General features: G+C 72.0%; 64 protein-coding genes and 3 pseudogenes. 35 read left to right on the top strand and 32 right to left on the bottom strand.

Translation table 11 applies throughout. From position 1 onward, the window contains the following. From ABIC30_RS31870 to ABIC30_RS27365, 5 genes and pseudogenes are all read left to right on the top strand, one after another. Positions 1 to 2,460 (top strand): annotated as a pseudogene (locus ABIC30_RS31870) (condensation domain-containing protein); the annotation flags it as partial. A gap of 39 nt (positions 2,461 to 2,499) precedes the next feature. Then, a pseudogene (locus ABIC30_RS31865) lies at positions 2,500 to 3,726 on the top strand (amino acid adenylation domain-containing protein); the annotation flags it as partial. Beyond that, complete coding sequence (locus tag ABIC30_RS31860; protein WP_502915869.1) at positions 3,703 to 4,314, top strand: AMP-binding enzyme; 612 nt, start codon at positions 3,703 to 3,705, stop codon at positions 4,312 to 4,314. The pseudogene ABIC30_RS31865 and the gene ABIC30_RS31860, both read left to right, overlap by 24 nt. Next, positions 4,311 to 12,542: a non-ribosomal peptide synthetase gene (locus tag ABIC30_RS27370; RefSeq protein ID WP_354456391.1), complete on the top strand. Its 8,232-nt coding sequence runs from the start codon at positions 4,311 to 4,313 to the stop codon at positions 12,540 to 12,542. Before ABIC30_RS31860 ends, ABIC30_RS27370 begins: the two co-directional genes overlap by 4 nt. After that, the gene (locus ABIC30_RS27365; protein WP_020094336.1) at positions 12,539 to 16,657 is read left to right on the top strand and encodes a non-ribosomal peptide synthetase; all 4,119 of its coding nucleotides are present in this window, start codon (positions 12,539 to 12,541) and stop codon (positions 16,655 to 16,657) included. The genes ABIC30_RS27370 and ABIC30_RS27365 overlap by 4 nt, the downstream gene beginning before the upstream one ends. Positions 16,658 to 16,950: 293 nt before the next feature. Here the strand turns inward: ABIC30_RS27365 and ABIC30_RS27360 are convergent, their stop codons facing one another. The 5 genes from ABIC30_RS27360 to ABIC30_RS27340 all read right to left on the bottom strand — a co-directional run bounded on the left by ABIC30_RS27360 (position 16,951) and on the right by ABIC30_RS27340 (position 23,000). Then, positions 16,951 to 18,987: a TonB-dependent siderophore receptor gene (locus ABIC30_RS27360; RefSeq protein ID WP_020094335.1), complete on the bottom strand. Its 2,037-nt coding sequence runs from the start codon at positions 18,985 to 18,987 to the stop codon at positions 16,951 to 16,953. 574 nt (positions 18,988 to 19,561) lie between these two features. Beyond that, on the bottom strand, positions 19,562 to 19,849 hold the full coding sequence (locus ABIC30_RS27355) for a DUF8829 domain-containing protein (RefSeq protein WP_020094334.1): 288 nt from the start codon (positions 19,847 to 19,849) through the stop codon (positions 19,562 to 19,564). A 98-nt stretch (positions 19,850 to 19,947) separates the two neighbouring features. Then, positions 19,948 to 20,292, bottom strand: a complete 345-nt coding sequence (locus ABIC30_RS27350) for an AtuA-related protein (RefSeq protein ID WP_020094333.1) — start codon at positions 20,290 to 20,292, stop codon at positions 19,948 to 19,950. An 18-nt stretch (positions 20,293 to 20,310) separates the two neighbouring features. Continuing rightward, positions 20,311 to 21,648 (bottom strand): acyclic terpene utilization AtuA family protein, encoded by a 1,338-nt coding sequence (locus ABIC30_RS27345; protein WP_234081393.1) that lies wholly within the window; start codon positions 21,646 to 21,648, stop codon positions 20,311 to 20,313. 26 nt (positions 21,649 to 21,674) lie between these two features. Further along, positions 21,675 to 23,000, bottom strand: coding sequence for a CitMHS family transporter (locus tag ABIC30_RS27340; RefSeq protein ID WP_103985625.1), 1,326 nt, complete (start codon positions 22,998 to 23,000; stop codon positions 21,675 to 21,677). A gap of 116 nt (positions 23,001 to 23,116) precedes the next feature. Here ABIC30_RS27340 and ABIC30_RS27335 point away from each other — a divergent pair, with 116 nt between their 5' ends. After that, positions 23,117 to 24,043, top strand: a complete 927-nt coding sequence (locus ABIC30_RS27335) for a LysR family transcriptional regulator (protein WP_020094330.1) — start codon at positions 23,117 to 23,119, stop codon at positions 24,041 to 24,043. A 16-nt stretch (positions 24,044 to 24,059) separates the two neighbouring features. Here the strand turns inward: ABIC30_RS27335 and ABIC30_RS27330 are convergent, their stop codons facing one another. Further along, positions 24,060 to 25,880: an amidohydrolase gene (locus ABIC30_RS27330; RefSeq protein WP_020094329.1), complete on the bottom strand. Its 1,821-nt coding sequence runs from the start codon at positions 25,878 to 25,880 to the stop codon at positions 24,060 to 24,062. A 319-nt stretch (positions 25,881 to 26,199) separates the two neighbouring features. Here ABIC30_RS27330 and ABIC30_RS27325 point away from each other — a divergent pair, with 319 nt between their 5' ends. Then, complete coding sequence (locus ABIC30_RS27325; protein ID WP_020094328.1) at positions 26,200 to 26,472, top strand: hypothetical protein; 273 nt, start codon at positions 26,200 to 26,202, stop codon at positions 26,470 to 26,472. Between the two features lie 221 nt (positions 26,473 to 26,693). On the opposite strand, the gene ABIC30_RS27320 is transcribed toward ABIC30_RS27325, so the two are convergent. Both ABIC30_RS27320 and ABIC30_RS27315 read right to left on the bottom strand, forming a co-directional pair. Further along, the gene (locus ABIC30_RS27320; protein WP_103985626.1) at positions 26,694 to 28,385 is read right to left on the bottom strand and encodes a methyl-accepting chemotaxis protein; all 1,692 of its coding nucleotides are present in this window, start codon (positions 28,383 to 28,385) and stop codon (positions 26,694 to 26,696) included. 284 nt (positions 28,386 to 28,669) lie between these two features. After that, complete coding sequence (locus ABIC30_RS27315) at positions 28,670 to 29,641, bottom strand: bifunctional helix-turn-helix transcriptional regulator/GNAT family N-acetyltransferase (protein ID WP_091927673.1); 972 nt, start codon at positions 29,639 to 29,641, stop codon at positions 28,670 to 28,672. A 226-nt stretch (positions 29,642 to 29,867) separates the two neighbouring features. On the opposite strand from ABIC30_RS27315, the gene ABIC30_RS27310 reads away from it, so the two are divergent. After that, on the top strand, positions 29,868 to 30,803 hold the full coding sequence (locus tag ABIC30_RS27310) for a helix-turn-helix domain-containing protein (RefSeq protein ID WP_056533482.1): 936 nt from the start codon (positions 29,868 to 29,870) through the stop codon (positions 30,801 to 30,803). An 87-nt stretch (positions 30,804 to 30,890) separates the two neighbouring features. Here the strand turns inward: ABIC30_RS27310 and ABIC30_RS27305 are convergent, their stop codons facing one another. From ABIC30_RS27305 to ABIC30_RS27290, 4 genes are all read right to left on the bottom strand, one after another. Then, positions 30,891 to 33,029, bottom strand: a complete 2,139-nt coding sequence (locus ABIC30_RS27305) for a TonB-dependent receptor (protein ID WP_181049185.1) — start codon at positions 33,027 to 33,029, stop codon at positions 30,891 to 30,893. 225 nt (positions 33,030 to 33,254) lie between these two features. Next, complete coding sequence (gene nikR, locus ABIC30_RS27300; protein WP_103985627.1) at positions 33,255 to 33,701, bottom strand: nickel-responsive transcriptional regulator NikR; 447 nt, start codon at positions 33,699 to 33,701, stop codon at positions 33,255 to 33,257. 350 nt (positions 33,702 to 34,051) lie between these two features. Continuing rightward, positions 34,052 to 35,671: a PepSY-associated TM helix domain-containing protein gene (locus tag ABIC30_RS27295; RefSeq protein WP_103985628.1), complete on the bottom strand. Its 1,620-nt coding sequence runs from the start codon at positions 35,669 to 35,671 to the stop codon at positions 34,052 to 34,054. Positions 35,672 to 35,681: 10 nt separating this feature from the next. Next, entirely contained in the window at positions 35,682 to 38,024 is a 2,343-nt protein-coding gene (locus ABIC30_RS27290; RefSeq protein WP_042670930.1) for a TonB-dependent siderophore receptor, read from the bottom strand. Positions 38,025 to 38,348: 324 nt separating this feature from the next. Here ABIC30_RS27290 and ABIC30_RS27285 point away from each other — a divergent pair, with 324 nt between their 5' ends. Next, positions 38,349 to 39,173, top strand: coding sequence for a 2-keto-4-pentenoate hydratase (locus tag ABIC30_RS27285; protein ID WP_020094320.1), 825 nt, complete (start codon positions 38,349 to 38,351; stop codon positions 39,171 to 39,173). Between the two features lie 101 nt (positions 39,174 to 39,274). Then, positions 39,275 to 39,511 carry a hypothetical protein gene (locus ABIC30_RS27280; protein WP_020094319.1) on the top strand — a complete coding sequence of 79 codons (237 nt, stop codon included), beginning with the start codon at positions 39,275 to 39,277 and terminating at the stop codon, positions 39,509 to 39,511. A gap of 24 nt (positions 39,512 to 39,535) precedes the next feature. On the opposite strand, the gene ABIC30_RS27275 is transcribed toward ABIC30_RS27280, so the two are convergent. Then, a complete protein-coding gene (locus ABIC30_RS27275; RefSeq protein WP_020094318.1) occupies positions 39,536 to 40,243 on the bottom strand; it encodes a response regulator in 708 nt (235 codons plus the stop codon). Beyond that, positions 40,240 to 40,767 carry a MarR family winged helix-turn-helix transcriptional regulator gene (locus tag ABIC30_RS27270; RefSeq protein WP_020094317.1) on the bottom strand — a complete coding sequence of 176 codons (528 nt, stop codon included), beginning with the start codon at positions 40,765 to 40,767 and terminating at the stop codon, positions 40,240 to 40,242. The genes ABIC30_RS27275 and ABIC30_RS27270 overlap by 4 nt, the downstream gene beginning before the upstream one ends. 215 nt (positions 40,768 to 40,982) lie before the next feature. Here ABIC30_RS27270 and ABIC30_RS27265 point away from each other — a divergent pair. Continuing rightward, positions 40,983 to 42,350: pseudogene (locus ABIC30_RS27265) on the top strand (8-oxoguanine deaminase). A gap of 154 nt (positions 42,351 to 42,504) precedes the next feature. On the opposite strand, the gene ABIC30_RS27260 reads toward ABIC30_RS27265, so the two are convergent. The 4 genes from ABIC30_RS27260 to ABIC30_RS27245 all read right to left on the bottom strand — a co-directional run bounded on the left by ABIC30_RS27260 (position 42,505) and on the right by ABIC30_RS27245 (position 49,443). Further along, the gene (locus tag ABIC30_RS27260; RefSeq protein ID WP_103985633.1) at positions 42,505 to 44,178 is read right to left on the bottom strand and encodes a formate--tetrahydrofolate ligase; all 1,674 of its coding nucleotides are present in this window, start codon (positions 44,176 to 44,178) and stop codon (positions 42,505 to 42,507) included. A gap of 260 nt (positions 44,179 to 44,438) precedes the next feature. Further along, positions 44,439 to 45,398, bottom strand: a complete 960-nt coding sequence (locus ABIC30_RS27255) for an OmpA family protein (protein WP_103985634.1) — start codon at positions 45,396 to 45,398, stop codon at positions 44,439 to 44,441. A 223-nt stretch (positions 45,399 to 45,621) separates the two neighbouring features. Next, complete coding sequence (locus ABIC30_RS27250) at positions 45,622 to 47,490, bottom strand: tetratricopeptide repeat protein (protein ID WP_020094312.1); 1,869 nt, start codon at positions 47,488 to 47,490, stop codon at positions 45,622 to 45,624. Between the two features lie 279 nt (positions 47,491 to 47,769). Then, on the bottom strand, positions 47,770 to 49,443 hold the full coding sequence (locus ABIC30_RS27245) for an electron transfer flavoprotein-ubiquinone oxidoreductase (protein WP_103985635.1): 1,674 nt from the start codon (positions 49,441 to 49,443) through the stop codon (positions 47,770 to 47,772). A 237-nt stretch (positions 49,444 to 49,680) separates the two neighbouring features. Between ABIC30_RS27245 and ABIC30_RS27240 the strand changes: the two genes are divergently transcribed. Together ABIC30_RS27240 and ypfJ are read left to right on the top strand one after the other, a co-directional pair. Next, positions 49,681 to 50,586: a uracil-DNA glycosylase gene (locus tag ABIC30_RS27240; protein ID WP_020094310.1), complete on the top strand. Its 906-nt coding sequence runs from the start codon at positions 49,681 to 49,683 to the stop codon at positions 50,584 to 50,586. 155 nt (positions 50,587 to 50,741) lie between these two features. Next, positions 50,742 to 51,653 (top strand): KPN_02809 family neutral zinc metallopeptidase, encoded by a 912-nt coding sequence (gene ypfJ, locus ABIC30_RS27235; protein ID WP_020094309.1) that lies wholly within the window; start codon positions 50,742 to 50,744, stop codon positions 51,651 to 51,653. A 147-nt stretch (positions 51,654 to 51,800) separates the two neighbouring features. On the opposite strand, the gene ABIC30_RS27230 is transcribed toward ypfJ, so the two are convergent. Further along, a complete protein-coding gene (locus ABIC30_RS27230) occupies positions 51,801 to 52,061 on the bottom strand; it encodes a hypothetical protein (RefSeq protein ID WP_020094308.1) in 261 nt (86 codons plus the stop codon). 195 nt (positions 52,062 to 52,256) lie between these two features. On the opposite strand from ABIC30_RS27230, the gene ABIC30_RS27225 reads away from it, so the two are divergent. Together ABIC30_RS27225 and ABIC30_RS27220 are read left to right on the top strand one after the other, a co-directional pair. Next, the gene (locus tag ABIC30_RS27225; RefSeq protein WP_234081395.1) at positions 52,257 to 53,879 is read left to right on the top strand and encodes an ABC-F family ATP-binding cassette domain-containing protein; all 1,623 of its coding nucleotides are present in this window, start codon (positions 52,257 to 52,259) and stop codon (positions 53,877 to 53,879) included. Between the two features lie 197 nt (positions 53,880 to 54,076). Next, positions 54,077 to 54,556, top strand: a complete 480-nt coding sequence (locus ABIC30_RS27220; RefSeq protein WP_026605110.1) for a hypothetical protein — start codon at positions 54,077 to 54,079, stop codon at positions 54,554 to 54,556. A 50-nt stretch (positions 54,557 to 54,606) separates the two neighbouring features. Here the strand turns inward: ABIC30_RS27220 and mnmE are convergent, their stop codons facing one another. Further along, positions 54,607 to 55,932: a tRNA uridine-5-carboxymethylaminomethyl(34) synthesis GTPase MnmE gene (gene mnmE / locus ABIC30_RS27215; protein WP_020094305.1), complete on the bottom strand. Its 1,326-nt coding sequence runs from the start codon at positions 55,930 to 55,932 to the stop codon at positions 54,607 to 54,609. Positions 55,933 to 56,054: 122 nt separating this feature from the next. Here mnmE and bla point away from each other — a divergent pair, with 122 nt between their 5' ends. The 5 genes from bla to ABIC30_RS27190 all read left to right on the top strand — a co-directional run bounded on the left by bla (position 56,055) and on the right by ABIC30_RS27190 (position 60,265). Next, entirely contained in the window at positions 56,055 to 56,957 is a 903-nt protein-coding gene (bla, locus tag ABIC30_RS27210) for a class A beta-lactamase (RefSeq protein ID WP_020094304.1), read from the top strand. An 11-nt stretch (positions 56,958 to 56,968) separates the two neighbouring features. Beyond that, positions 56,969 to 57,478, top strand: coding sequence for an aminoacyl-tRNA deacylase (locus ABIC30_RS27205; protein WP_020094303.1), 510 nt, complete (start codon positions 56,969 to 56,971; stop codon positions 57,476 to 57,478). 78 nt (positions 57,479 to 57,556) lie between these two features. Further along, the gene (locus ABIC30_RS27200; RefSeq protein WP_020094302.1) at positions 57,557 to 57,913 is read left to right on the top strand and encodes a hypothetical protein; all 357 of its coding nucleotides are present in this window, start codon (positions 57,557 to 57,559) and stop codon (positions 57,911 to 57,913) included. 96 nt (positions 57,914 to 58,009) lie between these two features. Continuing rightward, on the top strand, positions 58,010 to 58,858 hold the full coding sequence (gene panC / locus ABIC30_RS27195; RefSeq protein WP_020094301.1) for a pantoate--beta-alanine ligase: 849 nt from the start codon (positions 58,010 to 58,012) through the stop codon (positions 58,856 to 58,858). Positions 58,859 to 58,975: 117 nt separating this feature from the next. Then, positions 58,976 to 60,265: an OprO/OprP family phosphate-selective porin gene (locus ABIC30_RS27190; protein WP_020094300.1), complete on the top strand. Its 1,290-nt coding sequence runs from the start codon at positions 58,976 to 58,978 to the stop codon at positions 60,263 to 60,265. Positions 60,266 to 60,317: 52 nt separating this feature from the next. Here ABIC30_RS27190 and ABIC30_RS27185 read toward each other — a convergent pair whose 3' ends face one another. Continuing rightward, a complete protein-coding gene (locus ABIC30_RS27185) occupies positions 60,318 to 61,853 on the bottom strand; it encodes an EAL domain-containing protein (protein ID WP_020094299.1) in 1,536 nt (511 codons plus the stop codon). A 240-nt stretch (positions 61,854 to 62,093) separates the two neighbouring features. On the opposite strand from ABIC30_RS27185, the gene ABIC30_RS27180 reads away from it, so the two are divergent. Together ABIC30_RS27180 and ABIC30_RS27175 are read left to right on the top strand one after the other, a co-directional pair. After that, the gene (locus ABIC30_RS27180; protein WP_020094298.1) at positions 62,094 to 62,966 is read left to right on the top strand and encodes a MipA/OmpV family protein; all 873 of its coding nucleotides are present in this window, start codon (positions 62,094 to 62,096) and stop codon (positions 62,964 to 62,966) included. 68 nt (positions 62,967 to 63,034) lie between these two features. Continuing rightward, positions 63,035 to 63,256, top strand: a complete 222-nt coding sequence (locus ABIC30_RS27175; RefSeq protein ID WP_026605107.1) for a heavy-metal-associated domain-containing protein — start codon at positions 63,035 to 63,037, stop codon at positions 63,254 to 63,256. Between the two features lie 133 nt (positions 63,257 to 63,389). On the opposite strand, the gene ABIC30_RS27170 is transcribed toward ABIC30_RS27175, so the two are convergent. Continuing rightward, a complete protein-coding gene (locus tag ABIC30_RS27170; protein WP_020094296.1) occupies positions 63,390 to 63,539 on the bottom strand; it encodes a hypothetical protein in 150 nt (49 codons plus the stop codon). 406 nt (positions 63,540 to 63,945) lie between these two features. On the opposite strand from ABIC30_RS27170, the gene mnmG reads away from it, so the two are divergent. The 4 genes from mnmG to ABIC30_RS27150 all read left to right on the top strand — a co-directional run bounded on the left by mnmG (position 63,946) and on the right by ABIC30_RS27150 (position 68,288). Continuing rightward, a complete protein-coding gene (mnmG, locus tag ABIC30_RS27165) occupies positions 63,946 to 65,847 on the top strand; it encodes a tRNA uridine-5-carboxymethylaminomethyl(34) synthesis enzyme MnmG (protein ID WP_020094295.1) in 1,902 nt (633 codons plus the stop codon). Beyond that, positions 65,844 to 66,479: a 16S rRNA (guanine(527)-N(7))-methyltransferase RsmG gene (rsmG, locus tag ABIC30_RS27160; protein ID WP_354456390.1), complete on the top strand. Its 636-nt coding sequence runs from the start codon at positions 65,844 to 65,846 to the stop codon at positions 66,477 to 66,479. Before mnmG ends, rsmG begins: the two co-directional genes overlap by 4 nt. Then, positions 66,476 to 67,333, top strand: a complete 858-nt coding sequence (locus ABIC30_RS27155; RefSeq protein WP_020094293.1) for a ParA family protein — start codon at positions 66,476 to 66,478, stop codon at positions 67,331 to 67,333. Before rsmG ends, ABIC30_RS27155 begins: the two co-directional genes overlap by 4 nt. Positions 67,334 to 67,394: 61 nt before the next feature. Next, positions 67,395 to 68,288: a ParB/RepB/Spo0J family partition protein gene (locus tag ABIC30_RS27150; protein ID WP_354456393.1), complete on the top strand. Its 894-nt coding sequence runs from the start codon at positions 67,395 to 67,397 to the stop codon at positions 68,286 to 68,288. Between the two features lie 555 nt (positions 68,289 to 68,843). Here ABIC30_RS27150 and holA read toward each other — a convergent pair. The 3 genes from holA to ABIC30_RS27135 form a co-directional block, all read right to left on the bottom strand. Then, positions 68,844 to 69,881, bottom strand: a complete 1,038-nt coding sequence (holA, locus tag ABIC30_RS27145) for a DNA polymerase III subunit delta (protein ID WP_234081398.1) — start codon at positions 69,879 to 69,881, stop codon at positions 68,844 to 68,846. Between the two features lie 6 nt (positions 69,882 to 69,887). Beyond that, positions 69,888 to 70,433, bottom strand: coding sequence for an LPS assembly lipoprotein LptE (locus ABIC30_RS27140; RefSeq protein WP_056533523.1), 546 nt, complete (start codon positions 70,431 to 70,433; stop codon positions 69,888 to 69,890). 168 nt (positions 70,434 to 70,601) lie between these two features. Then, positions 70,602 to 71,561 (bottom strand): AEC family transporter, encoded by a 960-nt coding sequence (locus ABIC30_RS27135; RefSeq protein WP_056533525.1) that lies wholly within the window; start codon positions 71,559 to 71,561, stop codon positions 70,602 to 70,604. A gap of 543 nt (positions 71,562 to 72,104) precedes the next feature. On the opposite strand from ABIC30_RS27135, the gene ABIC30_RS27130 reads away from it, so the two are divergent. From ABIC30_RS27130 to ABIC30_RS27120, 3 genes are all read left to right on the top strand, one after another. Beyond that, complete coding sequence (locus ABIC30_RS27130; protein WP_354456389.1) at positions 72,105 to 73,016, top strand: phosphotransferase; 912 nt, start codon at positions 72,105 to 72,107, stop codon at positions 73,014 to 73,016. 209 nt (positions 73,017 to 73,225) lie between these two features. Further along, entirely contained in the window at positions 73,226 to 73,774 is a 549-nt protein-coding gene (locus ABIC30_RS27125) for a GNAT family N-acetyltransferase (protein WP_354456388.1), read from the top strand. Positions 73,775 to 73,961: 187 nt separating this feature from the next. After that, the gene (locus ABIC30_RS27120) at positions 73,962 to 74,498 is read left to right on the top strand and encodes a GNAT family N-acetyltransferase (RefSeq protein WP_354456387.1); all 537 of its coding nucleotides are present in this window, start codon (positions 73,962 to 73,964) and stop codon (positions 74,496 to 74,498) included. A 402-nt stretch (positions 74,499 to 74,900) separates the two neighbouring features. On the opposite strand, the gene ABIC30_RS27115 is transcribed toward ABIC30_RS27120, so the two are convergent. From ABIC30_RS27115 to ABIC30_RS27100, 4 genes are all read right to left on the bottom strand, one after another. Beyond that, positions 74,901 to 75,125, bottom strand: coding sequence for a GNAT family N-acetyltransferase (locus ABIC30_RS27115; RefSeq protein ID WP_354456386.1), 225 nt, complete (start codon positions 75,123 to 75,125; stop codon positions 74,901 to 74,903). An 18-nt stretch (positions 75,126 to 75,143) separates the two neighbouring features. Beyond that, on the bottom strand, positions 75,144 to 75,380 hold the full coding sequence (locus tag ABIC30_RS27110; RefSeq protein WP_354456385.1) for a hypothetical protein: 237 nt from the start codon (positions 75,378 to 75,380) through the stop codon (positions 75,144 to 75,146). Between the two features lie 321 nt (positions 75,381 to 75,701). After that, positions 75,702 to 77,303, bottom strand: a complete 1,602-nt coding sequence (locus ABIC30_RS27105; RefSeq protein WP_354456384.1) for an ABC transporter substrate-binding protein — start codon at positions 77,301 to 77,303, stop codon at positions 75,702 to 75,704. Positions 77,304 to 78,510: 1,207 nt separating this feature from the next. Then, positions 78,511 to 78,777 (bottom strand): hypothetical protein, encoded by a 267-nt coding sequence (locus ABIC30_RS27100; protein WP_354456383.1) that lies wholly within the window; start codon positions 78,775 to 78,777, stop codon positions 78,511 to 78,513. Positions 78,778 to 79,139: 362 nt separating this feature from the next. Between ABIC30_RS27100 and ABIC30_RS27095 the strand changes: the two genes are divergently transcribed. Together ABIC30_RS27095 and ABIC30_RS27090 are read left to right on the top strand one after the other, a co-directional pair. Beyond that, complete coding sequence (locus tag ABIC30_RS27095) at positions 79,140 to 79,445, top strand: hypothetical protein (RefSeq protein WP_012329792.1); 306 nt, start codon at positions 79,140 to 79,142, stop codon at positions 79,443 to 79,445. 244 nt (positions 79,446 to 79,689) lie between these two features. Next, positions 79,690 to 80,106 (top strand): hypothetical protein, encoded by a 417-nt coding sequence (locus tag ABIC30_RS27090; protein ID WP_043759045.1) that lies wholly within the window; start codon positions 79,690 to 79,692, stop codon positions 80,104 to 80,106. Positions 80,107 to 80,135: 29 nt separating this feature from the next. On the opposite strand, the gene ABIC30_RS27085 is transcribed toward ABIC30_RS27090, so the two are convergent. Both ABIC30_RS27085 and ABIC30_RS27080 read right to left on the bottom strand, forming a co-directional pair. Next, positions 80,136 to 80,654: a hypothetical protein gene (locus tag ABIC30_RS27085; RefSeq protein ID WP_354456382.1), complete on the bottom strand. Its 519-nt coding sequence runs from the start codon at positions 80,652 to 80,654 to the stop codon at positions 80,136 to 80,138. Between the two features lie 19 nt (positions 80,655 to 80,673). Further along, positions 80,674 to 81,252 carry a hypothetical protein gene (locus ABIC30_RS27080; RefSeq protein ID WP_354456381.1) on the bottom strand — a complete coding sequence of 193 codons (579 nt, stop codon included), beginning with the start codon at positions 81,250 to 81,252 and terminating at the stop codon, positions 80,674 to 80,676. Here ABIC30_RS27080 and ABIC30_RS27075 point away from each other — a divergent pair. The 4 genes from ABIC30_RS27075 to ABIC30_RS27060 all read left to right on the top strand — a co-directional run bounded on the left by ABIC30_RS27075 (position 81,251) and on the right by ABIC30_RS27060 (position 83,780). Then, positions 81,251 to 81,751: a hypothetical protein gene (locus ABIC30_RS27075; RefSeq protein ID WP_043759044.1), complete on the top strand. Its 501-nt coding sequence runs from the start codon at positions 81,251 to 81,253 to the stop codon at positions 81,749 to 81,751. The genes ABIC30_RS27080 and ABIC30_RS27075 overlap by 2 nt on opposite strands. Next, positions 81,748 to 82,386 (top strand): hypothetical protein, encoded by a 639-nt coding sequence (locus ABIC30_RS27070; protein WP_354456380.1) that lies wholly within the window; start codon positions 81,748 to 81,750, stop codon positions 82,384 to 82,386. The genes ABIC30_RS27075 and ABIC30_RS27070 overlap by 4 nt, the downstream gene beginning before the upstream one ends. A 130-nt stretch (positions 82,387 to 82,516) precedes the next feature. After that, entirely contained in the window at positions 82,517 to 82,810 is a 294-nt protein-coding gene (locus tag ABIC30_RS27065; protein WP_354456379.1) for a hypothetical protein, read from the top strand. Positions 82,811 to 83,306: 496 nt separating this feature from the next. After that, complete coding sequence (locus ABIC30_RS27060) at positions 83,307 to 83,780, top strand: GNAT family N-acetyltransferase (protein WP_354456378.1); 474 nt, start codon at positions 83,307 to 83,309, stop codon at positions 83,778 to 83,780. Between the two features lie 832 nt (positions 83,781 to 84,612). On the opposite strand, the gene ABIC30_RS27055 is transcribed toward ABIC30_RS27060, so the two are convergent. Then, positions 84,613 to 84,873 carry a hypothetical protein gene (locus tag ABIC30_RS27055; protein WP_354456377.1) on the bottom strand — a complete coding sequence of 87 codons (261 nt, stop codon included), beginning with the start codon at positions 84,871 to 84,873 and terminating at the stop codon, positions 84,613 to 84,615. Positions 84,874 to 85,041 lie beyond the last annotated feature (168 nt).

The following is an 85,041-nucleotide window of genomic DNA, read 5'->3' as shown; positions in this document are numbered from 1 at the left end:
GCCCTCGACGACACCGCCAGCCTCACCCGACTGGTCGCCAGCGGCGAGGCCCTGCCGCCCGACCTCGCCCGCGCCGTCGCCGCCCGCACCGGCGCGCGGGTGCACAACCTCTACGGACCCGCCGAGGCCGCCATCGACGTCACCGCCTGCGACGTCGCAACCTGGGACAGCGCCTGCGATGGCGCCTGCGACGGCGCAAGCGACAGCGCCTGCGCAGATGGGCTCGTCCCCGGGCCGCGCGTGCCCATCGGCGCGCCCATCGCCAACCTGCGCCTGCACGTCCTCGACGACGCCCTCCACCCGGTGCCGGTCGGCGTGGTCGGCGAGCTCTACATCGGCGGCCGCGGCCTCGCCCGGGGCTACCGCGGCCAGCCCGGCCTGACCGCCGCGCGGTTCGTGCCCGACCCGGAGGCCGGGCGCGGCGCGCCGGCCGGGGCGCGGCTGTACCGCACCGGCGACCGGGCGGCGTGGCGGGCGGACGGGCAGCTCGACTACCGCGGGCGGGCGGACGATCAGGTCAAGATCCGCGGCCAGCGCGTGGAGCCGGGCGAGGCGGCCGCCGCGCTGCGGTCGCTGCCGGGCGTGGCCGAGGCGGCGGTGGTCGCCCGTCCCGGTCCGGACGGGGGGCTGCGGCTGGTGGGCTACGCGGTGCCGGCGGCCGGCGGCGCGCTCGACGAGCCCGCGCTGCAGCGGGCCCTGGCCGACACGCTGCCCGACGCGCTGCGCCCCGCCCGCATCCTCGCCCTGCCCGCCCTGCCGGTCTCCGCCAACGGGAAGCTCGACCCAGGACGCCTCCCCGAACCCGACTGGGCGGGCACGGGTCGGCGCGGGCCGCGCACCGCGCGCGAGGCGGCCGTGGCGCAGGCCTTCGCGCAGGTGCTCGGCCTCGACGGGGTCGGGATCGACGACGGCTTCTTCGACCTCGGCGGCCACTCGCTGCTCGCCACGCGCCTCGTCAGCCGGCTGCGCGCGGCGCTCGGCGTCGAGCTGCCGCTGCGCGCCGTGTTCGAGGCCCCGACGGTCGCGGCGCTGAGCGGGTGGATCGCCGCGGTCGGCGGCGACGCGGCAGGACGCGCCGGCCCCGCGCGCCTACCCCTCGGCGCGCGCCCGCGGCCGGATGTCGTCCCGCTCTCCGCGGCCCAGACCCGGATGTGGCTGCTGTCGCGGATCGACGGCGCGCATCCCTACACCATCCCGATCGCGCTCCGCCTCACGGGCCCGCTCGACGCCGACGCGCTACGCGCGGCCCTCGCCGACGTGGTCGCGCGCCACGAGAGCCTGCGGACCCGCATCGTCGCGATCGACGGGGCGCCGGCGCAGCAGGTCCTGCCGCCCGACGCGGCGCGGCCCGGCCTCGATCTGTGCGCGGCGGACCCGGAATCGTGGCCGGACGCGCTGTCCGCGGCGGCGCGCGCGCCCTTCGACCTGGCCGTTGACCTGCCGATCCGCGCGCGGCTGTACCGGTTCGGCCCGGACGCGCACGGGCTCCTCCTCCTGATCCACCACGTCGCCGCCGACGGCTGGTCGCTGACTCCGCTGATGCGCGATCTCGCGGCGGCCTACGCGGCGCGGTGCCGCGGCGCGGCGCCGGAGCGCCCGGCCCTACCGGTGCAGTACGCGGACTACGCGCTCTGGCAGCGCGACCGTCTCGGCGACGAGGCCGACCCGGACAGCCTGATCGCCCGCGAGATCGGCTACTGGCGCGCGCAGCTCGCGGGGCTGCCCGAAGGCCTCGCGCTGCCCACCGACCGGCCGCGCCCGGCGACGGCGAGCCACCGCGGGCGGCGCGTGCCCCTCGCCCTCGGGCCGGATCTCCACCGCGCGCTGGCGGATCTCGCGCGGCGCGAGCGGGCGAGCCTCTTCATGGTGCTCCAGGCCGGCCTGTCGGCGCTCCTGACCCGCCTGGGCGCGGGCGAGGACATCCCGCTCGGGAGCCCGATCGCGGGCCGCACGGACGAGGCCCTCGACGGCCTCGTCGGCTGCTTCGTCAACACGCTCGTGCTGCGGACCGACACGTCCGGCGACCCGAGCGGGCGCGACCTCGTGGGGCGGGCCCGCGCCGTCGCGCTCGAGGCCTACGCGCACCAGGACGTGCCCTTCGAGCGCCTCGTGGAAGTGCTGAACCCGCCGCGCTCGCTCGCGCGCCATCCCCTGTTCCAGGTCATGCTGGCGCTTCAGGACGGCGTGCCGGATTCGTTCGATCTGGCCGGCCTGCGCGCCGTCCCGGATCCGGTCGGCGCCGGGGCCGCGCGGTTCGACCTCGCCTTCGACCTCGTCGAGCGGCGCGGGGCCGACGGGACGGAGGCGGGCGTCGTCGGCCACCTCGAATACGCCACGGACCTCTTCGAAGAAGCCGGCGCGATCCGCCTCGCGGACCGGTTCGCGCGGCTGCTCGCGGCCCTGGCGGCCGAGCCGGACCGGGCAATCGGGGATCTCGACCTGTTCGAGGCCGGCGAGCGGCGGCAGATCCTGACGGACTGGAACGCGACGGCGCGGGCGGTGCCGCGCGAGACCCTGCCGGCGCTCGTCGCCGCGCAGGCGGCCCGCGCGCCGGAAGCCGTCGCCCTCGTGGCCGGATCGGAGGTGCTGCGCTACGCGGAGCTCGAGGCCCGCGCCAACCGGATCGCCCACGCGCTCATCGCCCGCGGGATCGGACCGGAGGACATCGTGGCGGTGGCGCTGCCGCGCGGGCCGGACCTCGTCGCGGCGCTGCTGGGTGTGCTCAAGGCCGGGGCGGCCTACCTGCCGCTCGACCCGGGCTACCCCGCGGAGCGGCTCGCCCTCATGCTGGCCGATGCCCGGCCCGCCGGCCTCGTGACCGTCGACGCGTGGCCGCGGCCGGACGGCCTGCCCGCCCTGGTGCTCGACGCCCCGGACGGGCGCGCGGCGCTCGCGGCCGCGCCGGCCCGCGCGCCGACCGACCGGGATCGGGCGCGCCCGCTCGTGCCGGCCCATCCCGCCTACGTGATCTACACGTCCGGCTCCACGGGCCGGCCCAAGGGGGTCGTGGTCCCGCATGCCGGCCTGACCAACCTGCTGCACGACCTCGTCGATCGCCTCGGCGTGACGCCGGCGGACCGGCTGCTCGCCGTCACCACGGTCGGCTTCGACATCGCGGGCCTCGAACTGTTCGGGCCGCTCCTCCGCGGCGCGCGCGTGGTGCTGGCCGGGCGGGACGACCTGCTCGATCCCGGGCGTCTGGCGCGGCTCGTCCGCGAGGCGGGCATCACGCTGATGCAGGCCACGCCGACCCTGTGGCGCGGCCTCGCGGAGACGGACGCCCTGCGCGGCGTGCGGGTGCTGGTGGGCGGCGAGGCGCTGCCGCCCGACCTCGCGGGCGCCCTGAGCGCGCGGGCGGCGCGGGTCACCAACCTCTACGGCCCGACCGAGACCACGATCTGGTCCACGGCGGCCCAGATCGTGCCCGGCGCGGAGGCCGTCACCGTCGGCGCGCCCCTGTGGAACACGCAGGCCTACATCCTCGACGGCGGCCTGCGGCCGGTCCCGCCAGGCACGGTCGGCGAACTCTACCTCGCGGGCGCCGGGCTCGCCCGCGGGTATCTCGGGCGGCCGGGGCTCACGGCCGAGCGCTTCGTCCCCTGCCCCTTCGGGCCGCCCGGCGCGCGCATGTACCGGACCGGCGACCGCGCGCGCTGGCGCGCGGACGGGGCCCTCGACTACCGCGGCCGCGTCGACCACCAAGTGAAGATCCGCGGCGTGCGCATCGAGCCCGGCGAGGTCGAGGCGGCGCTGATCGCGCAACCCGGCGTCGCGCAGGCCGTCGTGACCGCGCGGCAGGACCGGCCCGGCGACGCGCGGCTGGTGGCCCACGTCGTCCCCGGCCCCGGGGCGGCGCTCGACCCCGCGGAGCTGCGCCGGGCGCTCGCCGCGACGCTGCCGGACGCGATGGTGCCCGCGGCCGTCGTGACGCTCGATGCCCTGCCGCTGACCCCCAACGGCAAGGTCGACCGCGCCGCCCTGCCGGCGCCGGAGCCGGTCGCCGACCCGGCCGCCGACCCGCCGCGGACCGGGACGGAGCGCCGCCTCGCCGCTGTCTGGGCCGAGGTGCTGAACCTCCCCTCGGTCGGGCGCGGCGACAACTTCTTCGCCCTGGGCGGGCACTCGCTCCTCGTCGCCCGGGTCGTCGCGCGCCTGAGCGAGGCGCACGGCATCGTCCTGCCCCTGCGCGCCGTCTTCGAGGCGCGCACCCTGGCGGATCTCGCGGTCGCGATCGACGGCCGGGACGCGGGTGGCGCGGACGCCGACATCGACGCGATGAGCGACCTCCTCGACGCGCTGGAACACGCCGAATGACCGACACCGGCCCCTCGCGGGACGACCAGCTGCGCGCCCTGGCGGCGCGCTTCTCCGCGCTGCCCGACGGCAAGCGCCGCCGGTTCGTGCAGGACCTCGCCGCGCGCGGCCTCGAGGCGGACCGCCTGCCGATCCTGCCCGCGGAGGGCGGCGACGCGGGACCGCTCTCCGACGCGCAGCGCCGGTTCTGGCTCCTCTGGCAGCTCGACCCGGAGAGCCCGGCCTATCACATCGTCGGCGCGCTGCGCCTGACCGGTCCGCTCGACCCCGAGGCGCTGGACCGGGCGTTCGCCGGCGCCGTCGCCCGTCACGCGGGCCTGCGCGCGCGCTTCCCCCTGCGCGACGGGGAGCCGGTGCAGCAGGTCGACCCGGCGGGCACCTTCGCGATGGTCCGCCACGACCTGACCGGCTGCGACGCGGCCGAGGCGCGGGCGCGTCGCGCCGCGATCGAGGCGGCCGTCGAGCGGGCGCCCTTCGACCTCGCGCGCGGGCCCCTGCTGCGCGCCGCCCTGGTGCGCGAGGCGCCGGATCGGCACGTCGTCTTCCTGACCCTGCACCACATCGTCGGCGACGCCGTGTCGATGGACCTGCTGATCGACGCGGTCGCCACCGGCTACGGATCCGACGCGCCGGAGAGCGCGGCCCCCGCCATCACCTACGCGGATTACGCCGCCTGGCAGGCGCGGATGCTGGACGCGGGCGCCCAGGCCGCGAGCCTCGGGTTCTGGACGGACCTCCTCGGCACGGAGCACCCCGTCCTCGCCCTGCCCGCCGACCGGCCGCGCCCCGACGTGCCCAGCTTCACCGGGGAGACGCTGACCTTCCCGCTGCCGCCCGCGACCGCGGCGGGCATCCGCGCCCTGGCCCGCCGCGGCGGCGCGACCGCGTTCCACGTCCTCGCCGCCGGCTTCGCGATCCTGCTCCAGCGCCTCGGCGGCGAGCGCGCTCTCCGCCTGGGCGTGCCGGTGGCGAACCGCACCCGGCCCGAGACCGCGGGCGTGATCGGCAGCTTCGCCAACACCCTGGTGCTGCCCTTCGCGTTCGACCCGCTGGACAGCTTCGCCGCGTGCGTGGAGGCGACGCGGGCGCTCCTCGTGGAAGCCCAGGCCCATCAATCCGTGCCGTTCGAGCGGCTCGTGAGCGCCCTGAGCCCCGACCGGCATCCGGGCCGCAATCCCCTGTTCCAGGCGATCGTCCAGCACCTGCAGGAGCGCCCGCTCGCCACGATCCGCCTCGGCGACCTGTCGGTCGAGCGCGTCCCCCGCGCCACCGGCAGCGCCCACGTGGATCTCGGCCTGACCACGCTGGAGGACGCGCAGGGCGGCTTCACCGCGCACCTCACCTACGCCCGCGACCTGTTCGACGCGGCCACCGTCGCGCGCTGGCGCGACCATTTCCTGACCCTGCTGGGCAGCCTCGTCGCGGCGCCGGACGCGCCGATCCACGGGGCGCCCTTGCTCACACCGGGCGAGATCGCGCGGCTGAACCCGCCCTCCGCGCCGTCCGAGGTCGACGGGCAGCCCGTTCACGTGACCATCGCGGGGTTCGCGCGCACGGACCCCGAACGGACCGCGGTGATCTTCGCCGATCGCGCCACGAGCCGCGGCGCGCTGGACGCCGAGGCGAACCGCCTCGCGCACCGTCTCGCCGAGGCCAGCATCGGCCCGGACACGGTCGTCGCCGTGATGCTGCCCCGCTCGCCCGGCCTGCTCGCCGCCTATCTCGGCGTGCTCAAGGCGGGCGGCGCCTACCTGCCGCTCGGGCTCGACCTGCCGGACGCGCGGATCGCCGCGATGGTCGCCGACAGCGGCGCGCGCGTCCTCGTCACGGATCGCGCCCATGCCGGCCGCGGGCCGGCCGCGGTCCCGCGGATCCTGATCGACGCGGACGCGCCGGACGCGGGCGCGGGGCCTCCACCCCCGGTGGCGCTCCACCCGGAGAACCTCGCCTACCTGATCTACACCTCCGGCTCGACGGGGAAGCCGAAGGCGGTGGCGGTCGCGCACGGCCCGCTCGCGATGCACGTCCGCGCGACCGCGCCGCACTACGAGATGGACGCGGACTCCCGCGAGTTCCACTTCATCACCTTCAACTTCGACGGCGGGCACGAGCGCTGGCTGACGGCGCTCGCCTGCGGCGCCAGCCTCGTGCTCCGCGACGACGCGCTCTGGTCGCCGGCGGAGGTGTTCGCGGCGTTCCGCCGGCACGGCGTGACGAATGCCGGCTTCCCGCCGAGCTACGTCCGGGAACTGACGCGCTGGGCCGAGCAGGAGGGCGGCGCGCCGACCCTCGACCTGCTCTCCTTCGGCGGCGAGGCGATGCCGCGCGACGAGCTCGCGCGCGTCAACCGCGCCCTCGGGCCGCGCCGCCTCATCAACGGCTACGGGCCGACCGAGACCGTGGTGACGCCGCTCGTCTGGAAGGTCCCCGCCGGCACGACCTGCGACACGCCCTACGCGCCGATCGGCAGCCCGGTGGGCGACCGGACCGCCTGGATCCTCGACGACGCGCTGCACCCGGTGCCGGTGGGGGTGGTGGGCGAGCTCTACATCGGCGGCACCGGCCTCGCCCGCGGCTATCTCGGACGCCCCGGCCTGACCGCCGAGCGCTTCGTGCCCGACCCGTTCGGAAGGCCCGGCGCGCGCCTCTACCGCACCGGAGACCGCGCCGCACGCCGCCCCGACGGCGCCCTCGACTACCGCGGACGCGCCGACGAGCAGGTCAAGATCCGCGGACAGCGCGTCGAGCCCGGCGAGGTCGCCGCCGCCCTGCGCGCGCAACCCGGCATCGCCCAGGCCGCCGTCCTCGCCCGCCGCAAACCCGACGGCCCCGCGCGGCTCGTGGCCTACGCGGTGCCCGCGCCGGGCGCGCACCCCGACCCGCAGGAGCTGCGCCGCGCCCTGGCCCGCGACCTGCCCGAGGCCCTGGTGCCGGCCGCGATCGTCCTGCTCGACGCCCTGCCGCTCTCGACGAGCGGCAAGCTCGACGCCCGCGCCCTGCCCGAGCCCGACGCGGACGCGCCCGCCCCGGACGCCGACCCGCCGCGCACGGCGACCGAGCGGCGCCTCGCCGATCTCTGGGCCGCGGTGCTCGGCCTGCCCGGCCCCGACGCCGTCGCCCGCTCCGACACCTTCTTCGAGCGCGGCGGCGATTCCATCCTCGCCCTCCAGCTCGTCACGCGCGCCCGTCAGGCCGGCCTGACGCTCACCCCCCGCGACGTGTTCACCCATCAGAGCCTCGCCGCCCTCGCCGCGCACGCCGAGCGCCAGGGCGCACGCCCGGCGCTCCCCGCGCGCGACGCGGCGACCGATCCGGGCCTCGAGGCCGGCCCGGTGCCGCTGACCCCGATCCAGAGCTGGTTCCTGGCCGCGCCGATGCCGCGGCGCGCGCACTGGAACATGGCCGTGCTGCTCGTCCCGCGGGCGCGCCTCGCGGCGGACCGCGTCGCGGAGGCGCTCGCCGCGCTGTCCACCGCCCATCCGGCCCTGCGGCTGCGCTTCGCGCAGGCGGCCGACGGCGGCTGGCGGCAGACCTGCACCGCCGCCGACGCCGTCGCGGCCGCCGAGTCGCTGTGGCGCCGCGAGGCCCGGGACGCGGCCGCCCTGGCGGCGCTGGCCGAGGCCGCGCAGACGAGCCTCGACCTCGCCCGCGGACCGGTGCTGCGCGCCGTCCTGGTCGATCCGGCCCCGGACGGCGGGCAGCGCCTCCTCCTCGTGGCCCACCACCTCGTGGTCGACGCCGTCTCTTGGCGCATCCTGGTGGCGGATCTCGCCCTGGTCCTCGCGGGGCGGACCCTGCCGGCGCCCGCGACCTCCTTCCCCGCCTGGGCCCGGCACCTCGACACCCTGGCCCGGGATCCGGCCGAGGCCGACCGCCGCCGCGCCTGGGCCGAGGCCTGGGCGGCGCAGCTCGCGCCGCCCGCATGGGGCCTCGAACCTGCGCGGCCCGACGCCCCCAACGTCGAATCCGCCCAGACCGAGATCGCCGACAGCCTCGACGCCGACACCACCGACGCCTTCCTGCGCCGGGCCGGCCGGCCCTACCGCACGCGCCCCGACGAACTCCTGCTCGCGGCGCTCGCGGTGGCGGTGTCGCGCCGCTGCGGCGGGCGAGCCGTGCGCGTCGTGCTCGAGGGCCACGGTCGCGATGCCGACGCCCTGGCGGACAGCTTGGCGGACAGCTTGGCGGACGCGGCCGGCGAGGCGGCGCGCCACGACCTGAGCCGGACGGTGGGCTGGTTCACCACGCTGGTGCCGCTGCGGCTCGACCCCCTCGGCGGCGAGCCGGACCTGCCGCCGGACCTGCCGCCGGACGACGCCGCCCGCGGCCTCGCCCTCGGTCCACTCCTCGGCCGCGCTCTCTGCCGGGTCAAGGAAGCCCGCCGCGCCCTGCCCCAGCCCGATCTCAGCCACGACCTCCTGCGCCACGGCCCCGTCGCGGACCTGCGCCACCGCATCGCCGCGGCACCCGAGCCCGGCATCCTCCTCAACTACCTCGGCCAGATCGACGCCGACCGCGCCGACCCCGACGCGCCCTTCGCCCTCGCCCCCGAGAGCGCGGGGCCCATGCGCGCCCCCCACAGCCCCGCCGGCGCCGAGCTCACCCTCACCGCCCTCGTGCGCGACGGCCGCCTCCACCTCGCCTGGCGCTTCAGCCCCGACCGCCACGACGCCGCCGCCATCGCCGCCATCGCCCGCGACACCCGGCACACCCTCCAGGCCCTCGTCGACCACTGCGCCGACCCGGGCACCCCGCGCCGGCCCACCCCCGCCGACCTGCCCCTCGCCCGCCTCGACCAACCCGGCCTCGACGCTCTCCTGGCCGACGCCCGCGCGGCCGGTACCCTCGACCCCGACAGCCTCGCCGACCTCTACCCGCTCACCCCCCTGCAGGAGGGCCTGCTCTTCCACGCCCGCCTCGCCCCCGGGGACGCGGCCTACCGCAACCAGGTCCGCCTCGACCTCGAACCCCTCGATCCCGACCGCTTCGCCCGCGCCGTCCGCGCCACCCTCGAGCGCCACGACGTCCTGCGCACCGCCATCCTCGACCCCGCCGACGGCCCGCCCCTCCAGGCCGTCCTCGACCCCGTGCCCCTACCCCTCGCACGCCTCGACTGGACAGGGGAGCCGTCGAGCCAGGATGCGCCGCACGAGGACGCCCCGGACGAGGATGCCCGCGCCGACCGCCTCACCGACCGCCTCGCCGCCCTGGCCGCCGAGGAGCGCGCCCGGCCCTTCGACCTCGCCCGGGCCCCGCTCCTGCGCCTCGTCCTGGTCCGCACCGGACCGGACCGCCACCACCTCGTACTCACCGTCCACCACCTGATCCTCGACGGATGGAGCACCGCACGCCTCGTCGCCGAGGTGCTCGCCCGCTACCGCGGAGAGGAGCCCGAGACCGTCACAGGACGCTTCGCCGACTATCTCGCCTGGCTCGCCCGCCAGCCGCGGGCCGCCGCCGAGCGCTTCTGGCAGCACGCCCTCGCCGGCCTCGACGCCCCCACCCGCCTCGCCGACACCTTCGACCCGCCCGGCACGCCCGGCGCCCGCGACGGACAGCGCCCGCCCGGCCACGGCGAGGTCCGGCACCGGGTGCCGCCGGCCGCAGCCGGGCGGCTGCTCGCCCGCGCCCGGGCCGCGCACCTCACCCTCAACACCTGCGTCCAGGCCGCCTGGGCCCGGCTCGTGGCCGCCCGCACCGGGCAGACGCGCGTCGCCTTCGGCACGACCGTGGCCGGGCGCCCGGCCGACCTGCCCGGGGCCGAGACCGTGCTCGGGCTGTTCATCAACACCCTGCCGGTGGTCATCGACCTCGACCCGGCCCGGCCCCTCGGCGCTTGGCTGGCGGGCGTGCAGGAGGCCGGTCTCGGCCTGCGCGAGCACGGCCACCTGCCCCTGGCCGCCATCCAGCGCCTCGCCGGCCCCGCGGGCACGGGCACGGCCACAGGGACGGGCGGCCTGTTCGACAGCCTCGTGGTGTTCGAGAACTACCCCGTCGACGCCGCCCTCGCCGCCGCGCGCCACGGCCGGGACGGCGACGGAAACGGGGACGGGAACGGCGACGCTGCCGACCCGCACGCCTTGCGCCTCGGCCCGGCCATCGTCGCCGAGACCACGCACTACCCCGTCACCCTGGTGGTCCACCCGGAGACCGGCCCCGACGGGACGCGGCTGGCCCTGCGCCTGAGCTACGCCGCCGACCGCCTCGCGCCCGCGGATGCCGAGGCGCTGCTCGCCGCCTTCGTGGCCCAGCTCGCCGCCCTGGCCGAGGCCGACCCGGCAACCCCGCTCGGGGCGCTGCCGCCGCCGCTGCCCGACAGCGACCGGGCGATGATCGGGTCGGCGAACGCGACCGCGCGGGCCTACCCGGACGGCGCCGGCGACGTCCTCGCCGCCTTCGCAGACCACCGCGCGCACGACCCGGACGCGATCGCGGTGACCGACGGGCAGGGCGCGCTCACCCGCCGCGCCCTCGACAGCGCGGCCTCCGCGCTGGCCCGTCGCCTCGCCCGCGCCGGGGCCGGTCCCGACACTCTGGTCGGCGTCGGGCTGGAGCGGTCCTGCGCGCTGCTCGTCGCCTGGCTCGCCGTTCTCAAGACGGGGGCCGCGATCCTGCCCCTCAACCCCGAGCTGCCGCGCCCGCGCCTCGTCGCGACCGCCCGAGAGGCGGCCCTGCGCCTCCTCGTCACCGAGTCCGGCCCGGCCGCGCGGATGCCCGGGCCGGCGGAGCTTCCGGACCTGCAGATCCTCACCCCGGATCTGGCAGAGGCGGCGGACGATCCCGCCCTGCCGGCCGCGGCGCCGCACCCGGACGCCCTGGCCTACCTCATCTACACGTCCGGCTCGACCGGCACGCCCAAGGGCTGCGCCAACACCCGCGCCGCCATCGCCAACCGCCTCGCCTGGATGCGGGCCCATTTCGCGGTCGGCCCCGCCGACGTGATCCTGCACAAGACCCCGGTCTCCTTCGACGTCGCCGTCTGGGAGATCCTCCTGCCCCTCGTCAGCGGCGCACGCCTCGTCATGGCGCCGCCGCAGGCCCACCGCGATCCGGACGCGCTGGCCGCCCTGATCCGGCGGGACGCGGTGACGATCGTGCACTTCGTGCCCGCCCTGCTGGAGGCGTTCCTGGCGTCCGGCCGGCTCGCCGCCTGCTCGAGCCTGTCCCGCATCGTGTGCAGCGGCGAGGCGCTCGCCCCCGACCTCGCGGCCGCCGTCCGCGCCCAGAGCCGGGCCGACCTGGCCAATCTCTACGGGCCGACGGAGGCGGCCATCGACGTCAGCGCCTGGACCTGCGGGCCCGAGCGGGACGCCCCGCGGGTGCCGATCGGGCACCCGATCGCCAACACGCAGCTCCACGTCCTCGACGACGCGCTGCACCCAGTGCCGGTGGGGGTGGTGGGCGAGCTCTACATCGGCGGCACCGGCCTCGCCCGCGGCTATCTCGGACGCCCCGGCCTGACCGCCGAGCGCTTCGTGCCCGACCCGTTCGGAAGGCCCGGCGCGCGCCTCTACCGCACCGGAGACCGCGCCGCCCGCCGCCCCGACGGCGCCCTCGACTACCGCGGACGCGCCGACGAGCAGGTCAAGATCCGCGGCCAGCGCGTCGAGCCCGGCGAGGTCGCCGCCGCCCTGCGCGCGCAGCCCGGCATCGCCCAGGCCGCCGTCGTCGCCCGCCGCAAACCCGACGGCCCCGCGCGGCTCGTGGCCTACGCGGTGCCCGCGCCGGGCGCGCACCCCGACCCGCAGGAGCTGCGCCGCGCCCTGGCCCGCGACCTGCCCGAGGCCCTGGTGCCGGCCGCGATCGTCCTGCTCGGCGCCCTGCCGCTCTCGACGAGCGGCAAGCTCGACGCCCGCGCCCTGCCCGAGCCCGACGCGGACGTGCCCGCCCGGGACGCCGACCCGCCGCGCACGGCGACCGAGCGGCGCCTCGCCGATCTCTGGGCCGCGGTGCTCGGCCTGCCCGGCCCCGACGCCGTCGCCCGCTCCGACACCTTCTTCGAGCGCGGCGGCGATTCCATCCTCGTGATGAAGCTCGTCGCCGCCGTCCAGGAGAGCCTGGGACCGCGCCTGCCGCTGCGCGCGGTCTTCGATCACCCGACTCTGGCGGATCTGGCCGCCCGGATCGACGCGGACGGCAGCACCGGCGGGGCCGGGGCGGCCGACCTCACCGACATGGAGAGCTGGCTCGACGCGATCGAGACGGCGGCAGGAGCGACGCGGACATGACCCTTCAGGCCACGCAGATCGCGCGACGCTTCGCCCGGCTCGCGCCGGAGCAGCGCCGGGCCTTCCTCGCCAAGCTCGCCGAGAACGGGATCGACTTCGCCACCCTGCCGATCGTCCCGGCGGACGGAGACAGGACGGCGCTGCCGCTCTCGGCGGCGCAGCGCGGCCTGTGGCTGACCTGGCAACGCGAGCCACTGAGCCCGGCCTACAACCTGACCGGCATCGTCGAGATCGCCGGGACCCTCGATCCGGCGCGGCTCCAGGCCGCCGTCGACGACCTCGTGCGGCGCCACGAGCCGCTGCGCACCACCTTCGGGCTGGATCCGCAGGGCGAGCCGTGCCAGCGCGTCCACCCGGCCGCCCCGGTCCCGATCCGGGTCCGCGAGGGGCTCGACGCCGCCGGCAGCGACGCCCTCGCGGAGACCCTGGCCCGCACGCCGTTCGATCTGGAGGCCGGCCCCCTGCTCCGCGTCGAGCTGCACCGCCTCGGGGACGGCACCGACCGGATCCTGCTCGGCCTGCACCACATCGCCGCCGACGGGCAGTCGATCCCCCTGCTGCTGCGCGACCTCGACGCCCTGTACGCGGCCCGGTCGCGGGAGGCGGGGGCCGACGGCCTGCCGCCGCTGCCCGTACAGTACGCGGATTACGCCCTCTGGCAGCACGGCCGGCTCGAGGCCGGGGAGGCCGAGCGCCAAGCCGCGTACTGGCGCTCGGAACTGGGCGCGTCCCCGGCCGAGACGCCGCTGCCCCTCGACCGGCCCCGCCGCGCGGAGCGCGCCGCTTCGGGCGGGATCCACGCGTTCCGGATCCCGCCCGAAGTGAGCGAGGCCCTGCGGAGCCTCGCCCGCCGCGAGGGCGCGACGCCGTTCATGGCTGCCCTCGCGGGGTTCGCCCTGACGCTGGCCCGCTACGGCGACGGCGCGGACGTGCGCGTCGGCCTGCCGCTCGCCGACCGCGCGCGGCCCGAGACGCGCGGCATGGTCGGCCACCTGACGGGCATCGGGGTCCTGCGGGCGCGGGTCGACCCGCGCGACGGGTTCCGCGTCCATCTCCGACAGGTCCGCGATCGGCTGCTGGCCGCCCAGGCGCACGCCGACCTGCCGTTCGACCGGATCGTCGCGGCGTCGGCGACGGAGCGCCGGCCCGGGCTCCACCCGCTGTTCCAGGTCAAGGTCACCGAGCAGGCCGCGCCCCCGCCCGACGCCCGGTTCGCCGGCCGGCCGATGCGGCTGCGCGGGCTCGACGGGGGCGACGTCCACTTCGACCTCAGCCTCGATCTCGTCGATTCCGCCGAGGGCCTGTGCGGCCGCTTGGCCTTCGCCCGCGACCTGTTCGACCCCGAGACCGTCGCGGGCCTGGCCGAGGCCTTCGCGACGCTGCTCGCCGCGGCCGTCGCCGAACCCGACCGCCCGCTCTACGCGCTGGCGAGCCCCGCCCCGGCCGCGGCGACGGACCCGGCCGCGCTCGACGGGGTCGCGCCCGACGTGGTCGCGGCCTGGCGCGCCCGTGCGGCCGAGGCACCGGAGGCGCCCGCCCTGCGGCAGGGCCGGCGCTCCCACAGCCGGGCCGAGCTGGATGCCGCCTCGGACCGCCTCGCCGCGCGGCTGGCCGCGGACGGGGCGGGGCCGGAGACGCGGGTCGCCCTCCATCTCGGCCGCGGCCCCGAATGGGTGCTCGGCCTCCTGGCGATCCTCAAGACCGGCGCCGCCTACGTGCCGATCGATCCCGGTCTCCCGGCCGCCCGCCGGGCCGACCTCGTGGCCGAGTGCGGGGCCTGCCTCGTCCTGGGCGAGCCGGTTCCGGGCGACCGGCCCGACCGGCCGGTGATCGCGGCGCGCTTCGACCCGGCCGCGGACGCGGCGGCCCCGCCCTTCGCGGCCGCGCCGCCGCATCCCGACGCGGCGGCCTACATCCTCTACACCTCGGGTTCCACGGGCCGGCCCAAGGGGGTCGTCGTGACCCGCGGCGGCCTCGCGCAGTACGTGGCCGGAATGCTCGCGCGCGTCGGCCTGCCCGCCGGCGGCCGCGTCGCGATGGCCTCGACCGTGGCGGCCGACCTGGGCAACACCGTGCTGTTCGGCGCGCTGGCCGGCGGCTCGGAACTCGACCTCCTCGACCACGAGACCGCCCTCGACCCCGACCGCTTCGCCGCGGCGGTCGGTGGGGACGCGGCCGGGGACCGGAGGATCGACGCCCTGAAGATCGCGCCGAGCCACCTCGGCGCGCTGCTCCAGGCGGCCGACCCCGCCGCCGCGCTGCCAGAACGGCTCCTCATCCTCGGCGGCGAGGCGCTGCGCTGGCCCCTCGTCGACCGGATCGCCGCGCTGAAGCCCGGCTGCCGGGTGGTCAACCATTACGGGCCGACCGAGGCGACGGTCGGCGCGCTGTGCCAGGAGGTCCGCGCGGGGGCGGAACACCGGGGCGGTGCGCTCGGCCCGGAGGACGGGGCCGGACGCTGGGCCGGCGGCGCGCCCATCGGGACGCCGCTCCCGGGCGTCCGCGCGCGCGTGCTCGACGGATTCCTCGCACCGGTGCCGCCGGGCGCGACGGGGGAGCTCTACCTCGGCGGGCCGCAGGTCGCGCGGGGCTATCTCGACCGGCCGGGCCTCACCGCCGAGCGGTTCGTTCCGGACCCGCATGCCGGCCCCGGGGCGCGCCTCTATCGGACCGGCGACCGCGTCCGGCTTCTCCGCGACGGCAGCCTCGCCTTCGTGGGCCGGGCCGACGACCAGGTGAAGATCCGTGGCCACCGGGTCGAGCCTAGCGAGGCGGCCGCGGCCCTGCGCGACCTTCCGGGAATCCGCGACGCCGCCGTCATCGCGCTCGCCGAACCGGAGGCCGACGGGGCGGAGGGGCCGCGCCTCGCCGGCTACGTCGTGGCCGACCCGGACCTCGACCTCGCCGCGGTCGGCGCCCGGCTCGCCGAGCGCCTGCCGCCGGCCCTCGTGCCGACGAGCCTGACCCGGCTCGACGCGCTGCCGCTGACCCCCAACGGCAAGCTCGACCGGCGCGCCCTGGCGTCGCTGGAGGCGGCGCGCGGGACGGACGGGAAGGATCCGCCCCGGGACGGGACGGAGCGGGCGCTCGCCGCCCTCTGGGCCGACCTCCTCGGCCTGGATCCGTCCGCGATCGGCCGCCACGACGCCTTCGCCGACCTCGGCGGTGACTCGATCCTGAGCCTGAAGATGCTCGCGCGCATCCGCCGGCAGGGCGTCGCGGGGGGCAAGACCCTCACCCTCGCCCAGATCCTCGGCGCGAAGAGCCTCGCCGACCTCGCCGAACGCGTCGCGCCGGCGGCTCCGCGCGGGCCGGAGATCGTCCATCTCCGCCGCGAGGGCGGACGGATTCCGCTTTTCTGCGTCCCCGGCCTGATCGCCAACGCGACCGAGTTCGCCGCGCTGGCCGCGCGGCTCGGCCCGGAGCGGCCGGTCCACGGCTTCGTCAGCCACGTCTACACGGAGGCGCGCTGGCAGGGGTACGACGTGCCCGCGCTGAGCGGCGCCTACGCGGACTGCATCGCCGCGCACGCGCCGGGCGGCCGGTGCGCGCTGGTCGGCTGGTCGTCCGGCGGCGACCTCGCCTACGAGACCGCGCGCCGTCTCGACGGGCGCGTGCGCGTCGACTTCCTGGGCCTCGTGGACGTGTTCGAGTCGGTGCCCTTCGCGGCGCCGCGGGCTCTGGTCGCGGACGCGCGGGCGCTGGCCGCGCGGCGGCGCGCGGACTGGCTGGACGGCTCGCGGATGGCCGAGCAGTGGCGCGGGCTGATCGCCCGCATGGACGCGGACGAGCGGGAGGCGCTCGACGCCTACCTCATCGACAACCCGGAGCTGCCCGCGGACGGGCCCGACCTGACGGCGCGCGAGTTCGAGTTGTGGGCCCTCCTGGACAAGCGCGTGCGGGCCAAGCGCCACGCCTTCGCGCCGCTGGCGCGGCCCGTGCACGTCTTCCAGGCCGCGGATTCGCTGACGCGACCGGAGCGCCTGCGCGACTGGAGCGCGCTGGCGCCGGTCGCGGACCTGAGGATCATTCCCGGCGCGCGGCACCTGGACATCCTCCGGAGCACCGCGTTCCAGGACGCGTTCGCCGAGGCCCTCGACGCGGCCGAAGCCTGATCCGGGCGCGGGCCCTTCCGCGAGGGCCCGCGTCGATCCCGACAGGACGGCCCCTCGTCCTGTTCCCGCGCGCGGGAACAGGACGAGGGGCCGCGGCGGCGGCGGGGACCCGGAGCGCGCGGTGCGTCCGGTCCGCGGCGGGCGCAGGGATGCGTCGGATCAGGGACCGCGCGCCGATCCGGCCGGGGCCGACGCTGGCGGGGTCACGGCGGCCGTCCGACGCGGATGCCCGGGCGCGGTCCCGCCGCGTCCGGACCCGCCGCCCCGCGTGGGGGCGACCGCCGGCGAGAGGCTCACCACCGGTATGTGAGGGTCCCGAACACGTTGCGCGGCTCGCTGTACCGGCAGCCATTCACCGTGACGCAGGTGACGTAGGAATGGTCGAGGACGTTGCGGGCGTTGATCTGGGCGCGCCATCCCTTGAGGCTCGGGTCGGCGACGCCGAAATCGTAGAGCGCCACGAGGTCGAACAGGGTCGCCGCGCGCGAGTCGAAGGTCGCGCCCGAGATGTTCGAGCTGCCGACGTAGCGCACGCCGCCGCCGAGCCGCAGGCCCGGGATCCCGAATAGGCCCATGTCGTAGGTGCCGAACAGGCCAGCCTGGTTGTAGGGCACGAGGTCGAGGCGCTGGTTGAAGTTCGCCGCGACCGTGGTCCGCGTCTGCCGGGCATCGGTGTACGAGTAGGAGGCGACCGCCTCCAGCGGGCCGAAATTCGTCCGCGCCTCGGCCTCGAAGCCCTGCGAGCGGACCTGCCCGGCCTGCGTGCTGAAGACCGGGTTGACCGGGTCCGCCACCAGCGCGTTCGTCTGGTTGATCCGGTAGAACGCGGCGCTGAGCAGGGTGTCGGCGCCCGGGACCTCCCAGCGCAGGCCGCCCTCGTACTGCTCGCCGAGCGACGGCTGGAAGGGATTTCCGTTCCGGTCGGTGACCGCGAAGGTCTGGAAGGACTGGCTGTAGGAGACGTAGGGCGCCAGCCCGTAATCGCCGAGATAGAGCAGGCCGAGCCGCCCGCTGAAGGCGCTGTCGTTCTGATCGAGCTGCGCGCCGGTGCGGTAGGTGAGGACCTGCGTGCGCGCGAAGTCCTGGCGGCCGCCGGCCAGGAAGACGAAGCGGTCGAACCTGACCTGATCCTGGACGTAGATACCGACTTGGTCGAGCAGGCTCTTCGAGCCGGTGTTGATCGCGTAATTGATCCGCGGGTAGGTCAGGCCGTAGACCGGGGCGTAGACGTTCAGATTGCCGACGGTGCCGTTGGTGTAGCGCTCCGAGTTCAGGAAGCTGCGGTAGTAGTCGATGCCAGTCAGCAGCGTGTGCGCGGTCGGGCCGATGACGAACTTCGTCTCGAGCGAGGTGTCCGACGCCACGCCCGTCGCGTTCTCATTGCGCATGCTGACGCCGCGCGTCGCGACCTGCCGGTTCGCCAGTAGGGATGTCGGGGTCAGGTAGTCCCAGTCGACCCCCGACTGGTAGTAGCGCAGGGCGTGGCGCAGCCGGACCGAGTCCGAGAAGGCGTGATCGATCTGGTAGCCGATCGCGCCCGACCGGGAATCGTACCGGTCGAAGGCGGGCTCGCCGTAGAACCGGTCGATGGCGAAGCGGGGGAACCGGCCGTTGGGCAGCAGCGTGCCGACCGCCGAGAGCGGCGGCTGGAAGCGCGTGTGGATCTCCTGATAGTAGCCGAGCAGCGTGACGGAGGTCGCCGTCGACGGCCGCCACGTGATCGCGGGCGCGATGTAGCGCTTGTCGTCGGGCGTGTACGCGAGATAGCTGTCGCTGTTCCGGATCAGCCCGGTCAGCCGGTACGACCACGCGCCGTCGTCGGTGAGCGGTCCGGTGAAATCGCCCGACACTTCCTTGCGATTGTACTGGCCGAAGCTGACATTCATCTCGTTGAACGGCGTCTGGAGCGGATGCTTGCTGACGGCGTTGACGATGCCGCCGGGCGAGAGCTGGCCGTACAGGATCGACGCCGCGCCCTTGAGGACCTCCAGGCGCTCCAGCCCGTACGGCTCCTGCGTCCCGTCATAGACGCCCGATTGCAGCTTCAGACCGTCGCGCAGCAGCCCCGAATTGCCCGCCTCGACGGTGAAGCCGCGGATCGTGAAGCCGTCGGAGACCTTGGCGAAGCCGCCCACGGCTTGGCTGCTCAGGCCGGGCGTGTAGGCCAGGGCCTCGGCCAGCGTCGAGGCCCCCTCGTCGCGAATCTGACGGGCGCCCACGACGTTGATCGTCTGCGGCGTCTCGATGATCGGCGTGTCCGTCTTCGTGCCGGACGCGCTCGCCTTGGCGACGTAACCGTTGACCGGCCCGGTCGCCGTGTTGGGCGACAATCCTCCCTGTCCGACAACCTGGATCTCGTCGAGGGTGACAGCAGTCTGTCCGCCGCTCACCGGCTGCGCGGCCAATTCGTCGGCGGGCAACGAGATACCGACGGCCGCCGACAGCAGGAGCGGCCCCCAATACGGGAGGCGCTTCTGTGGTCGATCGGACGGAGCGGGAGCGAAATCGACGCACATGCAGGCAACTCTTGGGCGCTGCAGCCGCCGCGGTCGGATTCGGCTGCGAGACCTCCATCTGTGCGGTCGCCGCACAGGAACGCAATAGGTCAAGCCCGCCTGTGAGCCTATAACGGCAGTTCAGTTGCAGATCAGAGACAAAATCAACATGTAATAATTCTAATTTGCGAGATTTACCCGGACCGCCCCGTCGGGACGAGGCGCGTGAGATCGGAAGAAAAGAGTTGCGCGCAACCTCTCTACTGCGATGTGCTAGTCCTCGCAGGACAACCCGGCAGGGATGGCGGGATCGACGTGATCCGTGACGCGGGCGCGGGGGCCCGCCGAACGACGCCCGGCTCGGGGCCCGGCTCGAGGCCCGGATCGAGGCCCGGCTGGGCGCCCGCTCTCAGACGGCCCAGTCTGCCGCCAGCGCGGCGGCCGCGTACCGGGCGCGCGCCGCGGCGTCGCGCGGGAGCCCGGCGCGCTCGCACCACGCCGCGAAGATCTCCGGCTCGACCGGCACGCGCACGACCTCGACGCCGCTGCGCTGCACCTCCCGTTCCATCTGCTCCGTGGCGACGCGCCAGGTCTCGTAGTCGGGGGGCAGCTTGGCGCCGTCCGCGAGGCTGGTGCGCAGGGCTGGGTACTGCTCCGGGGTGTACCAGGGCAGTCCGACGCGGCGGGGGCGGTCCATCTGGGCTCTTCGAACGGTCACGCTGAACGACCGTCAACGGTCATGGGCGGCCTCTGGTTCGAACCCGCATCGCGATCAGGCCGCGGCCGCCTCGACCCTCACGGTCTCGGGCTTCCGCGTGCGGCTCGGCCGGCGCCGAGGTCCGGGATATCCAGATCGAGGAGCGCGGCGCCGAGGCCCTTGCCGTGCGCGTCGAGGGCGAGCGAGCGGGTGACGCCGCCGCCGAGCGCCCCCGTGAGCACGAAGTTCAGCGCCCCGAGCTTCGGCAGCGCGTAGCGGGTCACGTCGCCGGTCACGATCCCGCGGAAATGCGCCCACACCCGCTCGGCCGTGACGTGCGCCGCGAGGTGCTCGTAATCCGCCGCGTCGTAGGCGATCAGCGCGATGTTCGACGTGTTGCCCTTGTCGCCCGTGCGGGCATGGGCGAGCGCGCGCAGCTTCATCCTCGGGTCTCCCGGCTCTCAGGCTTCAACGACGTGCACGCGCGGCCGGGCGAGGGCGGCCGGGACGAGGACCGACTGCACCGCCACCACCTCGCGGGCCGATTTCCAGGCGCCGCCGCCGCCGGCCGGGCCGTTGGTGTAGAGCGTCTCGACCTCGTTGCCGATCCGCACGGCCTCGGCGTGGGTATCGGTCCGCCCGGCGACCCGCAGGCGGACCTCGTAGGGCTCCCGCCCGCCCGACAGCGCCGCGCCGTGGAGCGCGTCGACGCCGATCAGGTCGCAGCGCAGCTCGGTCGTCGCCACGCCGGTGAGGGCGAGGCGCTCGCGCACCACCGACAGGGCGAGCCGGCCGCGGGCCAGGGCGCCGGGCCCGGCGTAGGAGATCTGCCCCTCGCCGATATAGGAATCCACGTACCCGACCGAGACCTTCAGGAGGCCCGTCGCCGGCGCGCCCGTCGCGCCGCGCACCCGGACGCGGTCGGGGCCGACCTGCTCCATCTCGATCTCGGAGAAGTCGCCGACCACATCCGGCTGGATGTAGCGCGCCGGGTCGTGCACCTCGTAGAGCAGCTGCTCCTTGCAGGTGGCGAGGCTGATCCGGCCGCCCGAGCCCGCGACCTTCGTGATCTCGACCGTGCCGTCCTCGGCCACGATCCCGATGGGGAAGCCGAGGCGCGCGAGGTCCGGTACGTCCTTGCAGCCCGGATCGGCGAAGTAGCCGCCGGTGATCTGGCCGGCGCATTCGAGGAGGTGGCCCGCGAGGGTGCCGCGGCCCAGGCGCTCCCAGTCGTTCATCGCCCAGCCGAAGGCGTGCACCAGGGGGGCCAGGAACAGGGCCGGGTCGCCGACGCGGCCGGTGATGACCACGTCGGCGCCGTCCGCGAGGGCGGCCACGATCGGCGCCGCGCCGAGATAGGCGTTCGCCGAGACGACGCGGTTGCCGAGGCCGGCGACCGGCTCGCCGCTCTCCTCCAGGACGAAGTCGCCCGCCCGCACCGCGTCGAGCAGGTCGTCGCCGGTCACCGCGGCGATCCGCAGGCCGGCGAGGCCCATCTCCCGCGCGAGCGCCCCGGCCTTCCGGGCGGCGGCGACCGGGTTGGCGGCGCCCATGTTGGTGACGATGCGGATGCCGCGGGCCCGGCACGGCCCGAGCACGGCCCGCAGGCGCGCCTCCAGCAGCGGATCGTAGCCGCCCTCGGGGTCGCGCAGCTTCGCCTGCTGCGCCAGCGCGATGGTGCGCTCGGCGAGGCACTCGAACACGAGGTAGTCGAGGTCGCCGCGCTCGGCGAGTTCGACGGCGGGCTCGATGCGGTCTCCGGCATAGCCGGCGCCGGCGCCGAGGCGGACGGTTCTCATGGCGCGCTCTCCGCTGTCAGAGGGGTTCAGATGGGGAAGACGCCGAAGACGACGCAGGCGAGGGTCATCACCACCGAGGCCGCCAGCAGGAACGGGAAGGTGAATCTCTGGTGGTCGGCGAGGTCGATCCCGGTCAGGCCGCAGACCAGGAAGGTCGCGGGCGTCAGCGGGCTGACGGGGAAGCCCGTCGTCATCTGGCCGAGCAGCGCCCCCTGGGCGACCTGGACCGGCGGGACGCCGAGCTGGTGGGCCACCTCCGCCACCACCGGCAGGACGCCGAAGTAGAACGAGTCCGGGTCGAACAGCATCGACAGGGGCATCGACACGAGGCCGAGCCCGAACGGGATGTGGCGCCCCATCTCGGGAGGCACGAAGGTGACGGCCGTCTGGGCCATGGCCCTGAGCATGCCGGTGCCCTGCATGATCCCGGTGAACACGCCGGCGGCGAGGAGGATCGAGGCCATCAGGATCGCGGCCCTGGCGTGCGCGTCGACGCGCTGCCGCTGGGCGTCGACCTGCGGGTAGTTGATGACCAGCGCGAGCGCCGTGCCGAGCATGAACATCAGCGCCGGCGGCACCTTCTCGGCCAGGAACACCATCGTCCCGAGGACCGCGGCCGTGAGGACGATGTTGATCCAGAAGCGGTCGGGCCGGCGCAGGGCCCGCTCCGCGTCGCTGAGGGTCCGGGCGGTCGTGGCCGGGCCGGGCGCGGCCCCCGCGGACCCCGTCGCCCCGGGGACGAGGGCCAGACGGCGCTCCTCCCGCAGGCCGAGCCAGTACGAGGCGGCGAAGATGAAGACGAGCCCGACCGCCTGTACCGGCACGAGGGGCGAGAAGATCTCGGGGATCGGCAGCTTGAGGGCCGCGGAGGCGCGGATCATCGGCCCGGTCCAGGGCAGGAAATTCACCCCCGCCGCCATCGAGGCGGCGCAGGCCAGGACGCGCCGGTCGATGCCGACGCGGTCGTAGAGCGGCAGCATCGCCGGGATGGTGATCAGGAACGTCACCGCGCCCGACCCGTCGAGGTGGATCAGCAGCGCCAGCAGGGTGGTGCCGGGCACGATCCGGGTGGGGCGGGTGCCGACCCGGGCGAGGATCCGGTCGATGATCGGGTCGAGCATCCCGGCATCGCTGACGATGCCGAAGAACAGGATCGCGAACACGAACATGCCGACGACGCCCGCGAGGCTCTGCAGGCCGGCGAGGACGAACTTGCCGGTGTCGAATCCGAACCCGCCGATCAGGGCGGCCGCGACCGGGATGACGATCAGCGCCACGAGGGGCGACATCCGCTTGGTCAGGATGGCGGCGAGCAGCAGCGCGATCGTGCACAGGCCGAGCAGGGCCAGCATCCGTTCCTCCCGTTGGCGCCGGCGTGGTTCGGATCCGCGCCTGTATCGGGTCAGGAAACGGCGGACGGCTTCATGATACAATTGAAAAGATCGGATCGCAGCGATAGCCTGAGATTATGGATCTCAGCCTGCGGCAAGTCCGGGCCTTCGTGTCCGTCGTCCAGGTCGGCAGCTTCACCCGCGCGGCCGCCCTGCTGAACCTGTCGCAGCCCGCCCTGACGGTTCAGGTCCAGCGCCTGGAGGAGATGCTCGACGGGCGGCTCCTCGACCGGACCAGCCGCACCGTCGCGCCGACGCGGCTCGGCCGCGAGCTGCTGCCCGTGTTCGAGCGGGTGCTGCGCGACCTCGACGCCGTGGTGGTCGACACCCGCGACCTCGCGGCACGGCGCCACGGGGTCGTGCGCGTCGCGACGCTGCCGTCCTTCGCGGCGAGCGTGCTGTCCGACGCGATCGTCCGCTTCCGCGCCGAGCACCCCGCCGTGACGTTTCGGATCAAGGACGTCATCGCGCAGCGGGTGCTCGACCTCGTGCGCGACGAGGAGGCGGATCTCGGCATCGTCGGCGGCGACGTCCGCGATCCGGAGATCGGCGTCCTGCACCGGACGCGCGACGCCCTGCACGTGATCTATCCCGCCGATCACCCGATCGGCGCGCTGCCCCGGGTCACGATCGCGGCGCTCGCCGAGCACCCCCTGATCCTGATGGACCCGGCCACGAGCGTGCGGGCGGTGGTCGACCGCGCCTTCGTCGGCTCGGGCCGCCTGCCCCGCGTGGCCTGCGAGGCCACCTACATGATGACCGCTGTCAGCATGGTCCGGGCCGGCCTCGGCCTGACGATCCTCCCGGGCGCGGCGCGGGAGATCCGGGCCGAGCCCCTGCTCCGTTCGCGGCCGATCGACGACCCGCTGTTCGAGCGTCCGGTCTGCCTGATCAAGAAGGCCGGGCGGACGATGCCGCCTGCGGCCGAGGCGTTCTGCCGGTTGGTGGCGGACCGGCTCGCGGATCCGGGCGGGACGGCCGCCGGCGCCGCGCCGGGCCCCTGACCGGTCGGCCAGCTCCTCAGGCCCGGTGCCGCACGACGCCGTCCATCATGGTCAGGGCGACCTTGGTCCGGTGGATCTCGTGCGGATCGATCGTCAGGATGTTGCGGTCGAGGACGATCAGGTCGGCGCGCTTGCCCACCTCCACCGACCCGATCCTGTCGTCCATGCGGAGCTGGTAGGCGGCGCCCATCGTGTTGGCGTGGATCGCCTCCGCGACCGTCAGGCGCTCGTCGGCGGGGCTCAGCACGGGCGCGTCCGGCCGGCCGACCAGCTGCCGCGTCACGCCGACCTGGATCGACGTGAGGGGCTCGTAGGTCGAGACGTAGCCGGCCGCCGGCCAGTCCGTGCCGAAGGAGACCCGCCCGCCCTGCTTCAGGATCGTCCTGGTCCGGTACATCCGGCTGGCGCGACGCGCGCCGTAGCGCGCCATCATGTTCTGCAGCGTGTCGGGATCGGCCGAAGACCAGTTGGCCGAGAACTGCGCGGTCACGCCGAGCCGGGCGAAGCGGGGCGCGTCGCTGTCCTCGACATAGACCAAGTGGGCGATGGCGTGCCGCCGGTCGCGGGCCGGGTTGTTCGCCACGGCCTTCTCGATGGCGTCGAGGGCGACGCGGGCGGTCCGCTCGCCGCAGGCGTGGACGTGGACGTCGAAGCCCGCCGCGTCGACCGCGCCGACGAGGTCGTGCCACTGCGCCTCGGTGAAGGGCGACCCTCCGGTCGAGTCGGGCATGTCGGCGTAGGGCTCGATCAGCCACGCCGTGTAGCCGCCCTGCGAGCCGTCGCCGACGATCTTCACGATGTCGACGTGCACGAGCTCGCCGGAGACCTGCCGACGCACGGCGTTGAACTGCTCGACCGTGTCGTCGATCGGCAGCGACTTCACCGAGTAGGAGGCGGAGACGCGGAACGGCAGCGTGCCGCGCTTCTCGGCCTCCACGTAGAGCGCGATGATGGCGGCCTGATCGCTGCCGACGGGCGGGACGCCCGCGTCGAAGACCGTGGTGATGCCGGCGGCCGCGGCCTTGGGCAGCCAGCCCTCCAGCAGGCTGCCCATGGCGGCGACGCTGATGGGTTCCACGGCGTTGACCAGCCCGAGGACCGCGTTGACCTCGAGCACGTAGCCGGTGGGGTCGCCCTTCTGGTCGCGCGCGTAGTAGCTGAAGCGCGGGATCGGGTCGGGCGTGTCCCGGTCGACGCCGGCCATCGCCAGCGCCTTGGAATTGGCCCACAGGCTGTGCCCGTCGATGGCGAAGAAGAAGGCCGGCCGGTCCGGCAGGATGGCGTCGAGTTCGGCCCGGTTGGGGCCCTCCGGGGGAAACATGTCGACGCGCCACCCGAAGCCGCGGATCGGCCCGGTCGGATGCGCCTTCGCGTAGGACTCGATGGCCGCGAGGACCTGGGCGAGGTTCTCGCGCTGCAGGTCGACCCCGGACGTCAGGAACGCGCCGAGGAAGGGGTGGGTGTGGCCCTCGACGAAGCCGGGCATCAGCAGCCGGCCCTGGAGATCCACCACCTGCGTGGCCGGGCCGGCCAGCGCCAGCGCGCCGGCCGCGTCACCGACATGGACGATGGTGTTGCCGCGCACCGCGACCGCCTCGGCCCAGGGGGCCGGCCCCGCCACCGTGTAGACGGGGCCGTTGTGGAACACGACGTCGGCGGGCCCCGCGGCGGCCGCGCGGCCGCTCCCCGGTTCGGCGCGGGCGCCCGTCGGGACGAGGTCCAGCGCGAGCGCCGTCGCGGTGATGGCCGCGCCCGACCGCAGCACCGCGCGCCGATTGACGGCGCGCCCGCCCCCGAAGGCCTGGAAATGGGGCGCCCAGTCACACGCGACGCACATGCGAGGCTCCCTGTTCCCGGATCCGCTCCCGACGGGACCCGATCCCGCTCTTGTAAATACTTAGCTAATATTTATTAGCGATCGACTAAGATCTGACCGGATAGATTTCGCCCGATGATCGCGCGATCGGATCGGACTGACCGGGCCGGCAGCCGAACCGGTCCGCCAAGCGATCGCTCCGAGCGCAGTCGGGACTCTATCGGCCAGTCGGATTACGGTGGATAGTGGAGCCATCCGGCTCACGACTGGACGAAGGCGGTTTCGGGAGGCGACGGATACTGCCAAGCTGTTTCACGCGCGCTCGACGACGGGAGGTACGATGACCCGAACCCTCTTCCGCTCCGCGGGCCTGGCCCTGCTGAGCCTGGCCGTCCCGGCCACCCTCGCGGCCCAGGGCCTGGCGCCCGACCAGACCGGGACGGGCGGCGGCCCGGCCACGACGATCACGGCGCCGAACACCAACAGCCTCGGCGTGACCAAACCCCCCGGCACGTCCCTCGGCCCGGGCGAGGTGCCGCCGCGCGCCGTGCAGGAGCACGAGCGCGCCCGGCTCAACAAGATCGAGCGCAGCATCTGCGACGGCTGCAACTGAGCGCGGGCGTGGCGGCCCGATCCCCGGGCCGACCGGCGCGCCGAGGCCCCACGCGGGCGGCGGTCCCGGTCGTTGTGCACCGTTCCGGATTATAGATCCGGGAGACAGACGCTCCGGCGGGGCAGCCTCGCCATGCCCCCTCTGCCGTGCGGGAGAGCGGCCCGCACCGCGGACGGCACGGGCTCGGCGATCGCCCCGTCGCGCCTCGATCGGGCGCAGCTCTAGGCGGCCCGGACCTCGTCCAGGAAGCTGCGGACGGCCCGGCTGAGCCCGTCGGACCGGACCGCGAGGGTGCGCGCGGCGTCAAGAACCTGCGTCGCGGCCGATCCGGTCTCGCCGGCCCCCTCGCGCACCGATCCGATATGGCCCGTGACCTGCCGGGTCCCGTGCGCGGCCGCCTGGACGTTCCGCGCGATCTCGCGCGTGGCCGCGCCCTGCTCCTCGATCGCCGAGGCGATGTGGGTGGCGATGCCCGACATGTCGTCGATCGTGCGGCTCACGCCGTGGACCGCCTCCACCGCGCCCCGCGTGGCGGACTGGATCGCGCCGATCCGGGCGGAGATCTCCTGGGTCGCCCGGGCCGTCTGCTCGGCCAGCGTCTTGACCTCGGCGGCCACCACCGCGAAGCCGCGGCCGGCCTCGCCGGCGCGCGCCGCCTCGATGGTGGCGTTGAGGGCGAGGAGGTTGGTCTGGCTCGCCACGCCCGAGATCAGGCCGGCGGCCGCGCCGATCCGGTTGGCGCTGTCGGACAGCTCCCGGATGATGGTGCCGGTCTCCTGCGCGCGGGCGATGGCCGAGGCGGCGATCTCCACCGAATGGGTCACCTGCCCGCTGATCTCCTGCACGGAGGCCGCCATCTCCTCGGTCGCGCTCGCGACCTGCTGGACGTTACCGGAGGTCTGCTCGGCGGCGACCGAGACGCTCGCCGCGAGGGTGTTGGTCTGCGCGGCGATCTCGGTCATCGAGGCGGCGGTCGCCTCCATCTCGGTGGCGGCGGCGGTCAGCTCGTCCGTGAGCGCCCCGGCCTCCCGCTCGAAACCGCGGGTGATGCGGTCGAGCAGCTCGGCGCGGCGCATCTTGGCGGCGTCGGCCTCGGCCTGAAGGGCGGCCAGCCGCCGCGCCTCGATCCCCGAATCCTTGAAGACCTGCACGGCGTCGGCGATCTGGCCGATCTCGTTCCGCTCCCCCTGGTGCGGGATCGCGACCGCGAGGTCCCCGGCCGCCAGCCGCCGCATCGGTTCCAGCACGGCGCGGACACTGGCGGCGATGCTCCGCACGATCAGCGCGCCGAGCGCGGTCGCGAGCACGAGGGCGATGGCGCCGATCGCCAGCATGAGCCGCTTCGCGCCGGAGGCGGCGGCCGCTCCCTGGGCGATCGCCGTCTCGCCGCTGGCGTTGTTGAGCGCCACGATCTCCTCGAGCGCCTGGGAGGCCGCCTTGATGTGGGGGCGGACGCCGACCAAGCTCTCGCGCAGCGCCAGATCCTTGCGGCCCGTCCGCGAGTATTCCAGCACGGCCGGGATCGCCGCTAGGTAGCTCTTCCATTCCCGGTCGAACACGTCGAAGAGCGCGCGCTCCTTCGGACCGTCGATCAGCGGCGCGTAGTTGCGCATCGCGGCGGCCACCGCCTCCGTCTTCTTCGCCAGGGCCGCCTCCTCGGCCCGCATGTGGGCGGCCTCGGGATAGAGGATGTGGTTCACGACGCTGACGCGCACGTCGATCACGTTGCCGCGCAGCTCGCCGGCGTAGCGCACGCTGGGCAGGGTGCCGTTGCCGAGGCGGATCTGGTCCTCGGCGAGATCGCCGACGGCGTGCAGGCCCACGCCGCCGACGAGGAGCAGACAGACGATGAGCAGCCCGAGTGCTCCGACCAGCCGGTGCTGGATCGAGAGTTTCGCGAACCAAGCTTTCATTGTCCGAGCGCAGCTCCAGAGCGAGACCGCCAAGATGGAAGCGTGACGATAAGATTCCGTTACGGGATCTGTTGCTGATGCTCTCACAAACAGATCGCCCAAATCAATTTTCAGTTGAAATCTTCGCGCCCATCATTTTGTCTGTCCGCGCATCGTCACTGCTGAACGAGATCTGACGCAGAGTGCGCGGCTGTCCTCCGCGGATGGGAGCGGCTCGCTGCGGCGCCGCGCGGGCCCGCGCACGGCCGGGAACGGGTCGCCCTCGGCGCGTCGGGCGCGCGGCGTCACAGGGGATAGCGCATGGCCACGTTGCAGCGGGCATAGCGCCGGCCGAACCGGTCCATGATCTCCGGGTCGTGCCGGAACCCGACCTTCTCGTACAGGTGCACGGCGGCCGCGCACTTGGTGTTGGTCAGCAGGTAGAGCGTCTCGATCTCCATGGCCGCGGCGCGGGCCAGCACCGCCCGCAGCAGGTGCTCGCCGGCCTTGCGGCCCCGGGCCCGCGCGGACACGGCCATCTTGGTCAGCTCGTAGCAGCCCGCCTCCGTCCGCATCAGCGCGCAGGTGCCGACGATCCCGAGATCCGCCGACTCAACGAACAGGATGAGCCCGCCGCGGTCCAGGATCTCGCCGCGGGGATCGGACAGGATCCGGCGGTCGTTCTCCTCCAGCGCGAACATCGCCTCGATCCACTCGGCGTTGATGTCGCGGAAGCGGTCCGCCAGCGCGTCCGTGTAGTCCCGGATCGTCAGGCCCGTCGCGGCATCGCCGGCCGCGCCGTCCTGGCGGATGCGGGCCGCGAACGGGACGGCGTCGAGCCTGCGCTCCAGGGCGGCGACCTGGTCCAGTAGGGGGCCCGACAGGCCGGCACACAGGCTCGCGACGGCCCTGTCGACGCGCGGCCAGAGCGCGTCCTTGGCGCGCGCCATCAGGGCCTTGCCCGCACCGCTGAGCGACAGCGCCTTCTGGCGAAGGTCCGCGTCCGACCGCGCCTCTTCGAGCAAGCCGAGCGCGACGAGGCTCGCCGCCGTGCGCGTGGCCGCCGGCTGGCTGACGCCGAGGGCGGCGGCGGCGTCGCCGATGGTCAGCGGTCCGTAGCGGTCGATGGCGGCGAGGAGCGGGAACTGGGCCGGCTGGATGCCGAGCCCCTCGTCCCGCAGGATCCGGGCGGCGTCGGCCTGGAAGCGGTCGGCGAGGCGCTTGAGGCGGCTGCCCAGGAACAGCGGCCCGAGTTCGTCGAGGATGTCTGCCGGCATGTCGGTTCTCCCGACATCAATTATATAACGCGTTATGTTTCTCGCAAGCCCTGGTGGCCCGAAGGTCGTCCCACCGCGGCACTGCCGCGATGGGACGATGGCCCCGGGGTACAGACTGTCACCCCGCGGGAGCGGGTCGCGTCAGATCGTAGATTGTGTCCCGTGCGCACTGGTCGATCGCGCAACGTAAGGTAAAATCACTCAACCCTCGCTCATCGGTCCCGCCGTGAACGTCGTACCCCGTTCCCTCTTCACGACGGATGCCCTGCCGGAGCGCGACCGCTTCGCCGCGTGGCGCGCGCTGTTCGCAGCCCACGACCTCGATGCCGATCCGCACGGCTTCTCGGGCCGGATCGAGACGACGCTGATCGGCCCGATGGCCCTGCGCGTCATGAGCGCCGCACCGCAGGGGCCGGCCCGATCCCGCTCCCGGATCCGGCGCGACGGTCAGGACGGGTTCGTCCTGCACCTCAGCCGGCACGCCTACAGCGTCGAGACCGAACGGGGCGTGGCGGAGGTTCCGGCGGGCGCGGTCAGCCTCAACGACCTGTCGCAGCCGTACCGCCGCAGCCGGGTGCCGGAGACGGACTCGCTGATCCTGGCCGTCCCGCGCGCCTCCATCGCCACCGTGCTGCCGGACGAGGACGCGATGCACGGACTGATCCTGACCGGCGGCGCGGGCCGCCTGCTCGCCGACCATATCCGGAGCCTGGCCGCGCATAGCGGCGCGATCACCGCGACCGACGCCGCCCCGATCGCGCAGGCCACGCTCCACATGGTCGCGGCCTGCGCGCGCCCGAGCCTGGAGGGAGCGGCCCGCGCGGCCGCGCCGCTCGAGGCCGCCCGGCTCAGGGCCGCGAAGCGGTTCATCCGCGGCCAGCTCGACACGCCGCCCCGGATCGACGCGATCGCGCGGGCGCTCGGCATATCGCGCTCCCAGCTCTACCGCCTGTTCGAGCCGGAAGGTGGGGTGGCGCGTTACCGCGCGCGGCAGCGCCTCGCGGCCGTGCGGGCCGCCCTCGACAATCCGCTGGAGCCGCGGTCGATCGGCGCGATCGGGGAGGCCTACGGCTTCGGGAGCGGCGCCCAGCTCAGTCGCGCGTTCCGGGAGACCTACGGCCTGACCCCGCGCGACTACCGGGTCTCGCGCAGCGGCGGCTGACGCGACCGGGACGCCGGGACGAAGTCCGTCGCGGCGTGGGTCTGCCGCGAGGGAGTCGGGACCCGCGTGTCGTCGTGGCGCTGGCGGTCAGAACCGCCCGGCGATCGTCAGGCGCACGGCCGTGGGCTCCACCGGGTGGAAGACGCGGTCGATCAGCCCCTCGGCGGGCTCGCCCGGAAGGCGCGAGACGTAGGCGTAGGTGATCTGGTCGGCCTTGCTGTTCGTCAGATTGAGCACGTCCAGCGAGACGCTCACCCCGGTGTCGAACAGGTAGCCGATGCGGCCGTTGAGCAGGGCGGTCGCCCGGGAGCGGATCGCGTTGTCCTCGATGAGCGGGCGCGGCCCGAAATAGCGGACCCGCAGGCTCCCGAACCAGCCGAGGGGCTCGCCGAAGGTCACGCCCGCCGACGCGATGGTCGTGGGGGCCTCCGGCACCCGGTTGCCCGCCGGGTCGTAGCTGGAGAACCGGGCTTTGGTGATCGTCAGATCCCCGTCCAGGGACAGCCACGGCGTCACCGCGTAGCGGTTCGTCCACTCGACGCCGAACCGGCGGGTCGGGCGGCTCGGCTCCGTGGTGCCGGTGTCGCCCTGGAAGATGTTCTCCGAGGCGAAGTCGAGCCGGAACAGCGCGAGGCTCGTCTCCAGCCCGGCGATCGACCGGTTGCGCAGGCCGAGCTCGTAGCCCGTGGAGGGCACCAGGAAGGGCGACCGGGTGATGTTGAACAGGGGGCTCGCGGGATCGACCGTGGCGGTGACGCCGCGCGCGTCGTTCGAGTGGAAGCCGCCGCCGTAATTCACGTAGATCTCGGTGTCGGACCACGGTCCGAGCACGAGGCCGAGCTTCGGGTTGACGATGCCGTCGGTGGCCCGTCCCGAGTTCGCCGGCGTGTCCGAGCGGACGTCGGCGTAGTAGCCGTCCGCCCGCACGCCGACGCTCGTGCGCAGCCACTCGGTCCAGCGCACCCGCGTGTCGAGGTAGAGGGCGCCGCTCGATTCCAGCACGCGGTCGTCGAGCACGGTCGAGCGGTACTGGCGGAAGGCGGTGTTGAACAGGCCGACGCGGATCGAGTCCGTCCGCGTCTGGGCGCCGACCTCGACCTCCAGCGGCCGGCCGAACAGGTCGCCCTGGAAGTTGTGCAGCACCTCGCCGCCGCCGAGGACGCGCTGGTCGAGCTGGTGGAACTGGTCGCCGCCGACGGGATCGTTGAGGAAGTAGGTGAAGTCGTTGAACAGGTTCATCTGGTAGCGGATCACGTAGGCCGAGGCCCGGGTGATGCCGGTGTCGTCCGTCGCGCTGAACCGCCCCGACAGGGAGAAGCGGGCGGTGTCGCCGCCATCCGTGGGGTTGAGGGTGCCGTAGCGGCCGATCAGGCCCGCGCCGACGGCCCGCTCCGGGATCTGGTTGGTGGCCGTCCAGCGGGACGCGTAGGCCATGCCGGTGACCGCGAACCCGTCCAGCGCCGTGCCCTGGCTGTAGCGGGCGACGCCGTTGAGCTTGCGCAGCGCGTCCGGGACGGTCCACGGCCCGTCGTAGACCTGCGCCTCGCCGGCCACCAGCAGGGTGCCCTCGCCCAGCGGGGCCGAGGCGATCGACAGGGCCCGCTTGTAGCCGAAGCTGCCGATCGAGGTCAGCGCGAGATTCTCCCGCACGGTGTCGAGATAGTCGATGCGCACCGAGCCCGCGGAGGCGAAGTCGCCGTCGCGCACGAAGTACGGCCCCTTGTGGTACTCCACCGCGCCGACGAGTTCGGGGATGAGGAAGTTGAGGTCGGCGTAGCCCTGGCCGTGGGCGTGGGTGCGCATGTTGACCGGCATGCCGTCGACGCTGATGGCGATGTCGGTCCCGTGGTCGAGGTTGAAGCCGCGCAGGAAGTACTGGTTGGCCTTCCCCTCCCCGCTGTGCTGGGTGACGATCAGGCCCGGCACTGCCTCCAGCACCTCGCCGGGCCGCGTGACCGGGCGGGCGTTGAGGACCGCCCCGCCGATGAGGCCGGCGCTGGCCGCGTCGACGCTCAGCAGGGCGCCGCCGATCCCGGTGACGCCGCCGACATAGCCCGCGCTGGCGCCGGGCCCGTCCGTCGCGGGGATGACTGGAGGCGCCGCGGGGACCACCGAGATCTCGGACAGGGTGACGGCCGACGGTGTCGGGGCGCCCTCACCCGGCGCCGCCCAGCCGCGCCCGGCGGTCGCGACGACGAGGCCGCCCGCGGCGAGCAGCCGGGTCACGGCGCGGAAGCCGGGGGCGGCAGGCCGGTGGCAGCAGACAGGACGGGAAGTCGAGCGGGAAGTCGGGCGGGACACCGGCAGACCGGGCGAGGCGTGGCGATCCCCGGACTCTCGCACGCCGCCCGTATGATAAACATACGAAAAAATCATACGGGCGGATTAGGCCGGCCGTGTTGCGCGTGGGGCGCAGTCGATGGGGCGCCGGATCGCGGGCGGGGGGCGCCCTCACCCCGGGCCGTCGTCGCCGTGGCCCGGATGGGTGCGGGCGTCGTCACCCTCCGGGATGAGGTGCAGGTGACCGTAGCGGACGCCGCGCTGCGTGACGACGGCGTCGGCGTAGCTCTGCATCCGGGCCACCGGCCCGCGCAGGACCGCCACCTCGAGGCACGCGTCGTGGGTCAGGTGCACGTGCAGGCTGGCGATCGAGACGCCGTGCTCATGCCCCTCGCCGGTCAGCCGACGGGCCAGGTCGCGGGTGCCGTGGCTGTAGACGTAGCTCAGGGCCCCGTAGCAGGCCGCCGATCCGCCGGTCTCCGCGGCGCGGGCCGGCGCCAGGGCGTCGCGGACGATGTCGCGCACCGCCTCCGAGCGGCTGCCGTAGCCGCGCCGCGCGCAGAGGTCGTCGACCGCCGTCAGCAGGGCGTCGTCGATGGTGATGGTGATGCGCTGCATGCCCGTCCTGCCGCTCCCGTGGCCTTCTGGTACGGGGACGCGGGGCCCGTGAACAGCCGCCGGGCCCGCATCGCCCGGCGCGGCAGAAAAAGAGCCCCGAGGGCCGCGCCTCGAGGCTCAAGTTCTGGGTCTCGGGGACATGTCCAGCGTGCGCTTGGGATGGACCGCGCTGGAACGCCTGGGCCGAAGGATCAAGGGCGTGAAAATCGACGACACAGGCGCGACCGGCTGGCATGCCGGCCGAACCATTCTGCACAGATACAGTCGACGCGCATCCGATATATGTCAGACTTCGGGAGTTATTTTGAATTAATTCGCCGCACTGGGTTCAATATACCAGTTCAATTTTATCATATCGGCTCCCGATCTCCCGGTACCGGCATGCCGGGCCGGGCCTGCTCCCGCCGCGCGTGCCCCGCGATCGAGAGCCCCGCGGCCTTCGCGGGGCCGCGGGACGCTCCGCCGCGCCGCGCGATCGTGCGGACCGCGAGCAGGATGAGGGCGGCTAGGGCCAGCATCGCGCCGTCGAAGGCGAGGAAGACCGGCTCGACCGGCGCGGCGCCACCGAACCGGAGCGCGACGAGGCGCCCGACATCCGCGGCCGCGACGGCGCCGTACAACGCGGCCGCCGCCGTCAGCGTCTCCGGCCAGACCCGCCCGGCCGGGCGTAGGAGCGCCGCCACGGCGACGAGCAGCCAGACGGCGAAGAAGGCCCCGACCTCCCACTCCGCCCGCGCGGGCAGCGCGGCGGGGAGTAGCCGGTTGGCCAGGAAATAGGCGGCGACGGCCGCGGGCAGGCCGGCGATCGTCGCGACGTTCAGGCCCTGGACGAGGCGCAGGCCGAAGCCCCGGGGCGCGTCCCCCTTGGGCAGGCGCGCCACCGCCCAGAGCAGCAGCCCGGTCGCCACCATGGCGCTGCCGGCGAGGCCGCACAGGAAGAACAGCACCCGCAGGGCCGGGCCGGCGAAGTGCGCCTCGTGCAGGCCGACCATCGCGGTGAACGTCTTGGTCGCCGGCCGCAGGCCGCCCGCGCGCACCTCCAGGACCGCGCCCGTCACGCCGTCGAAGGCGATCTGCGGGTGCTCGTGGGAGAGGCCGTGCGGCTCCTCGAACACCGCCACCACGGTGGCGCGCGCGTCCGCCGGGTTGACCACCGTGATCCGCTCCAGGGGTTCCGGCCGCATCGCCAGGGCGCGGAGCACCAGCGGCCCGACCGGCACGAGCGTGCCGGGCTGGCCGGCGGGCGAGCGCGGCGCGGTGATCTGGCCGGACTCGGCGAAGTAGCGCTGGCTGTCGCCGCGATAGGCCGTGTTCAGGCCCCAGGGCACGTACATCACCATGAGGGTGGCGAGCCCGGTATAGGTGATCATCAGGTGGAACGGCAGGGCGAGCACGCCCGTGACGTTGTGCGCGTCGAGCCAGCCCCGCTGGGCGGACTTGTCCCGCCGGAAGGTGAAGAAGTCGGCGAAGATGCGCCGGTGGGTGACGATCCCCGAGATCAGCGCCACCAGCATGATCATCGCGCAGGCGCCGACGATCCAGCGGCCCCAGAGCGGCGGCAGGTTCAGCTCGAAGTGGAAGCGGTAGAGGAAGTCGCCGCCGCGCGTCGCCCGCACCGCCGCCGGCGCGCCGCTGTCGGGATCCAGGAGGACGTGGCCGGGCGGCCGGCCCGGGCCGGTCCGCCAGAACAGCTCCAGCACCGGCCGGTCCGGCCGCGGCAGCGCGAGGAACCACGTCCGCGCGCCGCCCGCATTAGCCTGCAGGTGGGCGACGCCGCGCTCGGCCGCCGCCGCGAGCTCCGCCGGCCCGAAGGTCCGGTCGGTGCGGAGCTCGGGCCGCATCCACTGCGAGATCTCGGGCCGGTAGTAGCTCGCCGTGCCCGTCACGAAGACGGCGAACAGCACCCAGCCGACGACGAGGCCCGACCAGGCGTGGAGCCACGCCATCGACTGCCGGAAGGTCTTGCCCACGGCGGCCGCCTCACCAGCGGTAGCGCAGGGTCGCGTAGACCGTGCGCGGCAGGCCGTAATAGCAGCCCGAGTAGGTGAAGCAGCCGGTCACGTAGCGCTCGTCGAGCAGGTTCTGCACGTTGATCTGCGCGCTGAGGCCGGCGAGCCGCGGGTCGAGGTGCTTCATGTCGTAGGAGGCGACGGCGTCGACCAGCACGCTCTCGGGCACCTGGAACGTGTTGGCGGGATCGCCCCAGGACGGGCCGAGGTAGCGCACGCCGCCGCCGAGGCCGAGGCCGATGAGCGGGCCGTCGGTGAAGCGGTAGTCGACGAACAGCGAGGCCGTCGTGTCCGGCACCTGCACCGGCCGCAGCCCCTGGAGCGGCACCTGCCGGCGGGTCAGGTCGTTCGTGGTGAAGCCGGTGTCGCGGACGTTGCGGATGTCGAGGAGCGAGAAGCCGCCGATCAGGCTGAGGCCCTCGGCGAGGGTGGCCCGCGCCTCGAACTCGACACCCTGCACGCCGACCTCGCCGGTCTGCACGACGAAGCCGGGATTGACCGGGTCGGTGGTGGTGGCGTTCGAGCGGCGGATGTCGAAGAACGCGGTGGTCAGCAGGATGTCGGTGCCGGGCGGCTGGTACTTGATGCCGGCCTCGTACTGGTTGCTGGCGATCGGGACGGGGATGCGCCCGGCCGAGCCGAAGGCCGCGTCGAAGATCCGCCCGTTGACGATCGGCTCGAACGCCTCGCTGTAGGAGACGTACGGGGCGACGCCGCTGTCGAACAGGTAGAGCAGGCTGGCGCGGCCGGTGAAGGCCTCGGCCGGGACGTCCTGGATGGTCAGCCCGTTCGGCGCGAAGGTGCGGGTCGGGCCGGTCTGCCGGGCGGTGTCGTAGCGGCCGCCGAGCGTCAGGATGAAGCGGTCGAACTTCGCCTGATCCTGGAAGTACACGCCGGTCTGCTGCGCGTCGATCCGCGAGGTCGACGTGAAGGCGGGGAACCGGATCGGCAGGTCGTGGTCGGGGGCGAGGGCGTTCAGGCTCGTCGTCGCCGGGAACGGGCCGGTGACGGACCGCGTGCTGAAGGTCCGGTGGTCGACGCCGAGCAGCGCCGTGTGGGCGATCGGGCCGGTGTCGAAATCGGCGATGAAGTTGTTGTCCATCGTGTAGGCTTCGATGTCGACCTGGGTGCCGCCGACCGAGCGACCGATGGTCGGCCCGCTCGTGTACGGGCCGTTGACGTCGCCGAAGGTCGTGAACACGCTGCGGTAGTCGCCGTTCGAGCGCAGGTAGCGGCCGGCCGAGTGGAAGCGCAGGTTCTCGGTGATCCGGTGGTCGAACAGGTACTCGACGGAGGCCTGGGTGCGGTCGGAGCGCTCGATGGTGCGGTCGCCGTCGTAGAAGTTCACCGGCAGCCGGCCGAAGACGCCGCTGCCGAAATTGCGCGGGAACACCGTGCCGACGGCCGGGAAGCCGCCGTAGAAGCCCGAGAACGGGTCGCGCTGGTAGTTGGCGATGATCGTGAGCGAGGTGTCGGCGGAGGGCCGCCACGTGAGGCTCGGGTTGATGAAGGCGCGCTCGACCTTGGTGGTCACGGCCGGGCCGTCGCCGTTCCAGCCGAGGCCGATGACCCGGTAGGCGAACTGGTCGGCGAGACCCGGGATGTCGGACGCGATCGGGCCGCCGACGTCGAAGCCGCCGCGGACCTCGCTGAAGCCGCCGCCCTGGACGAAGATCTCGCCGTGGCGGACGAATTGCGGGACCTTCGAGACGAGGTTGACGAGGCCGCCCGGACCGGACTGCCCGTAGAGGACCGAGGCCGGCCCCTTGATGATGTCGACCCGCTCCAGGCGGTAGGGATCGACGCTGGGGAAGGCGTCGCGGTTACCGGGCAGCGCCATGTTGTCGAGGAAGATCGGCGCGGTGAAGCCGCGGATGTAGAACTGCTCCAGGCGCGTCGAGCCGGCGCCGCCCCGCTGCTCGGTGGTGACGCTCGGCGTGAAGCGCAGCGCCTGGTTGATGGTCAGGGCGTTCTGATCCTCGATCTGCTGGCGCCCGATGACCGACACCGACTGCGCGGTCTCCAGGATCGGCGTGTCGGTCTTCGTGCCGACCGTACTGCGGCTGGCAACGTAGCCGGGCACCGGCCCGGTGGCCCCGCCGCGCCCGTACAGGTCGCTGTTCAGGCTGCGCCCGCGCGCCTCGCCCGTCACGCTGAGTTCGGACAGCTCGATGTCCGTGGCGGGCGCGGGCTGGGCGAGCGCGGCCGCCCCGAGCGTGAGTATAGATGTCGACGATACAAACCCGATTCGGAGCAGCCTCTCCGCACGATCGAACGCGCGCGACCCGGCCCGGTCACTGACATATCTCGACATTGTACCGACTCTAAACAAGAATTACTGGGCGAAGATACGCGCCGATGCCCAGCTATCACGGATCCGTGAGCAGTATGTGCCTCCGATGACACATCTTTAAGAAACGTATTTTGGTATTCCTCTAATGAAAATATGCTGCGGGCGGCGGGGCCGGGAGCGAACGCCCCGGGAGCGCGCTCCGCGCGGGGGACGGGCCGGCGAGCGTCGGCGGCGCAGCGACAGAGCGCGCGTTCCCGGCGACGGTCACCTCGGGTAAGATCGGCCGGCCGCGCTGGAGGCGGCCCGGCGCGGGTGCCGCCCCGTCGGCCCTCACGCCGTGCGCCGATGACCGAGCCGATCTCCGCCGCGGCCCATGCCCGCACGATCCTCTCCGCGCACGAGCATCGCCGCCCGATCGCGCCGCTGACCGACTGGGATCCGGCCCTCGACCTGCCGGCGGCCTACCGGGTGGCCGAGGCGGTCCGGGTCCTGCGCGGGGAGCGCGGCGAGCGGCCGGTCGGCTACAAGATCGGCTTCACCAACACGACCCTGTGGGAGCGCTACGGCGTCCGCGCGCCGATCTGGGGGCACGTCTACGACACGACCCTGCGCGACCGGGCCGCCCTGTCGGGGCCGGTGCCGCTCGCCGCCTTCGTCGAGCCGCGGATCGAGCCGGAGATCGTGTTCGGGCTGGCGCGCGCGCCCGAGCCCGGCATGGATGCCGCGGCGCTGATCGCCTGCCTCGACTGGGCGGCGAGCGGCTTCGAGATCGTGCAGTCGCTCTATCCGGGCTGGCGCTTCGCGGCGCCCGACACCGTCGCGGCCTTCGGGCTGCACGGGCTGCTGGTGGTGGGCGAGCGGGTGCGGATCACCGCGGACGCGCGATCGGCCTGGCTCGGCGAACTCGCCGGCTTCACCGTCGAGCTACTGCGGGACGGGGCCGTCGCGGACCGGGGCGGTGGCGGCTGCGTGCTCGGGACGGGGCCGCTCGCGGCCCTGGCCCACCTCGTCGATGCGCTGGCTAACGATCCGGTGGCCCCACCGCTCGACGCCGGGACTGTCGTCACGACGGGCACGCTGACGGACGCGCTGCCCGTCGCCTCCGGGCAGCGCTGGCGCACGCGCCTCGACGGGCTGCGGCTTCCCGGCATCGACCTTGCCCTGATCTGAGAGACCCGGCACGGGTTATCGTGCCGGGTGCGTGCGGTTTCCCGGCCGGCTCCGGGTCTCAGGCATTGGTGATGGTTAGCCGACATGCCAAATGCTGGACCATGCCTGGACGCCTGCGGCGACGCCACACGACCTTCCTCGTCTCCGTGACCGCGGAGGGCGCCGGCGCGGCGCCCGGCGCCACGGTCTACGCAGTGATGAAGCCCAGCGCCGAGGAGGCGGTGGAGGCCGTCCGCGCCCTCGCCGGCCCGTCGGCCAGCCTCGCGATCGTGGGGAGCCTGTCCACCCGGATCGCCAAGGCCCTCAAGCTGAAACCCGACACGCCGCGGGTGGTCTGAGCCGCCCGGCGGCCCGCAGGCGGCTCAATCCACCGCGAGCCGGTAGCCGACGCCCCGCACAGTCTGCAGGAAGACCGGGTTGGCGGGATCGACCTCAGTCTTGCGACGCAGGCGGTTGATCTGCACGTCGACGGTGCGCTCCGCCGCCGCGCCGCCCGGACCGGCGAGCTGCTCGCGCTCGACATTGGCGCCGCCCGCCGTCGCCAGGATCGTCAGGATCTCGCGCTCGCGCTCGGTGATGCGGATCAGCTCGTCGTCCCGGCGCAGCTCGCCCCGGTCGATCCGGAACGCGAAGGGCCCGAAGGTCACGGCCTCGGCGGAGGCCGCGCGGGGCCGCACGCTGCGCTTGATGATGTTGTTGAGCCGCAGCGTCAGCTCCCGCGGCTCGAACGGCTTCGGCAGGTAATCGTCCGCGCCGATCTCCAGCCCCATCACCCGGTCGTTCGGGTTGGAGCGGGCCGTGAGCATCAGGATCGGCACGCGCGAGGTCTCGCGGACGCTGCGCGCGTAGTCGAAGCCGTTCTCGCCGGGCATCATCACGTCGAGCACCATGGCGTCGAACACGACGCTCTGGGCCCGGGCGCGCGCCTCCGCGGCGCTCGCCGCCGCGGTGACCCGGAAGCCCTGGTCGGTGAGGTAGCGGGCGAGCAATTCGCGCAGGCGGCGGTCGTCGTCGACCACGAGGACGTGGGGCGCCTCGTCGGGCAGGTCGGACCGGGCGGCGTGGCTCACGCGGGCTCCTCCGCGTCGACCTGCCCCTCGGCCCCGCCCCCGCGCCGCGCCATCAGGCGCTGGACCGCCGGCCGGTCCTCCGGCTCGATCATCGCCATCAGGAAGTCCTCCGGGGAGCCCCGGGCATCCGGCGCCGCGAGTGCCCGGGCGAGGCGGCGGGCCTGGACCCGCGTCAGGTCGGCCGCGAGCCCGGCGCCGGCCTCGGTGCAGTACAGGAGGCGCTGGCGCCGGTCGCTGGAACCGGGCTTCTGCGCGACGTAGCCCTGCCCGATCAGGTCCTTGAGCACCCGGTTCAGGCTCTGCTTGGTGATGCGCAGGATGTCGAGGAGCTCGGCGATCGTCAGGCCCGGGTACCGGTCGACGAAGTGCAGCACCCGGTGGTGGGCGCGGCCGAACCCGTAATCGGCCAGGATCCTGTCCGGATCGCCGACGAAATCCCGGTAGGCGAAGAACAGGAGCTCGATCAGGTCGTCGCTGCCGAGGGCGGCCGGCGCGGCGCCCGGGACGGGTTTCGGCGCGAACATCTCCTCGCGCGGGGCTGTCCGTGTCACGGCGCGGCCGCTCCCAACGGGTGATAGGTCAGTCCCCATGACGTTTCTCAAGGCGGCCGAGGCCCGTCAACCCTGGCCGGGGCGGCCGGGGCGCCGACCGCCCCGGATCCTCAAGCGTGTACCCGCGGGATTGCCCCCGGTCCGACGCCTCCGCTAGGCAGGCTCTCGGGCGACGGGAGCGGACGCGCATGGCCGAGGCAGGGGAACCGGGATCGGGACGCCTCTGGATCCGCGACCCGCGCGCCGTCCTGGCCGAGGCCGCCGGCGGCGGGATCGTGGTGGCGGGCACCCGGATCGTCGAGTGCGTGGCGGCGGGCGCGCGCCCCGCCGCGCCCGTGGACGCGACCTTCGACGCGTCGCGCCACGTGGTCATCCCGGGGCTGATCAACACGCACCACCACGCCTTCCAGACGCTGACCCGCGCCCATCCGCTGGCGCTCAACAAGCCGCTCTTCCCCTGGCTGGAGGCGCTCTACACGGTCTGAGGGCGGATCACCCCGGAGGCGTTCCGGCTCGCCACGCGGGTCGCCTTCACCGAACTGCTGCTCTCGGGCTGCACCACGGCGGGCGACCACCACTACCTGTTCCCGAAAGGCCTCGAGGCGTCGATGGACATCCAGGTCGCGGAGGCCCGCGACCTCGGGATCCGGGCCGCGCTCACCCGCGGCTCCCTGAGCTTGTCCGACCGGGCGGGCGGCCTGTCGCCCGCGGCCCTGACCCAGGACGACGACGCGATCCTCTCGGACTGCGAGCGGGTGCTGAACCTGTTCCACGATCCCGCCCCCGGGGCGATGGTGCAGATCGCCCTCGCCCCCTGCTCGCCCTTCTCGGTGACCGAGCGCCTGATGCGCGCGAGCGCGGAGCTCGCCGCCCGCAGCGGGTGCCGGCTGCACACCCATCTCGGCGAGACGCGCGACGAGGAGGCCTATTGCCAGCAGATGTTCGGCTGCCGCCCGGTGGAGTACCTCGAAGAGGTCGGCTGGCTGAGCGACCGGGTCTGGCTCGCGCACGGCATCCACTTCACCGATGCCGAGGTCGCGCGGCTCGGCGCGGCCGGCGTCGGTGTCTGCCACTGCCCGACCTCGAACATGACCCTGGCCTCGGGCCGCTGCCGCACCTGCGAGCTGGAGGCGGCGGGCTCGCCCGTGGGCCTCGGCGTCGACGGCTCGGCCTCGAACGACAGCTCGAACCTGATGGAGGGGGTGCGCCACGCCCTCATGATCAACCGGCTCACCTACGGGGCGGAGGCCGTGACGCATCTCGACGCCCTGCGCTGGGCGACCGAGGGCTCGGCCGCCTGCCTCGGCCGCTCCGATATCGGCCGGATCGCGCCGGGCCGCGAGGCGGATCTCGCCCTGTTCACCCTGGACGAGCTGCGCTTCTCCGGAGCCCACGACCCGCTGGCGGCGCTCGTCCTGTGCGGCGCCACCCGGGCCGACCGGGTGATGGTCGCGGGGCGCTGGCGGGTGATCGACGGGCAGCCGCTCGGGGTCGATACCGGGATGCTGCGCGAGGCGCATTCCCGGCTGGCGGTGGACTTGTTCGGGGACGCGTAGGGGCGGCCCCTGATCCGACCCGCTCCGTCATCGCGAGCGCAGCGACCCAGGGCAGCGCGCGATCTCCGGATGCGGTGTGTCCCTGGATTGCTTCGCTCCGCTCGCAACGACGAACGGCGGGGCCCGCCCGTGGGCGAGCCCCGCGCGACGTTTCTCAGAACAGCCCGTCGATCTGCCCGTTGGCGTCGAGCCGGATCGTGTCGGCGGCCGGCACCCGGGGCAGGCCCGGCATGGTCATGATCTCCCCGCAGATCGCCACCACGAAGCCCGCGCCGGCCGAGAGCCGGACGTCGCGCACGCCGACGATGTGGCCCTCGGGGGCGCCCATCAGGGTCGGGTCGGTGGAGAAGGAGTACTGGGTCTTGGCCATGCAGATCGGCAGGTGGCCGTAGCCGTCCTTCTCGAAGGTGGCGAGCTTGCCGGCGGCCTTGGTCTCGATCTGGATGTCGGCGGCGCCGTAGAGCTTGGTGGCGATCGCCCGGATCTTGTCGGTGAGGCGGCTCTCGGTCTCGTAGGCGTGGCGGATCGGCGCCGGCTCGGCCTGGCTGAGCCTCACCACCGCGCGGGCCAGCTCCTCGGCACCGGCGCCGCCCTCGGCCCAGTGGCGGCAGGTGATCGCCTCGACGTCGAGCCGCTCGCGGCACAGGTCCTTGAGCTTGGCGTGCTCGGCGTCGGTGTCGGCGTGGAAGTGGTTGACGCCGACCACGACCGGCAGGCCGAAGCCGCGCAGGTTGGTGACGTGACGGGCGAGGTTGGCAAACCCCTTCTCCAGGGCGTCGATGTTCTCGCCCCCGAGGTTCTTCTTGTCGACGCCGCCATGCATCTTGAGGGCGCGGATCGTCGCCACCACCACCACCGCCGAGGGGGTCAGGCCCGCCTGCCGGCACTTGATGTCCAGGAACTTCTCGGCGCCGAGATCGGCGCCGAAGCCGGCCTCCGTCACCGTGTAGTCGGCGAGCCGCAGGCCGGCCCGCGTGGCGATCACCGAGTTGCAGCCGTGGGCGATGTTGGCGAAGGGGCCGCCGTGGATCAGCGCCGGGTTGCCCTCGAGGGTCTGCACGAGGTTCGGCTGCAGGGCGTCCTTGAGCAGCACCGTCATGGCGCCGGTGGCCTTCACGTCCTTGAGGGTGACGAGCTTGCGGTCGCGGGTCTCGGCGATGACGATCCGGCCGAGGCGCTCCTCCAGGTCGGCGAGGTCACGCGCGAGGCAGAACACCGCCATCACCTCGGAGGCCACCGTGATGTCGAACCCGTCCTCGCGGGGGAAGCCGTTGGCGACGCCGCCGAGCGACTGGTTGATCGCGCGCAGGGCCCGGTCGTTCATGTCGACGACCCGGCGCCAGTGGATGCGGCGGACGTCGATGTTGAGCTCGTTCGCCCAGTAGACGTGGTTGTCGATCAGCGCGGCCGCGAGGCTGTGGGCCGACGTGATGGCGTGGAAGTCGCCGGTGAAGTGCAGGTTGATCTGCTCCATCGGCACGACCTGCGCCTTGCCGCCGCCGGCCGCGCCGCCCTTCATGCCGAAGCACGGCCCGAGCGAGGGCTCGCGCAGGCAGATCATGGTCTTCTCACCGATGCGGTTCAGGGCGTCGCCCAGGCCCACCGTGGTGGTGGTCTTGCCCTCGCCCGCGGGCGTCGGGGAGATCGCGGTGACCAGCACGAGCTTGCCGGGCTTCCGGCTCTCCAGCCCGGCGATGTAGCCGTGGTCGATCTTGGCAATGTGCTTGCCGTAATTGTGGAGCGCGTCATCCGGGATGCCGAGCTTCTCGGCGACCTGCGCGATCGGCTTCAGGGTCGCGGCGCGGGCGATCTCGATGTCTGACGGCATGGGCCTTCCTCCCTGGGTCGCGGGCACGTGCCCGCCCGCCGGCTCTTGCCGTGCGAATCTCCTGCCGGGCGGGACGCGGCGTGGCCGCCCGCGAACGGCCACGCACTGTGCGTCAAAGCTCGCGAAAATGCGCGTCGATTTTTATGAGCTGGCGGACAAAATACTCTTGTCGATCGCGCTGTCCCCCGCTCCGACGCCGGCGCGCTCCCGGATGGTCCGTCCGAGCCCGGCCGCCGGGGGTCTTCGCGTGCCCGCGCCGCTCAGAACTTGACCAGCTCGACGCGCCGGTTCTGCGCCCGCCCCGCCTCGCTGTCATCGGCGGCGACCGGGCTGGCAGAACCGAAGCCCTTGGCCCTCAACCGGTCCTTCGCGATGCCGGCGCCGACGAGCCTCGCCATGACCGCTCTGGCACGGCCGTCGGACAGGGCCTGGTTGTGCGAAGCGGCCCCGGTCCCGTCCGTGTAGCCGTTGATCGCGAGCCGCAGGCCGGGATCCGTCCGCAGCAGGGCCGCCACCGCGTCGATCTGCGGGGCGGAGGCCGGCAGGATCTCGGTCCTGTCGGTGGCGAAGTTGACCTGGATCACCGCCTTCCCGGTCTTGTCGAGATCCTGCTTCAGCCGCTCGGCGGGCAGGAGGGCGGCGGTCTGCACGAACGGCTTCGTCTCGAGGATCGTCCAGGCCGCGGTGAAGCTGTCGGGCACGAAATGCACCCAGATCTGCCGGTCCGGCCGGCGGATCACCCAGGTCTGGGCGGGCGCGTTGTAGACGTCGCCCAGGCCCTCATACATCCCGATCCGGATCTCCTCCGGCAGCGTCTCCGTCACGGAGTTGGGGATCCGGCCGTCGGCGATCTTCCGGCCGCCGGCCTGCGTCAGCACGGCCTCGATGTTCTTCTTCAGCTCGTAGGCGGAGTAGGTCTTGCCGTCCTTGGGACCGATCAGGGACTGGAAGACCTTGCCTTCGACCTCGTGAAGCGCTGCGCCGGTCCAGAACAGGAAATGCCCGAATTCCCGCGTCTCGGGCGGGTTCACCGGCTGGTAGCCGTCGGGCAGCGCGAAGTAGGGAAAGCGGCCGAGCGGCGCGTCCGAGACGGGAACGGAATCGAGCGCGAAGGCCTTCGGCGCCGCCGCCGCGTCCTGCGCCCGCGCGGGATCGGCCCCGATCCCGGACGCCGCGCAGGCGAGGACCAGCAGGACACAGACAGGCTTCAGCGCTCTCACGTCGCACTCCGGAACGTTGCGGAGGCGCGACGATAGCGGGCGCGGATCGGTGGGCAATTAGGTCGCTCGACCTACGGCCTCCGAGCCGCAGCGCGGGCGCCCGAAGCCGCGACAGGGCGGCGGGCGCGGGCCGGATCTCGCGGCCTCGCGTCCCGAAATGGCCCGCGCATCGTCGGGACGGCGCGGCAGCCGCACCGCCCCGAGGCGGGACTTGGCGGGAGGCCTAGCCCCCCGACTTCTTGGCCTTGTCGGCGGAGCCCGGCGCCTCGTGCGGCTGGGGAGCGCCCTTCGGGAGTTCCGGGTTGTCGGGATTGTGCGGGGCGGCGACCGGGGCCGGCACCGTCTCGGCGGTGGCGGTGGGCTTCTCGATGTCGGGCAGCCCGTCCTTCAACTTCGCGTTGATCTGGGTGAGGTCGTCCGGCTCGGGGTTCAGGTCCTTGGCGTGCTGCCACTGGAACTTGCCCTCGAGGCGCCGGCCCGAGCGCCAGTAGGCGTCGCCGAGGTGGTCGTTAATGGTCGGATCGCCGGGCTTCAGCTCGACCGCCTTCTCCAGCTCGCGCACCGCGTCGTCCCAGCGGCCGAGGCGGTAATAGGCCCAGCCGAGGCTGTCGACGATCATGCCGTCCCGCGGGCTCGCGTCGGCGGCCTGCTGCAGCAGCTTGAACGCCTCGTCGATGTTGATGTTCTGGTCGACCCAGGAATAGCCGAGGTAGTTCATCACCTGGGCCTTGGCGGCCGGCTGGTTGGCCGGCACCAGGGACAGGGCCTTCTTCAGGTCGGCCTCGGCCTTCGGCCACTGCTTGGCGCGCTCGTAGGCGGTGCCGCGGAAATAGTAGGTCGTCCAGTAGTTGGATTGCGGCCGGTTCCCGATCAGGTCGATGGCGCGGGTGTAGGTGGCCGCCGCCTCCTCGTACTTCTTGCGGGCGCGCTGCACGTTGCCCAGCGCGGTGATGACGTCGATGTCGTCCGGGTGGGCCTTCATCGCCGCGTCGAGATGGGCCAGCGCCTCGTCGCCCTTGCCCATCTGCTCCAGGTTCAGGCCGATCTGGATGTCGGCGTTGAGCTTGAGCGGGGAATTGGCCGGGATCTGCGCGTAGGCCTCGTTGGCGCGCTCGGGCTGCTTCATCCGGTCGAGCGTGTCGGCGAGCGTCAGCCGGGCCAGCGCGTGGTCGGGGGCGAGGTAGAGGGCGAGCCGCAGGTAGATCACCGCGGGCAGCTCGTCGCCCTGGGTCGAGCCGGCGGAGCCCAGCCCGTACAGCACCTCGGCGGCGCCCTCCTGGGCGGTGCCGATCAGCCGCGTGAGCGGCTTGCCGTCCTTCAGCTTCTCGAGGGCGTCGCGCACCAGCGGGTGGCGCGGCGAGAGCTGGTCGAAGTCGGAATAGGCCTGGATCGCCAGGTCGGTGCGGCCGAGGCTGGCCTCCATGCGGGCGTAGGCGTCGACGATGCGCAGGGTGTTGTGGTCGGCGTCGTAGGCGGCCTTGAGGCGGCGCTCGGCCTCGGCGTTGTCGCCGGTCACCGAGGCGATCAGGCCGGCATGGTAGTCCCGGAAGGTGTTGTAGTAGCGCTCGCCCCGGAGCTTGTTGACCGTCTCCAGCGCCTTCTTGCTGTCGCCGGCGCCCGCGTAGGACCAGGCGGTGAGCAGCGTCGCGGTCAGGTCCGTGGCGGCGCCCCGGCCGCTCCGGGAAAAGTTCTGGCGGGCGGCGGCCCACTGGCCGGCCTTGATCTGGCGCACCCCGAGGGAGAGGTTGGCGAGGCCGTTGGTCGGATCGCGGGCGATCAGCTTCTCGGCGGTGCGGAACGCGTCCGGCAGGGCGCCGTCGGCCAGCAGCGAGATGAAGGCGCGCTCGACGAGTTCCGCGTTGCGCGGGTCGGCCTTCACCGCCTCGCGGTAGAAGGTCGCCGCCGCCGCCGTGTCCCGCGACGCGCCCGCGATGTAGGCGGAGAGGAAGTTGCCCTCGAGCGAGTCCGCGGGCTCGTAGTCGAGCACCGGGGTCGATTCCTTCGGCTGCGCGGCGAGCACGGTCTGCGGGAGCCCGGCGGCGAGCAGCAGGGCGAGCGCCGAAACGCTCCGGCGGGCGCGTGTCATCATCATGAACCGATCGCGGCTCCTGGGCGCCGGCCCGTCGGGGGCCGGGCGCGAGAATGGCGGGGCATCCCCGAAAAAACGTTGGGGACACTGAACCCATCCCGCCAGCCCCGCAAGGCGAAAGGATGGCGCGGGGGTTGTGGCCGGGTTGGTCGGCCGTCCCGTCATCGCGAGCGCAGCGAAGCGACCCAGGGCGGCGGGACGTCTGCCCACGGAGCGGTTCACTGGATTGCTTCGCTGCGCTCGCAAAGACGTGAGCCTCGGCCCCTCGGCCGAGGGCTGACCTCACATGTTCGGGTAGTTCGGCCCGCCCGGACCCTCCGGCGTCACCCAGTCGATGTTCTGGTTCGGATCCTTGATGTCGCAGGTCTTGCAGTGGACGCAGTTCTGCGCGTTGATCTGGTAGCGCACGCCGTCGCTGGCTGAAGAATCCTCCACCCACTCGTAGACGCCGGCCGGGCAGTAGCGGCCGGACGGGCCGCCGTAGACGTCGTGCTCGGAGCGCTTCTGCAGCTCCAGGTCGCGGACCTTGAGGTGCGGCGGCTGGTCCTCCTCGTGGTTGGTGTTCGAGAGGTAGACCGAGGACAGCCGGTCGAAGGTCAGCTTGCCGTCCGGCTTCGGATAGACGATCGGCGTCACCTCCGAGAGCGGCTTGAGGCAGGCGTGATCCGGCTTGCCGTGGGACAGCGTGCCGAACGGCGAGGCGCCGAGGATGCTGGTCGCCCACATGTCGATCCCGCCGAGCCCGACGCCGACCAGCGTGCCGTACTTGGACCAGAGCGGCTTGACGTTGCGCACCGCCTTCAGGTCCTGCCCGATCGGGCTGTTGCGCCATCCGGCCTCGTAGGCGGTGAGCTCGTCGCCGGCGCGGCCCGCCTTCAGGGCGTCCGCGATGGCGTCGGCCGCCTGCATGCCGGACAGCACCGCGTTGTGCGAGCCCTTGATCCGCGGCACGTTCACGAAGCCGGCCGAGCATCCGACGAGGCACCCACCGGGGAAGACCAGCTTGGGCACCGACTGCCAGCCGCCCTCCATGATGGCGCGCGCGCCGTAGCCGATGCGCTTGGCGCCCTCGAAGGTCTCGGCGATCATCGGGTGGGTCTTGAAGCGCTGGAACTCCTCGAACGGCGACAGGGTCGGGTTCTCGTAGTTCAGGTGCGTGACGAAGCCGACCGAGAGCAGGTGGTCATCGAAGTGGTAGAGCCAGGAGCCGCCGCCGGCCTTGTTGGGCAGCGGCCAGCCCATCGTGTGCTGCACCAACCCGGGCTCGAACTTGCCGGGCGCGAGCTGCCAGAGCTCCTTCACGCCGAGCCCGTACTTGAAGTGGTCGCTGTGCCGGTTGAGTTCGAACCGCTGGATCAGACCCTTGGTCAGGTTGCCGCGGGCGCCCTCGCCGAACACCGTGTACTTGGCGCGCAGCTCCATGCCGCGGGTGTAGTCCTCGCGCGGCTCGCCGGACCGGCCGATGCCGAGATCGCCCGTGGCTACGCCCGCCACGGCGCCGTTGCCGTCGAACAGCACCTCGGAGGCCGGGAAACCCGGGTAGATCTCGACGCCGAGCGCCTCGGCCTGGGCGCCGAGGTACTTGCAGACGTTCGAGAGCGAGCCGACGAAGTTGCCGTGGTTCGACATGAGCTTGGGGAAGAACACGTTCGGCAGGGTGATGCCGCTGTTCTTGGTGAGCATCATGAACTCGTCGCGCTGCACCTCCGTCTTGAGCGGCCGCTCCGGGTCCTGGCGCCACTCCGGCAGGAGCCGGTCGAGGCCGATCGGGTCGATCACCGCCCCCGACAGGATGTGGGCGCCGACCTCCGAGCCCTTCTCGACGACGACGACCGAGATCTCCTCGCCGATCTCGGCGGCGCGCTGCTTCAGGCGGATCGCGGTGGCGAGGCCGGCCGGGCCGGCGCCCACCACGACCACGTCGAAATCCATGCTCTCGCGTTCGGGCAGCGCCATCCTCGGGTTCCTTTTCTTGTTCCGGCGCCCGGTTCGTCGCCGGGCCGGCCTTCCTGATGCCGTCTCAAGCGATTCCAAGCTAGAAAGGCAAGTTGCCGACGCTCAAGCTCAAGGCAAAGTTCCCTTTGCCGCAGGGGACGGCGTCACAGCGCTGCGCCGCGCCGCGCTGTTCGGTCACGCAAGTCCTTGCCACCCGGACCGATTCGGCGAGTTGTCCACAGGCCCCGGCGATCCCACATGCTGAGTCCCATGCCGAGCCCCACCGACGCGCAAGCCGACCTGATCGCCTATCTCGACTTCCACGTGGAGGCCGGGGCCGACGCGGCGCTCGACGAGCAGCCGCACGACCGCTTCAACGAGGCCGACACGCCCGCGCCTACCCTGCGCACGCCGCGCCGGGCGCCCCCCCGGGCCGCCGAGCAGCCGGTCAGCCCGGTCGCCAACACGCTCGTGCCGCCCCCCGGATCGGCGCCCCCGGGCACGGCCGCGCCCATCGCGGCGCCGCGCACCTTCGGCCGCGCCGCCAGCGCCCAGCCCGACGAGGCCGCGAGCGACGCCCGCGCTAGGGCGCGGCAGGCCAAGTCCCTCGACGAGCTCGAACGGATTCTCGCGGATTTCGACGCCTGCCCGCTGCGCTTCACGGCGAAGAACCTCGTCTTCGCCGACGGCAATCCCGAGGCGCGGGTGATGTTTCTCGGCGAGGCGCCCGGCGCCGACGAGGACCGGATCGGCAAGCCGTTCATGGGCCGCTCAGGCCAGCTCCTCGACAAGATGATGAAGGCGGTCGGGCTCGACCGGACGAGCGCCTATATCGGCAACATCGTGCCCTGGCGGCCGCCGGGCAACCGCAACCCGACCCCCCAGGAGGTGGCCGTGTGCCGGCCCTTCGTGGAGCGCCAGATCGAACTCGTCGACCCGGACATCATCGTCTGCCTCGGCGCGCCCGCGACCCAGACGCTGACCGGCACCAAGGACGGCATCCTGCGGACCCGAGGCCGCCTCTTCCCGTACAAGTTGCCGAGCCGCGAGGTGAAGCTGCTCGCCACGCTCCACCCAGCCTTCCTGCTGCGCCAGCCGGTCCAGAAGCGCCTCGCGTGGCGGGACTTCCGGTCCCTGCGCGCCCTCCTCGACGGGAAAGCGTGACCGCGAGCTTGACCGGAGTGACGGAACCGGCTCTCCCCTCCCGCCATTAGAGCTTCGTTCCCGCTGCTGGCGCGCCATCGGCCGGACACGACGACGCACAGCCAATCCCGGCCCGCCCGAGGCGGCCGGCGCAGCACTGATGGCGGGACCCAACCATGCGCTGGGAAGATCTACGCAGCTCCGACAACGTCGAGGATCGCCGGGGCGAGGGCGGCGGCGGTGGCGGCATGGGCTTTCCCGGCGGCGGCGCCGGCGGGCTCGGCATCGGCACCATCGTGGTGCTGCTGATCATCAGCTACTTCACGGGCATCAACCCGGCGATCCTGATCGGCGGGGCTCAGCAGATCGGCGGCGGCGGCCGCAGCCAGCAGGAGCAGGTCGACCCGCAGACCCAGGCCAAGCGGCGCCAGGCCCCGACCGACGAGAGCGGCCGGTTCGCCTCCAAGATCCTCGGCAACACCGAGGACGTGTGGAGTCAGATCCTGCCGCAGCAGACCGGCAAGCAGTACACTCCGACGACGCTGGTGCTCTACACCGGCGGCACGCGCTCCGGCTGCGGCTCGGCCCAGGCCGCGATGGGCCCGTTCTACTGCCCGCTCGACAAGAAGGTCTATCTCGACACCGGCTTCTTCAAGGAGATGGCCTCGAAGTTCGGCGTGAAGGGCGACTTCGCCTACGCGTACGTGATCGCCCACGAGGTCGGCCACCACGTCCAGGACGTGCTCGGCATCCTCGGCAAGGTCCAGCAGCGCCAGCAGCAGGCCTCCAGCAAGACCGAGGCGAATGCCCTCTCGGTGCGGATCGAGCTGATGGCCGACTGCCTCGCCGGCGTCTGGGCCAAGAACTCCAACGACAAGTACGCCGAGCTCGAGCAGGGCGACATCGACGAAGCGCTGAACGCCGCCGCGCAGATCGGCGACGACGCGCTCCAGCAGCGCTCGCGGGGCTACGTGGTGCCGGATTCCTTCACCCACGGCTCCTCGGCCCAGCGCCAGCGCTGGTTCATGGCCGGCTACAAGAGCGGCCAGACCAAGTCCTGCGACACGTTCCGGACGGCCAATAACTGAAGGCGGATCGCGGCTTCACGAGCCGCCCCCGTCATCGCGAGCGCAGCGAAGCGACCCAGGGTAACGTGACGTCGCCGGATGTGGCGCCGCTGGATTGCTTCGCTGCGCCCGCGATGACGGCGCGCCGAGACCCGGCGGGCACGGGCCTCACCCCCGGCTCAGCCGCCGCGCGTTCGCCTGGACCTTCCGCCGGTAGCTGCGGATCACCTTGCCGTTCGAGGCGCCTGCGGCGAGCATGAGGGCCGCCTCGCCGGCGGCCAGCATCTTCTCCGTCACCATGAGCTGCGCCTCGGCCTGGGCCGCGGGGCCGCCGAGGGCGAACATCGCCATGCGCTGGGCGATGACGCCCTGCGCCTCCAGCCCCAGCATGGCCATGTCCATGCCCGTCATCCACCAACCGAACAGCATCGCGATCCTCATGTTGCCCAGGGCAACGGCCGAGCCTCATCCTGGGTCCCGGGATGCGCCCAGGCCTGCGCCGGACGCAAGCGTTATCCCGCACTGCGGCACCCTGCCTTTGCGCCGCGTCGGCCGATGCCGTAAGCGGCCGGGATACTCCCGGACACCTTCCGGACAGCGACCTCCCGGACAGCGCCCGCCGCCATGATACGCCTGGACAAGATCACCAAGCAGAACGGGCGGCAGCTCGTCTTCATCGAGGCCTCGGCCGCCCTCCAGCGGGGCGAGAAGGTCGGCCTGGTCGGCCCGAACGGGGCCGGCAAGACCACCCTGTTCCGGATGATCATCGGCCAGGAGCAGCCCGACGAGGGCCAGGTCGCGGCCGACCGGGGCATCACCATCGGCTATTTCAGCCAGGACGTCGGCGAGATGTCCGGCCGCAGCGTCGTCACCGAGGTGATGGACGGCGCCGGCCCGGTGAGCGCGGTCGCGGCCGAGCTCGCCGAGCTCGGCGCGGCGCTCGCCGACCCGGACCGCGCCGACGAGATGGACGCCCTGGTCGAGCGCTACGGCGAGGTCCAGGCCCGGTTCGAGGAGCTCGACGGCTACGCCCTGGAGGGCCGGGCCCGCGAGGTGCTCGACGGGCTGAGCTTCAGCCAGGAGATGATGGACGGCGACGTCGGCGCCCTCTCGGGCGGCTGGAAGATGCGCGTCGCGCTCGCCCGCATCCTGCTGATGCGCCCGGACGTGATGCTCCTCGACGAGCCGTCCAACCACCTCGACATCGAGAGCCTGATCTGGCTCGAATCGTTCCTGAAGGGCTACGACGGCGCCCTGCTGATGACCTCGCACGACCGCGAGTTCATGAACCGCATCGTCACCAAGATCATCGAGATCGACGCCGGCGCGCTCACTACCTACTCGGGCGACTACGCCTTCTACGAGGGCCAGCGGAAGCTCAACGAGGCGCAGGCCCAGGCGCAGTACGAGCGCCAGCAGGCGATGCTGGCGAAGGAGATCGCCTTCATCGAGCGGTTCAAGGCGCGGGCCTCCCACGCCGCCCAGGTGCAGAGCCGGGTGAAGAAGCTCGACAAGATCGAGCGCGTCGAGCCGCCCCGGCGGCGGCAATCGGTGGCCTTCGAGTTCCAGCCGGCACCGCGCTCGGGCGACGACGTCGTGATGCTCAAGGGCGTGAACAAGCGCTACGGCAGCCGCACGATCTACGAGGGACTCGACTTCTCGGTGCGGCGCAAGGAGCGCTGGTGCGTGATGGGCATCAACGGCGCCGGCAAGTCGACGCTGCTCAAGCTCGTCACCGGCACCACCGCGCCCGACGACGGCTCGGTCACGGTCGGCGGCAGCGTCAAGCTCGGCTACTTCGCCCAGCACGCCATGGACCTGCTCGACGGCGACCGCACGGTGTTCCAGACCCTGGAGGGTTCCTTCCCGCAGGCCGGCCAGGGGTCGCTGCGGGCGCTGGCCGGCTGCTTCGGCTTCTCGGGCGACGACGTCGAGAAGCGCTGCCGGGTGCTCTCGGGCGGCGAGAAGGCCCGGCTGGTCATGGCGCTGATGCTCTACGACCCGCCGAATTTCCTGGTGCTCGACGAGCCGACCAACCACCTCGACATGGGCACCAAGGAGATGCTGATCGAGGCGCTGGCCAATTACGAGGGGACGATGCTGTTCGTGTCCCACGACCGGCACTTCCTGGCCGCCCTCTCGAACCGGGTGCTCGAGGTCACGCCGGAGGGCATCCACCAGTACGGCGGCGGCTACACCGAGTACGTGGCCCGCACCGGCCAGGAGGCGCCGGGCCTCCGGAGCTGACGGTCCGCTCCGTCCTCGCGGGCGCAGCGAAGCGACCGAGGACAGCGCGTCCCGGCGAGGCCCGGCGCTGCTGGATCGCTTCGCCGCGCTCCCGAGGACGGCGGAGGGTTCCGGCCGGAAGCCCTGCGACCGGCGCGCCGCTATCGCCCCCCGGCGCCCCGCGCTAGGCTGCGCCGAAACGGCCCGGGTGAGACGCCGTGCGACGCCTGCTGAAGTTCCTCCACACGATGGGGTCCGCGGGGCTGCTAGGGGCCATGGCGTCCCTGGTCGTCATGCTGAGCCTGTCGCCCGCGCCGTCCGCCCTAGCGGGCTACGCGGCGACGCGGGGCGCGATGGGCGCGGTCGCCACCTGGATCTTCCTGCCCGCCCTGGCGGTGACGCTGATGTCGGGCCTGCTGGCGATGGCGCTGAACCGCGCCTTCCTCAACGCCGGCTGGGCGTGGGTGAAGCTCGCCACCGGCGTCCTGATGTTCGAGGGCGGGCTGGTCTACGTCCAGGGCCCGATGAAGCAGGAGGCGGAGCAGAGCGCCCGCGCGCTGGCGGGCCTCGTCGATCCCGCGGTGCTGGCCGTCTCGCTGACCGGCGAGCGCGGCACCCTCTGGGTCCTGCTGGCGGTCGCGACCGCGAACGTGGCGCTCGGGATCTGGCGGCCGCGGATCCTGCGGATCCCCCAGTAGCGAAGCCGCGTCGGGCCCGATCCCAGCCCGATTGATTGCCGGCTTTAAATCTATTTCCCGATACAGAACCCGCTGAACAGCCGGTCGAGGACGTCCTCGACGCCGACATGGCCCGCGACCGCGCCGAGCGCCCGCACCGCGAGCCGCAGATCCTCCGCAGCCAGCTCCGGGAGACCGCCGGCACTCCCTGAGACGCGATCGAGATGGCCGATGCAGGCCTCCAGCGCGGCCCTGTGCCGGGCGCGGGTGATCAGCGCGTCGCCGGTGCCGAGACCGTCTTCGGCCGCGGCCTGGATCGCATCGAGTAGGGCGTCCATGCCGGCGCCGGTATGGGCCGAGACCGTCACGTCCGCCGGATCACCCCCCTGTTCTGAGCCGGCAAAAAGATCGGCTTTGGTACGCACGGTCAGGACCGGGCCCCGCGCCGGCCCGAGATCCGGGACCGCGCCGCCGGGGGGCTTGAGGGCGACCACGAGATCGGCCGTGTCGATCCGCGCCCGCGTCCGCACGATCCCCGCCGCCTCGATCGGCTCCGCGGTCTCGCGGAGCCCGGCTGTGTCGACCAGCAGGACCGGGAGGCCGCCGAGGTCGAGCCGCACCTCGATGGCGTCGCGGGTCGTCCCCGGGCTGTCCGACACGATGGCTACGTCCCGTCGGCTCAGCGCGTTCAGCAGGGTCGATTTCCCGCTGTTGGGAGACCCCGCCAGCACCACCGTGAACCCGTCACGCAGGCGCTCGCCGCGCTGGCCGTCGCGCAGCGCCGCGGCGATCGCGTCGCGCAGGCGGGCGGCGCGGTCGAGCAGCGCCGCGTCGAGCCCGGCATCGTCCACGTCCCCCTCGTCGGCGAAGTCCAGCGCGGCCTCCGCGGCGGCGAGGCAGTCGATCGCCTCCGCGCGCCACGCGGCCACCTGCCGGCTGAGCGCGCCGTCGAGCTGGCGCAGGGCCTGCCGGCGCTGGCCCTCGGTCTCCGCGTCGATCAGGTCGGCGACGGCCTCCGCCTCGGCGAGATCCATCCGCCCGTTGAGGACGGCCCGCCGGGTGAAAGCCCCGGGCTCGGCGGCCCGGCAGCCCGGGAGGCGGGCGAGGGTGGCGAGGACGCGCATCCGCACGGCCGCGCCACCGTGCAGGTGCAGCTCGCCCATATCCTCGCCGCTGTAGGTGTTCGGCCCGGGAAACCACGCCACCAGCGCCCGGTCGAGCTCGGTGCCGTCGTGGGGATCCCGGAGGCTCCGCAGCGACAGCCGGCGGGGCGGCGGCAGGCGTCCGCCCAGGGCGACGAGCGCGTCGCGCGCGGCCGGGCCGCTGATGCGGATCACCGCGACGGCGGCCCGGCCGAAGCCGCTGGCCGGCGCGAAGAGGGTGTCGGTATCGATCATGTTCCCACAGGGCCGCGCGAGGGGCGGAGTTTCACGTGAAACAATCGCGGCCGCCCTATACCATCCCGGCGCCGACGCGCCGCGCCCGCTTGCGCCGTCGCGATCTCGAACGGGGATCCGCCATGATCGTCTGGACCCGCCGCGCCGTCGGCCTCGGCCTGCTCGCCGCGCCCCTCGCCGCCGCCCTCCCCGCGTCCCCGGTCCTGTCCGCGCGCGCCGCGGAGGCCGAGCCGGACTGGGCCGCCATCGAGCGCCGGCTCGGCGGCCGCCTCGGGATCGCGGCCGCCTCGGCGGACCGCGTCCTCGCCGCCTACCGCGCCGACGCGCGCTTCCCGATGTGCAGCACCTTCAAGGCGCTGGCGGTGGCGGCGGTCCTGGCGCGGGTCGATGCCGGCCGCGAGACCCTCGACCGGGTCGTCAGCTACGGGGCCGGGGACCTCCTGAGCTACGCGCCCGTGACCCGGAAGGCGCTGGAGGCCTGCGCCGGGACCGGGCGGATGAGCGTCGCGGACCTGTGCGCGGCCACGCTGATCTGGAGCGACAACACGGCCGCCAACCTGCTCCTAGCGGATCTCGGCGGGCCCGAGGCGCTGACCGCGTGGCTGCGGACCACCGGCGATCCCGTCACCCGCCTCGACCGGACCGAGCCGACCCTTAACACCGCGTTGCCCGGCGACCCGCGCGACACGACCACGCCGGACGCCATGCGGGCGACCCTAGGCCGTGTCCTCCTCGGAACCGTCCTGTCGCCGGCCTCGCGCGCCCGGCTGGAGGCCTGGATGGTCGCCTGCGAGACCGGCCGGAAGCGCCTGCGGGCCGGCCTCCCGCCCGGCTGGATCGCGGGCGACAAGACCGGGAGCGGCGACAACGGCACCGTCAACGACGTGGCGATCCTCCGGCCGCCGGGGCGCGCGCCGATCCTCGCGGCGGTCTACGTCACGGAATCGACCGCCTCCCCCGACACCTGCGCGGCGGCCTACGCGGAGATCGGCCGCCTCATCGCCGCGCGCGCCCATTCGACCTGACCGGACGAACCATGAAGACAGCCGCCAAGACGCCCAACAAGACACTTTCCAAGACGACCCGCGCGACGCTCGCCCTCGACAAGGCCGGCATCCGGTACAGCCTCCACGTCTACGCGTACGATCCGGACGCGCCGCGCATCGGCCTGCAGGCCGCGGAGGCGCTCGGGGTGGACCCGGGACGCGTGCTGAAGACCCTGATGGCGTCGGTCGACGGACGGACGGTCTGCCTGCTCGTGACCTCCGACAGGGAGGTGTCGATGAAGCGGGTCGCCGCCGCCTTCTCGGGCAAGGCCGCGTCCATGCTCAAGCCGGCCGACGCCGAGCGGCTGACCGGCTACCATGTCGGCGGGATCAGCCCGCTCGGACAGAAGCGGTCCTTCCCGACCGCGATCGACGCCGGATCCTTGACCGAGCCGGCGGCCGAGATCCACGTCAACGGCGGCGGCCGCGGCTTGCAGATCCGGCTGACCGAGGGCGATCTGGCCGCCGTCCTGGACGCCCTCGTCGTGCCGCTGACGTGATCCCGCGGTAATCACTCGTTTACCCTGCCGTCGCACGGTGTCGCCTTCCGACAGAGACGAAGGCGGCGCAGGGGCGGCATGCGGGAGACGGCACGCAGGGCGGTGACGGCGCTCGGACTCGTCCTGCTGCTCGCGGTACCGGGCCGGGCGGCCGATCTCGACGTCCGCTACGGCGCCGAGGCGGGCGTGGGCGGCAGCCCCCGCTTCTTCCCGCGCAACGACGGCCTCGACCGTCGGCCGGTCTACGCGGTCCGGTCCCGTCGCGTGCCGGTGGGCTGCACGCCCCGGCGGGTGCCCGTGCCGACCAACGCCCCGGACGATCCGAGCTACGTCGGCTCCGAGTACGGCCTGGGGCATCCGAGCTATTACGGCTTCACGCCGCCGCTGGGCGTGGACGACCCCTTCGGGCGCTCCCTCCTGCCCTACTGCCCCTGACGCCGACCGCGACGACGGGATCCGGCGTCGACTGCTGGATTCCACCGCTCCCCATCATGCTCTAGACCGGCCCTGCCCTCCCCCGGAGCCCGTGCCGTGTCCGAGTCGACCTTCCAGTCCTTCCGCGACCTCGCAGCCCTGCGCGGATGCGTGGCCGCGTGGCGCGCGGCGGGCGAGCGCGTCGTCCTGATCCCGACCATGGGCGCCCTGCACGACGGGCACCTCGCCCTCGTTGCCGAGGCGCGGCGGATCGGCCGCCGGACCGTCGCCAGCATCTTCGTCAATCCCACTCAGTTCGGCCCGAACGAGGATTTCGCCCGCTACCCCCGCGACCTCGACGCGGATCTGGCCCTGCTGGCGGGGGCCGGCGCGGACGCCGCCTGGACGCCCGGCGTCGAGACCATGTACCCGCCGGGCTTCGCCACCCGGATCGAGGTCGCGGGCCTGACCGAGGGGCTGTGCGGGCCGTTCCGGCCCGGCCATTTCGCCGGCGTCGCCACGGTGGTGACCAAGCTCCTCAACCAGGTCCGGCCGGACGTCGCCCTGTTCGGCGAGAAGGACTTCCAGCAGCTCCGCGTGCTCCAGCAGGTAGCGGCGGATCTCGACCTCGCGGTGGAGATCCGCGGCGTGCCGACCGTGCGCGAGCCCGACGGCCTCGCGCTGTCGTCGCGCAACCGCTACCTCTCGGCCGAGGAGCGCGCCGTCGCCCCGAAGCTCCAGGCCGTCCTGGCCGAGATCGCCTCCGCCTCCCGCAACGGCACCCCAGTGGCCGGCCGGATCGCCGCCGGGCGGGCGGCGCTGGAGGCGGCGGGGTTCCGCGTCCAGTACCTCGCGGTCTGCGACGCCCGGACCCTGGTGCCGGTGGAGCGGGTCGACGGCCCGGCCCGCGTCATCGCCGCGGCCTTCCTGGGCCGGACCCGGCTGATCGACAATCGCGCCGTCTAGGCCGGCGCCGGTCCGACCGCCGACGGTCGTGGCCGCCGGGCCACGACGCGCGGATTTCCGGGTTTCACTGCGCCAGGTGATTGGCGCCGCCCTGCCGACCTGCTCTCTGCTGGTCGCGTGATCGGAACGCGCACCGCACCGGCCATCCTGGCCGTGTCCCTCGCCCTGGCGGGCCCCGCCGGCGCCTACGGCGAGGACGCGTTCGAGGGGATGGCCGGCCCCTACGGCGAGCGCCTGCGCTACGACGCGAAGGGGTTGACGCTCACCTTCCCCGAGCCCGACGTGAAGCTCCGGATCGGCGGGCGGCTGCACATCGACGGTGGCGCGGCGGGTTTCAGCCGGCCGGACCTGCCCGAGGCCTTCCCCGACAACGTCGCCGTGCGCCGGGCCTGGATCGAGCCGACGCTCACGATCGGCCGCGACTGGGTGATCGCCTTCCAGTACGATTTCGCCGACCCGATGCTGCCGATCAACGACGCGCTGGTCGCCTGGAAGGGGCTGCCGGACACGATCCTGACGCTCGGCAACATGAAGGAGCCCTTCAGCCTGGAATGGCTGCAGAGCAACAACGACACGCTGTTCGCCGAGCGCTCGGTGGCCAACGCCCTCGTGCCGGAGCGCCGGTTCGGCTTCGCCGCCGGGCACCACAGGGCGGCCTGGACCGCGGTGGCCGGCGTCTTCGGCAACGCCGCCAGCAGCGGCATCGACGGGGACGGTGTCGCGGTGGCGGCCCGCGCCACCGTCGCGCCGATCATGGAAGGGGACGAGACCCTGCATCTCGGTCTCGCCGGGGTCTTCCGCAGCCGGTCCCGGTCGGACGGGGCCTTCAGCTTCTCCAGCCCCGCCGGCGCCTTCCTGTTCGAGCGCCCCCTGGTGGATACGGGCGACCTCCCCGACGCCGCCAGCGTGTCGCGCCTCGGCGCCGAGCTGGCCTATCGCCGCGGCCCGTTCCTGCTGCAGGCCGAGTACATCCGGGCCGCGTTGCAGCCGTTCCGCGGTCCCGGCCAGCCCGGCACCGCGCTCGATTTCCAGGGCGGCTACGTCGAGGCGGCCCTGGTGCTCAACGGCGAGGGCCGCGCCTACGCGCTGACGCCGCAGAGCGGCACCACCTACGCGACCTTCCGGGGCGTGACGGTTCCGGAGGCGCAGCGACTCTCCCGGGGCGGGATCGGGGTGTTCGAGCTTGCGGTGCGCTACAGCGCCGTCGACCTGGACGCCCGGGGCTTCCGCGGGGGCATGGAGCAGGACGTGACCCTCGGTCTGAGCTGGTATCCCGAGCCTAACCTCCGGTTGATCGGGAACGTCGTGCACGGGCGCGTGCAGCCGGGGGTGGCCCAGGCCGAGACGCTGGGCACCCGCCCGTTCACGGTCGACACGGTGATCGCGCGCCTGCAGATCTACTGGTGACGGGGACCACCGGGCCGGCAGCGTGCCCGGGCACGGCCCCTCACACGGGCTCTCACACGGCCCTGCGCAGGACCGACCGGAACGGGCGCCGCTCCGGCTCCGGCGGGGGCGTCGGCTCCTCGGCGGGCGGGGTCGCCAGGACCTCCGCGCGCACCGGGCGCGGGGCCGCGAAGGCCGTCCCCTGCGCGAACGGCACGTCGAGGTCGATCAGGTCCGGGACGTCGGCCTCGTCGGCGACGCCCGTGGCGACGACGCGGATCCCGGCCCGGGCCAGGGCCGGCGCGGTGTCCTCCAGGGCGATGTCCGACAGGCTGTTGCGGCCCGCGCCGGGCCGGAGCAGCATCTCCGCCGGCACCTTGACCTGCCCGATGCCGAGCGCCGCGAGTTCGGCCGCGTCGAAGCGGAGGTCGTCCGGGCGGTCGAGGCTGAACCCGATCCGGCCCTGCAGGGGCGCGAGCAGGCCCCGCTGGCCGGCATCGAGACGGCGCCAGCTCTCCTGCGGCAGCGCGATGGTCAGGCCGGCCAGGGCCGGGTCGTCGGCGGCCGTGCGGGCCAGCTCGCGCAGGAGGCCGGGCTCGAACAGCGACAGCGGCGACAGCCCGTAGGTCAGCAGGGTCTCGCTGCCGCGCCGGGCGAGGTGGCGCGCCACGATGGTGGCCCGCTGCAGCATGCGGCGGTCGAGTTCGGTGGTGCGCCCGTAGCGCTCCAGCACCGGCAGGAAGATCTCGGGCTCGGCCGGCGGCGCGCCGGGGCCGCCGATCCGCAGCCGGGCCAGCGCCTCGTAAGCCACCACCTTGCGCTGCGGCAGGGTGACCACCGGCTGCAGGTGGATCTCCAGACCGTCCCCCTCGAAGGCCGCGACGATCGCCCCCTCGTCCGCGGGGGGGATTGCGGGCCAGGGCGGGATCGGCCGCGGCGGAATCGGCCGCGCCGGGACGGACGGGGCCGAGGCCGGGGCGAGCTGAGACCGGGGCGGGACTTGCTCGAGCGGGGCGGCCTGAACCTGCGGAGGCGGTACCGGCACGGGCTGCGGCGACGGGGCCGCTGCGGCATCCGGAAGGGCTGCGCCGGGCACCGCGGGCAGGGGCCGGGGCGCCTCGGCGGGTGCGATCGCGGGCCTGATCTCGGGCGCGATCTCCGGCCTCGCCTTGAGGCCCGCGATCTCGGCATCCTGGGCGCTCACGACCGTGGTGAGGTCGCGGACGATCCCGCTGAGGAGCCCGAACTCGACGGTCAGTTCCTCGATCTGGGCGCGCAGGGCGGCCTCGGCGGTCTCGGGCCGCGGCTGGGCCGCCGCGGTCGCGGCCGCCGTCTCGACCTTGAGCAGGCGCCGGGACAGCAGACCGACCTCGCCGGACAGCTTCTCGCAGCGCGCTTTGAGGGTGGCGATACGGGTCAGGGCGAGACCACCCGCCAGGGCGGCCGCGGCGCCGAGCGTCAGGGCACTCCAGAGCGGCAGGAACACCGCGAGCGGCCCGAGAACGACGAGCCCGAGAAGGCCGACCGTCAGCAGCCCCGCGTACCGGCCGAGGACCGGGACCATCGTCTGAACACCTGCCAGGAACGCGCGCCGGTCGCCGGGGGACATCCCGAGCGATCCCCACCGGGCGCGAACCGAATCGCAGGATCATTGGCCGCCCGCACCCCGCCCGGCAAGGCTCAGGGACCGCGATGGCGCGTCGCCACCTGTTAATTCCGGGCGGTGTGACGCCCGCGCCCGCTGGAACGTTGCGGATTCATCACGGCGGACCCGATTGCGGGGCGATCCGGGGAGGGTTGCGCGGCTTGCGAATGCGGACGGGATGAAAAAGGATCATAAAGCGTGGCCATGACGCCCGCCCCCCCGCGTACTCCCCGATTTCGCGCCGTTCTCGGCGCCGGCGCGCTCCTCGCGACCCTCGGCACGACGGCGCCGCGGGCCGCGGATCTCGGCGCGGATCTTCCGCGCACCACGCCGACCTTCGCGATGGTCGATCCCAACACTTGGATCGTCACGCTGAGCGGCTCGATCCAGGCCGTCCCGCGCTATCCGGGCGCGAGCGACTACACGGCCGTCGGTTACCCGTCGATCGACATCCGCCGGGTCGGCGAGCCGCGCCGCTTCTCGACGCCGGATGACGGGTTCAGCTTCTCGCTCTTCGACACCGAGTCGTTCCGCGTTGGCCCGACCGCGCGCTTCGTGCCGGGGCGCTACTACGGCGACGACCGGCGCCACCTGTACGGTTTCCGCGACGCCCGCTTCGCCGTGGAGCCCGGCGTGTTCGCGGAGTTCTACCCGGTCTCGTTCATCCGGACCCGCGTCGAGCTGCGCCAGGGCGTCTACGGGCACCACGGAACGGTCGGCTCGGTGGCGGCCGACTACCTGATCCCGGCGGAGAAGTTCCTGTTCTCCATCGGGCCGCGCCTCAATGTCGGCGATGCCAGCTACGCCCGGAAGTACTTCGGTGTCTCGCCGATCGAGGCGGCGCTGAACGGGCGCGTCACCCCCTACGATCCGCGCAGCTTCTACTCGGCCGGCGTGCTCGGCGGCATGACCTACACGCAGAGCGAGACCTGGGCCTACACGGCCTATGCCGGCTACACCCGGATCCTGGGCGCCTCCGGCGACAGCCCGCTGGTGCGGCGCCCGTTCGGCAACCCCAACCAGTATCAGTTCGGCCTGCGCATCGATTACGCCTTCCGCATGCCGGCGCTGTTCTGAGCCGACACCCGGCTTGCGCCGGCCCCGCCGGGCCCCGACATCCCGGGGAAGCGGTTATGGAGGCCCCGATGGACGAGACGCGCGCCGACCTGCTGATGCGGGTCGAGGGCATGACCTGCGACGGCTGCGCCGCCGCGGTGACCCGCACGGTGAAACGAATCGATCCCGCGGCCGACGTGCAGGTCGACCGGGACGCCGCGCGCGTGGCGATCCGCACCGACGCGCAGGCGCTGACCATCGCCGAGGCCCTGACCAAGGCCGGCTACACCGCGACGGCCATGACCGGCTGAGCCGGCTCGGCGTCCCGCGTTCGCGGGCCGCGGGTGGCACCGTGCGGCCGTCCGCGCGCACGGTGCGGTCCTCCCGGCCGGCGCGACGCTCGGCCGTGAAGCCTGGCCCGAGACGACGCGCCCCCGCCCCCCCTCAGGAGCGGCTCAGGAACATCCCGGTCAGGAGCAGGGCGAAGCCCGCGAGGCCGAACAGGCCTTCCTTGCGCCGGGTGCGGTCGAGGAAATGGGCGGCGGCGCCGGCCGCGCAACAGGCGGCGCCCAGGCCGATTGTCAGCGACGACATCTCGAGTCTCCTCCTCGCGCGTCGCTCGGCGGCGCGGCGAAAACGGTCCCTCTCGTGGGCCTGCCGGACGGCGTTGTCCGCACAGGATCGCGTCACGGCGCAAGATTTGCACGGCCCGCAGCTGCTGACAAGGCGCGACGCCCAAGTCCTCGCGGGATCCGCGACAGCAATGCGCGCGGGAACGACAGATCTTCGCGCGGCGGGCCTTCTGAATACCGCATTCAGAGGAGCCGCCGGCGCCGGCGAAGGGGGCGTCGTTGCGGCGGGCGGGACGCGTTGACCCGCGCGCCTTCGCGCGCTTAGACCTCCCGGCAGATCCGCCGGTCCCGCGCCCACCCGCCGTGCACGGCCCGGGGCGCTCCTCGCACCCGCGGCGGGATGTCCGCGAAAGGCTGCTCGGTACCCGATGCTCACCCCCTCCTCCGCCCGGTTCGACGTCGCGGTCGTCGGCGGCGGCCATGCCGGCGTCGAGGCCGCCGCCGCCGCGGCGCGCTGCGGCGCGCGCACCGCGCTGGTCACCCACGATCCGGCGACGATCGGGGTGATGTCCTGCAACCCGGCGATCGGCGGCCTCGGCAAGGGGCACCTTGTCCGCGAGGTCGATGCCCTGGACGGGCTGATGGGCCGGGTCGCCGACGCGGCCGGCATCCAGTTCCGCCTGCTCAACCGCCGCAAGGGACCGGCGGTGCGCGGCCCCCGGACCCAAGCCGACCGCAAGCTCTACGCGGCCGCCATGCAGTCGGCCGTGGCCGGGACCGAGGGGCTGACGGTCATCGCCGGCGCCTGCGAGGACTTGGCCTTCGACGCCGAGGGCCGCCTCCGCGGCCTCGTCCTGGCCGACGGCCGGACCCTCGCCTGCGGCGCGGTTGTACTGACCACCGGCACGTTCCTGCGCGGCCTGATCCATATCGGCGGGCGGCAGATCCCGGCGGGCCGCGTCGGCGAGGCGCCGGCGGTCGGGCTGGCGCGGACTCTCGACCGGCTCGGCCTGCGCCTCGGGCGCCTGAAGACCGGCACGCCCCCGCGCCTCGACGGGCGGACCATCGACTGGTCCGGCCTGGAGATGCAGGAGGCCGACGCCGAGCCGGTGCCGTTCTCGACGCTGACCGAGCGGATCACGACGCCGCAGATCCGCTGCGGCATCACCCGGACGAGCCGGGCGGTCCACGACCTGATCCGCGCCAACCTGCACCGCTCGCCGATGTATTCCGGCGGCATCGCCAGTCGGGGCCCGCGCTACTGCCCGTCGATCGAGGACAAGGTCGTGCGCTTCGGCGACCGGGAGGGGCACCAGATCTTCCTGGAGCCCGAAGGTCTCGACGACCCGACGATCTACCCGAACGGCATCTCCACGGCGCTGCCCGAAGAGGTGCAGCACGACCTCGTCCGCCTGATCCCCGGGCTGGAGCGGGCCGCGATCCTGCGGCCGGGCTACGCCATCGAGTACGATTACGTGGACCCCCGGGAACTCGACGTCGGCCTCCAGGTGAAGAGCCTGCCGGGCCTGTTCCTGGCCGGCCAGATCAACGGCACGACGGGCTACGAGGAGGCCGCCGGCCAGGGGCTGGTGGCCGGCCTCAACGCCGCCCGGCACGCGGGCGGCCTCGGCATCGCGGGCTTCGACCGGGCCGAGTCCTATCTCGGCGTGATGATCGACGACCTCGTGACCCAGGGAGTCAGCGAGCCCTACCGGATGTTCACCTCGCGCTCGGAGTACCGGCTGTCCCTGCGGGTCGACAACGCCGACGCCCGGCTGACGCCGCGCGGGATCGCGCTGGGCTGCGTCGGAGGACACAGGGCGGCCCATTTCGCGGCCGGGCAGGCGGCGCTCGACGCGGCGCGCGCCCGCCTCGACGCGGTGAGCCTGACGCCGAGCCAGGCCGCGGCCCACGGGATCGTCCTGAACCGCGACGGCATCCGCCGCACCGGCTTCCAGCTCCTCGCCTACCCGGAGATCGGCTGGTCCGACCTGGCGGCGGTGTGGCCGGACCTCGCCGAGGTCGCCCCGCGGATCGCCGACCGGATGAAGACCGACGCGACCTACGCGGTCTATCTCGACCGGCAGGACGCCGACATCGCGGCCTTCCGCCGTGACGAGGCCGTGCGCCTGCCGGCGGGGCTGGACTACGCGGCGATCAGCGGCCTCTCGAATGAGATGCGGGTGAAGCTCGAGACGGTGCGCCCCGGGACCCTCGGACAGGCGGCGCGGATCGAGGGCGTGACCCCGGCCGCCCTCACCCTGCTGGCCGCCCACGCGCGGCGCGGCGCGCGCGCGGCGTCGGCCCCCGCGGACCGGCTCCCGGCATGAGCGATCCGGATCGCGCCCGGGTTCTCGCGGCGGCCGATGTTTCACGTGAAACAGCCGAGCGGCTCGACCTCTACGTGGCGCAGCTGCGGCGCTGGCAGCCGATCAAGAACCTTGTCGGCCCCGCGACGCTGGCGGAGGTCTGGAGCCGCCACATCGACGACGCGCTGCAGCTCCTCGACCTCGCGCCGGAGGCCCGCACGTGGCTCGATCTCGGCTCCGGCGCGGGCATCCCGGGCCTGATCCTGGCCATTGCCGGCCAGGAGCGCGGCGTCCGGGTCGACCTCGTCGAGAGCAACGCGCGCAAGTGCGCGTTCCTCACCGAGACCGCCCGGCTCACCGGGGCGCCGGCCCGGGTGCGCAATGCCCGGATCGAGGCGGTGATCGGCGAGTATGTCGGGACCGACGTCGTCTGCGCCCGCGCCGTCGCCCCGATGGCGCAGCTCCTCGCCTGGACGGAGCCTCTGTTGAAAACGGGCACCACCGGCCTGTTTCCGAAGGGGCGGGACGTACAAGCCGAATTGACCCAGGCCGGCGCGCAGTGGAGAGTCGTTAACGACCTCGTGCCGAGCCGGACCGATTCCGAAGCCCGGATCGTGCGCGTCACTGCCCTCGCCGCCCCGAGCCACCGATGAGCGAAGCGATCCTCGGCGACCCCGCCGACAGGTCCATGGATTCATCCATGCGACGCCCTCTGCGCGTTCTGGCGCTCGCCAACCAGAAGGGCGGCGTCGGCAAGACCACGACGGCGATCAACCTCGGCACCGCCCTGGCGGCGATCGGCGAGGACGTGCTGGTCGTCGATCTTGACCCGCAGGGCAACGCCTCCACGGGTCTCGGGATCGACCGCGCCAAGCGCCGGGTCTCGACCTACGAGGTCATGGCCGGCGAGGCCTCGCTGGCGCAGGCCGTGGTCCCCACCGCCGTGCCGCGGCTGTCGCTGGCGCCCTCGACCATGGACCTCCTCGGCCTGGAACTTGAGCTGGCCACCCTCCCCGATCGGGCGCACCGGCTGCGCGGCGTGCTGAAGAGCCTGACCCAGGCGCCGAGCCTCAGCCGGATCAGCTACGTGCTGATCGACTGCCCGCCCTCGCTCAACCTGCTGACCATCAACGCGCTGGCGGCCGCCGACGCGGTGCTGGTGCCGCTGCAGTGCGAGTTCTTCGCCCTGGAGGGCCTCAGCCAGCTGCTGCGCACCGTCGAGCAGGTCCGCGGCGCCCTGAACCCGAAGCTGACGATCCAGGGCATCGTGCTGACGATGTTCGACCCGCGCAACAACCTCTCCGCCCAGGTCGTGGCAGACGTGCGCGGCTTCATGGGCGACAAGGTCTACGAGACCGTGATCCCCCGCAACGTCCGGATCTCCGAGGCGCCCTCGCACGGGAAGCCGGCGCTGCTGTACGACCTGAAATGCGCCGGCAGTCAGGCCTACCTGCGCCTCGCCTCGGAGGTGATCCAGCGCGAGGGTCGGGTTCCGGCCGCGGCCTGACGGGTTTGAGTCCCCCTCCCGGTTCGAGGGGCGAGTGTGGAGCGTGACACGGGTGGCGATCATGGCGGAGGAGGGGGCGAAGCCTCGACTGGGGCGCGGGCTCGCGGCGCTGATCGGTGACTTCAACGAGGCCGGCAAGGCTTCGGCCAAGGCCGAGGAGCAGCGCCGGGTCCCGATCGAGTTCCTGCGCGCCAACCCGCGCAACCCGCGCCGGAGCTTCGCCGAGACGGAGCTGTCCGAGCTGGCGGCCTCGATCGGCCAGCGGGGCATCATCCAGCCGATCGTGGTCCGCCCGATCGGCGACGTGCCCGGGACCTTCGAGATCGTGGCCGGCGAGCGGCGCTGGCGGGCCGCCCAGCGCGCCGGCCTCGACGAGGTGCCGGTGGTGGTGGTCGAGATCGACGACCGCGGCTCCCTGGAATTCGCCATCCTGGAGAACGTCCAGCGCACCGACCTCAACGCGATCGAGGAGGCGTCCGGCTACGAGCGCCTGATGAAGGATTTCTCGTACACCCAGAAGGAGCTGGCCGAGATCCTCGGCAAGAGCCGCAGCCATCTCGCCAACACGCTGCGGCTGCTCAACCTGCCGCTGTCCGTGCAGGAGCGGGTCACCGCGGGCGAGCTGACCGCCGGCCACGCGCGCGCGCTGCTGGCTGTGCGCGATCCGGAGGCGACGGCGCGGCGCGTCGTGGCCGAGAGCCTATCGGTCCGGGACGTGGAGGCGATCGCCTCCGCGGAGGCAGCCCCGGCCGAGACGCCCCGCCCCGGGCGCCCGCGCCTCTCGGCCGAGCGTCCCGCGACGGTGCGCGACCTGGAACTGCGGATCCACCGGGCCCTCGGCGTCCCGGTCTCCTACAAGCCCAAGGACGCCGATTCGGGCGAGATCCGCATCCGCTACGAGACCCAGGACGAGCTGCAGGCGCTGCTCACCCGGTTCAAGGTCTCGGACGCCTGAAGGCCGCCTCCGGACGAAGGCGCCGCCTCGGCGGGTCCGTCGCAGGCCCGGCACGAGTGCGGCGAGCCGGGAGGCCGGCCGGTCCGGACGGTCCCGGCGGCGCGCCGCTGGGACCCCGCCCCGCAGCGCCTCGGCCGGGGTCGACTCGGCCGGGATCGACTCCGAGCATCAGCGTGGCGCGAGACCGGTCGCGCACCTCCTGCGCGGCGCAGGAAGCCCGCCGGTCGGGATCCGCGGCCGCGAGGGGGGCGCCGGCGTCGATCACGAGGCGTTCGCCGCCGCGACCGCGACAGGCCGGCACCTGCGTGCAGAGGAACCCTCTTGGCGCGTCGGGGAAGTCGATCCGCCCGGGGAGCATGTGCGCCCGTCCAGGAACACCTCGACGGAGACACGCGCGGCGCGAACCGCCTGCCAGCCGTGACAGATCGCCTCGAACCGGACCCAGCCCTCCGGGCCGGTCGTCCGGCTGCCGCGCAGGACGGTCCGGCCGGTCGTGGCAACGTTTCCCGCCTCCTCTGCGGGTACGGTGCGACCGCCCTCCCCCGACGAGGCGCCCTAGCGCCGCCGCCGCGCCCCCGCCTCGGCGACCCGCAGGAGGGCCGCCGAGGCCAGCGCGTGGGCCAGGTCGGGCTGCGCCCGCCGGCAGGCCAGGATCGCCTCCTGCAGGGCCGCCACGGCCTGACGGAGCGTTCCGGCCGGCCACGCGCCGAGTTGGCCCTCGATGCTGGCCCTGCGCTTGAAATGCAGGCCCCGCCACGTCGCGACCATCATGGCGGGCGTCTTGTCGGGATTGTCGAGGCGGGTGGTGAGCAGCGTCAGGGCATGCCGCAGCGCCGAGCTCAGCACCACCCCCGGGTCGAGACCCTCGTGCCGGAAGCGGCGGTAGTCGCGCTCCACCGCGTCGCGGCGGCCGTCGAAGGCGGCGTCGATCAGGGTGTTGAGCACGCTCGCCGCGACGTCGCTGGTGACGGCCTCCACGTGCTCGAGGGTCACGGTCCTGTCCCCCTCCCCCGCGGCGTAGAGGGCGAGCTTCTCGATCTCCATCAGGCTCGCCCGGCGGTCGCCGCCGAGGCTGCGGGCCAGGACCTCCCGGGCGGCGCGGTCGATGCGCAGGCCGCGCTCCTGGAGGGTGCGCTCGATCAGGTCCGAGAGGGTCCGCTCGTCGTCGGCGTAGCAGGGAATCGCGAGCGCCTTCGGCGAGCGCTCGCAGAGGGTGCGGAGCGGGTTGTTCTTGGCGAGGTCACCGGCCTCCACCACGATGCGGGCGTCGGCGACGGTCGCGCCGAGCACCGCCTCGACGGCAGGCGCGTAGTTGCGGGTGCCGGGCCGGACCCAGATCGACCGGCGGCCGCCGAACAGGCCCATCGTCCCGGCCTCGTCGCACAGCCGGCCCGGATCGGAGGCGAGGGCGTCGCCGTCGATCCGCACCAGCGCGAACGGGTCGGCCGGGTCGTCGACGAAATCCTCCGCGAGCTTCCGGGCCCGCTCGGTCACCAGACCGGTATCCGGCCCGAAGACCAGGATGACGGGGATGCGCGGATCGGGCCCGCGCCGGATCAGCCCCTCGATCTCGCCGGCCTTGACCGCCGTCACGTCGGATTACGGCTTCGTCGAGAGGACGGCGGCGAGGCGGCTCTTGATCTGGTCGGACAGCACGCTGGCCAGACGGATCTCGGCGTCCCGCGCCGCCCGCTGGCTGGCGAAGCGCTGCACCGAGCGGTCGTAGGTCGCGGTCGAGGTGGCGACGCCCTCGGTATAGACCTTGGTGCCGCCCATATCCTCGAGGCTGTACTTGATGTTGGCCACCAGGGTGCCGGCCTCGGCGCGGCCGGTGGTGGAGGAGACGATCGGGGTCTGCACGATCTCGGAGCCCGAGAGCTTCAGCCGGTAGCGCTTGGTCGCCGGGTGGCCGGACCCGTCGAGGTCGAAGACCAGCTCGCTGCGCAGGTAGTGGCCGAGGCGCTCCTGGCCCTGGGCCATCGCGACGTCGTCGACCTGGACCGAGGCGAGCAGGGCCTGGACGGATTCCCCCGAGGCGGTCGGCCCGTAGAGCGGCCGGAAGCAGGCCGAGAGGCTCAGCGCCAGGCCGGTCGCGCAGGCGAGGCGGGCGATCCGCCCCGCGATGGAAACTCCCGAACCCACCATCCGCCGTCGTTCCGCCCCTGCCTGTCGGATCGTTCTAGCGCGGACACGGCGTTCCGCGCCACGACGCTACGGGGCAAACGTTACGATTCCTCTGCGGCAAGAGCGTGGTCGCCCGGTTTCCGAATGTGAGGCCGCGGCCGTCCGGAGAGCCCGGGATCACCGGGCCGCCTAGGCGATCGCCGCGAGGTAGGCCGAGACCGTCACGACGGCCAGCACGGTCGAGACCAGCACCACGGTGGCGGTTAGGTCGGCCTCGCGCCGGTAGAACTCCGCCAGCATGAACGGCCCGGTGCCGGTGGGGAGGGCGGCCATGAGCACCGCGGTGTGCAGCAGGAGCGGGGGCAGGTCGAACAGGTAGCGGCCGAGGCCGTAGGCCAGGAGCGGGTGGAGCACCAGCTTCAGGCCGACGAGCAGCGCGGCGGTGCGCCCCTGCCCGCCCCCGGTCTGGCGGGGCTGGGCCAGGAACAGGCCGAGCGCCACCAGAGCGCAGGGCGCCGCCGCGCCGCCGAGGAGCTTCAGGAACGTGGCCACCGCGTCCGGCACGGCGAGGCCGGCGCTCGGCACCAGCGCGCCCAGCGCCGGTGCCACCAGCAGCGGGTTGCGCACCAGCGAGCGGCCGACCGTCCACCAGACGGGCCGGCGCGCCCCGCCGCCCCTCCCCGACGCGGCCGCCTCGCGCCGCAGACCGGTCTCGATGAGCACGATCGCCACCGCGAAGACCCCGCAGACCGTGAGGATCGCCGCCACCGTGGTGGGCGCGAGCGCCTCCGGCCCGAAGGCGACGAGCGCCAGCGGGAAGCCCATGAAGCCGGTATTGGCGTAGCCGGCGTTGAGCCCGTCGACCGCGGCGTCGGCCAGCGGCCGCCCCGCCCCGCCGCGGATCAGCACGGCGAGGGCGAAGATCGCGAGGCTGCTGAGTCCGAAGGCGCCGATGAAGCCGGGCTTCCAGATGGTGCTCCAGTGGGCGTGCGCGGTCACGTCGAACAGCAGCGCCGGCAGGGCCAGGAAGACCACGAACCGGTTGAGTTCGGTGGTGGCGGCGGCCCCGAGCACGCCGACGCGCCGGGCCAGCCAGCCGGCGAAGATCAGCGCGAAGATCGGCAGCACGACCAGCAGGGTCGAGAGCATGGCGGGTCCGGGTCGGAGGACGATGCTCCGGCCTTAGGACGGTTTCCGATCCCGGCTCCAGTGCCGGGGACGGGGACCTGCCATGCCGCGGCCCCCGCTCCCGGACATTACCACCGATAACCGCAATCGACTGGTGAACTCGACGGGCTAGCCATTGTGGTGGAAGGGCTTTCAGGCTTGATCATGGGATCGAAGGTGAGTCGAAGATCGAATTAAGTCGATGGCCTTTCCGAGCGGATGGCCTTGCCCGACACTCAAAGCGGCCTTTTCCACAGCTTCCTGGGATTTCGGCAGGCCGTAGCGGATTTGGTCGCATCAGGCGCCGGCTTCAGCAGCCAATGCATGAAACGGAGGCTCCATCAGACAGCTGGCAAATTTCGCGAGCCGCCAGATCGTCCTGCCTGACCTACTGCTTGGGGTGGTTTCGCGCCGGTCTGCTTTCGGGCAGTGGTTGATGGAAGCGGGCATCGCCTACGCACCCGCTCACGACGCGTAAAAGACGCGAGCGCTGCTGGCCTGGATCGCGCATGGTAGGCCGAGACGATGAGCGACCTCGACATCCACGCCCTCTCCCGATGCTATGGGCGCGTGTTCGCCGCCTGCGCGTTGGTGGTCCCGGGCGCGAACCGAACCTACCGTCTCACCGCGGACGACGCCGCCTACTACTTGCGGCTCTACCGGCCTACCGGCCGATCCGCAGCCGAGATCGCGTTCGAGATGTGCTTGCTGAACGAGGTCCGGCCAACGCCGGGCATCGATGTGGCGCGACCGATCCCGACCGCCGATGGTACGGATTGCGCGCGCGTGCCGTTCGAGGGCGTGGACCGTGTTGCTGGCCTGTTCCACGCCCTCGACGGTCGGCCGCTCGCCGACGACCCGGAGGATGTAGCGCTGTTCGGCTCGGCGCTGGCGCGGCTGCACGGGGCTCTCGCTGGGATCGAGGCCGGCGGTGCGCGTCCGCTTGATCCGGCAACCCTGTGCGCGCACCCCGCCGCAGTGCTGGCGCACATTCCCGGTGGCGAGGCCGTACGGCGCGCTGTGGACCGATGCCGGGCGGAGATGCTGGCCGATCCTGCTATGCATGATCTACCGGCGGGAAACTGTCACGGGGACGCCCGGCTGGCCAACGCCGTCGTTCAGGACGGCACGATTGGCTTCTTCGATTTCGACGATTGCGGCTACGGTCCCTACGTGGTGGATCTTGGGACTGCGACTTGGCATTTCGTGCGCGGTGATCCGGCGAAGACGGCGACACTCGTCGCCGCGCTTTTGGCGGGCTACGAACGCGTACGCCCACTGTCTAGGATGGAGCGGCGAGCCCTCCCGCACTTCGTCAAGCTTGCCGAGATCCGCGCGCTGCTGTTCCTCGCGGGGTTCTGTATTCTCGCGGAGGATCTCTGGCCGCGCGTCTTCGACCAAGCGACGACCATGCTGGATCGGAGAGTGACGCTCTGACGCCGCGTCGCGCGCGACCGTCTGCTTCTCACTCTGAGGTGAAGTTGCCAAGCGTCTGACGAACGTCCGCTTCCTGGGAACGCGGCCAGCGCTTCCGGCGACCGGGTTGGGTCGCAATCAGAACGTCGGCTCGGGGTGGATTTCTGCCGGGCTGCTTTTGGACGGCAATGCCTTGAAGCAGACGGCAGCTACACGCATGCTCACGTGCCATGATGGGCATTGGGACAACCTGTTCTGCCGGAACGATCCCATACACTTCAACCGGAGGTACGCCGATGGTCCGTCTAGCAGGAGTGCAGGACCTTCGATCGGTCGCAAGCTTGTACCACCGTGTTTGGCATGAGACCCACGGCTCGCACATGCCGCATGCAGAACGCGAAGCGCGAGATGAGGGCTTCTTTATAGGCCGCATTGCCTGCCTGATGCCGAACGTCGTCGTCGGCGAGGATGATGGCACGGTCGTTGGGTTTGTCGCGTGGAAAGGCCCACTACTCGGCCAGCTCTTCCTCGACGCTGCTGCCCGCGGTTCCGGTTTCGCACAGTGGCTCATAGAGGCGGCCGAACTAGGGCTACGTGACCAAGACGTCCGGGAGGCCGAGCTGCACTGCCTCTTTGGCAATGTACGCGCGAGGCGGTTCTACGAGCGCGTTGGTTGGCGCGTGCATGGGATCATCGCTGAGCCGGTCAAAGGCGACGCGGCCGGCGAAAAACGTGACTTCTGGGTGATGCGCAAGTGCCTTGCCCTTCCGGTCCCATAGATGGGCAAAGCGACGTTGCCAGACGGCCGTCCACTGGATGCTCAGGGTGGATTTTTGCCGGGCTGCTTTCGAGGAGCTAGAAATCGAAAGCGGACCTCTTCTCTCAGCAGGCGGAAGGATCGTCTGTGATGAAACGCTCACCCCTTCGCCTTGTCGACAAAGCGGTTGTCGAACACGGGCGGGATCCATGATTGCGACGCCCCGTCTCCTTCTGCGGCCCTGGCGTGAAACGGACCTTCCGCACTTCGCGGCTCTGAATGCGGATGTTGAGGTTCGCCGCTGGTGGTCGGCTGGAACGCTCAGCGAGGCGGATAGCAATGCCCAAGCGAACGAGCTTCAGCGGCACATTGAGGATAACGGGTTTGGCTTCTGGGCGGTCGAGGCACCGGGCGTCAGCCCGTTCATCGGCTTCGTTTGTCTCCAGAACGAGAGCGACGACATGCCGTTCGCGCCGGCTGTCGAAGCAGGATGGAGATTGGCTCGGGCATATTGGGGACGAGGCTACGCGGTCGAGGCAGCCAAAGCCGCCTTCAAGGATGGCTTCGAACGGCTTGGGCTAGACGAGATCGTGGCCTACGCGGTTGAAGGCAACATGCCTTCGCGCCGGGTCATGGAGCGGCTCGGAATGCGTCACAACCCGCACGATGACTTTGATCACCCCCGCCGTGCGCCGAACGACCCGTTTAAGCGCCACGTCCTGTATCGCCTACGTAACTCCGGATGACTGGCATTCCGTCAGTATCAAACATCGACCGGCTTGCGGCAGGTTGGCGGTCTTGATGGTGGCGCGCGTATCGGATGACCTCCCAGGGTGGTTATCAACCAGTCCGCTCCCAGAAAGCGGATGCATCAGAACGGACATAGCCGCGGGGACCGCTCACACCCCTTAGAGGATGGTCATTCGATACAGGTGCCCATGAACAGCCCAGCATCGCAGTCAGGCCTACCCAAGCCCGCGTGCGCGAGGAAGTAGAAGAAGACGGCAAAGAACAGCACCCCAGTGAGCGCGGCTAACACCAGTGTTCTAATCGCCGATTTCATCTCCCTAGCCACCACATTCGAGTTGCACTTTCAGCCCTCAAGGCCTTTCTTTTTCTGAACCTTTGCGAGCGCTCGCGTCGAGGGTTCAAAGAGATTTTGTGTACACCGCGTAGGGGACGCCATGGATGTCCGGCGCGTCTCGCAATTTCTCGAAACCCATACGTAGGTACATGGGTAGCGCCACAATCATGATGGGCGATGTGTGCAAGGCAACTATAGGTGAATGGTCACGTCTTGCTCGCTCAAGACACGTCTCGGTGAGCATTCTCCCAATGCCTCCAGCACGATGCGATGGCGAGACGACCAACATTCTGATGATTGGCCAGGCCTAATCAAAAAAAGCGGCTTTCGGCTTATGGGGGCCGACGTAGGCGACGCCGCCAACGACTTCCCCATTCCTTTCGGCGATGATGAGCTCGCTTGTTTTTGCCAAGTCGGCCATTCTACAGACGTTAGATGCCATCGCCGGCCAGTCTGCGTAAAACGACTCGAATTGCTTGAATGCCGCAAGTGCAACGCTACCGATTGCGGCCTCGTCGCCTATCTCGAACTCGCGTAGCAGCATGATCTGATGGCACCATAGCCGTTTCGAGACTCCCATTCTCAATGCCGCGCCGAAAATCGACAACAGGCTGCTTCCCACTCCAAAACGAAGTTGCCCGGCCTCCGACGAACGATCGCTTTGAAGAAGCGCCAATGACAGCCTGTGCGGCCGGGTTGGGTCGACAGCCGAAGGGCAGCTCGGGGTGGAAACGCGACCTTCTGCTTTTGGCCGCGAAGGCTAGAAAGCCGACGGCCTTAGCCGTATCGCCACCTCTTCTGACGAGCACGAACGCCAAGCATCTATCCGGCGAGAACCGTCGCCTTCGTCACGCTCAGTAGACCTCTAGGACGCTCGCCGCACGTTCCAGAACACAGACAGGTTCTTGACCACGTCCCGGAGATCGTCCCGATAGGCAGTCCGGCTGAGATACTGGCCGAGGGGCAGGTAGGGCACCTCCTGCATCGCCACCGCTTGGATGTCGTGGGCGATCTTCCTACGGCCGTCCTCGTCCGGCGCCTCGATCCAGGCCCCACGCATGGCCTCGATCTGCGGGAGGTCGGGCCAGCCGAAGAAGCCCGTCTGCACGCCGCCGCAGCGCAGCACCTGCTCCACCGCCGGGTTCAGCATGTCGAAGCCGGACCAGTCGGTGCAGAAGATGTTCCAGCCGCCCTGATCTGGAGGCGCCTTGTTGGCCCGGCGGGTGACCATGCTGCCCCAGTCCGAGACGGCGTGCTGCACGTTCATGCCGAGGCGTTGGAGCAGGTCGTTCATCACATCGCCCATCGCGGCCAGCCGCGGCAGGTCGCCCGCCGCCAGCAGGACGACGCGCTCGCCCTTGTAGCCGGCCGCGATCAGGTCCCGCTTCGACCGCTCCAGGTCGCGCGGACGTGTCAGCGCGTCGAGACCCACATCGGAGGCCATAGCCGTGTCGGGAGCGAAAAGGCCGACGCCGGTCCGGATCAGGTTCGGATCCGTCCCGTTGATCGCGGTCATGAAGTCTTCTTGCGAGAGTGCCTCCAGCAGCACGCGGCGAACCGCAGGCTTGTCGAAGGGTGGGTGCAGGTGGTTCATCACCCCGGTGCCCATCGTCCCCAGCCGGCCCGATAACGGCGTGACGATCCCGCGGTCGGCTCCCAGTGTTGGAAGCAGGTCGTTGATCGGGTTCTCCCACCAGTCGACCTCGCCGTTCTTCAGCGCGGCTGCGGCCGTGCTGGGATCGGGCATAGTCGTCCACTCGACCCGGTCGAAATGCACCCGCTTCGGCCCGGCCACTCCCGAGACCTCCCCGTCCGCACGGGGCACGTAGTCGGGATTGCGGTCGTAGACGACGCGGGCGCCGACGATGCGCTCGCGGGCATTGAACCGGAACGGACCCGAACCGACGACCTCGGGGAGCTGCTGCTTGGGGTCGAGGACAGCCAGCCGCTCGGGCAGGATCAGCAGCGCCGGGGGGCCGAGCTTCGACAGGGTCGCCAGCATCAGGCCGTAGGGCCGGTTGAGGCGGATGGTGAAGCTGCGATCGTCAAGGGCTTCCATCGCGTCGGTGCGCGCTAACAGCAATTGGCCGAGGTTGTCGCGCGGCGCCCACCGCCGGATCGAGGCGACGCAGTCGCGCCCGCGCACCGGCTCGCCGTCGTGGAACTTGAGACCCTCCCGCAGGCGGAAGGTCCAGCGCTTCCCATCGTCCTCCACCGTGTAGCCCTCGACCATCTGCGGCTGAGGCCGGAGATCGCCGTCGATCGCGAAGAGCTGGTCGAACACCAGCAGCGCGTGATTGCGCGTGACGTAGGCGCTCGTCGTAAGTGGGTCGAGGATCGTGACATCCGCCTGCGGCACGAAGCGCAGGGTCCGCTGACGAGCGCTCTGCGCGAGCGCGGGCCGGGTGGGGAGGAACGAGGCGGCGCCTAACGCGGCGGCGGCCCCGAGAAAGCTTCGACGCAGCATAGCCTGAGGCCTCGACAGTTGCGTTGGAAGCGACCTGTCCTCCCAGCCGAGCAGGCGGTACTTCCCGTCGCGCACCCTACCATGCTGAAGCGGCTTTGGGCTGCACCGCATCACCTTACGCCGGTTTGAACATCGGCCAATTTGTCTGCTTTGCGAATGCCCGAGGGACGCTCAGGACGTCCGGGAGGGGTCGCCAGCGGATGGACCGCTTGGGGTGGTTAGCCGTCTGTCCGGTTCGGGACGGCAGAGGCATCTAAACGGACAGCTTATTTTTACCAACGCTCCGACCTGAGTTGGCAAGGGCATCGATCGGATGAGGGGCCACAAGGCGACGCTGAGTGTGGGGTCACGCGGTTGTCGCGCTCACGATGGTAGGGGGTGGGTGCCAAGGCGAAATGCCTTCGCCCATACCGTCCATCAGAATGCTACGTGGCTCTCTGATCGCACGGTCATGCTACGCTTCCTTGCGCGTCCGTCTCAACAGCCGACGCCAGCAAGCCATCGGACCCCGCGTTGACACAAATGGTCCGAGGGAGGGAGCCCGCCCGGCATAGCTGCGGCGGGCTCCTGCCTAAAAGCTGGTGTCCTACCAGTTCGTCTGCCCGACGCGCAGACGCTCAATCATGGCCTGGGCTTGAACGCGGGCCTTATCTTCTGTCGGGAGCGGAGTATCGGAGCGCTGGACGAGCTTCCCGTGCTTACGGATGGCCCAGTGATAGCCGCCAGTCGCGCGCTTTGATGGGACGAGTTCGAAGGTGAAGGGCTCAGTCTGCTGAGCTTCGCTCATCCCTTTGGTTCCCGTCCGACAAATTCAGGCTGGAAGCACGTGGAGCATGCCGCCAAGCGCTCCAAGCGCTCCGAGGCCGATCAGTCCCCATACGATGTACAGACGCATCCAGCTCTCCTCAACGGTCCACGAGGGCTGAACGTCTTCATGTTCGTCAAACCAATCGGTCACTGTGCTGCATCGGGTTCGGTGGGGAAGTCCCGTGCCCTATGACCCGGACACGACAGCGAGGTGACCTTGACCGTTATGCTCAGACCCATTCTGCAGTGCGCGCATGGCTCTGCCGCGCGTCCTTCCGGACGTCTTTCTTGCAGAATTTGATAGTGAGCGGCTCGGCCTCGTCAGCCATCCGATAACTGAGGGCAAAGTCGTGCAGTCGTTGCGTGCGTTCTGAGCCGCTTCGCGTTGCGCTGTGTCAAGCTATTCGTCGCGCGGGGGGAGGCGCTCTTCGAGGTGGGTCGCTGCATCCGCATATAGCTCGAAGCGCCGAAGCAGGACCGCGCGCTTCTCAGGCTTTCGTGCCGCATCCACCTTCGACTTCGCCTTGTCAGCGCGCTCGCGCATTTTCTTGGCCAACTTCAGGAAGGCGTCGTTGATTTTGGCATTCACCTTCTCGGCTTCGGCGTTCGCAGCGTCCTTGTGGTCTCGTAAGGAGCCGGGGAACGTGCTCTTTTTGTCCTTGGCCATGATTGCCTCCGTCGATCTGTCGGCGTTTCAACGTCATGAATTCGATTTGATTAGTCACGTCTGGCTACAGGAGTTCGTCGGATCCTACTGAGCGGCTGCGCTCGACGGGAGCAGCCTAACCGCTTAGCTCCGAAGCCATAGCTCGCCAGCCTTCATGCCGGCGGCGAAAGAGGGGCGCGCCGAATTGCAGGCGCGCCCCAAGTGCGTTCCGGTCTCACGAAGAACGTGCTCGTTCGGTAAGCCCTCACGCTCGCGTGAACAATGCGCCCCATATAAGAAGCTACAGGTGTGGCCTTGTCATCCAAATGTCGCATCGACTGAGGGTCGGAAGCCGGTCGAGTTCGCAGCGGAGGGGGAGCGTCATGGCATCGATTAGAGAGATCGCAGAAGCGCTGAGGGAGATCGCCAGGCCGGGCATGAAGCCGAAGGCGATCCGGAACGCGATCCGTGAACGACATCCAGAGGCGAGTAAGAAGGAGATCGTTCGCGCCGCCTTCTACGCCGTGACGGAGGCTCCGACCTCTGCTGACGCAGCGACCGCAGAGCTTCATGATTTTGCTCTGGCTGAGCGCATAGCCGAAGACAACGCGGATGTGGTGGTGAAGGTGAGCAAGCGCAAAAAGAAGAAGCGCTCGACGGACGGATCGGAACGTTCGCTGGCGCACTGATGCGCGGGAAGCCGCTTCTGGCTCATGCGATTGAACGTCTGTTTCCGGGAGAGGCTTCGATGCGCCCTTGCGACCGCGTTGGGTCGATCTCCGACAGCCTTCGTCGAGAGGCTGCACGGACTCATGGGAGGGACAGGCGCAGCACCACGCTGACGGGCCGAGAGGTGGAAATCCCTTTCCGTCCCTTTTATCCTAGAGCCGTGCGACCTCATCGTCGGAGACAACGTTGAAGCCAGGAGGCTCCATGACACGGGCTGGGAACGATGCACGGCTGTCCCTCGACTATGTGTCCGTCGAGGATCTGAACGCAGCTCTACGCGTGTTCCGCCGGCTGCCGCTGGAGCTGCTGGGCTTTCTGGTCCTGTTGCCGATCGTCCTCATCGGACTGTCTCGGCTCGGTACGGCCCTCAATCCGCCCTACGGTCTTTACATCTTCGGGTGGGATCTCGTGACCTGGGGCCTGCTCCTGATGCTCGCCCTGCTGTTCGGCCTGCTCTGGTGGCGGGGACGACAGGTCGGGCGCCTCTTGAACGACCGGGACATCCTCGCTTCGCCAGTGATGAGCCTGCTGTCGGTGCCCGGTATCTTGGCCCGGCGAGCCCAGACACTCGGCATGGAATGGACCGGCTTCTACGGACCGCTCCGTCCAACACGGAAGTGAACCAGCGCCAGCACTGACCGGGTCCACGCCTATGGGCACGGATTGGGACCGGTCGACGTGGTTTCCGTGTGGCCCGCCGCCTCCGCGAGCCGCACCGGTATGATCCGCACCAGACCGCGCCAGACCACGACGATCAGACCGAGGCAGACGAGCCACGACAGCAGCCAAATTTCGTATAGATCGGCCTCCATCGCGAATTCCCCATCGAGTCCGAGCCACACAGCGAGCCTGTGTGGAAACGGCAGGCTCGACATGAGCGCCAGGCGCAAGGCAGGAACCGACAGGAGCGACGCTCCAAAGATGAGCGCGGCAGCGCGGTACAGGGGTCGGGCCGCACCGTCGAGGGTGCCCGCGAGGCCACCGAGCAAGGCCGTACCCACCCAGAACGCGAAGGGCTGTGAGGTCGGGTCATGCGCTGGGCCGACCTCCGGCCCGCCGGGCAGGCGGGGGAAGAGGATGAAAAGCGGGGCGAGACCGAGGCCGATGAGCAACACGAGGGGAGGCGCGTGGAGCAGACGCCTCACTCGGCGGCTGACGGGCTCGTTCACCGGCCGTCCCGCGCCGCGCTCAGCCACTCTCGCCGTCCGCTCTGTCGAAGGCCTTCAGGACCGCTGGATCCTTTCCGTAGCGGCGGCGCAAGCGTGCCTCGTCCGCGTCGATGGCGTCGCAGCGCAGCGCCTTCGCCGCGGCGGCGATCTCCCGGCCGCGAGCCTCGTCGTAGGCGTCCTCGCCACCCCAGTGATTGCAGCCTCTTCGCCGCGTCACGTAGGCCTGAGCGTCGGCCGGGAGCCTCGGCGCGGCTCCGGCCGGCTTCACCGGTGCGGCCGACAGCGGCTGAGCCATGAGGGCAGCGGCCGCAAAGGCGACAGAAGCGACGCTTCGCGCATGGGCGGACGGTCGTCCTGGCATGTCATCCCTCTTCTCGCTGGGCTGTTCCTGCGTGTGCGCCACCGTGACAAAGCGCTGCGCGATGCGGATAGCATCGGCTTCTTCCCTGCGCGCGTCCCCGTGGCCAGCACCCGCGCCGTCGAGGCGACCGGCCCGGTTCGGTGGCGCCCGACGCCGCGGCGGCATCCACCATCTCATCCGCTCCATCACCCCGCGCCCGATGTCCGGGCCGGCATACCAGAGGGAAATCGACCGCATGCTCTCACGCCGCGACGCGCTCGCTTCCGCCACGCTCCTGCTCTGCGTGTCGGCCGCTTGGGCCGAACCGACACTGGGGCTGGCCGAGCGCCGGGCGATCGCCGCCTATCGTGAAGGCCGCTTCCCGGCGCAGGAAAAGGCGGTTCAGGAGGCGGCAGGCTTCCCCGTGCCGGTCGAGGTGGCGTGGGATCAGCTCACCATCCCGGGTGACGCGCCGTACTACGCGGATCCGGGCTACTTCGAGACGACGATCTTCGAACCGCTGGCGGCGGGTTTGCGGGACGTGACCAAGGACCAGATGGGCCGTGATGCCCTGCGGGCGAAGCTTAAAACGGTTCGCATCCGTTATGACGAGAAGACCGCCCCAGCCTCGGCCTACCAAAACGGCCTGAAGTTCGAGGGCGGCGTGCTCGACGTGAACTGGCGCCCCTTCGCGAACGTGGCCGACTTCAAGGACCGGGTCGAGGCTGTGGTCAAGGTTCTGGAGAAGAACCTGTGAAGCTCTGGACTTGGGTCAAGCGCGGCAGCACTGTGAGCTTGCTTGCTCTGACGTTTGCCCAGGGCGGCGGCGCGGCGGCAGAGACTGCACCGCGATCGGGTCGTTACGGCAGCCTCGTCCTCGCGGTGCGGGGCAGCAGCGTATCGGGCGTCTTCGCGGACGTGCGCGGCGGGATCAACGGCATGCCGTCCTTCAGCTGCATCTTCCTCCTACGCGGCACGCTGTCCGGCCCCCGCGCGGCGCTCGAGACTTGGTACCCAGGCGAGGCTGAGCGCATCGCCGGCACCCTCACCTTCACGGCAGAGGGGGCCGAGCTGAGACTGGTGGAAGACCATGGCGGCTGCTCGATGACGACGGGCAGCATGGTAGACAAGCCCTACACCCTGCCGCGGGAGGTGCAGGAAGAAGAGGCGCGACCTGAGAACTGGCGCGGTGTCGGACTGGTGACCGCTCGACGCGCCGCTCTCCGGACCGAGCTCGGCCAAGCCCCGAGACGGACCCCTTATCTTGTGGCGGACGACGCGGTCGTGGTGCTGGAGCGCCGGGAGGGCTGGGTGCGGGCGCTCTACCAAGGCGGCAAGGCGCCCGTTGTAGGATGGCTCCCGGCGACGGACCTAGCCGTCGAGGAGCCGTGACATGTTTCGTCGACCTCTCTCGCCGACGCGGCCTGTCCGGGCGGCGGTGCTCGGCGCGGCCCTTCTGAGCACCTCAACTGCCGCGGAAGCGCGACGCGCCGCGCTTCGGGCAGACGTCGAGGGTTACGCGATGGCTGCCTGTCTGACCCGGCAGGACGTACCGTACCTGCGCGAGCAGGGCCATCTGTGGGGCAATGCGATCTTGCAGCGCGGGCACGGATCAGTGGAGGATTGGACCACACTCGCCGACGCCGTCGGCGCAGCAGCCGCGCGGCAGACCATGTCCATGGCTCGAGGCGACGGAGCAGTTGATGACGCGCTGAAACCGATGCCGCTGCTGTTCTGTCACGAACTCGTCCGCAGCCCAGCGGTCCGCGCCGCCAAGGTTCGGGCGATGCGGCACTTGGCACCGGATTACCGATAGACCGACCGTCCCGACCGACGATCCCACAGGCGAGCGGGTGGCAGAAGCGATCCGTGAAGGCTTGGATCCTGGTCGTGCGCCCACCCCGTGAGCGGCCGATGGCTCGGCTCTGCTCCCCTTTTTGCCCCTCAGGCGCAGCATTGGGCCCTTGGCGGCGGAGTCGCATGGCACCTGGGAAGTGGTCCGCCCGCTCGGGTGAACGTCCCGAACGACCTGACCTTGCCCCCTTGGCTGCCCAGGGCACGAAGCCGATTGTAGATGGTCGCGTTCGGCCCGGTGAGGGCCCGCGGTGCGTCCGTCTGAACGTTCGCTTACGGCGGAAGCGTGGAAGCCTACGGCCCGGATCTGAGGCGAAGGTGTCTGCTTTCGGGGCGTGCTTATGGGTGTCCGTACGGCTGCCGTGGGTCGCTACCGGCACGGCCGCTCAGGGTGGTTTGCAGGTGGTCTGCTTTCCAGCTTAAGCCGTCCGATATCGGACCATCGGGGTCGATTGAACGTGGACAATTGGCACGACATCCATCTGTTGCCGGGGAAGCCAGCCGACCTGCCTTTGATCTTCCAACTCGAACGCGCCTACATCACGGATCACGAGCCACAGAACGTTCAGGCGTGGCAATCGGCAATGCATCGCCACCTCGAACAGTGGGTGCGTTGCCTGCCGGATACGGTGGTTGCCGCTGTCGGTGATGAGAAAGTCGGCTACATGTTCTGGGAGAAGGCGTCCCTGAATGCGACCCTGGCCTCTATCCACGTCAAACCCGATTACCGCCGACGCGCGATTGGGCGCTTGCTGCTGGCACGTTTCGAAGAGAATGCGGCTCGACTGGGATGCGAGATTGCTGAACTGCATGTGTTCGAAGGCAATCCCGCCATACACTTCTACGAGGCGGCAGGTTACACCGTTATCGGAAACGCAAATTCTTATGTGACCCTGTCAAAAGACCTGGATGTCCGGCGCAATCCTTCCTGAGTTTGCCGCCGCTTGGCACCATCCATCTCGCTGGCGCTCCGAATCAGTTCCTACTCCAAGTCAGGTGTTCGTCGTCCAACGCGAACCGATGGCTGCTTTGGGGTATCGCGCAATGCACCGCTAACGACTGGGTGGGGTCGGGAGCCGTAGGACCGTAGTGGGTGGTTTCCCGTCGGTCTGCTTTCGGACGGCAGATGCATCCAAGCGGACATAGCCGTGGGGACCGCTCTCGACCCTTAGCTGCCCTCAGCCGTTCCAGGTCCTCGGTGGGTTGCTGGCGTGAATGGCCGGATCGACACCCATAGCGCAATCAGCCCAAACACGGCGAACCATGAACCTACTATGGCGCTACAAGCTCCTCGCCAAAACGGCCGCCATCCATCCATATATTTCAGCAGATAAGTTGCCCTACGCCAGTCTGGATCAGCAATTCGTTCGGCGTTCCAAAACAGGAAGGCAGCGCAGAGCAGTAGGACGATTGCGTGGCAGAACCAAGCGCCTCGATCTCGGACGCTCTTAGGCTTCTTGTCGGGTTCGATGAGAGGCACGTTTCGACCATCCGAGACCAGATGCTTTTCCAAGCCTACCTGCGCTCGGTGAACAGCGGCTTCCCACCCTCTGCGGAAGTTGCTGCACGGCCGACAAACGACCGCTTTCGAAAAGCGTTTACGGGGATCCGGACGGCCGGGTTGGGTCGGATGCGGAACGTCCGCTCCGGGGCAAAAGACCAGGGGCCGAATCCTACGGGTGGCAGCATGTATTTCAAGACCACCGCGATCCAATACGGCGCAGCCCGACGCTGCGAGTTGGCTCGGGGGCCGGGAAAAAGGTGCTACCGCCGCAGACCGGTCGGCAGGCCCAGCTTGCGACGAAGAGTCGGATCCGACTGATGCCGATCAACCGGATGCCATTCGGCTTCGAGCTCCTCCAAGGTCAGACCTTTGAGGAAGGCGTTCTTCTGCCAGATGCATAAACGCTCGGTCAGACGGGCGACGTCGCGGCGCAACCTCTCGATCTCGGCCATGAGCGCGGCCTGCTCGCGCCGCTTCGCTTTCGCGGCGGGGGTGACCCGGTGGTTACCGGAAGCCTTCAACTGGTCCCGCCGGCGTTGAAACGCTTCCAGAATGATCCTGCGGCCATCGACGGTGAACTTGGCGAGCCCCTGTTATCAAGCGACATCCGGAACTGACCCCTTCGCGTCATGAGGATCTGACCCCCATGCTCATTTCCCACGCCTAGACGGGTGTGGGTTGGGGGACCG

The sequence above is a fragment of the Methylobacterium sp. 1030 genome (assembly GCF_040544715.1).
Lineage (GTDB): Bacteria > Pseudomonadota > Alphaproteobacteria > Rhizobiales > Beijerinckiaceae > Methylobacterium.
This window is presented reverse-complemented; position numbering and strand designations above follow the sequence as displayed.

What these genes read in the sequence shown, in the direction of transcription:
- ABIC30_RS27335 (WP_020094330.1), top strand. Translation starts at nt 23,117, where the DNA reads ATGGATCTCAGCCTGCGGCAAGTCCGGGCCTTCGTGTCCGTCGTCCAG.
- ABIC30_RS27320 (WP_103985626.1), bottom strand. Translation starts at nt 28,385, where the DNA reads ATGAAAGCTTGGTTCGCGAAACTCTCGATCCAGCACCGGCTGGTCGGA.
- ABIC30_RS27280 (WP_020094319.1), top strand. Translation starts at nt 39,275, where the DNA reads ATGCCTGGACGCCTGCGGCGACGCCACACGACCTTCCTCGTCTCCGTG.
- ABIC30_RS27250 (WP_020094312.1), bottom strand. Translation starts at nt 47,490, where the DNA reads ATGATGATGACACGCGCCCGCCGGAGCGTTTCGGCGCTCGCCCTGCTG.
- ABIC30_RS27340 (WP_103985625.1), bottom strand. Translation starts at nt 23,000, where the DNA reads ATGCTGGCCCTGCTCGGCCTGTGCACGATCGCGCTGCTGCTCGCCGCC.
- ABIC30_RS27260 (WP_103985633.1), bottom strand. Translation starts at nt 44,178, where the DNA reads ATGCCGTCAGACATCGAGATCGCCCGCGCCGCGACCCTGAAGCCGATC.
- rsmG (WP_354456390.1), top strand. Translation starts at nt 65,844, where the DNA reads ATGAGCGATCCGGATCGCGCCCGGGTTCTCGCGGCGGCCGATGTTTCA.
- ABIC30_RS27180 (WP_020094298.1), top strand. Translation starts at nt 62,094, where the DNA reads ATGACGCCCGCCCCCCCGCGTACTCCCCGATTTCGCGCCGTTCTCGGC.
- ABIC30_RS27105 (WP_354456384.1), bottom strand. Translation starts at nt 77,303, where the DNA reads ATGCTGCGTCGAAGCTTTCTCGGGGCCGCCGCCGCGTTAGGCGCCGCC.
- ABIC30_RS27285 (WP_020094320.1), top strand. Translation starts at nt 38,349, where the DNA reads ATGACCGAGCCGATCTCCGCCGCGGCCCATGCCCGCACGATCCTCTCC.
- ABIC30_RS27130 (WP_354456389.1), top strand. Translation starts at nt 72,105, where the DNA reads ATGAGCGACCTCGACATCCACGCCCTCTCCCGATGCTATGGGCGCGTG.
- ABIC30_RS27365 (WP_020094336.1), top strand. Translation starts at nt 12,539, where the DNA reads ATGACCCTTCAGGCCACGCAGATCGCGCGACGCTTCGCCCGGCTCGCG.
- ABIC30_RS27370 (WP_354456391.1), top strand. Translation starts at nt 4,311, where the DNA reads ATGACCGACACCGGCCCCTCGCGGGACGACCAGCTGCGCGCCCTGGCG.
- ABIC30_RS27100 (WP_354456383.1), bottom strand. Translation starts at nt 78,777, where the DNA reads ATGGCCAAGGACAAAAAGAGCACGTTCCCCGGCTCCTTACGAGACCAC.
- ABIC30_RS27325 (WP_020094328.1), top strand. Translation starts at nt 26,200, where the DNA reads ATGACCCGAACCCTCTTCCGCTCCGCGGGCCTGGCCCTGCTGAGCCTG.
- ABIC30_RS27240 (WP_020094310.1), top strand. Translation starts at nt 49,681, where the DNA reads ATGCTGAGTCCCATGCCGAGCCCCACCGACGCGCAAGCCGACCTGATC.
- ABIC30_RS27075 (WP_043759044.1), top strand. Translation starts at nt 81,251, where the DNA reads ATGCTCTCACGCCGCGACGCGCTCGCTTCCGCCACGCTCCTGCTCTGC.
- mnmG (WP_020094295.1), top strand. Translation starts at nt 63,946, where the DNA reads ATGCTCACCCCCTCCTCCGCCCGGTTCGACGTCGCGGTCGTCGGCGGC.
- nikR (WP_103985627.1), bottom strand. Translation starts at nt 33,701, where the DNA reads ATGCAGCGCATCACCATCACCATCGACGACGCCCTGCTGACGGCGGTC.
- ypfJ (WP_020094309.1), top strand. Translation starts at nt 50,742, where the DNA reads ATGCGCTGGGAAGATCTACGCAGCTCCGACAACGTCGAGGATCGCCGG.
- ABIC30_RS27330 (WP_020094329.1), bottom strand. Translation starts at nt 25,880, where the DNA reads ATGTGCGTCGCGTGTGACTGGGCGCCCCATTTCCAGGCCTTCGGGGGC.
- ABIC30_RS27245 (WP_103985635.1), bottom strand. Translation starts at nt 49,443, where the DNA reads ATGGCGCTGCCCGAACGCGAGAGCATGGATTTCGACGTGGTCGTGGTG.
- ABIC30_RS27350 (WP_020094333.1), bottom strand. Translation starts at nt 20,292, where the DNA reads ATGAAGCTGCGCGCGCTCGCCCATGCCCGCACGGGCGACAAGGGCAAC.
- ABIC30_RS27120 (WP_354456387.1), top strand. Translation starts at nt 73,962, where the DNA reads ATGATTGCGACGCCCCGTCTCCTTCTGCGGCCCTGGCGTGAAACGGAC.
- ABIC30_RS27095 (WP_012329792.1), top strand. Translation starts at nt 79,140, where the DNA reads ATGGCATCGATTAGAGAGATCGCAGAAGCGCTGAGGGAGATCGCCAGG.
- ABIC30_RS27090 (WP_043759045.1), top strand. Translation starts at nt 79,690, where the DNA reads ATGACACGGGCTGGGAACGATGCACGGCTGTCCCTCGACTATGTGTCC.
- ABIC30_RS27200 (WP_020094302.1), top strand. Translation starts at nt 57,557, where the DNA reads ATGCGGGAGACGGCACGCAGGGCGGTGACGGCGCTCGGACTCGTCCTG.
- ABIC30_RS27175 (WP_026605107.1), top strand. Translation starts at nt 63,035, where the DNA reads ATGGACGAGACGCGCGCCGACCTGCTGATGCGGGTCGAGGGCATGACC.
- ABIC30_RS27065 (WP_354456379.1), top strand. Translation starts at nt 82,517, where the DNA reads ATGGCTGCCTGTCTGACCCGGCAGGACGTACCGTACCTGCGCGAGCAG.
- ABIC30_RS27185 (WP_020094299.1), bottom strand. Translation starts at nt 61,853, where the DNA reads ATGTCCCCCGGCGACCGGCGCGCGTTCCTGGCAGGTGTTCAGACGATG.
- ABIC30_RS27225 (WP_234081395.1), top strand. Translation starts at nt 52,257, where the DNA reads ATGATACGCCTGGACAAGATCACCAAGCAGAACGGGCGGCAGCTCGTC.
- ABIC30_RS27315 (WP_091927673.1), bottom strand. Translation starts at nt 29,641, where the DNA reads ATGCCGGCAGACATCCTCGACGAACTCGGGCCGCTGTTCCTGGGCAGC.
- ABIC30_RS27135 (WP_056533525.1), bottom strand. Translation starts at nt 71,561, where the DNA reads ATGCTCTCGACCCTGCTGGTCGTGCTGCCGATCTTCGCGCTGATCTTC.
- bla (WP_020094304.1), top strand. Translation starts at nt 56,055, where the DNA reads ATGATCGTCTGGACCCGCCGCGCCGTCGGCCTCGGCCTGCTCGCCGCG.
- ABIC30_RS27170 (WP_020094296.1), bottom strand. Translation starts at nt 63,539, where the DNA reads ATGTCGTCGCTGACAATCGGCCTGGGCGCCGCCTGTTGCGCGGCCGGC.
- ABIC30_RS27345 (WP_234081393.1), bottom strand. Translation starts at nt 21,648, where the DNA reads ATGAGAACCGTCCGCCTCGGCGCCGGCGCCGGCTATGCCGGAGACCGC.
- ABIC30_RS27155 (WP_020094293.1), top strand. Translation starts at nt 66,476, where the DNA reads ATGAGCGAAGCGATCCTCGGCGACCCCGCCGACAGGTCCATGGATTCA.
- ABIC30_RS27230 (WP_020094308.1), bottom strand. Translation starts at nt 52,061, where the DNA reads ATGCTGTTCGGTTGGTGGATGACGGGCATGGACATGGCCATGCTGGGG.
- ABIC30_RS27110 (WP_354456385.1), bottom strand. Translation starts at nt 75,380, where the DNA reads ATGCTGCTACGCGAGTTCGAGATAGGCGACGAGGCCGCAATCGGTAGC.
- ABIC30_RS27125 (WP_354456388.1), top strand. Translation starts at nt 73,226, where the DNA reads ATGATGGGCATTGGGACAACCTGTTCTGCCGGAACGATCCCATACACT.
- ABIC30_RS27205 (WP_020094303.1), top strand. Translation starts at nt 56,969, where the DNA reads ATGAAGACAGCCGCCAAGACGCCCAACAAGACACTTTCCAAGACGACC.
- ABIC30_RS27270 (WP_020094317.1), bottom strand. Translation starts at nt 40,767, where the DNA reads ATGTTCGCGCCGAAACCCGTCCCGGGCGCCGCGCCGGCCGCCCTCGGC.
- mnmE (WP_020094305.1), bottom strand. Translation starts at nt 55,932, where the DNA reads ATGATCGATACCGACACCCTCTTCGCGCCGGCCAGCGGCTTCGGCCGG.
- ABIC30_RS27115 (WP_354456386.1), bottom strand. Translation starts at nt 75,125, where the DNA reads ATGTTGGTCGTCTCGCCATCGCATCGTGCTGGAGGCATTGGGAGAATG.
- ABIC30_RS27290 (WP_042670930.1), bottom strand. Translation starts at nt 38,024, where the DNA reads ATGTCGAGATATGTCAGTGACCGGGCCGGGTCGCGCGCGTTCGATCGT.
- ABIC30_RS27140 (WP_056533523.1), bottom strand. Translation starts at nt 70,433, where the DNA reads ATGGTGGGTTCGGGAGTTTCCATCGCGGGGCGGATCGCCCGCCTCGCC.
- ABIC30_RS27355 (WP_020094334.1), bottom strand. Translation starts at nt 19,849, where the DNA reads ATGGACCGCCCCCGCCGCGTCGGACTGCCCTGGTACACCCCGGAGCAG.
- ABIC30_RS27080 (WP_354456381.1), bottom strand. Translation starts at nt 81,252, where the DNA reads ATGCGGTCGATTTCCCTCTGGTATGCCGGCCCGGACATCGGGCGCGGG.
- ABIC30_RS27150 (WP_354456393.1), top strand. Translation starts at nt 67,395, where the DNA reads ATGGCGGAGGAGGGGGCGAAGCCTCGACTGGGGCGCGGGCTCGCGGCG.